This is a genomic window from Blastomonas sp. CCH9-A1, assembly GCF_001557175.1.
Taxonomy (GTDB): Bacteria; Pseudomonadota; Alphaproteobacteria; order Sphingomonadales; family Sphingomonadaceae; genus Blastomonas; species Blastomonas delafieldii_A.
In genome coordinates this window covers 1-82507 of record NZ_LSHM01000004.1, presented here as the reverse complement: position 1 = coordinate 82507, position 82507 = coordinate 1, and the positions used below count along the sequence as shown (strand labels likewise).

The following is an 82507-nucleotide window of genomic DNA, read 5'->3' as shown; positions in this document are numbered from 1 at the left end:
CCACCACCCGCTGCGCGGGCGGTCCCCCTCCCCCAGCAAGCTGTGGGAGGATTTTAGGTTACTCCGCCGCTTCCTCCGCCTCACCCGCCGCGATCAGCGCGGCATCGCCGTAGCGCGGCAACGCCTCGATCTCGTTGATCGTCTCGAGCTCGCGCTTGCCGGTTTCGATGTTGAGCGCGGCGAACTTGCGGCCAGTGGACAGCACGTTGCGTTCGAAGCTGCCGACGAACTTGTTGTAATGACCGACCGCGCTCGAAAGGCCGGAACCGACGCGCTTCAGATGCTCGGCGGAAACGGCGAGCCGGTCGTACAGCTCCTTGCCGAGCTGGCCAATCTGCCGCGCTTCCTGGGCCAGGCCTTCCTGCCGCCAGACGCTGGCGACGGTGCGCGCGATCGCGACCAGATTGGTCGGGGTCGCGAGCAGCACCTTCTTTTCAAAGGCATAGTCCCAGAGCTTGGCGTCATGCTCCAACGCGGCCGAAAGGAAATGCTCGCCGGGTACGAACATGATGACGTAATCCGGCGCGTCGGCGAACTGGTCCCAATAGGCCTTGCGCGACAGGCCATCGATATGCGCCTTCATCGAGGCGCAATGCGCGGTCAGCGCGATCCTGCGCGCATCATCGTCATCCGCCCCGAAAGCGTCCTGATAGGCGTTCAGCGACACCTTGGCGTCGATCACCAGCGACCGACCGCCGGGCACCTTGACCACCGCATCGGGGCGGAGCCGACCATCCTCGGTATCGACGCTCAGCTCCATCAGGAAATCGGTGCGTTCGGCTAGGCCGCAGCTTTCGAGCACGTTGCGCAGCTGCTGCTCGCCCCAGCGCCCGCGCGCCTTGGGCGCATTGCGAAGCGAATTGACCAGCCGCGCCGCCTCGGTCTGCACCCGCTCCTGCCCGGCACGCATCTGCTCGATCAGCCCGGTCAGGGTGCCATAGGCCTCGCTGCGCGTCGCCTCGATCTTCTGGACCTGCTCCTCATAGCTTTTCAGCCGCTCGCCGACCGGCGCGAGCAGCGCGCGGATCTTTTCCTCGTTCTTCTCCTCGGACTGGGCAAAGCGTTCGTTGGCACGGCGCAGGAACGCCTCCTGCGCTTCGCCGAGCAGCCTGTTGCCGACTTCGCCGAACTGCTGCGCCAACTGCTCACGCGCCTCGACAAGCAGCCTGACCTGCTTTTCGTGATTGGCGGCATCGGCCTTCATCGCGGAAAGCTCGGTCGAAACGGCCTCGTAATGCGTGCGCAGCGAATCGAGCCGCTGAGCCAGATCATCGGCCTGACGCGCACGCTCGCTGGCAGCGGCAAGCTGGCCCTGCATGGTCGCACCCTGCTGCCGCGCCTCGTCGAGCTTCACCGCCAGCTCATCGGCGAGCTTCGCACGCTCGCTAGCACCGGCCAGATCACGGATCGCGGCGTTGAACTGCTCCTGCAGCGCCTTGAGCTGCGCTTGCGCCTCATCGCGCTCCTTGCGCGCATCGGCGACCGGCTTGCCGCCGAGAAACCAGCCGACGCCCAGCCCTACGACCAGAGCAACGACGATGAGGATGGCGACCATCGGGTCCATAATAATACCCCAACAAATCGCGCATGTGCGGGGGGCTCACACCCCCCGCAACGCGCGCATCATTCAGACAATGGATTTCGACAGCGCATCACCGCCATATGATCTGCGCGCTGTCTGAGGAAATCTTCAATCGCACCACGCAGATCGCGAAAACCACGCTTTGACTGGCACAAGAAGAGTCCGTTGCTGTCACGCAAGATCCAAACCCATCGATTATCCAACACACGCAGCAACAGCTTCCCTTTATGCATGGGAATTGCTCCGTGATCGAGAATGGAGAGAAACTTCAGCCTATGAGACGGGTCGATTTCGACATGTGGCGCTATCGCAGGCGGCTCAGATACGCTCTTGTTCTAATTATTGCTTATATCGGAGAGGCACTGCGACTAACCAAGAGAAACCCATCGACCGGGTCGAAGGTCAAAGTCACTAGCTTGCATATTTTTCTAGCTTGAGTTCATAGTCTGCCCCCTTCCATGTCATTGGAACATGTAGGGAACATATCTCAATCAAGCGAATCCAACAACCGCAAAATCCAGTTGTCCACCGAAATCACGCCGCCTTGCGCATCTTCTCGAGCTTTTTCAGCACCATCTGGCGCTTGAGGCGCGACAGGTGGTCGATGAACAGGATGCCCTCGAGATGGTCCATCTCGTGCTGCAGACAGGTCGCCATCAGCCCGTCCATCGCTTCTTCGTGCACCTTGCCGTCGAGATCCTGCCAGCGCGCGCGGATGCTCGCGGGGCGCTCGACTTCGGCATATTGGTCGGGGACCGAAAGGCAGCCCTCGTTGTAGAGCGAGTATTCGGCGGACGGGTCGAGGATTTCGGGATTGATGAAGACGCGCGGCGCCTTGATCGGCTTGCCTTCCTCGTCTTCCTGCTCCTGCAGGTCGATCACCAGCACCCGCTTGGGCACGCCGACCTGGATCGCAGCGAGGCCGATGCCGGGCGCGTCGTACATGGTCTCGAACATGTCGGCGACCAGGGTGCGCAGGTCTTCGTCGAACGTCTCGACAGGGGTGGAGACGGTCTTCAACCGCGGATCGGGCACTTCAAGGATGGGACGGATAGCCATGCCGTCCAGATATGACCGCAAGGCCGCCCGGTCAAGCGGTGGCCGCGGACGCTATCAGGCGCGACCGAAGCTGCGCGGCGCCGACAGGCCGCCGGCAGGGGCGAGCGCGCGTCGGCCAAAGCCGCGTCGCTCGACCAGCGGGTTGGCTTCCTTTTCGAGCAGCGTGAGCGAGCCGAGGAACATCTCGCGCAACGACACCACGTCTTCGAGCAGTTCGTCAGGCTCGACATGCGTCTCGACGCAATGCCGCGCGACCATCTCGATCTTCTCGGACAGCAGGCCAAGGCGCTCGGCACCGAACTGATGCGCTTCGCTCTTCAGCGTGTGCGCGGGCAGCACCAGCCGGGCCGCGTTGCGTTCACGCATCGCAGCTTCGATCGCGTCGACCGACTTGACGCCGTCCTCGCGAAAATAGCCCAGAATGCGCACGAAATCGTTGCCCATAGTCGCCCGTGCATCGGCATAGGTCGACCAGTTGACCAGCGGCGCTTCCTCGTAAGACATGATGCTTTCTCCCGGCATGTCCAAGCACTGACACCGGAAACTACATCGCTAATGGTAAATGAAGTCTTGCGCAAAGCTAGTCATAGATCATTTTAAGACAAAAATGTCGACGACTGCCCTACCTTCAATAATTGCCCCCAAATCAGTTGTTTGAAAAGGGGTTTTTGGGCGCGCGATAGGTCAGGCGAACGGGTACCGCGCCGAATCCAAGCTCGCGACGCAGGCCGTTGACCAGGTAGCGCGAATAGCTTTCGGGCAGCTCATCCACGCGCGTCCCGAAGATGACGAAGCCCGGCGGGCGCACCTTGGCCTGAGTGATATAGCGCAGCTTGATTCGCTTGCCGCCCGGCGCCGGTGGCGGATTGGTCTCCACCGCCATCTCGAACCAGCGGTTGAGCTGACCGGTCGAAACACGCCGCGACCAGGCGGTGCGGGTTTCGAACGCGACCTTGATCAGCGTGTCGATACCCTTGCCGGTCACGCCCGAAATGGTGAGCACCGGCACGCCCTTGAGCTGTGCGAGACCTTCATCGAGCGCGGCCTTGATGCCGTTGAACAGGCTCGAGGCATCCTGCGCCACGTCCCATTTGTTGATCGCGATGACCAGCGCGCGGCCTTCCTTGATCACATGGTCGGCGATCTTGAGCTCCTGCAGCTCCAGCCCGCGCGTCGCATCGAGCAGCAGCACCACGACCTCGGCATAGTCGATCGCGCGGCGCGCATCGGCAACCGAGAGCTTTTCCAGCTTGTCGGTGACCTTGGCCTTCTTGCGCATGCCGGCGGTATCGATCAGCCGCACCTTGCGGGGCGGCGCGCCATCGGCGGGGTTCCAGGTCCAGTCGATCGCGATCGAATCGCGGGTGATGCCGGCCTCGGGCCCGGTGATCAGCCGATCCTCGCCCAGAATCTTGTTGATCAGCGTCGACTTGCCCGCGTTGGGACGCCCCACGATCGCAAGCTGCAACGGCGCGGCTTCCAGAGCGCTTTCGTCAACCGATTCGGCATCGAGATGCACATTGGCGAACTCGGTCTCCGGCTCGCCCTCTTCTTCCCAGTCCTCGATCAGCGGGCGCAGCGCGTCGAACAGTTCGGCCAGCCCCACGCCATGTTCGGCGCTGAACGCGATCGGCTCGCCCATGCCCAGCGCATAGGATTCCATGAGGCCCGCATCGGCAGAACGGCCTTCCGCCTTGTTGCCCATGAGGATGATCGGAGTCTTGGTGGTGCGCAGCCAGCGGGCGATTTCCTCGTCGAGCGGGGTCAGCCCGGCGCGGGCATCGAACACGAAGATCGCCGCGCGCGCGCTGGCGACGGCGGCCTCGGTCTGCTGGCGCATCCGGCCCGGCAGCGTTTCGGGGTCTTCGTCCTCATAGCCGGCGGTATCGACGATCTGGAAATGTAGGCCCAGCAGCTCGGCCTTGCCGACGCGCCGGTCGCGCGTGACACCGGGCTGGTCGTCGACCAGCGCCAGCTTCTTGCCCACCAGACGATTGAACAAAGTGGATTTGCCGACATTGGGCCGGCCGATAATGACGATTTCGGGTAACATTCTGCCGCCTGTATAGCGGAAGGGAGCATTTGTCTCCCCCCGCAATCAGGCTGCCCTTACCTATAGGCGGTAATCGTGCCGCCGTCGTCAAGAATGTAGAGCGTGTTGTTTGCCACGATCGGGGGCAGCGACACCTTCTCCTTCAGCTCGAACAGCAGCGAAAACGTGCCGTCCGCCGGATTGACGCTGCCCACTTCGCCCTCGGTATTGACGGTGAAGAGGCGGCCGCCCGCGAGCACCGGCCCGTTCCAGTAGATCGCGCCTTCCTTCTTCTTTTCCTTGCGGTAGCGCTGCAGCTGGGTCGACCAACGCACCTTGCCGGTGGCGCGTGCGATGCACAGGATGCGCGCGTCGTCGGTCAGCACGAACAGCCATTCGCCCGCGATCACCGGGGTCGAAATCCCCGCGATGTTGAGCTCCCAGATGCGCTGGCCGGTCACCAGCTCATAGGCGGCCATGCGTCCGCCCTCGCCCACCGCATAGACGCGGCCGCGATCGATGATCGGATCGGCATCGATATCGGTCAGCGTCGACACCGAGGTCGAGATGCTGGTGCGCGCCAGAGCATCGGACCACAGGTTGCGCCCGTTTTCATAGCGATAGGCGATCAGCTCACCGCTCGAGAAGCCTGCGACCACGGTGCCCTGCCCTGCCGCAGGTGCCGCGACGCCGAACACGCCCGCCTGGCCGAGCGATCCGCTCTGGCTCCAGGTGGTGGTGCCATCAGTCTGGTTGAGTGCGATGAGCTGGTTGTCCTGCGTCATCACATAGACCGAGCCGAAGGCCAGGGTCGGTGCGCCGCGCAGTGGGCCGGCCGGCTTGACGCGCCAGATCTGCGAACCGTCGCTCGGGTTAAGCGCAGCGACTTCGCCGACGCCGTTGGTGGCATAGACCCGGTTGGCATCGACGCTGACGCCGCCGCCGAAAACCGAGGCCGATCCGCCATTATCCGGCTCGATCGTCACCGACCAGACCGGGGCACCCGACGCGGCATCATAAGCATGAACCGTGCCGCTGGTGTCGATGGCATAGAGGCGACCGTTGAACACAACCGGCGCGGCGGCGAGGCGGACGCGCAGGCTCGACCCTGCAATCCGGGCGCTCCAGGCGCGGGTGATAGTGTCGCCGATGGTCAGATGGCCAATGGCCTTGGTGGCGCTGCCGCCCGGCTGGTTCCAATTTGCGTTGGTCACTGCCGGGGGCAGGATTACCGATACGCCGGCCAGGTCCTTGTCCACCTCCGCACCATTTTCGGCGCGGGTCAGAATGGAGGTTCGATTGCCCACAGTGGGCGTGACGGGCTTGTCCTTGCCGCCCAGAACGCCGCATCCTGCCAGCGTGGCCGACAGCGCGAGAATCGTCGCCCATTTTGCCTTGTGCATTGCCAGTCAAGCTCCCCGAATCATCACTAAATCAACGTCAACGGTAGCGACCCGCAAAATTCTTCTTACTGCGCACCCGACGGTGCGGCCAGACCCGGCGCAGCGGCGGGGGTCGCAACGCCCTGCGCCTTGCCCGGATCATCGACCGCGTCGATGCCCATGACACCCGCCAACTGACGCGCACGTGAACGGATGGTTTCCGGCACCTGCTTGTCTTCGGCCAACTGCTGGAACAGCGGGCCCGCCAGGTCCGGCTTGTTCATCCGCATGTGCGCAATGGCCACCATTTCGCCCGCGCTGCCGAACCAGGGGTTGCCGGGAACCGCCAGCGGCTTGAGCCGCGTGATCACGTCCTGCGGCTTCAGGCTGTCATATTCCGCCGCCGTCTGGCGGATCAGCGCAAGGTCGCGCAGCGGCTGCGGCAGACTGTCATCGCCGGCCACCTTGGCAAAGATCGCCGCTGCCGCCTTGGGATCGTTCTGCTCCTGCTTGATGCCCGCTTGGAGCAGCTGCGCGGCGGCGCGATAGCCCGGCTGATCCGCAGTCTCGAGCGGCTTCAGGGCGTTGGCCGCGCCTGCCAGATTGTTGCCCCGCAGCGCATCGAGCGCATTGGTCATTTCCTCGCCGCGCACGCCGGCAGCCTCGGCCTGGCTGTGCCGGTACCAGAACCAGCCGCCCAGCGCGAGCAGGATGACGACGATGCCGATCAGCAGGTGCCTGCCGTAATTCTGGACGATCCCCGCCATCTGGTCCTGACGCAGCGCATCATCGACTTCGCGCAGGAACATGGCGTCGCGCGCGGCGTCTGCGTCCTTATTCGGTGTCAGCGCCAAAACGGGCTCCTTGCATAGCTTTCGCGGCCGAAAGGCGTTCGCCCCGGCTCAAGGTCAGCGTCTTTAAACGCGGGCTTCGCCAAAAGCCATGGCAAATTTGCCACGCCGCCCCCGGGTTCAGAAGCGCTTGCGGAAGCTCAGCGAAACCACGCGTCCCTGCGGATCGATAAAGCCGGGCTGGTAGCGCAGCGGGACTTCGCCCGCCTCGTTGGTCACCCGCTGCTGCGCGTTGAAGATGTTGTCTACCCCCAGCCGCAGGCGTGATCCCTTGAGGAACGGCAGTGCCTCGGTCAGCTTGGGCTTGTTGTCGAAATTGACGAACGCGCGCATGCCGAAGGTCGCGATATCGTTGAAGCGCAGGTCGGTGGAGCCCGGCAGCCCGCCGCCGTCGACGCGCGATCCGCTCTGGTAATTGCCCGTAAAGCGCAGGCCGATGCCGTTGAGGAACAGCCCGCCCTCCAGCTCGACGCCATGCCGCGGCACGCCGCCGTTCGATCCGATGGCCGAGCCGCCCAGCAGGTCGAGATCGGCCAGTCCCGGACGGATGCGGATCGTCTCGGCAAAGCGGACGGTATGATAGATCGAGATGTTCCAGCGACCGCCACGCCCGCCCGCGCCAGGACCGAAGCCGCCTGACGGACCACGCGGCGGACCACCGGCGCCGGGGCCACGCGGAGGTCCGCCCGCCGCTGCACGCTCGCCCCCTGGACCGCCCGGCGGAGGACCGCCGGCCCCCGGACCACGCGGCGGGCCGCCCGCGCCCTGCCGCCCAGGACCACCGGGGCCGCCAGCGCCGCCACCGCGTTCATCGCCACCGATCCGCTTCGAGAAGTTGATGCCGTAGCGCAGCCGATCGCTGGTCACCCGATCATAGTTGATCGCGCGCTGGTCGATCGCGAGCAGCGTGCCGTCATTGTCGCGGATGATGCGGTCGGGGAAAGCGGCCTCGATCTCGGGCGTCAGGATCGGGAAGGATGCCGTGGTGCCATAGCTGCGGTTGCGGATGAACTCGGCAAGGAAATCGAGCCCCTCGACGAACGGCGGCCGATAGCTCAGCGACACCTTGACGTCGCGACGCTCCTCGGCCGTCAGCAGCGGATTGCCGCCCGAAATGATGGTCGCCAGCACCGTCTCGTTGCGCGCAAGATCGAAGGTGCTGACATTGGGCGTGACGATCTGCGGATCGCCCAGCTGGCCGATGCCGGGCGCGGCCTCCTCGCCGATCAGCGAGGCCTGGATCGTCAGCGTGTCGGTCGGCGACCAGTTAAGCCCATAGCCGAAACTCAGCAACCCGCCGACATCGCTCAGCTCGCGATAGCCGAGATTGCCGTTGACCGAGAGCTTGCCGAACCAGTCGGACATATAGGTGTCGACCAGCGGCACATCGATGTTCGCCGAGACGTTCGCCTCGCTTCGGGTGAGCGAGACGCTGCCCTGCCCTGCCCTGCGGCTGTCGGTCGAATCCTGCAGGCGGCGGGCAAAGCCGCCGACCAGGGTGAGGTTGACCGGGCCGGCCGGCAGATCGGCCAGCTTGCCATTGGCGGTGAGCTGCGTGTTGAACAGCTGGTTGCGGCTCTCTGCCGTATCGCTCACCAGGCCGGGCAGCAGCGAACCCAGCGTCCCGGTGAACGGATTGATCGCTCCGCTCGCGCGCGAAATCGCGGCCTGGACGCCGCTCGTGTCCACGGGCTGATCGATGATCGTCAGCGTATCGACCCGGGTATAGTCACCCGTTAGCGCCCATTTCCAGTTCGCAGGCAGCACGCCATTCGCGTTGAAACCCAGCGAATAGGTGTCGCTATCGACCGTCCGGGTGATCGCGCGTGGATCGCCGAACGCCGTGAGCAGGCTGACATCGCGGCCGAAGGGGTTGAACGGGTTGGCCGCAGGAACCGTCAGCGTGGCAGTGTTGAGTCCGAGCAGCGAGGTCGCGAAATTGTTCGTATAGGTCGCGTTGACCTGGACATTGGTGTCCGGCCCCAGATTGCGGGCATAGGTCGCGTTCGCCTGGATGCGGTCCGAATTGGGGATGAGCGTGCGGAACTCGCCCAGATCGGTCGTGTTCGGCGCGGCATTGAAGGCGGAGAGCGCCGGGGCGCCGGTCAGTCCCTGTGGCACGCCTGCCAGCGTCACCGTCCGCCCGGCGAGCGCGCTCAGCGCCGGGCTGATCTCGGCGCCCGTTCCGAAGGGCGACGCGCCGACATTGCCACCCAGCGCAAAAGGTGCGCTGCTGTCCGGCTGCACGATCCCGCGCTCGCTCTCACGCAGGGCGGTCGCCATCTCGTATTCCACGTCGATGATCAGCCGGGTGTCCTTGCCCAGCTTGGTAAAGGTGCCTTCGAACTCGGTCGTGCCATAACCGCCCTGGGTCGAAAGGCCGTTGTCGACCTCCGCCGCGAGGCTCTGGTAATTGTCGACCAGAATGAAGTTGATGACGCGCTGATCGGGGCGGAAGCCGTATTTGAGCGCGAGCTCTTCGGGGAACACCTCGACCTTGGCGATAGCCTCGGGCGGAATGTCACGGATCGCGCGGAAACCGGAGACGCGCTGGCCGTTGAGCAGCACCACCGGGCCGTCGCCGCCGCGCCCGCGCGCGCTGCCGGTCTGCGGCGCAATCTGTTGCAGCAGCTCGGCGAGCGACGAGGCGCCATAGCTTGCGACATCCTGCGCATTGAGTTCGGTCACCGGCGGAATGTCGGTCTGGATCGACCCGCGCAGCCGCTCGGCCCGCACCACGATGGTCTCGCCATCGGCATCCGGCTCCGTATCCGGCGGCGGCGGATCGGCGGGGGTTTGCGCCGCATCCTGCGGCTGCGCAGCCTCGGCACTGGCGGCCTTGGCATCGGCCGCTTCATCGTCGAGCGATGCAGCCAGTGCGGCAGGGCTCGCGGCAACCAGCAGCACCGATGCGAGGGACAGGCCGAGCGGGCGGCGCACGGCGCATGGGTCGTTTGACCGTGAGAGCGGCAGAAGGATCATGGGGGACAGCGTCTCTTTATCTTCGGCGACGATGGGGGCAGCGCCTGGGGGATTGATCTGTTGCAGCGCAATATGATGCGGATGCCTGCATTGCCCAGTGCTGAATTGTAACAAATTTTAGCCAGACCTTCGGTTCGCCGCGTCGGCCAGCCCCTTGCAAACTCCCGTCTTTTCTTTTGCACGCTTTGTCTGTAAGGCGCGCTGAACTTTGCGCGGGCTCACGGGTATCCCGTCCGTGCAGACAGGCGGTGTGAAAAGGTCGCGCCGCCACAAACGCAAACCACATTGCAGGGGCCGAATGGCAAAAGAAGAACTTCTCGAAATGCGCGGCCAGGTGGTCGAACTGCTTCCCAACGCCATGTTCCGCGTGAAGCTGGAAAACGATCATGAAATTCTGGGCCATACCGCCGGCAAGATGCGCAAGAACCGCATCCGCGTGCTGGTGGGCGACGAGGTTCTGGTCGAGCTGACGCCTTATGATCTGACCAAGGGCCGGATTACCTACCGCTTCAAATAATGGCGCAGCTGATCCTCGCATCGGCCAGCCCCCGCCGCCAGCAATTGCTGGCGCGGATCGGCGTCACTGCGGACGCCATCATCCCCGCCGATATCGACGAATCCTCCCGCAAGGGCGAACTGCCGCGCGTCTATGCCCGGCGCATGGCGGCGGAAAAGGCGGCAGTGATTGCCGCGCAGCATCGCGATAGTACCGTGTTGTCCGGCGATACGGTCGTCGCCGCCGGTCGGCGCATCCTGCCCAAGGCAGAGAGCGAGGCCGATGCACGCATGTGCCTGGACCTCATTTCCGGACGGCGGCATCTGGTGCTGTCTGCGGTCACGCTGATGCTGCCCGGCGGACGCGCCCTGCACCGGCTTTCCGAGAGCATCGTGACCTTCAAGCGGCTGCATGCCGACGAGGTGGAAGCCTATATTGCGGGCGGCGAATGGCAGGGCAAGGCGGGCGGCTATGCCATCCAGGGCAGCGCCGAGGCGCTGATCCGGTCGATATCGGGCAGCTATAGCGGCATCATGGGCCTGCCGCTCTACGAGACCCGCAGCATGCTGCTCAGCGCCGGCCTGCTCAAGCCCTGACATGGCCCACTGGCTCTACGAAAACGGCATCGGCGAAGAGCGCGCAGCGCTGATCGAGCGGGGCCGGATCGTCGAGGCCTGCATCCAGCGAAACGATGACACATATGCTGTCGGCGCCGTGCTCGACGTCAAGCTGCTCGCCAGGAGCGCGGGAGGTCATCGTGCGCGGGCGCTGTTGCCCGATGGCAGCGTGGCAATGATCCAGCCGGTGCCCAAGGGCGCCAGCGAAGGCGCGATCGTCCGCGCGCAGATCGTGCGCGAGGCGATGATCGAGCCCGGCACCCGCCGCGCCAAGCCCCCGCGCCTCAAGCCCGTCCCCGCCGAAACGCCGCTGCGCGCGGCCCCGCGCCTGATCGACCGGCTGAACGCCGAAGGCATCGAGATCATCCGCTGCGTTGCGGGCGGCCCCGACCGGCTTGCCGATGCGGGCTGGAACGACGTGATCGAGGAGGCCGAGATCGGCCAGGTCGCCTTTGCCGGCGGGCTGCTGACCTTCTCGCCAACGCCCGCGATGATGGTCGTCGATGTGGACGGCGATGTCGCGCCACGCGCGCTGGCGCTTGCCGCTGCCCCCGCGCTTGGGCAATCGATCCGGCGGCACGGGATCGGCGGGGGCATCGTGGTCGATTTCCCGGCCCTGTCGGACAAGGCGGATCGCAATGCCGTGGTCGAAGCGTTCGATGCGGCGATGCAGCTGCCGTGCGAGCGAACCGCGATCAACGGCTTCGGCCTGATGCAGATCGTCGCGCGTCGCCCGCGTGCATCGCTGATCGAGCTGCACGCCGTCGATCCTGTGCGCTGGAGCCTGCTGGGCCAGTTGCGCAGCGCCGAGCGTTCGGGCGGCACCGGCCCGATCGCGCTGGCGCTCGCTCCCGCCGAATCGGCTTTGCTGGATCGCCAGCCCGACTGGCTGGAAGAACTGCAGCGGCGCACCGGGCGACCGGTTGCAGTTGATCCGCACCAGCCCTAGATGCGGAGGCCATGAGCACCCCCCGCCCCTGCCCCTTGTGCAAGCAACCAGCACGCCCCGATTTCGCGCCTTTTTGCAGCAAGGCCTGCAAAGATCGCGACCTGCTGCACTGGCTGGGCGAAGGCTATCGCGTGCCCGGCCCGCCCGCTGACCGGCCCGATGCCGAATATGATTGAGCGGCAATGGCGGGCAGGTGATTTTGCTATGGACAAGCCTGCCCAAGCCTGCCTATAGGCGGCGCTCCAAATCGCCGGTCTGGCGATGAGCCTTGAAAGCCCACCCTGCAAACGGTGCGGCACGGCCCGATGCCCGGGTAGCTCAGTTGGTAGAGCATGCGACTGAAAATCGCAGTGTCGGCGGTTCGATCCCGTCCCCGGGCACCACTCCTTATTCCTTGCCCGCAACAGTCCATGCGCTGCGAATCGGACGATTCGCGCTGCCCGCATGGCTCAGCCGGCGTGGCGTGCCTGCTTCTTGCCGCGCTCAAATATGATCGGCACCGCAGAGCGGCGGGCAACCTCGCGCAATACAAAGCTGCTGCGAATTTTTGCGACATTCGGCAGGTTGGATAGTTCGCGACGATAGATTTCATCATACTCGTCCAGCGAGCTTACGTGGATCATGATTATGAAGTCGGTATCACCCGAGATGAATCCACAATAGGATATCGAAGGGCATTTGATAACTTCGCGTTCGAATTCGTCAAGCACATGTTCTGCCTGCGATCGCAGTTCGACCATCACAATAACCACGCCAGAAAATCCCAGTTCCTGCAAGGAAAGACTGGCGCTGTAGCCCATGATTATTCCCGCTTCCTCCATGATTCGGCGACGACGGGCCACGGCGGTACTAGAAAGATTGATCAACTCGCCCAATGCCACGTCGGACATTCGGCCTTCGGACGACAAAGCCTCAAGGATTCGAAAATCGGTTCTGTCGAGCTCCAGCGCAGCGGATTTCATCCAATTTCCCCAGTTTTGATTGGTTATCCGCACAAATTCCGGGCGAATCTGGCAAATTTCGATGTTTATTCTGCCCCGTTTTCTGTTAGCCTGCAAGGGCGAAGGGGCAGAATGGCTCCGGCAATCAGGGATAAAGGCACATAATCGTTCAGCGACGCACAACAATATTCCATTTCGTGCGGATCAGGACGATCAGGATTGCCTCAATGCAAGGACTGAAGATTATAAAATAACAAATCAGGAGAAGATGGCGAAAGGCCCTGCAAACCAGATAATTGGGGGTAATCCATGGGGTCCTTTTCTACGCCTTATTCGCAACGTTTACTTCGGACAAAGGCGCTTTTAGCCTGTGCCGCTGCGATGCCGGCACTGGGGTTCGCTCCGGCCGCGCTGGCGCAGTCCGTCGGTGATCAGGCCGCCGAGCAAGCCAGCGAAGCCGATGGCGAGGCCGAGAAGATTATCACCGTTACCGGATCGCGCATCGCCCGCGATGGCTATGATGCCCCCACCCCGGTCAATGTCGTCACCGAAGCCGAGCTCGACGCCGAACCCCAGGCGAATATCGGTGATTATGTCAGCACGCTGCCAGCGGTCAGGGGCAGCCAGTCCTCCTCGACCAATTCGGGTTCGCTTTCCAACGGCCAGGCCGGGATCGCGACGGTCAACCTGCGCAATCTGGGCGCGAACCGCACGCTCATCCTGATCGACGGGCAGCGCTCGGTCGCATCGGCCACAGTCGGCTTTGTCGACGTCCAGACCATCCCGCAGGGCCTGATCAAGGGCGTGGAAGTGGTCACCGGCGGCGCCTCGTCGGCTTATGGATCGGATGCGGTCGCAGGGGTCGTCAATTTCATCCTCGACAAGGATTTCACCGGGCTCAAGGCCGAGTACGAATATGGCATCACCACCTATGGCGATGTGCCGAACCATCTCGTCCGCTTGACCGGCGGCACCAATTTCGCCGATGGCCGGGGCAAGCTGTTGCTGGCGGGCGATTATTTCACACAAGAAGGCGTCGATACGATCGACCGCAAATGGCAGCAGAGCGGCTTCTTCCAGATCGACAATCCGGCCTATGCTGTCGGCAATGGCCAGCCCGAACGGCTGGTCGCTGCAGGAATCGGCACCTATCAGTTCACGCCGGGCGGAATCGTCAATTCCGGCCCCTTGCGCGGCACCTATTTCGGTTCGATCAATCCGGCCACCGGCCAGGCCAGCCTAAACCAGTTCACCTATGGCCCCAATCGCGGCCAGTGGATGCAGGGCGGCGATTTCCGCATCAGCCGCGAAGGGCATCTCAATTCGAACTCGCTCGCGCCAGACGAGAAGCGCATCAACGTCTTCGGCCGCGCGAGCTATGAATTCTCGCCCGCGTTCGAACTGTACGGCCAGGTCTCCTATTCGCGCTACGAGGGGCAGAGCTTCTACCAGAAGACCCCCTCCCCCTCGGTCGTGATCCAGCGCGACAATGCGTATCTGCCCGATGCGTTTCGCGCGCTGATGGTCGCCAACAACCTCACCAGCGTCACGATCGGCACCGGCAATTTCGCCATACCGGCACAGGGCAGCGACAATACGCGCGATGTCTATCGCTACGTCGCGGGTCTCAAGGGCGCGTTCGACACCGGCAGCATCGCCTGGAGCTATGATGCCTATTATCAGCTCGGCATCGCCAAGACCCAGGAACAGCTGACCAACACCTGGGTGACCTCGCGCCTGGCGCTCGCGACGGATGCGGTGCGCAATTCGGCGGGCACGATCGTCTGCCGATCGACGCTGACCAACCCGACCAATGGCTGCGTGCCGATCAACCGCATCGGCCTCGCGCCGGTCAGCGACGCCGCGCTCAATTACATCTTCAACGACGGCCTGCAGCCCTCGCGGCGGCAGCGGCTGCAGCAGGATGTCGCCGCAGTCACCTTCCAGACCGCGAGCCTGTTCGAAAACTGGGCGGGCCCGGTCAGCCTGGCCTTCGGCGCCGAATATCGCCGCGAAGAGGTCGATGGGTCGCTCAATCCCGATGCGCCCAACAATCTGGGCTTTCTCTACGGCAATTACCGGGTCACCACTGGCGATTACGATGTGAAGGAAGCGTTCGTCGAGACGGTATTCCCCGTCTTCGAGGGGGCTGATCTCAACGGCGCGCTGCGCGTTACCGACTATTCGACCTCCGGCACGGTCGTCACCTGGAAGCTGGGCGGGACCTGGCAGGTGATCGACGATTTCAAGCTGCGCGTGACCCGCTCGCGCGACATTCGTGCGCCCAATCTCAACGACCTGTTCGCGCCGGGCACCGCGCGCACCAACACCGTCAACGTGCCGGTCGCGGGCGGCGGCACCCGTGCCGACACGTTCCTCGAGCAGATTACCGGCAACCTCAACCTCGCTCCCGAGGTCGCGCGCACCTGGGGCGTCGGCGGGGTGTTCATGCCCAGCTTCCTGCCCGGCTTTGCCGCTTCGGTCGATTATTTCGACATTGCGCTCAGTGGCGCGATCGCCACGCTCACCGCGCAGACCACCGCCAATCTGTGCTTCGAGCAGAATGTCGCATCGCAATGCGCGCAGATCGCCTTCGCTGCGCCGAACGATATCAGCACGATCACGCTGGTTCCGTTCAACTTCTCGTCGGTCAAGGTGCGCGGCATCGATTTCGAGGCGAGCTATCGCCGTGCGATCGGTCCGGGCAATCTGACGCTGCGTGCGGTCGTCTCGCATTATATCGACAATATCACCGACAACGGCATCAACGCGCCGGTCGATCTGGCCGGGCAGAATGCCGGCGGCGGCGATGCGACGCCTTCCTGGAACTATCGCCTGTCGGCCAATTACGACACCGAAAGCTGGTCGTTCAATGCGGTGGGCCGCGGCTTTTCCGATGGCGTCTACAACAACAATTTCATCGAGTGCCAGACCGGCTGTCCGCTCTCCACCCCCGATTTCCGCACGATCAACACCAACCGGATCGACGGCCAATGGTATCTCGACCTTTCGGTGACCAGGCGGTTCAAGATCGCCGCGTCCGAGGCGGAGGTGTTCCTCTATGTCCGCAACGTGTTCGATACCGACCCGGTGCTGGTCGGCAACGGCCCGACCGGTGACAACACGCCGGCCTATCCGCAGACCAACCGCAGCCTCTATGACGTGCTTGGCCGCGTCTTCCGCATGGGGGTTCGTTTCACGCTGTAACCGCAGACACGACAGGGTACGCTTGCATCCCTGCTCCGTGCCCTGTCGTGACCAGTGCCCGTCCAATCAACGCCTTGTACCAGGAAACCGATGACGATGACCCGATCGATGAAATTGCTGACCGCCCTGTTGATGGCCTCCACTCCGTTCGCGGCGCAGGCCAAGGCACCCGCCGCGATGAAGAAGGAGGCGATGGCGGAAGTCGACGAACAGGCCAAGCTCGTCCAGGAAATGGTCGATTCCGTGTTCAGCTTTCAGGAGCCGGGCTTTCAGGAATTCGAGACCGCCGAATATCTGACCGGAATACTGGAAAAGAACGGCTTCACCATCACCAAGGGGGTGGCAGGCATCCCCACCGCCTGGACCGCGACCTGGAGCAATGGCGATGGGCCGGTGGTGGCGCTTGGATCGGATGTCGACGGGCTGCTCGGCCTGTCGCAGATGCCTGGCGTGCCGCAATTGAAGCCGATCGTGCCGGGCGCGCCCGGCCATGGCGAGGGGCATAATTCGGGCATGCCGCTGATCGTTGCCGCCGCGATTGCCGCCAAGGAGGTGATGATCAAGCACGGCATCAAGGGCAAGCTGATGCTCTGGCCGGGCGTCGCCGAGGAGCTGCTGGCAACCAAGGCCTATTATGTCCGCGCAGGGCTGTTCAAGGACGTGGATGTCTCGATCTTCACCCATGTCGCCTCCAGCTTCGGCACCAGCTATGGCGATTCCGGCAATAACGGCATGGTCTCGGTCGAATACACGTTCAAGGGCATCACCAGCCATGCCGCAGGCGCGCCCTGGTCCGGGCGCAGCGCGCTGGACGCGGTGGAACTCATGAACATCGCCTGGAACATGCGACGCGAGCATTTGCCGCTCACCCAGCGCTCGCATTATGTCATCACCAATGGCGGCGGGCAGCCCAATATCGTCCCGGGCGAGGCATCGGTCTGGTATTATTTCCGCGAGCAGAATTTCGAGTCCATCCGGCATCTCTACAATACCGGCAGCGACATCGCCGAAGCCGCCGCCAAGGCGACAGGCACGTTCGTCAGCCGCCGGGTGCTGGGCTATGCCGCACCCAATTTCGGCAACAAGCCGCTCGCCGAAGCCGCGCAAGCCAATATCGAGATGGTCGGCATGCCCAAATGGTCACCCGAGGACCAGGCGTTTACCAAGGCAGTGCAAGAGGCGCTGAAGTTCAAGATCGCGCCGCTCAAGACCACGGTCGAGCCACTCTCGACGCCCGAAACGCGCGGCACTTCGATGGGCGGCGGATCGGACGATATCGGCGACATCATGTGGACGGTGCCGACGATCACCATCCGCTTTCCGTCGAACATTCCCAGCATGATCGGGCATAACGTCACCTCGGCGATCGCGATGGCGACGCCGATCGCGCACAAGGGCGCGGTCGCGGGAGCGAAGGCGGTGGCACTGACCGTGCTCGACGTGATGACCACGCCCAAGCTGGTCAGCGACGCCAAGACCTATTTTACCACGGTGCAGACCAAGGATCAGAAATACGATCCGGTGCTCACCCCCGAAGACCAGCCCGCCATCCACCTCAACAAGGAGCTGATGGAGCGCATCCGGCCCGAGCTGAAGAAATATTATTACGATCCCAGCAAATACAGCTCGTATCTGGAGCAGCTGGGCATCACCTATCCGCAGCTGACGCCGCAATAAACCGTGGCGGCATGCCATCGGGTCGCACCGATCGCCGGGCAGAGTTGGTGCAAGTCGCCCGCTCTGCCCGGCGCAGCCCGCCGGTCACCTTGCGCCGGGCATCGTTCCCGGACGAAGATATGGCAACAGATGACCGACATAGTCGATCTTGCCGAGCGGCGCGCCCTGCGCGCGCAGGATCGCATAGGCGGTCATCACGTGGAAATAGAATTGCGGGATCGCCCAATCGCGCGCGTACTGGGCCGCAGTGAAGTCGAAGATCATGCCCATCGGCAGTTCATGCGCGATTGCCATATCGTCCGCGACATCCGCCAGGCCATCTGCGGCTGCCTCCACGATGGCAATGGTATCGGCAATGCGTGCCTGCGCATCGGCGATGGTCCATGGCTTTGCGCCCGCTTCCACCCCTTCGCCGCGCAACGCCGCGATCGCATCGGGAAAATCCTGCCCGCGCAGCCGCGCCATCGCCTCCTGCGCCTGAACGCAGGCAAAGCAAATCTGCGTGAACAATGGGAACATGTCGGGCGCCAGCCGCGCCTGCATGATCTGCGCCGACTGTTCGGCATCGAAATGCTGCTCCGCCTTGCCCAGCCAGGCCGAAAGCGCGCCCAGCATCTGCACGAAACTGGGTACGAGAGTATCCTTGAGGTTCATTCGTTGGTCCCTTTTGCGATGCGCCACCTTAGCCGGAACCTCCCGCCGGCAAAGCCTTTCGCTTGAAATTAAACTGTTCTTTCTTTGTTCCAATCTCTATATGCGGAGTATGAGCGAAAAACCGATTCTGCAGAAGCTGGCCTTGCTCGCCGATGCGGCGAAATATGACGCTTCGTGCGCATCTTCGGGCACGGTGCGGCGCGACTCCACGGGTACCAAGGGTATCGGCTCGACCGGCGGCATGGGCATCTGCCACAGCTATGCGCCCGATGGGCGGTGCATCTCGCTGCTAAAGATCCTGCTCACCAATTTCTGCATCTACGATTGCCGCTTCTGCATCAATCGCGCGTCGAGCAACGTGCCGCGCGCGCGGTTCAACCCGGCCGAGGTCGTCCGGCTGACGCTCGATTTCTACAAGCGCAACTATATCGAGGGGCTGTTCCTGTCCTCGGGCATCATCCGGTCGGAGGACTATACGATGGAACAACTGGTCGAGGTCGCCCGGCTGCTGCGTGAGGAGCACCGGTTCGGCGGCTATATCCACCTCAAGACGATCGCGGGCGCTTCGCCCGAATTGATCGCCAAGGCAGGGCTCTATGCCGATCGGCTTTCGACCAATGTCGAGCTGCCGACCGAGGATGGCTTGAAGAGCTTCGCGCCGGAGAAGAAGCCGCAGACGATCCGCAAGACCATGGCCAATGTCCGCGTCGGCGTCGAAGATGCAGTCGAGGCGCGCAAGGACCGGCTGCTCAAGAAGGCAAAACCGCCGCGCTTCGCGCCCGCGGGCCAATCGACCCAGATGATCGTCGGCGCAGACGGCGCGCGCGACGACGATATCCTCGCTTCGGCCACCAGCCTCTATTCGGGCTATCGCCTGCGCCGGGTCTATTATTCGGCCTATAGCCCGATCCCCGATGCCAGCAGCGACCTGCCCCCGGTGCGCCCGCCGCTGATGCGCGAGCACCGGCTGTATCAGGCCGATTGGCTGCTGCGCTTCTATGGCTTCGACCGCGCCGAGATCATGGCCGGAGCGAACGAGGGCATGCTCGACCTGTCGATCGATCCCAAGCTGGCCTGGGCGCTGCAGCGGCGCGAGAGTTTTCCGGTCGATATCAACCGCGCACCGCGCGAGATGCTGCTGCGCGTGCCGGGCCTCGGCACCAAGGCGGTTGACCGGATTATCGCGGCACGCCGGCTGGGCGCGATCCGCATCGGCGATCTGGCGCGCCTTACCGCCTCGGTGAAGAAGGTGCTGCCCTTCGTCACCACGGCCGACTGGCGACCCGGGGGCCTTACCGACAGCGCCAATCTGCGCGCGCGCTTCGCGCCGGCGCCCGAGCAGATGAGCCTCGCGCTGTAGGGCCATGCGCGAGATCATCCTCCAGCAGCCGGGCGAGTTCGAAGAGTGGCGCGGCCATGCACGAGCGCTGCTCGCCGCCCGCGTGCCGCCCGAGGATATCGTCTGGCGGCCTGCGGGCGAAAGCGCCTCACTGTTCGCCGACAGCGCGCCGCTCCAGCCCCAGCGTACGGTCAGCCTGCCCCGCGAACTGGTCGCCATTGCCGACCGGGTGATCTGCCATCGCGACGATGGCGTGCCCTCGCGACTGTACCGGGTGCTGTGGCGCGCGCTCGACGATCGCAAGCTGATCGAGCGGCGCACCGATCCCGATACCGACTGGCTGATGCGTTGCGACAAGGCGATCCGGCGCGATCTGCACAAGATGCACGCCTTTGTCCGCTTTCGCAGGCTGGGCGAGGACGGATGCGGACGCGAGCGCTACATCGCCTGGTTCGAGCCCGAGCATCGCATCCTGCGGCTGGCCGCGCCTTTTTTCCGCAAGCGCTTCTACGGCATGGATTGGGCGATCCTCACCCCCGATGCCCGCGCGATATGGCATGCCGAGGAGCTGCATCTCGGGCCCGGCGGCACGCGCGACGAAGTACCCGATCACGACGTGGTCGAGGACCAGTGGCGCACCTATTATGGCGCCATCTTCAACCCGGCCCGGGTCAAGATCGCCGCCATGCGCGCCGAGATGCCCAAGAAATACTGGCACAATCTGCCCGAGGCAAAGGACATTGCGCCGCTGATCGCGGGGGCCGAGGCGCGGGTGGAACGGATGCGCGAGACAGCCGTCTCGCTTGCCAATCCCCGCAGCGACAAATGGCGCGTGCGCGGGGAAGCGGAGACTGTCTTGCCCGAGGCCATCGCATCGCTGGACGATCTGAACCAGGCCGTGCGCGCCTGCACCCGCTGCCCGCTGCATTGTCACGCGACCCAGGCGGTGACTGGCGAAGGCCCCCGCCAGGCGCGGATCATGCTGGTCGGCGAACAGCCGGGTGACCGCGAGGATCTGGAAGGCCGTCCGTTCGTCGGTCCCGCGGGACAGCTGCTCGACGAAGCCCTCACCGAGGCCGGGCTCGACCGCGCGACGCTCTACGTCACCAACGCGGTCAAGCATTTCAAGTTCGTCGCGCGCGGCAAGCGCCGACTGCACCAGAACCCCAGCACCGGCGAGATCGACATCTGCCGCTGGTGGCTCGATCAGGAGCGCGCGCTGGTGCGGCCCGATCTCATCGTGTCCCTGGGCGGCAGCGCGCTGCGCGGGCTCACCGGCCGGTCGGCCAGCATCTCGTCGATGCGCGGCAAGGTGCACATGCTGGACGATGGCGCGCGTCTCATCGCGACGGTGCACCCCTCGTTCCTGCTGCGTCTGCCCGACCGCGAGCGCGCCAGGGCCGAACGCGATCAGTTCGTCGCCGATCTGGCTTCTGCCAAACATATGGCCGACAGTCTTGCCTGATCGCGCAACCCTCAAGGCCAAGCCGCGTATGGTCGGCATGGCTCAAACGTGTAATTCCAACGACCATCCGCTGGCGGAGCGCTTTCGCGCGTTCATCCAGGATCGCAATTTTCCCTGTGTTGGCGCCAAATCCGCGCTGGCCAAGGGCAATATGCGGATCATCATCGGACGCGACCTGCGTTCGGCCTGGGACGACCTGCGTATTCATCCCGCGCTGATGGAGATCGCGCGCGATTACGCGCTCGACCCCGCGCCGTTCCAGTCGCTCGCGGTGCTGTTCGAGGAGGATGCCGGGCTCGACGAGGCTGGGTTCGAACAGCATCTGTGGCAACGGTTGCAGTCGCTGAGCGACAAGGACGATTGGCTCGGCCAGCCGGTCGATCCGCGGGTCAGCGGCGATCCCGATGACCCGCATTTCTCGCTGAGCTTTGGCGGCGAGGCATTTTTCGTGGTCGGCCTGCATCCGGGTGCCAGTCGCCCGGCGCGGCGCTTCGATCGACCGGCCCTGGTTTTTAACCTGCACGACCAGTTCGAACAATTGCGCGCCTCGGGCGTGTACGAGAAGATGCGCGGCACGATCATCGATCGCGACGTGGCCCTGGCCGGTGCACCCAACCCCATGCTGGCGCGTCACGGCACGATTTCCGAGGCCCGGCAATATAGCGGCCGGGCGGTCGGAAGCGAGTGGCGCTGTCCGCTGCGCCCGAGAAAGGCCGCCGAACATGCCGCATGAAATTCCGCCGCGTTCGGGCACCGCATTCACGCTGAACAAGGGGCAGACGCTCACCGTCACGGATGTGCTGGGCGAACAGGTGGCCGACCTGCTGGCCTTCAACCGGCACGATATCGGCGAGGTCATCTCGTCGGGGCGCACGCTCGACTATGCCAGCAAGATCTACCTTTCGACCGGGGACCTGCTCTATTCGAACCGCAGTCAGGTGATGCTCGAGATCATCGCCGATGATGTCGGTCGCCACGACTTTTTGCTTACGCCGTGTTCAAAGGACACATTCCGCATCATCTATGGCGATACCGATCCGCATCGCGGCTGTTTCGGCAATCTCGCCGCCGCGCTGGCGCCTTATGGCGTGACAGAGGACATGATTCCGGTCGCATTCAACTGCTTCATGAACGTGCCGATCGACGGCACCACGGGCGAACTGCGGGTCGATCCGCCGCTCAGCAAGGCTGGGGAATCGATCACCTTCCGCGCGCATATGGACCTGATCATCGGGCTCACCGCCTGTTCGGCGCTGCAATCGAACAATGGTTCGTTCAAGCCCATCCAATACGCCGTGACCGATTAGGCATCAGCGCTTGCGCGCGGCAAGATAGAACCAGTCCCCCATTCCGATCTTCGGCCCGGCCCAGGCGAGCGGGGCAAAGGCCAGGGCATACGCCAGGCGCTTCGGGCTGCGCATCAAAGTCTGCGCCGTGCCGAACGTATAGGCAAGGTCGATGGCCGTGTGGCGGGTACCCAGGCATTCGAACCCGCGCGCCTCGAGCATCGCAGACAGGGTGCGAACCGAAAACTGATAGAGATGCCAGGGTGGCTCGATATGCGGCCAATAGCCAAGCGGCCCCGCCAATGGCTCGGACGCACGTGGAAACAGTCCGTCGATATTCGGCGTCGACAGGATGAACAGCCCGCCGGGCTTCAGCAGCCGATGGGCGGCCACGATGTCGCGTGCGGGATCGCGGACATGCTCGATCACGTCGAACATGGTGACAATATCGAGCATGCCCTCGGCATCGTCGACGGCGTGGATATCGCCATCGGTGATCGAGAGGTGAAAATGATCGCGTGCAAACTGCGCCGATGCAGCCGAAAACTCGACGCCAGCGACGTCGAACCCGACCCGCCGTGCCTCGTTCAAAAACAATCCGGTCGAACAGCCGATATCGAGCAGCTGACCGCCAGAGGCGAAACGCTCGACAAAATGCAGATGCTCGCGGGCGATCGCTGCCATCCGCACGAAGGCCTCGTTTTCCGGATCGTGCAGCTGAGTGTGATAGTCGTTGCCCGCCTGGTACATGGCTGCAAGCGCCGCGTCCGATGGCGGATTGGTGATGAAGGCGAGGCCGCATTGCCCGCACCGCTCAAGCATGTAGCCCGAGACACGCGCGACGGGGCGTGTCTCGGTCGATCCACAATGATTGCAGGCGGCACTGGGCCTGGGCTGCGCCATGTCGGTATCCCATCGCAGGAGGCAGGTCTGTACGAGGCCGCAGCTCGTTTCATGCGCTTGTATAAAGCGCGCGTGAACATAGGGTAAAGCCTTGGCTGCAAAGCCGGGTTCAAGCGATCTTAACCCTGTGGCATTAGCAGGTCGGTCACCCCTGCCCCCCTTGACGGACAGCCGCCGCATGACGCCCGTTGCCACCGATATCCGCTTTTTGCTGGGCGATCGCTGCATCCTGCGCGCGCGGCGGATGCTGGTGCCGCTGGCATACGGGCTCGACGCAATCCTGGCCGAGCGCCCCCTTGTCCCTGTCCCGCTGCCGCCCGATGCGGACGGATATCGCGTGCAGTCCGTTCCTGCAGCCCAGCTCTCCCGGCTCGACCAGCAATTCACAGGCTTTCTCAAGTCCCCGCCGCAACTCTTTGCACGCCATTATATCGACATGGCGCTGGGTCATGACGGCTATATGGCGCAATTCTCATCGAAGACGCGCGCGACGCTCAAGCGCAAGATGCGCAAGCTCGCCGATGCAAACGGCGGCACGCTCGACATTCGCAGCTATCACGCCCCCGATCAGCTCGACGCCTTTTTCGCCGCCGCCCTGCCGCTATCGAACCAGACCTATCAGGCACGGCTGCTCGATGCCGGGCTCCCCGGCCACGCGGCTTTCCGCGCCGAGGCTGAAGCCCTCGCCCGGACCGACAGTCTGCGTGCCTGGATCCTGTTCCTGCACGGCAAGCCAATCGCCTATCTCTACCTGCCCGTGGTCGAGGACGTGCTCATCTACGCCTATCTCGGTTATGATCAGGGCCAGGCGCAGCTCTCGCCCGGAACCGTGCTGCAGATGCATGCGCTCGAGCAGCTCTTTGCCGAACAGCGCTTCCGCTATTTCGACTTTACCGAAGGCGATGGCGCGCACAAGGCGCTTTTCGGCACGCATCAGGTGCAGTGCGCCACCCTGTTCCTGCTCGCGCCGAGCATCGCCAACCGCGCTGTGCTCACGAGCCACCGGGCGTTCAACGCAGGCGTGGAAGCGACCGGGGCCTGGCTCGAACGCATCGGGGCCAAGGCGAAAATCCGCAAGCTGTTGCGCGGTTGAGGCCTCAGATCGCCACGACGCTCTCGAAGGCGGCGAATTCGTTGAGGAACAGCGTCGAGAGGATTCCGACCTCGTAACGGATGCGGCTCACCGCCTGCTCGCCATAGCGCAGCGCGGTGCGCACCAGATTGGCGGGAAGCTTGGCCAGCGATGCCCTGCGCTGCGGCTGCAAAGCTTCGAAACCCGCGCCTTCCAGCCGTGTCTGTTCGGCAATGTTGAGGCACATGGATTCAAACCGGCGCTGCACGATTGGATTGACACGGGTGCGATCCCGGCTGAGCAATTCGAAACTGTGGCTGACAATGGTGAAGCACGGCCAATCGTGCTCTGCAGCATGACGCAGGCCATCCCGCATCTCCCAGGCAGAAAGCGCACACAGTTGCGCGGCGCGGATGCTGCCGGGCCGATCCTCGATCACGCTCACTGGAATGATGCCGACGCCCATATGCTCGGAAAAGGGCGGGGTTTCCGGCGGAAGATCGATATCGCACTCGCCTGCCAAGAAGGCCGGATTGAAACTGCTGTCATACGGAACGCTCAGGGCACTCAGCGCGCGCAGCGTATCGTCGTTCGCCCCGAAATTGCCCGCACGGAAGGCGGTCGGCTTGGGCGCGCCGGCGATCATCAGCAGCGCCCGCGCCTGATCGAGCAGCCGGACCTGATCGTCGAGCGGGAAATCCGCGATATTGCGGTCGCGCAGATGTGCAAGCTCATGATCGCGCGCAAATTCCAGCCATTCGGTATGGATGTGAAGCTGCACCTCATGACCGCGTTTCAGGATCGGCTCGACGATCCTTGCGACGACGCCGGGGCCGTAGACCAGAGCCGGAAACGGATCGACGAAGAAGACGCCCTTCAGACCATAGGCCTCGAGGCGGTCCATCTGGTAGAAGATGCCAAATTCGCCGTCACGGCACTTGCCAGCGATCGAACTGTCGAAATTCTCCTGCGCACTCGCGCCTTCCTGGAAGAGCTTGAGCGACAATTCGGTATCGACGGTGTACTGAACCTTGGTGACCATCGTTGGACCCTTATGCCGGGCGGGTTAAGACCCGCTTACCCTCGTCGCAGCCCATGCGCGGCTAAAGGAAATATTATATCACGTCCATCCCATGTTAATAGGGGAGTGTGCCGCTATGGAGCATTCTGCGGCAAGATCGCGGGTTTGCACTGAACAAGACGGGCCCGACCACAGTCCCGGCAACCCTTATTGCTAACAGTTTTCAATTGCACAAATAATTGGAGTCTGGTGGCTTTTGATGGTTGAAAACCCCGTCCAAGCGGCCTAGGCAGGCCGGCGAGCGCGATGACTCAGGCTGTGCAAGCCCGGTGCGCGCCCATCTGAGGTCGTGAAACGGACAAGCACATCACAAGGTTTTTGCTGAGGGCCGGATATCTGTTCAGGGAACGCACACGCACCACATAGCATCCCCGCATTCCTGACAGGCAGTTTCGGCCGGAACACCCAATTTTCGGAAAGGATTGACCATGGCACGCAACAAGATCGCGCTGATCGGCGCAGGCAATATCGGCGGTACGTTGGCGCATCTCGCAGCCACCAAGGGACTGGGCGATATCGTGCTGTTCGACGTCGTCGAAGGCGTGCCGCAGGGTAAGGCGCTCGATCTGTCGCAGTGCGGCCCGGTCGAAGGTTTTGACGCAAAGATCACCGGCACCAACAACTATGCCGACATCGCAGGCGCGGACGTCATCATCGTCACCGCCGGCGTCGCACGCAAGCCGGGGATGAGCCGCGACGATCTGCTCGGCATCAACCTCAAGGTCATGAAGGCCGTGGGCGAAGGCATCCGCGACAATGCGCCCGACGCGTTCGTCATCTGCATCACCAACCCGCTCGACGCCATGGTCTGGGCGCTGCGCGAATTCTCGGGGCTCCCGGCCAACAAGGTCGTCGGCATGGCCGGCGTGCTCGACAGCGCGCGCTTTGCCACCTTCCTCGCCTGGGAATTCGGCGTCAGCGTCAAGGACGTGAACGCGTTCGTGCTCGGCGGCCATGGCGACACCATGGTGCCCGTGCTCAGCTATTCCACGATCAACGGCATTCCGGTGAAGGACATGGCCAAGATCAAGGGCGTGTCCGAAGCGCGGCTCGACGAGATCGTCAAGCGCACCCGCTCGGGCGGCGGCGAGATCGTCGCGCTGCTCGGCACCGGTTCGGCCTATTACGCCCCCGCCACCAGCGCGATCGCGATGGCCGAAGCCTATCTTGGCGACACCAAGCGCATCCTGCCCTGCGCGGTGAACGTCGAAGGCAAATATGGTCTTGATGGCCTGTATGTCGGCGTCCCCGTCGTCATCGGCGCCGATGGTGCCGAAGAGGTCATCGAAATCGCGCTGAGCGACGAGGAAAAGAGCAATCTTCAGGTCTCGGTCGATGCGGTCAAGGAACTGCTCGGCGTCTGCAAGACCCTGGACCCGAGCCTCGCCTGATGCTCGCGTCCGGTCTCCTGATCGGACTTTTCGCGCTGGCGGCGGCTGAGGAAAAGGCCCCGCCAGCCGAAAACCCCTATCCCGCAGGCGAGGTCCTCGCCGCGTTCGCGACTGCCTGTTCGGGTGTCGAGAATCTCGCCGTCGCCAAAGCCTCGGTCATCGCCGCCGGATGGCAGGCCATCCCCGCCGATGACAAGGGTGCGCTGCGCCAGCTGGTCGATTACGGCAAGGCCAAGCTTGCCGAGAGCGGTGGCGAGGCCAAGCTGCTCGACGGCGGCGAATATCGCATGACCGTGGCAGGCCGTGAGCTCAGCCTGGCGCTGTCGGGCGTCGATCTGGGCGACATGCAGAGCCATGGCTGCCGCGTCTATGATTTCACCGCCCCTGCCCCCATATCCGCAGACGTTCTGGAAAACTGGGCGGTGCGCAAGCCCGGCAGTTCGACTGATCCCTTGCCCGGCTTCACGAAGAGCGTCTGGAACCCAGGCCTGAAGCCCGGCCATATGGAAATGGAAGTTTCGTACGCCGCACCCGGCGCGCTCGCCGCCACCGGCATCCCCCTTACCGGCCTTGTTCTCACGGCCACAGCAGTGGAGTTTCGCAAGAAATGAGCATTCTCGTCAACAAGCACACCAAGGTCATCACGCAGGGGATGACCGGTGCGACCGGCACCTTCCATACCGAACAGGCGCTGGCCTATGGCACGCAGATGGTCGGCGGCGTGACCCCCGGCAAGGGCGGCACCACGCATATCGGCCTGCCCAATTACAACACCGTCGCCGAAGCCAAGGCCGCGACCGGTGCGACCGCGACCTGCATCTACGTTCCGCCGCCATTCGCTGCGGACTCGATCCTCGAGGCAATCGATGCCGAGATGGAACTGATCGTCGCGATCACCGAAGGCATTCCGGTGCTCGATATGGTCCGCGTCAAGCGCGCGCTGCAGGGCAGCAAGTCGCGCCTGATAGGCCCCAACTGCCCCGGCGTGCTGACCCCCGACGAATGCAAGATCGGCATCATGCCCGGCAGCATCTTCAAGAAGGGCTCGGTCGGCGTCGTGTCGCGCTCGGGCACGCTCACCTATGAAGCCGTGCACCAGACCACGGCGGTCGGCCTGGGCCAGACCACGGCGGTCGGCATCGGCGGCGACCCGGTCAACGGCACCAACTTCATCGACGTGCTCGAGCTGTTCCTGGCGGACGACGAAACCAAGTCGATCATCATGATCGGCGAAATCGGCGGCAGTGCGGAAGAAGAAGCCGCGCAGTTCCTGAAGGACGAAGCCAAGCGCGGTCGCAAGAAGCCGATGGTCGGCTTTATCGCAGGCCGTACGGCGCCTCCGGGACGCCGCATGGGCCATGCCGGCGCCATCGTCTCGGGCGGCCAGGGCGGCGCCGAAGACAAGATCGCGGCGATGGAAGAAGCGGGTATCCGCGTCTCGCCCTCGCCTTCGCTGCTCGGACAGACCCTCGCCGAGCTGCTGGAAACGGTGTGATTTGAACCATCCCTCTCCCCCAGCGGGAGAGGGGAAGCATCGCGAAGCGGTGCGAGGGAGAGGGCCGGGAGCGCGCCGGTAGCGCGCTGCCCCCTCACCCAGCTTCGACTGGGGCACATGCGTGCCCAAGTCTGCGCAACCCTCTCCCACGGTGGGGAGAGGGAAAAGGGACGCCAGGATATGACCTACGACGGATTTGATTTCGACCCCGCAGAAGGCCCGCAGCAGGGCCCGAGCTGGCAGCGCGGCAACTGGCCGCTGGCCGATAGCGACGACCTGACGGCGGCGCTCGACCCGATGCAGATGCAGGCAGCGGTCAAGGCCGCGGTGCGCGATGCATCGGCAAAGGCGGGCAAACCGGTGGACGAAGCGGCGATCGCGCGTGCGGCGGATCGCTCGATCCGGGCGATGATGCTGATCCGCACCTACCGGGTGCGCGGCCACCTGGCGGCCGATCTCGACCCGCTCGGCCTGTCGCAGCAGGAACTGCCCGCTGACCTCACGCCGGAATATCACGGCTTTACAGGCAGCGAGCTCGACGAGCCCGTGTTCCTGGGTGGCACGATGGGCTTCGAAAGCGCGACCGTGCGTCAGCTCATCGATACGCTGCGCGCGAACTATTGCGGCAAGGTCGGCCTCGAATACATGCACATCTCGGACGTGGAGGAGCGCCGCTTCTTCCAGGACCGGATGGAAGGCGTCGACAAGGTCATCGAGTTCTCCGAAAACGGCAAGAAGGCGATCCTTTCCAAGGTGATCGAGGCCGAGACCTTCGAGAATTTCCTCGCGAAGAAATATGTCGGCACCAAGCGCTTCGGCCTGGATGGCGGCGAGTCGATGATCCCCGCGCTCGAAGCCGTCATCAAGTACGGCGGCCAGCTCGGCCTCAAGGAAATCGTCTATGGCATGCCGCATCGCGGCCGCCTGAACGTGCTCGCCAATGTGATGGCCAAGCCCTATCGCGTGATCTTCCACGAATTCTCGGGCGGCTCGGCCAACCCGGATGATGTCGGCGGTTCGGGCGACGTGAAATATCACCTCGGCACCAGCACCGACCGCGAGTTCGACGGCATCAGCGTGCATATGTCGCTGGTCCCCAACCCCTCGCACCTCGAAGCGGTCGATCCGGTCGTGCTCGGCAAGGTCCGCGCGCAGCAGGTGATCCGCGACGATCTCGCCGATCACAACCAGGTGCTGCCCGTGCTGCTGCACGGCGACGCGGCGTTCGCGGGTCAGGGTATCGTGTGGGAGTGCCTCGGCTTTTCGGGCATTCGCGGCTATAATACCGGCGGCTGCATTCACTTCATCGTCAACAACCAGATCGGCTTCACCACCAGCCCGCAATTCGCGCGCTCGTCGCCCTATCCCTCGGACGTTGCCAAGGGCGTCCAGGCGCCGATCCTGCACGTCAATGGCGACGATCCGGAAGCGGTGACCTTTGCCTGCAAGATGGCGATCGACTTCCGCCAGCGCTTCCACCGCGATGTCGTGATCGACATGTGGTGCTATCGCCGCTTCGGCCATAACGAAGGCGACGAGCCCAGTTTCACCCAGCCGCAGATGTATGCGCAGATCCGCAAGCATCCCAAGGTCAGCAAGATCTACGGCGATCGCCTGATCGCCGAAGGCGTGGTGACGCAGGACTGGATCGACGGCACCGCCAAGACCTTTTCCGACAATCTCGAGATCGAGTTCGAGGCGGGCAAGACCTACAAGGCCAACAAGGCGGACTGGTTCGCCGGTCGCTGGTCGGGCCTGCACATGCCTGCCGATGACGAAACCGCGCGGCGCAACGTCGAAACCGGTATCGACAAGAAGCTGATGGACAGCCTGGGCCGTACGCTCACCACCATCCCCGAAGGCCATGAGGTGCACAAGACGCTGCGCCGCGTGATCGAAGCCAAGCGCGAGATGTTCGACAAGGGCGAAGGCTTCGACTGGGCGACCGGCGAGGCGCTGGCCTTCGGCTCGCTCGTGTCGGAAGGCTATGCCGTCCGCCTCTCGGGTCAGGACTCGGGTCGTGGCACGTTCAGCCAGCGGCACGCAGTCTGGATCGACCAGAATAACGGCAGCCGCTATCTGCCGCTCGAACAGGTGCCGCATGGCCGGTTCGAGGTACTCGACAGCCCGCTGTCCGAATATGGCGTGCTCGGTTTCGAATATGGCTATGCCATGGCCGATCCGAAGACGCTGGTGCTGTGGGAAGCGCAGTTCGGCGATTTCGCCAACGGCGCGCAGATCATGATCGACCAGTTCATTGCCAGCGGTGAGGCCAAATGGCTGCGTGCCAACGGTCTGGTGATGCTGCTGCCGCACGGCATGGAAGGCCAGGGTCCGGAACACAGCTCGGCGCGACTCGAACGCTTCCTGCAGCTGTGCGCGGGCGACAACATCCAGGTGTGCAACATCACGACGCCGGCCAACTATTTCCATGTGCTGCGCCGCCAGATGCACCGGAACTTCCGCAAGCCGCTGATCATCATGACGCCCAAGTCGCTGCTGCGGCACAAGATGGCGGTGTCCAAGGCGAGCGAGTTCCAGGGCAACAGCCATTTCATGCGCATCCTTTCCGACCCCAACCAGCCGGAAGACAAGGACATCAAGCGCCTGGTGCTCTGTTCGGGCAAGGTAGCGTTCGACCTCATGGAGGCGCGCGATGCGGCCGGTGACAAGAACACCGCGATCATCCGCCTCGAGCAGCTCTACCCCTTCCCCGGCGAGCCGCTGACCATCCGCCTCAAGCGCATGGTCAATCTGGAAGAGGTCGTATGGGCGCAGGAAGAAGCGCGCAACAATGGCAGCTGGTTCTTCGTCGAACCGTTCATCGAGGAATGCCTGGCCGATGCAGGCGTCGCCCCCAAGCGCGCCCGCTATGCCGGTCGCGTTGCGGCGGCATCGCCCGCCACCGGCCTCGCCAAGCGGCACCAGGCCGAACAGGGCGCGCTGATCGCCGATGCGCTCGGCCATAATGTCCGCGAGGAAATCCGCCGCCAGCGCGGTAGCTGAGCCAGCAGAAAAACAATCAATTCCGCATGTTGGACGCGGATAGAAATAGGGTTTGAGAACCATGAGCATCGAAGTCAAAGTCCCCGTTCTGGGTGAATCGATCAGCGAAGCGACCATCGGCGAATGGCTGAAGAAGCCGGGCGACACCGTCGCCGCCGACGAGCCGATTGCCAGCCTGGAAACCGACAAGGTGGCGGTCGAAGTCCCCGCCCCTGCCGCGGGCGTGCTGGGCCAGCTGATCTTTTCCGAAGGCGATACCGTGCAGGTCGGCTCGATCCTGACCACGATCGAAAGCTCGGGCGCTGCCGTCGCCACCGCCGCTGCCGCGCCGCAACCCGCGATCGCCAAGAGCGAAGCCACCCCTGCTCCGGCAGCGGTCGCCGCGCCCGCTCCCGCCCCGACCGGCGAGCCGGTGAGCCTGTCGCCCGCCGTGCGCCGCCTGGTGCTCGAGCATGGCCTCGACCCGACCAGCATCAAGGGCACCGGCAAGGACGGCCGCCTGACCAAGGAAGATGTGCTCGCCGCTGCGGCTGAAGCTGCCAAGGCCGCGCCTGCGCCGGTCGCCGCTGCGCCCGCCGCCGCCCCGGTCGCCAGCGGTGCTGCCGGTCGCGAGACCGAGCGCGTGCGCATGACCCGCATCCGCCAGACCATCGCCAAGCGCCTCAAGAGCGCGCAGGACACGGCGGCGATGCTGACCACCTTCAACGATGTCGACATGACCGCGGTGATGGAGGCGCGCAACACGTACAAGGACCTGTTCGAGAAGAAGCACGGCGTGCGCCTCGGCTTCATGGGCTTTTTCGCCAAGGCCGCGTGTCTCGCGCTCAAGGACGTGCCGTCGGTCAACGCGCAGATCGAGGGCGACGAGATCGTCTATCACAATTATGCCGATATCTCGGTCGCAGTCAGCGCGCCCAACGGCCTGGTCGTGCCCGTCATCCGCAATGCCGAGAGCCTGAGCTTCGCAGGCATCGAGAAGACCATCGCCGATTTCGGCAAGCGCGCCAAGGACGGTACGCTGAAGATGGAAGAGATGCAGGGCGGCACCTTCACCATCTCCAACGGCGGCGTGTTCGGATCGTTGATGTCGACCCCGATCATCAACCCGCCGCAGAGCGCGGTGCTGGGCCTGCACCGCATCGACCAGCGCCCGGTCGTCATGCCCGACGGCTCGATCGCCGCGCGCCCGATGATGTATCTGGCATTGAGCTATGACCACCGCCTGATCGACGGTCGCGAGGCCGTGACCTTCCTCAAGACGATCAAGGAAGCGATCGAGGACCCGACGCGGCTGCTGATCGATCTGTAACGCAAGCGATACGGCAGGCGGAACCGACGAGACCCTGTTTCGTCACCCCCGCGCAAGCGGGGGTCCCGCTTCCGCCTCATCGTCATCAGAAAGCGGGATTCCCGCTTTCGCGGGAATGACGGGAAAGACAGTGCGAGACAGGTCTGATATGGCCCGAGCGCACGATGGAGTTTGAAAATGGCTGATTATGATTTCGACGTCCTGGTGATCGGTGCCGGCCCTGGCGGTTATGTCGCGGCGATCCGTGCAGCGCAGCTGGGCCTGAAGACCGCGTGCGTCGAAAGCCGCGCAACGCTCGGCGGCACCTGCCTCAATGTCGGCTGCATCCCCTCCAAGGCGATGCTGCACGCCTCCGAACTGTTCGAGGAAGCGGCCAGCGGCAAGCTCGCCAAGCTGGGCATCAAGGGCACGGTCGAGCTGGACCTCGAGACCATGCACGCGCAGCGCCGCGATGCCGTGAAGGGCCTGACCGGCGGGATCGAATATCTGTTCAAGAAGAACAAGGTGGAATGGCTCAAGGGCCATGCCGCATTCACCAGCGCCGGCACCGTCGAGGTCGCAGGCAAGAGCTATCGCGCGAAGAACATCGTCATCGCGACCGGATCGTCGGTCACCCCGCTGCCGGGCATTACCGTGGACAATGAGGCGCAGGTCATCGTCGATTCCACCGGCGCGCTCGAACTCGCCAAGGTGCCCGATCACATGGTCGTGATCGGCGGCGGCGTGATCGGCCTCGAGCTCGGCAGCGTGTGGAAGCGCTTGGGCGCCAAGGTCACCGTGGTCGAATATCTCGACCAGATCCTGCCCGGCATGGACGGCGAAATCCGCAAGGAAGCCAACAAGGTCTTCAAGAAGCAGGGCATCCAGTTCAAGCTTTCGACCAAGGTCACCGGCGCGGAAGTCAAGGACGGCAAGGCCGTGCTGACCGTCGAGCCTTCCGCTGGCGGTGCCGCCGAAACCATAGACGCCGATGTCGTGCTGGTCTCGATCGGTCGCCGTCCCAACACCGATGGCCTCGCGCTCGACAAGGCGGGGCTTGCGGTCAATGGTCGCGGCCAGGTCGAGATCGACCATGATTTCCAGACCAAGGTCCCCGGCATCTGGGCGATTGGCGATTGCGTGCCCGGCCCGATGCTGGCGCACAAGGCCGAGGACGAGGGCATTGCCGTGGCAGAGAATATCGCGGGCCTGACCGGCATCGTGAACCACGACATCATTCCGTCGGTCGTCTACACCATGCCCGAAATCGCGGGCGTGGGCCTGACCGAGGAACAGGCGAAAGAACGCGGCGAAATCAAGGTCGGCAAGTTCCCGATGATGGCCAACTCGCGCGCCAAGACCAATCACGAGGGCGACGGGCTGGTCAAGGTGATCGCCGATGCCAAGACCGACCGCGTGCTCGGCGTATGGATCATCGCATCGCTCGGCGGCACGATGATCGCGCAGGCGGCGCAGACGATGGAATTCGGCGGCACCAGCGAGGACATCGCCTATACCTGCCACGCCCACCCGACGCACAGCGAAGCGCTCAAGGAAGCCGCGATGGCCGTGCAGGGCAAGCCGATCCATATCTGAGGCCAAACTCGCCCTCGCCTAAAAAGCCCTCCCCCCTTGATGGGGGAGGGTTGGGTGGGGGGAGTGATTTCTCTGTATTGCACTCAGGGTGTCGCACGACACCTGTCAATCACCTTGTCACCCTGAACTTGTTTCAGGGTCCATTTATCCTCGCGCAGTTTCGGTTGTTGGGGCACGATAGATCCTGAAACAAGTTCAGGATGACGGAAGAGCGTGTATTCAAGGCCTCACTCCCTTAGAGCTGCCGCATGACCACCCCCCTCTCCCCTGGCCCCCTGCCCGCCGCCATCGATCTCGGCACGATCCTCGGCACGCTCGACATGTTCGGCATCGCGGTGTTCGCCGCCTCTGGCGCACTCGCGGCGGCGGCGAAGCGGCAGACGTTCGTCACCTTCACCTTTTTCGCTTTGGTGACCGGGGTCGGCGGCGGGACGGTGCGCGATCTGCTGATCGGCGCGCCGGTATTCTGGATCGTCAACTCGCGCGTGCTGGTCGTCGTGCTGGCAGTCTCCGCGCTCCTCTGGGTCACGCCGCAGCGCTGGTGGGAGGGAAGGATGCTCGACTGGTTCGATGCCGTCGGTCTCGGCGCATACAGCGTGTTCGGCGCGGCCAAGGCGATGCAGTTCGGCGTCGATCCGCTGCCTGCCGTGATGATGGGTGTGATTACCGCGTGCGTCGGCGGCATCATCCGCGACGTGCTGGCGGGCGAACCGTCGATCATCCTGCGGCCCGAGCTTTACGTCACCGCCGCCGCTCTGGGCTCCGGCTCCTATGTCGCGCTGAGGCTCGCAGGGCTGGAGGTCGAGATCGCCGCGATCATCGGCGCAGTCGCGGGCTTCGTGCTGCGCGGCCTGGCCATCCGCTACAATATCGCGCTGCCCGCCTATCGCGGCGGCAGTCGCTCGGAGGATTAGTCGTGGCATTCAGGCTCAGGCGGCGGATGGTGATGCGCTGGCATGTCTGGCTGGGCTGGCTGGTCGGCGTGCCGCTGTTGCTTTGGACCGCTTCGGGCCTGTTCATGGCGAGCTTCCCGATCGACACGGTGCGCGGCGAGCATCTGAAGGCTGAAGCCCCTGCTCTGCCCGGCTTTCGCCCCGTGGTGCCGATCCTGGAGGGTCGACCGGTGCAGACACTGACGCTGAGTCAGCAAGCGGGAACGCTGGTCTGGCTGGTTGATTATGCCGATGGCGGCAAGCGCCGCGCCGATGCGCGTACTGGCGCGCTACTGCCTTCCGTAAGCGCCCGCGAGGCCGCTCTGCTCGCGCGCGCAGCCTTTGCCGGGAAGGCGGAACTTGCGGCGGTGACCCGCTTTTCTGCCGACAACGCCCCGCTCGAACTGCGCCGCCCGCGCCCGAGCTGGCAGGCGCGCTTTGCCGACGACACGCATATCTATATCGACGCGGAAACCGGCGCCGTATTGGTCACGCGCAGCGCCTTGTGGCGCGCATTCGACTTCATGTGGGGCCTGCACATCATGGATCTGCAGACGCGCGAAGACACCAATCACCCGATCCTGATCGGCTTTGCCGCTCTGGCCGTCATCTCGATCCTGATCGGGATATGTCTGTTACCCCTGCGGCGCGCGAAGGGGCGAAGCGCGCCGCAGGGGGTCAGACCGGGTGGGAACGGCCAGAAATGACCGATCCCGTCCGGTAACTCTCGCCCTTAGTCGGGCGGAAACGGTTCGCTGCCATTATTGCGCCAGGCATAGTCGTCCTCATCGGGATCGACGCTGAACGGCGGATCGGTGACCGCGACGCCATTGTCGAAGACGCCGTCATTCGCACCCCAGTTGCCGTTGGCACGGTTAAAGCGGACATAATCGATGCGGCCGAAGCTGATGCCGCAGGTGAAGCTATCGACACCATCGCGGCGCGACCCGACGAGGCCTTCGACGCGCCAGCCCTGACCGTCACGCACGACATTGTCGATCCGCTCGATCCGCGACCCAAAGCCGGACTGGGCCACCGCCGCCGCACCGCAGCGATCGCTCGCCGAGCGGACATCGTCATTGAAACTGCGGTCATCGCCATTGCGCCGCGCGCTGTTGGTCGCAGCGCTGGCTACCGCAGCAATGCCGCCGAGGATCAGGACGCCAGCGAGGATATCGCCGGCATCGACGCCGCGGTTGCGGCCACGCCAGCGCCGGTCGCGCCAGCCGCCGCGCCACTGGCTGGCGCTTTCATCCCCGGGGTTCCATCCCAGCGCGCCGACCGGAGCTGCATCGAACGTGCCGCGCGGTGCCGGCGCGGCCATCGCCGGGGTCATGCCGGTCACGAGCATCGCGCCCGCAGCGCCCAGACCTGTCAGTGCTTTCAACATTGCATGCCTTTCTGTCGGCAAGGCCCGGGCGCAATGGCGCTGTACCTTTGTGTTCAGGTTTAGGCGGTTCAGCCTGTCGCCAGGCTGAACCGCCAGGGAGCAAGGGGTCAGACCCTTGTCTTAGCGGAAATTGCCGAGCCCGCTGAGACGCACGTCATAGACCCGGCCCCGATCCACGAAACAGGTGAAGCGGCCACGATCTGTATTGCCGCGCCAGCGACCGCCATTTTCGACCACGATGCGGCCCTGCACGCGCAGCCCGAAACGGGTGCGGTCGATATCGCGAATGTCGGTGACCTGCGCGAAGCGGCCGAAGCGGCGCGCCTCGATCTCGGCGGCGCGCACACACTGGTTTACCGCGCGATCGCCGCGCCCGCCCCAGCCGCCACCCCAGCCGGGGCCACCGCCATGCCACTGGGCTGCCGCCGGGACCGCTGCCGAAACCATGGCAGCAGCGCCGAGCAGCGCTGCGCCGATAACACTCTTTGCCTTTGCCATCGTTCCATTCCTTCCGTCCTGACCCCGCCAGTCTCGACGGGTTGAACACGGTCTAGCGATTCGCCACTGTGGCGGGGCTGAATTGGGATGACAGCATTTGTTCAGGAATAAGGTTGTTTAGATGAACGGTCTGACAGCAAGCCCTAGAACCGCAGCGACGCCCAGCACCTCGACCACCGACCGCTTGAGCACGAGCAGATGCACCGCGGCCCATGCCGCCAGCGCCAGAGCCAGTCCATCGATCGATCCCGCATCTGGCCAGTCGAAGCGAAGCGGTCCCAACTCGCGCTCCTCCACGCGGGTGAAGATGACGTGCAGCGCAAACCAGAGGCTCAGATTGGCGATCACGCCGACCACCGATGCCGTAATCGTGGCCAGAGCGCCCTTCAGCCGCCGGGCATGCTGCAACCGGTCGATCCAGGGCGCGAAGGTGAATATCCATAGGAAGCACGGCGCAAATGTCACCCAGATGGTCATCAGCGCGCCGAGCCCCCCCGCGACCAGCGGCGTGAACGGCGCGGCATCGCGATAGGCCGCGAGAAAGCCGACGAACTGCGTCACCAGGATCAGCGGCCCCGGCGTCGTCTCCGCGAGGCCCAGCCCGTCGGCCATCTCGCCCGCATTCAGCCATCCGAAGCCCTGCACCGCCTGCTGCGCCATATAGGCGAGCACCGCATAGGCCCCGCCAAAGGTGACCACCGCGAGCTGTGAGAAGAACAGCCCGATCTGCATCAGCGCATGATCGTCGCCCAGCGTAACCCAGATGAGGAGTAGCGGCAGCGCCCAGATGGCGCCCCAGGCCGCGATGGTGCGCAGCGTGGCCGGGATCGACGGGCGCGGCGGCGCGTCTGCGCCCGGCCCGCCTGCTTTCAGCGCCAGCCAGCCGGGTCGCCAGGTCGCCGCCAGCCATCCCGCAAGGCCCGCGCTCAGCACCACCAGCGGAAACGGCAGATCGAACAGCGCCAGCGCGACAAACGCAATAGCCGCCAGCGCGCGCTTGAAGGCGGTATCGAGCGCGCGCCCCGCAATCCGGATCAGCGCCTGCACCACCACCGCGAGCACCGCCGCCTTGATCCCCAGAAACAAGGCCGCGAACCAGTCGAGCCCCGCCGCCGCGACATAGAGCATCGACAGCGCCATGATGATCGCGACGCCGGGCAGCAGGAACAGCGTTCCCGCCATCAGCCCACCGCGCAGCCCGTGCAGCCTCCAGCCGATATAGGTCGCCAGCTGCTGCGCCTCTGGCCCTGGAAGCAAGTGGCAGAAATTGAGCGCGTGCAGGAATTGCGGCTCCTCGATCCAGCGGTGCTTGTCCACCAGCTCGTCATGCATCAACGCGATCTGCCCTGCCGGCCCGCCAAAGCTCAGCAGCCCGATCCGCGCGAAGACGCGCACGCTTTCCCCAAATGTCGGATGTTCGCTCGTCATAAACCCCGCAACCGTTCCTCCGCACCTGCGCGCGGATCATGATGAACGGCAAAGCTTGGGAGCTGGAAGCACCTGACCGGGGGTTCGCCCTGCCCCGGTGGTTGATTGGCTAACAGGTTGGAAAGAGGGATGGAAGAGGCTGCATAGCGTTGGCCGAAATTGGCCCAAACCCATCTCCGCTCAGCCTGAGCCTGACGAAGGCCACGCGATGAATTGTCCGGCTGCACATCCGTTCTCCGGCGAAAGCCGGAGTCCAAAAAAAGGCAGAGCTACTGGCCGCTCTGGGTTCCGACTTTCACCGGATAACGGTGCAAGGAAAAACGGATAAGGCGCCCTACACCAAGCCTGCAGATTCAATCGCTGCACGGCATTTGCGGTTTTTCATGCTCGGGTATTTGCTGGCCAGGTGATCCGGATTGGCTTCCGAACATGGCAGATTTGGCAAGAAAACCGTCTGATCGCACCAGGCGCACGCTTGCCCTTCCCTCTCCGCATGAGCGAAGGGCTCCGCTTCAGGTAGTGGCTGGATGATGCCAGATTTCTCTAACCTGACGATCAGTTCGCCAATGCTGGCCAATATGACCCCTGCCAAAGCAATAAACAGACCGCTTGTGACGATAAGCTCTTGAATCTGAAGCTTGCCGATATTGATCACAGAAGAAGACGGCGTATATCCGCCAATAGCACTGTAACTGGCTTCAACCTCGATACTGGTATCGAAAGCGAAACCGAAAATGACAATCGCCAAACCAGCAATAATTGCGCCAATACCAACGGACCGCATCGATCGCCCTCCCCAGTAACAGCATGGAGCGCGGGACAAGCCTTGTGTCAAACAAAAACCCCGGCGGTCGCCCGCCGGGGTTTTCGCAATTTCCGAACCGGATCAGCCGATCACAGCTTGCCGGTCAGCTCCGGCACGGCCGTAAACAGATCCGCGACCAGGCCGATATCGGCGACCTGGAAGATCGGGGCGTCCTCGTCCTTGTTGATGGAGATGATGGTCTTGCTGTCCTTCATGCCCGCAAGGTGCTGGATCGCGCCCGAGATGCCGACGGCGACATAGACTTCCGGCGCGACGATCTTGCCGGTCTGGCCGACCTGATAATCGTTGGGGACATAGCCCGCGTCCACCGCGGCGCGCGATGCGCCGATGCCGGCACCGAGCTTGTCGGCGAGCGGGGTGATGACTTCCTCGAACTTTTCGCCCGACCCCAGCGCGCGGCCGCCCGAAACGATGATCTTGGCGCTGGTCAGCTCAGGCCGCTCGCTCTTCGCGATTTCGGCGCTGAGGAAGGTCGACAGGCCAGCGTCTGTGGCGCCGCCGACATTCTCGACCGCGGCCGAACCGCCTTCGGTCGCCGCCTTGTCGAACGCGGTACCGCGCACGGTGATGACCAGCTTGGCATCCGACGATTCGACGGTGGCGATCGCGTTGCCGGCATAGATCGGACGGGTGAAGGTCTTGGGGCCTTCGACCGAGAGAATGTCCGAAATCTGCATCACGTCGAGCAGGGCTGCGACGCGCGGCGCGATGTTCTTGCCGGTGGTGGTGGCGGGCGCGAGGAACGCGTCGTGGCTTTCCATCAGCTTGGCCACCAGCGGCGCGACGTTTTCCGCCAGGCCATGCTCGAGCGAGGCATCGTCGGCGACATGGACGGTGGCGACGCCAGCGACCTTGGCAACCTGCTCGGCCACCGCGCCGCAGCCCTTGCCCGCGACCAGCGCGTGCACTTCACCCAGCTTGCCCGCCGCCGTGACGACCGCGAGCGTTGCATCCTTCATGACAGCATTGTCATGCTCAACCCATACAAGCGTCTTCATGCACCGACTCCCATTTCCTTGAGCTTGCCGACCAGCGCGTCGACATCGGCAACCTTGATCCCGGCGCTGCGCACCGGCGGCTCGGTAACCTTGAGCGTGGTGAGGCGCGGCGCGATATCCACGCCGTAATCGCCCGGGGTCTTGGTATCGAGCGGCTTCTTCTTCGCCTTCATGATATTGGGCAGCGAGGCATAGCGCGGCTCGTTCAGGCGAAGGTCGGTGGTGACGATCGCGGGCGTGCTGAGCTTCACGGTCTGCAGGCCTCCATCGATCTCGCGCGCGACGGTGACGCTGTCACCTTCGACCGACACGGTGTTGGCGAAGGTCGCCTGGCCCCAGCCGAGCAATGCTGCCAGCATCTGGCCGGTCTGGTTGCTGTCATCGTCGATCGCCTGCTTGCCAAGCAGGATCAGGCCCGGATTTTCTTCGGCCGCGACCTTGGCGAGCAGCTTGGCGACGGCCAGCGGCTCGACGGTTTCGTCGGTTTCGATGAGGATCGCGCGATCGGCACCCATGGCGAGCGCGGTGCGCAGCGTTTCCTGCGCCTTGGCCGGGCCGACGGAGACGGCGACGACTTCTTCAGCCTTGCCCGCTTCCTTGATCCGCAGCGCTTCTTCGACGGCGATTTCGTCGAACGGGTTCATGCTCATCTTGACGTTGGCCAGGTCAACCCCGGTGCCATCCGCCTTGACGCGCGGCTTCACGTTATAGTCGATGACCCGTTTCACGGGCACAAGGATCTTCATGGCGCTTCCTTCCCTAATGATCGTGAACGCTATTTAGTTTCCGTTCACGTAAACGTCAAGTGGGTGCACAAACGCAACCACTGCCTCCAGGCCCGGTCCCCCGCGAAGGCGGGGGTCCATCTCCCGAGTTGGCAACAAGACGCAACTTACAGGAGATGGGCCCCTGCCTTCGCAGGGGACCGAGACAGCAAGATCAAGCCGCCTGCTTGACCTGCGCGACGATCTTCTCGGCGGCGTCGCCAAGATTGTCGGCGCTGACGATCGGCAGGCCGCTGTTCGCCAGGATGTCCTTGCCCTGCTGCACGTTGGTGCCTTCCAGGCGCACGACCAGCGGGACCGAAAGGTTCACTTCCTTGGCCGCCGCGACGATGCCTTCGGCAATGATGTCGCACTTCATGATGCCGCCGAAGATGTTGACCAGGATGCCCTTCACCGCCGGATCGGACAGGATGATCTTGAACGCTGCCGTCACCTTTTCCTTGCTCGCACCGCCGCCGACATCGAGGAAGTTGGCGGGGAACATGCCGTTGAGCTTGATGATGTCCATCGTCGCCATGGCCAGGCCCGCACCGTTGACCATGCAGCCGATATCGCCATCGAGCTTGATATAGGCGAGATCGTACTTGGAGGCTTCGACCTCCATCGGGTCTTCCTCGGTCTCGTCCCGCAGCGCCTCGACATCGGGGTGACGATAGAGCGCGTTCGAATCGAAGCTCATCTTGGTATCGAGGACGAGCAGCTTGCCGTCCTTGGTTTCCACCAGCGGGTTGATCTCGAGCATCGCGCAATCGAGATCCATGAACGCGGTGTAGAGCTGCTGCGCCAGCTTGGCGGCCTGCTTGTTGAGGTCGCCCGAAAGCTTCAGCGCGAACGCAACGGCGCGGCCATGGTGCGGCATGAAGCCCTGGGCCGGATCGATGGTGATGGTGGTGATGCGCTCGGGCGTGTCGTGCGCGACCTGCTCGATGTCCATGCCGCCTTCGGTCGAGACGATCATGGCGACGCGGCCGGTCTTGCGGTCGACCAGCATCGACAGATAATATTCGGCGGCAATGTCGACGCCATCGGTGATGTAGAGGCGGTTGACCTGCTTGCCCGCATCGCCGGTCTGGATGGTGACCAGCGTGTTGCCGAGCATTTCGCCCGCATCCTTGCGGACATCGTCGAGCGACTTGGCGAGGCGCACGCCGCCCTTGGCATCGGCACCCAGTTCCTTGAACTTGCCCTTGCCGCGACCGCCGGCATGAATCTGCGCCTTGACGACGTAAAGCGGCCCAGGCAGCTTTTCGGCGCCGGCAACCGCTTCTTCGACGGTCAGCGCGGCATGGCCGGCAGGGATGCCGATGCCATATTTCGCGAGCAGTTCCTTGGCCTGATATTCGTGGATGTTCATGAGGGCTCCCATGCCTTTCTGATGTGGCCGGGCGGACGACTCGTTTTCGGTCCAAACCCGACCGTTAATCGGTCGATGAACGTATGTGGCCGCGCTAAAGCATAGACGCGCACCAAAGGAAACCCTGCAAACGAACAGGGCGTGGCGGTTTTTGGATTGTCAGTTGCGCACTGCGCAAATCAGGCCGGACGAACTGACGACGCCCAGGATTTCCGGATCGCCCAGCGCCCGGGTGCGGCGCAGGAATTCGTCGAAACTGCCCGCCTGTTGCAGCTTGCCAAGACGCCCCAGGCGCTGGAGTTGCACCAGCGAAAGTCGGTCGACCATGCGGCTGGCCATGCAGGCCGACACCGGACGGCTCAGCCCCGTACGCTCCAGCGCCGCGCGCGTGCGCGCCTCGGGCGTGGCGCAGGCCGAAAGCGCGAGGATCGCAGCCCCGAGCGCGGCAAGGCTGCCGACGCTGCGAAAGGCTGCGATCCTCATGCCCATGACCGTACCGCTTATTTGGCAGCCTGGGCGCGCTCGATCGCCTCGGTGATGATGCGGCGCGCCTCTTCGGCATTGCCCCACTTGCCGATTCGCACCCATTTTTCGGTTTCCAGATCCTTGTAGTGGGTGAAGAAATGCTCGATCTGCGCGAAGACGATGTCGGGCATGTCCTCCTTCTCGCGCACATCGGTATAATACGGGAAGGTCGCGGTATCGGGCACGCAGACGACCTTCTCGTCGCCGCCATGCTCGTCTTCCAGGTTCAGCACCGCGATGGGACGCGCGCGCACGACCGATCCCGGCATGAACGGCGAACGGGCCACCACCAGCGCGTCGAGCGGATCGCCATCGGGCGATAGCGTGTGCGGGATGAAGCCGTAATTGGCGGGATAGCGCATCGGCGTGTGCAGGATGCGGTCAACGAACAGCGCGCCCGAGGCCTTGTCGAACTCGTATTTCACCGGTTCGCCACCGGTGGGCACTTCGATGATCACGTTGACATTGTTCGGCGGGTTCTTGCCGATCGGAATCTCTTTGATAAGCATGAGGTTGAATGCCTTTGTTCTGTTATCCCCGCAAGAACGGGCTGCCCGTTCCTTCAGCGTTCAGCGGGTTTGCGGCGCAAGCAGGCGGTCCAGGCCGGTTTCGCCCTGCCCCGTCTTGCGGAGCGCCGGATAGCGCAAGCGGCCGCGATAGGAAAGTGCGGTTTCGCGGTAACGCTTGCCCCGCTTGACCAGAAGCTGGACGCTGCCGGTGCTGGTGGTTGCCGCGACGGCGGATTTCAGCGCCTCGCCCGAATAGTCGCGTCCGGCCACCCCGGTGATCTGGTCGCCCACGGTCATGCCCGCATCGAAGGCCGGACTGCCCCACATGACCTGCGCGATCTTGCCGTCCTTCTCGACGATCAGGCCGATCGAATGGCTGAGATCCGTGGTGCCCGAGGCGGCCTCGCCGGAGCGGATGAAATTGCTCGCTTCCGGAACATAGACCAGCTCGTATCCGCCCAGCGCAAAGCCCTGCTTGCCGACCTCGGGCGTCACCTCGAACACGCGGCTCTGGAAAAAGCCCTGCCAGTCATAGGGCTGGACAGCGTTGAGCGCAGCGACGACATCGGGCAGCTCATAGGTGACCACGCCCCAGTCGCCCTCGCGCCCGCCGAAAAAGCTGCGCGCGAAATCCTGGAGCGAGCGGGCATTGCCCGACTCGCGGCGGATGATCTGGTCGGCCTCGAGCCAGATCATCATGCCCTCGTTGTAATAGTCCTCGCTGCGCTGATAGCTGGTCCAGCCCTTGGGGCGGCGCGCGGCGATGATCGGATCGTGCGTGGTATCGACCAGCGGACGCCAATTGCGCCCTGCCCTGCGGTCGAGCCCGGCGGCGATGCTGGCAAAGGCGTCGAGCGTGTCCTGATAGCTGAACAGCCCCGACCGCGCGCCCAGGACATAGCCCCAGAACTGTGTCTGCCCCTCATAGACCCAGAGCAGATCGTCGCGGCTGGGCGTACGGAAATCGGGCGCCCAGATGCCCTGCGGACGGCGGTGCTTGCCGTTCCAGCTGTGCGTCATCTCGTGCGGCAGCAGGTTGCGCGATCCCGGCCCCTTGGCCCAGTCGGTGAAATAGCCGGTACCGACGCCGTTCTCGCTGCTGCGATGATGCTCGATGCCGATCCCGCTCATCTCGTCCGAGAGCGACAGGAGGAAATCGTAGCGATCATAATGCCGCACGCCGAACAGATGCTCGGCCTCTGCCACCAGCCGCTTGTGCGCCTCGATCTGGTCAGGCGTGGCAGCAAGATATTCGGGCGCATCGGCCACGACGTTGAGAGTCACCTTGTCGGACAGCGCAAAGCTCTTGAAATGCGCTCCGGCGAACATCGGGCTGTCGACCAGCGTATCATAGTCGACGCGCTCGTACGCGACCTTGCTGCCGGTCGTGCGTTTGGCCCGCATCGCGCTGCCTGCCTGCCAGCCTGCGGGCCAGGTGACCGACGCATCAACCGGGATGTTGCGGGTGAAATAGCCCGCCGGGTAAAGTGACACGTTGTTCCAGCGCAGGTTCATCATCTTGGGCGCGACGACCACACGACCCTGGTTGCTGGCGGTCGGACTGACGAACTGAAACTCCGCCACCACCTCGCGCACGCCCTTGGGCAGGGTGACGTGGAAAGCGTAGACGTCCAGCGAATCGCGCCGCCAGGCAAGCGGCTTGCCACTGGCGCTGAACTTCAGGCCGACCAGCTTCTCGATCTCGCCACGCGGGGCATGGTTGCCGGGCAACCATTGCGGGTAGAGCAGGGTCAGACGGCCGTTATTGCGGGCATCTTCGGGCACCGGAACGGTCTGCTTCATGCTGAAGATCGCGCGATCGACATCGGTCGCGTCCACCTCGAGCGTCATGACGCCGGGAAAGGGAATATCGCGCGCGGCGGGTACGATGTCCTTGACCGCCACCGGTTGGGGCTTGCTGTTCTGGGCGATGGCGGGGCTGGCAAGCAGGGCAAGGACGATAGCGGTGGAAGCGATGAGCTGACGCAATTTGGAGACCCTTTGGCAAGTGCGTGTTTGCTGCACCATAAACATGCCCATCAAAAAAATGCACCCGCCGGTTTGGCGTCGCATCAAAAAGTCGCTAATGGCGCGGAATATGGCCAAAATCAGTACACCAGGCGCGATCCGCGGGACGCAGGACATTTTCGGCGAAGATCAGGAGCGGTTCGGCCATGTGGTCGAAACGTTCGAACGGGTGCGCCGCCTGTACAATTTCCGCCGCGTCGAAATGCCGGTGTTCGAGGCCACGGCCGTCTTCGCGCGCTCGCTCGGAGAAACCACCGATGTCGTGTCGAAGGAAATGTACACGTTCGACGATCGCGGCGGCGATTCGCTGACGCTGCGCCCCGAATTCACCGCCGGGCTGGTCCGCGCGTACCTCACCAATGGCTGGCAGCAATATGCGCCGATCAAGCTTGCGACGCACGGCCCGCTCTTCCGCTACGAGCGCCCGCAAAAGGGCCGCTATCGCCAGTTCCACCAGATCGATGCCGAGATCATCGGCGCGGGCGAGCCGCAGGCCGATGTCGAGCTGCTCGTCATGGCCGACCAGATCTTGCGCGAGCTGGGCATCAGCGAAGGCGTGACACTGCAGCTCAACACGCTCGGCGATGCCGCCAGCCGCGACGCCTGGCGCGCCGCACTCATTCAGCATTTTCAGACGCATAAGGGCGATCTCTCGCAGGAATCGCAGGACCGGCTGGAGCGCAATCCCTTGCGCATCCTCGACAGCAAGGAAGCCCAGGACCGACCGATCGCCGATGCCGCGCCCGATATCGATGCCTTTCTCACCGACGAGGCCGCCAGCTTCTTCGACAGGGTGACCAGCGGGCTCGATGCGGCCGGCGTTGCCTGGACGCGCAACGCGCGGTTGGTGCGCGGGCTGGATTATTATCGCCACACCGCATTCGAATTCGTCACCGACCGGCTCGGTGCGCAGGGCACGGTGCTCGGCGGTGGGCGCTATGACGGGCTGATCGAGAATCTGGGCGGGTCGCCCACTCCGGCGGTCGGCTGGGCCGCAGGGATTGAGCGGCTGGCGATGCTGAGCGACATTTCGGGCCGCGATTTCGGGCTCGATGTCATCATCGCGGTGGAAGACGATCGCGCGCTCGCATCCGCGACTTCGGCCCAGGCACGGCTGCGCAATGCAGGAATTTCAGCCGACATGATCGCCACCGGATCGCCGCGCAAGCGTTACGACAAGGCAGCAAAGATCAACGCCAAGGTCCTGATTTCCTTTCAGCATGATGGCGATCAGGCCAGGGCCAATATTAGGTCCACCCCGCAAAGTGAATTGCAGGCCAGGGTCGAGGCGTTGTTGAACGGTATTTCAACGGTTTGATGGCACAAACCATGACAAATGCCGTAATTCTGCCGCTAAGCAGCAAGTCAGTGTCGGGAATCGCGCTGGCGGACTGGGTGGGAACTCGGGGGGAGACACAAGAATGACCCGGATTTCCGGTGAACGTATCGCGCAGATCGAAGCGCGCTTTGGCAAGCTGCAGGCGCTGATGGCCTCGGGCACGCTGGTGGGCGACGAGTTCGTCCAGACGGCGAAGGACTATGCCGAGCTTGAACCGGTCGCCCGCGCCGCTGCAGAAGTGCGCCGCCTTCGCGCCGAGCTGGAAGTGCTCGAAGGGTTGATGGCGGACAACGAGTCTGATCCCGATATCGTCAAGCTTGCCGCCGGAGAGGCGGAGACAGTGCGCGAGCGCCTGCCTCCCGCCGAAAGGACCCTCGCGATCAAGCTGCTGCCGCGCGACAGCGCCGACAACCGCCCGGCCATGCTCGAAATCCGTGCGGGGACCGGCGGCGACGAAGCGGCGCTGTTCGCGGGCGATCTGCTGCGCATGTACACGCGCTTTGCCGAAGAACAGGGCTGGAAGATCGAGATCCTGTCGGCCAACGCCGCCGATGTGGGCGGGTTCAAGGAAGTCATCGCCTCGGTCAATGGATCGGGCGTGTTCGCCAAACTCAAGTTCGAAAGCGGCGTCCACCGGGTACAACGCGTGCCCGTGACCGAAAGCGGCGGACGCATTCATACCAGTGCGGCGACGGTCGCGGTTCTGCCCGAGCCCGAAGAGGTCGACGTGCAGATCAGCGACAATGACCTGCGCATCGATGTCTATCGCGCCTCCGGATCGGGCGGCCAGCACGTCAACACCACCGACAGCGCGGTGCGGATCACGCACATTCCTTCGGGCCTGGTGGTGACGCAGCAGGACGAGAAGTCGCAGCACAAGAACAAGGCCAAGGCGCTGAAGGTGCTCGCCGCGCGGCTCTATGAGCTCGAACGCAGCAAGGCCGCCAATGCCGAAGCCGATGCGCGCAAGTCGATGGTCGGATCGGGCGACCGGTCGGAGCGCATCCGCACCTACAATTTCCCGCAGGGACGCGTCACCGACCACCGCATCAACCTGACGCTGCACCGGCTCGACGAGATTCTCGAAGGCTGGGGGCTGAACGAGCTGATCAATGCGCTGACCGCCGAGGACCAGGCGGCGCGCCTGGCAAACATGGATATGGCGGGGTGAGATTTTCGGGATCAAATCTCAACGTCACCCCTGCTCAGGCGGGGGTCCCGCTTCCTTTCAAAACCGGCGCACAAGCGGGATTCCCGCGTTCGCGGGAATGACGCAGAGCGCAACGATCGCCGATGCCTTGCGCGAAGCGGCGGCGGACCTTTCCGGAATATCCGACACCCCCCGGCTCGATGCCGAGCTGCTGATGGCCGATGCGCTGGGCATTGATCGCGGTACCATGCTGCTGATGCGCACGCGCGATCCGGTGCCTTCCGGCTTTGCCGAGCGGCTGGCGCGGCGCGCGGCGCACGAACCTGTCGCCTATATTACCGGCAGGCAGGATTTCTGGACGCTGACGCTCGCCGTTTCGCCTGCCGTCCTGATACCGCGCAGCGACAGCGAAACGCTGATCGAAGCTGCGCTTGAGGCCTTTGCCGAGCGCGCGCCGACGCGCATTCTCGATCTGGGTACTGGATCGGGGGCGTTGCTGCTGGCGGCGCTCAGCGAATTTCCGCATGCCAGCGGCGTCGGCATCGACGCCAGCGAAGCGGCGATCGGCATCGCACGCGCCAATGCCGAAGCCACCGGGCTGGCCCATCGCGCGCAGATGCTGCACGGCAATTGGCGGCGCGAAGGTTGGACCACGCCCCTGCCCGGCCCGTTCGACCTGATCCTCGCCAATCCGCCCTATATCGAGGCCGATGCCGCGCTTGCCCGCCAGGTCATGGAGCACGAGCCGCACTCCGCATTGTTCGCAGGCGCCGAGGGACTGGACGATTATCGGATCCTGATCCCCGCCCTGCCCGCGCTCCTCGCCGATAGAGGCATGGCGATCTTCGAGATCGGCGCCAGCCAGTGCGAACCGGTCTCGGCCATCGCCGCCGCGCATGGCTATAGCGCGCAATGCCGCCGCGATCTGGCCGGGCATGACCGCGCACTGATGTTGCGCCGCCGGGCAGCCACCTGATATTTCGCTTGGCAAGCCCTTGGCGACCCGCTACCACCTGTACAGCAAGAACGCTGATGCCGGCGAAGGGCCCATCACGCTTGCTGACCCCAATCATCTTGTTCGGGCAGCTTATCACGGCCACTCAAAGCGGATGAAAGGCTTGGGACGCGCGGCGCGCCTTTGGGCAGCGCCTGCACGGACGCGCAGAGGACACGCAGGACACTTGCGACTGATAAGGAAGCGTCAACTTTGAACAACAATCGTGGAACGAGCCGTCGTCGCGGCCGTGGCAATAACCGTCCGCAGAACAATGGTCGCGGCGGAGGCATGGATCAGGGCAACCGGATCGACAGCCGGGCGCGCGGCAATGCCACGCAGATGCTCGAGAAATACAAGAAGATGGCGCACGATGCGCAGATGAACGGCGACCGCGTGGCCACCGAATATTATCTGCAGTTTGCCGACCATTATTTCCGCGTGCTCGCCGACAACCGTGCCCGTCAGGACGAATATCGCCGCCCCCGCGAGGATCAGGGCCGCGACCTTGGCGGCGACTATGCCGACGACGAGGACGACGGCATCTACGGCGCGCCGCAAGGCCAGGGACAGCGCAATTATGCGCAGGATCAGGCCGATGATGCGAGTGCGCGGAGCCAGGACGAGGATGGCGAGGAGCAGGACGAGCCCCGCACCCAGCGTCGCGACAATCCGCAGCGCGAGGGCCGCCAGAATAATGAGCGCCAGGGCGGAGATCGCCAGAACGGCGAGCGCCGCGAGCGCCGCCCTCGCGGTGATCGCGAAGAAGGCCCGCGTCAGGAGCGCGCGGAACGTCAGCCCCGCCAGCGCCAGGACGAAGCGGTTGCCGCTCCGGCTCCGGTCGAAGCTGCAGACGATGGTGATGGCGATGCCAAGCCGCGCCGCACGCTGCGCGGCCGTGGCCGTCCGCCGCGCGCTGCCGAGCCGGAAGGCACCAATGCGCTCGATCCGATGATCCTGCCTCCCGCGATCGGCAGCGCCAGCGAAGCGCCGGTCGAGGCCGAAGCACCCAAGCCCAAGCGTCGTGCCGCACCGCGCCGCAAGGCTGCAGAGTCGGGCGACATGGAAGCGGCAGCGGCCGAATAAGCCTCGGGGCCGCACCGGCGCCACCGGTCCGGACCCGGCTTTTCGCAGAACAGGAAAGGGGCGCGGTCCATATGCGGACCGCGCCCCTTTCTTGTTTCGCTTGGAGGGGGAAGCTTAGTAGCGCTGCTGGCGCTCGTAGAGATCGCGATAATGCTGGATGCGCGTGACCCGCAGGCCCGGCATGCCCGACCGGTCGACCGCACGCTGCCACGAGGCAAACTCCTCCAGCGTCAGGTCATAGCGTTCGCATACCTCGTCGATCGTCAACAGACCGCCATTGACGGCCGCGACGACTTCCGCCTTGCGACGCACCACCCAGCGCTTGGTGCCCGGGGCCGGCAGGTTGTCCAGCGTCAGCGGTTCGCCGAGCGGACCGATGACCTGTGCCGGTTTGATTTTCTGATTCTCGATCATCACGTCCTCAAAAGGCCTGGTTACTGCAACTTTGCGCGTGGCCAGGGTGTAACCAATCGGCTTTTCGATTGACTGAAGCACAATGGTAAACGTCATTTTGACCATGCTGTTCCGATGGGGTGAAACGGTTCAGCGCGTCGGCAAAGTGCGGATTGAAGCTGCCCCGCACGACCTGGTCGGCCCGAATCCGGCCAGCCAGCCACGCGGCCAGCACGCCCACCGAATCGCCTGCGTCCTTAACCATGGGGGGGTGGTCGGAACGCGAGACGACCGGCGCGCACGCCAGCGCACGCAGGATGTCCATATCCAGGGCGCGCAGGTTGATCGGCACGCCTTGGGCCAGGTGGACTGAGTCATGGGGGAAGTTCATGTCCATGCCCAGGGTGTATCAGGCAAACCGTAAGACCAGGTAAAGGCAGCCTTCATGGCTGATTAGCCTTGGTTAATTGGCGCTAAGACTGAGGCTGAAATGCCCGAAATTACGGGTTTTCACAGTTTCAACCTCTGGCATTTTTTTGACACCCCAGGGTGGCGAAAACTCGTCGGCACCGCTACATGCCGCGGCATGCGCACCCCCGATCTGTCCGGATTTCAGCTTGATGGCGACATGAAGGCGCGGCGAATCGTCGTGGCCATGTCTGGCGGAGTCGATTCTTCTGTCGTCGCGGGCCTTGCCGCCGCCACCGGTGCAGAAACGATCGGCATCACCCTGCAGCTCTATGATCATGGCGCGGCGGTGAAGCGCGCAGGATCGTGCTGCGCCGGACAGGACATTCGCGACGCCCGCGCGGTCGCCGATCGCCTGGGCATCGCGCATTATGTGTTCGATCACGAAAGCCGCTTTCGCGAATCCGTGGTCGAGCGTTTCGCCGACGAATATATGGCCGGGCGCACCCCCATTCCCTGCATCCAGTGCAACATGGGCGTGAAGTTCACCGATCTGCTGCAGATGGCGCGCGATCTGGGGGCGGACTGCCTCGCGACGGGCCATTATGTCCGCCGGGTGATCGGCGCCGATGGCCGCAGCGAACTGCACCGCGCGCACGATCCGGCGCGCGACCAGAGCTATTTCCTGTTCGCCACCACCGACGATCAGATGGATTTCCTGCGCTTCCCGCTCGGCGGCCTGCCCAAGCCGCAGGTGCGCGCGCTGGCACAGGACATGGGGCTGATCAATGCTACCAAGCCCGACAGCCAGGATATCTGCTTCGTCCCCGATGGCGATTATGCTTCGGTGGTGCGCAAGGTGCGTCTCGATGCCGATACCGGCGGCGAGATCGTGCATATCGACGGCCGCGTGCTGGGCGAACACAAGGGGCTGATCCACTACACCATCGGCCAGCGCAAGGGTCTGGAAATCGGCGGCCAGCCGGTGCCGCTCTATGTGGTGAAGCTCGATGCGGACACGCGCCGCGTGATCGTCGGCCCGCGCTCGGCATTGGCGACGCGCGCGGCTCAGATCGTCGATCTCAATTGGATCGGCGGCAGTTATGACGGCCCGATGGAAGCCAAGGTGCGCTCGCTCGCCCGGCCTGCCCCGGTGACGATCGAGGGCACGGGGCCGAGCCGGCGGCTGGTTTTCGTGCAGCCGGAATATGGCGTCGCGCCAGGCCAGGCAGCGGTGCTCTATGCGGGCGACCGCGTCCTCGGCGGCGGCTGGATCGCCTCGACCGAACCCGTCGAACCTGCACTCGCCGCCTGAGCGATTGTGCGCTAGGCTCCCGTCGGGGGAAGGAATTTGCGCGCAATCGCATCTTTGCTGGCGATCGGGGTGACGATGTCCGTCGCGCCCGCTGACGCGCAGACCATGGCCCCCAGCACCGCGCCGGTTCCGGATTCGAGCGATCGACGGAAAGCGGAGAAGGCCAGCCCGATCACGATCACTGGCAGCCTGCGGCTGCGCTATGAGATGCTCGAAGGCCAGTTCCGCCCGGGCCTGCCCTCGCGCGACGATGCCGTCACCGTCCAGACCGCTATTGCTGCCGATTATCGCGCCGGTCCCTGGCACCTTTCCGCCGAACTGATCGACGCCCGCGCCTATTTCGCCAACGCACCCGGCGCGGTCAGCACGAGCGAGGTCAATGCGCTGGAGCTGAGCCGTGCCTCGATCGGCTATTCGGACGGACCGCTCGAACTGACCGCAGGCCGCTTCCATCTCAATCTCGGCTCGCGGCGACTGGCAGGGCGCAACGCCTTTCGCAACACGATCAACAGCTTCACCGGCGTCAGGCTCGACTGGCGCGGCAAGGCCAAGGACCATCTTGTCGCATTCTATGCGCTGCCCCACACCCGCCTGCCAAACGACCGCAATGGCCTGATCGACAATCGGGTGCGCTGGGACCGCGAGAGCTTCGATCTGAGCTTCTGGGGCGCGCACTACACCCGGCCCGACCTGTTCGACGGCGTGACGCTGCAGGCCAATGTTTTCGGCCTGAACGAGCGCGACGGTGCCAACGGCCCGACGCGCAACCGGCATCTGTTCACCTGGGGCGCAAGGCTCCACCGTGCCCCCCAACCTTGCGAATGGGATATGGATCTCGAAGGCGCGGTACAGACCGGCACGGTTCGCGCGTCGGTCGCCGCCAATGCACGCCGCCAGGACGTCCGCGCGTTCTTCGCACATGCCGAGTTCGGCTACAGCCCCGCCCTGTCCGGCAAGCCACGCATCTCGGCGCTGTTCGATCTCGCCAGCGGAGATGACCCGCGTTCACCTGATCGTTTCGCGCGGTTCGATACGTTGTTTGGTCCGCGCCGGTTCGAGCTCGGTCCGAGCGGGATCTTCGGTCCTCTCGCGCGCACCAACCTGCTCGCGGCAGGATTGCGCGGCGAGATTGCTCCCGCCCCACGCTGGGATGTCATGACCCTGTGGCGCCCCGCCTGGGTACACAACCGTCGCGACCGGTTCAGCAATAACGGTCCGGCCGACCCAAAGGGCCGCTCGGGCCGCTTTGCCGGACACATGCTCGAACTGCGGCTCGGCCACTGGTTGATCGACAGGAGGCTGCGGCTCGAGGCGGGTGCGGCCGTGCTGACCACGGGCCGGTTGCTCGAACAGGCTCCCAACGCCACCGGCTTTGGCGATACGCGCTATGCCTATGGCCAGGTGCAGTGGAATTTCTGACGGCGCGGATCAGAACACCCGGTCAAGCGCCTTGTCGAGCATCCATAGTTGCCAGAGCAGCCGGGCATTGTCGCTGCGTCCGGAAATATGCGCCTCAGCGATCTCGGTCAGGCGGACGGTGTTGAACCAGCCGCTGCGCGCGAGTGCCGAGCCGCTCGCGATGCGCCGCGCCTGATCGGCGAGCGGCCCGCGAAACCATTGGGCGATGGGGCTGACGAAACCCATTTTCGGGCGGTAGAGAATATCGTCGGGCAAGGTGCCGCGCATCGCACGCTTCATCAGCCATTTGCCCTGCCCGCCGCGCACGCGCATCGCCTCTGGCAGCGAGGCGCTGAATTCGATCAGCCGGTAATCGAGCAGCGGCTCGCGCGCCTCCAGACTCACCGCCATGCTGGTGCGATCGACCTTGGTCAGGATATCGCCGGGCAGCCACAGCTTCATGTCGGCATATTGCGCGGCATCGAGCCCCGAGCGCGCCGGGGCCGCTTCCATCAGCGCGATCATGTGATCCTCGCCGCGATAGCCGCCCAGCGCGGCGCGCTGGCTGTCTGAATAGAGCGATTGCCGCGTCGCATGATTGGTCACGCCGACGGCATCGGCATAGCCTTCCGCCCCGGTGCGCGCGAGCGAGAGCAAGGTCGATTTCGCGCGCAAGGGACGCGGCGCCCAGTCTGCCTTGGGATAGAGCGCGCCGAGCGCCCCGAAGACCGGGCCGCGCAAGCCCTGCGGCAACAGGCTGCGCACCCGCTCCTCGCCATGATGAAAGACATGACGGCGATAGCCCGCCAGCGCCTCATCCGCGCCGTCGCCCGACAGCGCGACGGTAACGCTCTCGCGCGCGAGCTGGCAGACGCGGAAGGTCGGCAGCATCGAGGCATCGGCAAAGGGTTCGTCGAACTGCGCCGCGACAGAATCGATGATCGCGATATCGTCGGGCGAGACGGTGCGGCTGCGGTGATCTGTGGCGAACCGCTCGGCAATCCGGCGCGCGTAATCGCTCTCGTCCAATGCCGCGACATCGAAACCGATGCTGCACGTTTTGACCGCCTGGGTCGAGCGTTCGGCCATCAGCGCGACGACGGTCGAGCTGTCGACCCCGCCCGAGAGGAACGCGCCGAGCGGCACATCCGCCACCATCCGCGAGGCCACCGCTTCGCGCATATGGTGCAGCAGTTCGGCCTGCAGATCGGCGACGGACCCGCGCGCGCGGCGCGAGAAATCGACGTCCCAATAGCGCACCGGTTCGGGCAGCGGCTTGCCGCGCTCCAGCATCAGATAATGCCCCGCCGGCAGCTTCTTCACCCCGCCGACGAAGCAGCGGTGATCGGGCACATAGCCGAAGGCGAGATAGTCATCGACCGCCTGGAGATCGGGTGCACGGCGCAGCGCCGGGTGCGCGAGCAGGCCTTTCAATTCCGACGCGAAGATGACGCTGCCATCGGGCAGGCTCGCATAATGGAGCGGCTTCACCCCCAGCCGGTCGCGCGCCATGAACAGCCGCTGCTGGCGATGGTCGAAGATCGCGAAGGCGAACATGCCGTTCAGCCGATCGAGACAGCCCACGCCCCATTGCCGCCACGCCGCCAGGATCACCTCGGTATCGCCCGAGGTGCGGAAGCTGTGCCCCAGAGCTTCGAGCTCGGCGCGCACCTCCTGAAAATTGTAGATCTCGCCATTGAAGGTCAGCACATCGGCTTCGTCCGCGCTCGCCATCGGCTGCGCGCTGCCTTCCAGGTCGATGATCGACAGCCGCAGATGCCCGAGGCCCACGCCCGGCGCGGTCCAGCAGCCGTTGCCATCAGGGCCACGGTGCAGCATCGCATCGGTCATCAGCCGGATGCGCGCCGGATCGACCGGCTTGGCGGTTTCGAGGTGAAAGATGCCTGCAATGCCGCACATGACCGGTCAGCGCCCCGCCAAAATGGTATCGGAAAGTTTCTGCGCGCTGCCGGCATCGCGCAGCAGCGCATCGATGGCCGGACGCGCCGAGCCGTCGCCGCTGCGCTCTGCCGAGACGATCAGGATCATCGCTGGCTGGCTCTGGCGCAGCAACCGGGCCTTGAGCGATTCCAGCCGGATGCCGAGATTGCTGCCGGTGACGACATCGCCGACGCGATAGAAGGTCGCGACATCACGCACCACCCTTCCCGGTCCGGTGATGATATCGGCCTTGCCGTCAGCGACCGCCGGCCCCTGCTCCACCCACGACCAGCGGCCGTCGGGATCGAGCGCGCCCTGGCCATAGCCGGTAATCTCGCGCCCTTCGGACTGGCCGTCGAACAGGGCGACATAGAGATCCACACGCTGGCCGTCGCGGGCATAGCTGGCGATCCAGCGGCGGTTGCTGCCCTGGGCGCGCGGCATCCAGGCGGTGTCGGGGGCATAGGCCACCCGCTGCCAGCCTTCGATTTCGGGCAGGCTGTTGCGCGCGGGCAGCGGCGCACGTTCGGGCAGCCCCATCAATGCCCAGCCGAGCGGCACAGCAACCAGCAGCGCTGCGCCCGCGATCACGAGGCGATCATTGGGCGGCAGATTGCGCGAGGCTTGCGCAAGGCGGTCTGCGATCGCCGGATCGAGGAACGGGTCGGTGACCTGGCGGTCGAAGAAGCGCCAGCCGATTGCCATCACCAGAATGAGCACCACCGCGAAGAAGATCCAGCCATAGAAGACATGGTCGAACCCTGCGGCGAAATCGAGGCCATATAGGTCGGCGATATAGATCGTCCCGAAGGCGCGCACGCCGTTGGCGAGGATCGGGACGACGATCGACAAGGCGACGATGCCGATCCGGCGGGGCCAGCTGTTGAAGCAGACATTGGCGACGAGCACGCCATAGGCGACCATCGCGATCAGAAACTTGACCCCAGAACAGGCCTCCGCGACGCGGAACAGCGCGGTCGGGGTGGAGATGAACACGCCCTCGATATGCGCGGGGATGCCCGACCAGCCGAGCAGCAGCATCGAGATATCCGCCGTGATCGTCTGCAGCGGCGGCACCAGTTCCTCGCCCACGGGCACAAGGAAGAAGGCATAGCCGAGCGGGAACATCAGCGCGCGGCCGACATGCGGGCCAAGCAGCGCCAGGGCGCTGCCCTGGAGGAACATAACCAGCGCCAGATGCCGCGCCAGCGCGACGCCGGCGGCCTCTCCCAGCACCCAGCCGCCGCTCGCTGCCGCCATCACCAGCAGCCCGGGCCACCAGAGCGCGGGCGTGATCCGCTTGAGCTCCTGCGTGCGCTGCATGACGAGCCAGCCAAGGATGAACGGGATCAGCAGGATATGGTTGAAGGTGGAACTGTCCCACCAGATCGCCACCATATCCAGCGCATCGCGTGCGAACGCCGCAAGGATCGCCACCCAGGCGATGCCGAGCCGGATCAGCGCCGAGCGCCAGGCAGGGCTGAGCGGCTTGGGTTCGGCAGTTTCGGGAATGTCTGCAGCAAGGCTCGCCATCAGGCCGCGCTCGGCACCAGAGCGGGTGGCTGGTCGAGCCAGGCGAGCAGCGGGGCGAGCTGCGCATCCCATTGATAATGCTTCAGCATATGCGCGCGCGCCGCTGCCCCGATAGCGGCAGCACGGTCTTGATCGGCCGCCAGCGCGCAAACGGCATCGACCATGGCCGCATCGTCGCGCGCGACTATGAAATGCGCGCCCGATTGCGCGACAATGCCTTCGGCTGCCGCGCCCGATGCAATGACCGGGCGCGCCATCGCCATGGCTTCCAGCACCTTGTTCTGGATGCCGCGTGCTATGCGCAAGGGCGCGACCACCAGGTCGGCCGAACCGATCCACGGGCGGATGTCGTCGACCGCGCCCACCACATGCACCCCGGCACGCCCTTCGAGCGCGCGCACCGCAGGAGCGGGATTGCGGCCGACGATATGAAACCGCGCATCTGGCAGCTGCTTCTGGACGGCGGGCAGCACGGCCTCGGCAAAATGGACCACCGCATCGACATTAGGGGCATAATCCATCTGGCCGGTGAACACGAGATGCGGCCCCGCCTCGCCCGCATAAGGCGCAGGGCCGACACCGACGGGATCGTAGAAGGCCGTATCGATGCCATTGACCACCGGGTCCACGCACACCTGCGGATCGCCAAGGCCCAGCCGGAACTCGGCCACCTCGGTGGGGCTACAGAACAGGCTGAGCTGCGCTCGGCGCGCCATCTGCCGTTCGAATGCGCCGAGCAGCCGCGCCTCGCGCGCGTGCACCAGCTTCATCGGACCGGCGGTCGCCTTGGCATAGGCGGCGAACTTGGCCGAATCCATGTCGACGAAATCGATGACCACGCGTCCGGCAAAGCTGGGCGGGATGAACTGCGCCATCTGACCCGAGAAAACGAAGATCGCGTCGATCGGACGGGTCGCCAGCAGCCGGGCGACATAATGCCGAATGTCCTGGCTATCGAAGGCGGTCAGAGACACCGGCTTGCCGCTGGGCAAGGCGTTGAGCCCGGCGCGCAGGTTCGAGATCGTGCGCCGTACCAGCAGGTGGCTGGCCGCGATCGCTGACAGGTCGGCCTCAGCGGCCATATCGGCCTCGGTCTCGCCAAAGGTGGCGACATGCACCGGTCCGCGCGCTGCCAGCGCCTTGAGGATCGCGTGCGAGCGGATCTTGTCGCCGCGGTCGGGCGGAAACGGGATTCGATGCGCCAGGAAGAGCAGCTCGCCCATCAGCCGAGCCCGTTGGCGATCCAGGGACCAAGCCGGTTGGCGATCGGCAACGGCAGCCGCTGCCACAGCGCGATCTGCAACCGGTATTTGGGGCTCAACGGATTGACGTCGCGCGGCGGCAGGCCATCGGCATTGCGCACGGCATAGCTGAGCGGCGCAGGCACAAAGCCCCAGTTCTTCTTGAACGCAAAAGCGCCGCTATCGACCTTCGAACGGCCGAAATCGAAACGGGTGCAGCCGCGGGCGCGCGCATGGTTCATCAGCGCATAATACATGACATCGTTGGCGCGCAGCCCGCGTGCCGCCCAGACCCCGCCGCCCCAGTATGGCATCACGCTGCCGCGATGATAGAGGCTGAGCACGCTCGCCACCGGCACATCGTCTTTCAGCACCGTCAGAATGTCGGCATCTTCGCCGAACGCATCGAGCACCGCCTCGAACAGCCCGCGCGGGAAGACCGGGGTACCGAGATTGCGCACGCTCTCCGCATAGACCGCATAATGCTGCTGCCGGTCGAGCGCGGAGGTGCCGGTGCGCACGGTCATGCCGTTGGCCAGGCCCTTGCGGACCTCTGCCCGCTGCTTGCGCGGGATCCATTCGAGCTGCTTCTGATCGGCATCGGGACCGTCGGCAACGAGCTCGGCGACGAAACCAGCGTGCGCGTCCGACTTGATCGTCCAGCGCGGATCGGCGGGCAGCATGCCACCGCGCAATTCCAGCGTCGGCGCGCTGTGGCGCTCGCATTGCAGCCAGGCAGCGTCGGCCAGCACCGCGGCGATCACCGCGTCATCGGCGAGGATGCCGCCATCGACGGCAAAGCCCGCCGAGACAATCGCGCGCCCGAACAGCGGCGAATGGACCACATGCAGCGGCAGATAGCCCGTGATCGAATTCGCAGGATCTTCCGCCACCAGTGCCAGCATTTGATGCCCGGTACCCTTTGCGACAGCCTCGCCCCAGGCCAGCCGGTGAAACGCGGTGGCGGAGGGGTGTGCTTCGATCCAGGCAGCGAGCCGCGCGCGTTCCTGCGCGTCGTCCAGCGCAGCGATGCGGACCGCAGGCGCGGCTATCACGGGTGGCGCGAAATGCAGCATCACAGCTTGCCCGCCGCGAGCGGAAGCGCGATCTCGTCAATCCGGCACCAGCTGAAATCGCGCGTCAGCCGCTCGAGCTTGTCCGCCATCGCGTCCAGCCCGGTATAGTGCCGCAGCCGTGAGCGCAGCGGCGCACCTTCGACGCGCGGCTGATCGGGATCGACCTCCCAGGGGTGGAAATAAAAGATCGCGGGCTGACCGTCGGTAGAGTTCACGCGGTTCAGCGCCCAGCGCGAAAGCGCATAGGGCAATATGCGGAAGAAGCCGCCTCCCCCCGCGCCGAAGCGGCGCTCGCCCAGTTGCACGGTGGTGACCGGCAGCTCGATCAGTTCCGATCCTTCGACCGGATGAAAGGCAAAGCGCGGCGCGGCGCGCCAGCCATAATGATCATGCGCGATCGGCGCGACGCTCGACGAATAGGCATAGCTGCGCTCAGCCAGGATCGGGTGCGCCCAGGGCGTGCGCTGGTCGATCGAGAAACTCGGTGCGCGATAGCCCCTGATCGCGACGCCGCCGGCATCCTCGAGCGCCTTGCGCGCCTTGTCGATATCCTCGGCGAACAGGTCGGGCGTCATCGTGAAGACGCGTGTGTGGTCCCAGCCATGGCTGGCAATCTCGTGCCCCTCGGCGATGATGCGGCGGATCAGCGCCGGGTGCCGATGCGCCACCCAGCCGAGCGTGAAAAAGGTCGCCTTGACGCTGCAGCGCGCGAACAGGTCGAGCACGGCGCCGGTGTTCAGCTCGACGCGGCTGGCAATGCCGTCCCAGTCGGCCGGATCGATCGTGTTCTCGAACGCGCCGACCTGAAAATACTCTTCGACATCAACCGAGAGGCCGTTGACGATGCGCCTGTTGGCAGTGCGATGCTGGCCCAGCGATGCTTCGCGCACGGTCATTCACTCCCGGCCCCATGGGGCAAAATCATTCCGGTCAGGCTGCCCGGCCCTTGGGCCACATGCCAGCAGAATCGTCTTCGACCCAGCCGACCAGAAGCGCAAGCAAGCGGTGCAGCGTCTGTTGCTGCTCGGCTTGCAGCCTTTCCAGCGCCTCGATCCGCCGGACCAGCGGCTCGACATCGCTGATGGGTGCGGGGCGCGATTCCAGCGCATCGACCCGATCCAGCGCTGTCTGCAACTCCTGCACCAGCAGCGCGCGCGCGTCCTGCTGCTCGGTAGCGAAGGCGCGCACCTCGCGGACGAAATGGTTGAAATCGCTGCGGCTGACCTCCGGAACGGCGGCCGGAGCTGCTGGCGCTGCCGCTTCCGGAGCAGGAGCGACCGGAGCGGCATATTCGGCATGGCGCGCAGCGCTCGCCAGCATCGCCTCGTTCTGCCAGTCCTCGTCATTCATCTGGTCCATCGCCAGATCGGCCAGCACGGCATCGATCAGCGACGCGTCGATCGTTTCGCGATCATCCACCGCCGCCATCAGCAGTACGCGGTTGATCAGCATGTTGACCTTGCGCGGAATGCCGCCGGTTTCGGCAAACAGGCGCCCCCAGACATCTTCGGCAAAGGCCGGGCGTCCGGTCCAGCCGACCAGCTTCATCCGGTGTTCGACATAGGGCTGCACCTCGTGCAGGTCCATGGCGCCCAGATGATGCGTTGCGATGATCCGCTGGCGCAGCTGTTCGAGGCCCGGCGCACCATGCACCATCGCGCGGAATTCTGGCTGACCGAGCAAGAAGATCTGCAGCAGCGGATGGCTGCCGAGCTGGAAGTTCGACAGCATGCGCAGTTCTTCGAGCGCGGGCATCGGCAGGTTCTGCGATTCATCGACCACGAGCAGGCAGCGGCGACCGGCGCGCGCTTCGGTGTGGAGGAAATGCTCGATCGCGGCCAGCGTGCCGGTCTTGTCGAGCCCCGCCGTGGCGACGCCGAAGCTGCTCGCCACCATGTGCAGCAGGTCGTCGCCCTTGAGCTGCGTGGTGACGATCTGCGCTGCCGTCAGCCGCGCCTTGTCCACGGTCTGCATCAGATGCGCGACCAGCGTGGACTTGCCCGCACCGATCTCGCCGGTGATGATGATGAAGCCCTCGCCCTGCGCCAGGCCGTAGCCCAGATAGGACATCGCCTTGCGGTGCGTTGCGCTCTCGAAATAGAAGCGCGGATCGGGCGTCAGCTGGAAAGGCCGTCCGGTCAGGCCGTAATGGGTCTCAAACATGGGCTTTCCCCCTGATCTTCAAGTCAATATTACTGGAACGAATAGCGCAGCGCCAGTAGCGCGGAGGCTACCAGATTGCTTTCGAAGCCCTTGGGATCGAAATAGTCGAGCCCCAGTGCCAGCGTCCCGTTGAAGCGGTTGGTGAAGTTGCGGCCATAAGCGATATTGGTGCCCAGGCCGAGCACGTCGGTCCCGCCGCCATTCAGCACCTGACCGGGACCATTTTCCAGATAATTGGCAAAAATGGTGCCGGTGATGCTGGAACGCGCATCCAGCTGCTTGGCGGCCACATAACTGGCAAACCAGATCTCGTCGATCGTCTGGTCGAAGCCGGCCAGCGCGCCATTGTCCGCTGCGAAGAACTTGCGGCGGCTATAGCCTGCGCCAAAGCCGTGCTGCCAGTCGCCGCTGGTCAGGCTGATCTGCCCGGTGACCCCACGTGTACGGAAGGCCGACGAGGCGACCGACTGGAGCGCGTCATTGAGGCAGTTGCCGCCCCCGCCCACGCCGAAGAAGCACGCGTTGAGGTCGCCGCTCAGCGGATTGCGCGTCGCATCGAACTGCGTGGGCAGGCCCGCCAGATTGTCGTTCAGTCGCGATCCGAAGCCGGCGACCAGATCGTACACCGTCACGTTCGCCGCCACGCGCTGGTTGGGCGTATAGCTGAAGGTGCCGTAATAGGTCAGGCTGTCATAGCGCTTGCCCACCCGCGCTTCGAGCGAGGTGCGGCGGCTGGGGCGCCAGAGCACGCCGACATCCCAGATGAGGCCATCCTGATCGTAGGATAGCAGGCGCGGCGAATTGCGGTTGGTGACAAGCCGTCCGTCATTGCCGACGACCGGGTTGCCTGCGGCATCGCGCACCGCATCGCGTTCCGAAATCTCGATATCCTCATAGCCTACACCGCCGACCAGCGCGAGCGTGGCGCTGACCGGAACGGTGACATCCGCGCGCACGATCTTGTCGTCGAAGCGCTGGTCGAGCTGGCTCGCATCCTCGCGATACCAGCCGCCGCTGACCGACCAGCCGATGGGGAGGAAGCCGCCCGGCTGCTGGCCGATGGCCAGGCTCGCGGCATGGTTGACGCTGTCGCCGAACAGGTCGAGCGGCAGCGCGCCCGCCGGCAGCGCGACGGCATCAGCCTCCACCTTGGTATAGCCGATTCGGTAGAGTGCGTTGACATCGACTGTGCCGACTTGCGTCGCCAATGTCGGGCCGGCATAGACCGAATAGATCTGCGTGACATTGTCCGACCCGCCGATCAGGTTGCTGGGGGCTGCGCCGCGATTGTCGATGCGCGAGCGTATGCCGAGCGCGCCTGCCTCGAGGGACAGCGTGTTGGGGATGATCTGCAGATTGCCGCGCGCGATACCGCTGATCGCGTCCTCGTCGCCAAAATCGTCGTTCCACGAGAAGCGCCGCTCATAGCGAACGCTGACCTGCGCCTCGGCGCGCGAGGTCGCGACCGCCGCATCGACGCCGACTGCGGCCAGGCTGTAGGTCAAAAGGTCGCCGCCATTCTTGAGATCGGCGCTCAGCACCTGGCCGACTTCGAGATAGGGTACGACGACCGACCGGCGGCCATTGGCCAGCCCGCCGCTGCGGCCGCCCTGCCCCTGGCTCTGTCCCTGGCCGATGCCGGGATCGACCCCGCCGCCCTGCTGCGCCAGAGCGGCCTGTGGCATGGCCACCGCTGCCGCCAGCGCGGCCAGCGAAAGGCCCGCCCTGCTACCCTTGAAATCCGACCATCTTGCCATGGTCATTCTCCATATCCGTAATAGGATCCGAAGCTGCGACCCGAGGGGGAGAATTTCACCCCGTTGAGCAGCAGCTGTATCTGGTTGCAGCCGGCAATCAGGCTGAGCGCATCGCGCAGCGCGCGTTCGCTGGTGACATCGGCGCGCACCACCATCAGCGCATGGCCGACATGCTGCGCGATCGTCGCAGCCGGCGATGCCGCGAGCAGCGGCGGCGAATCGAAGATCACGATCCGGCCCGGACGTCCGGCGGTCAGGCTGGCCAGCACCTCCTGCGTGCGCGCCGAAGCGAGATATTCGCTGTCCGTATTGGTTTGACGCCCGGCGGGGAGCACTGAAAGCCCGGGTATGTCGGTCGGGATGATCAGGTCCTGCACGTCCACCGCCGGATCGGCCAGCGCGTCCATCAACCCGCTCTGCCCGGCAATGCCAAGCGAGGACAGGATGCTGGGCTTGGCGAAATCGGCATCGACCAGCACGACGTCATGGTCCTTCTCGGTCGCGATCGAGAGCGCCAGATTGATCGCGCTGTACGTCTTGCCGTCGCCCGGATTGGCCGAGCAGATCAGGATGCGCTGCGCGGCAACGCCGAGGCCTGCATTGATCTCTGCCTGGACGCTGACGAGCAGGCGGCGCTTCACGATGCGGAATTCTTCCGAAATGCTGGTCACCGGACCATCGGGAACGATGAACGCGGATTCGCGCAGCAAATCGCGATCGACCTCGGCAACCGGCAGCACCGGCCCGCGCGGCACGACGGGTGCGATAGTAACCTGCGGCGCAACGGGCGCTGCTGCAGCGGGTGCAGGCGCAGAAACAACCGGCGGCACCACTGGAGCCGGAGCGGCAGGGACTACGGCAGCAGGCGCCGCAACCGGCGCCTCGGGCAGCTTCGGTGCTTCCGGACTCAGAGCTTTCCGGAAATCGTACATCTGCGACGCGCGCTCGATCAGCGAGCGCGGACCTTCGTCCTTGTCGGGCGACTTGATGGGATCGTGCATGGTCATGTCTCTTTCGCCCCTCAAACCACCGAACCGCGCTGGATGAACTCGATGATCAGCAGCACCAGGAAGACACCGACCAGCGCCCCGCCCGAGCCGATATACATGCGCAGCTTGCGCTTGCGCTCGTCGCGCTGCGCCTGGGTCAGCATCTGCGAAATCGATCCAATCACCGGCAGACCCGAAGCTGCCTCCAGCTTGGCCGAGGTAGGATAGCTGGCGCTCAGCTGGCCGAGCGCGAACGCTCCGCCGATGCCACCGGCAATGCCTGCAAACAGCACCGCAGCCAGCAGCAGCGGCCGCTTGGGCGCGATCGGCGTGCGCGGGCTCGACGGCGGCGTGATCAGGTCGAAACGCACCGCGTCGGTCTGCGTCTCCACCTGGCCGCGCAGCCGCACCTGCTCGCGATCGGCGAGCAGCTTGTCATATTGCGCCTTCAGAACCTCATAGTCGCGCGCGATGCGCGCCTGCTCGGCAGCGACACCCGGCTCCTGGATCTGCTTGGCGACCATCGCGTTCATCTCGCCCTGCAGCGAAGCCTTGCGCTGCTGCAGCGCGGAGACCGCCGCCTGGCGCTCGGCCTTCATGCTGACCAGCGAGCTGTAAGCCGGATTGGGCACGCCATAGGCCGTGCTCGCGCCCGCGCCTGCGGCCTTGAGCGCGGCGATCTGGTTCTTGATCGCCTGGACATCGGGATGCTGATCGGTCAGGCCGCGCGCCTTCATTCCGGCCAACTCACCCTGAGCCTGCGCGAGCGGATTGACGGCCCCGGTCGTGCCACCGGCGATCGTCTGCGGCGTCCCGGCAATCTGGCCATTGATCGCAGCCAGCGCGCTCTGCGCGGCGATGAGCTGCGAATCGATCTGGTTGATCTCGACCCGGCCCTGCTCGAGCCGCTGGCTGACCGAGCCGATGCCGGGCAGCATGCCGAGATTCTCGGTCTCGAACTTGACCCGCTTCTGCTCGGCAATCTCGAGTTCCTTCTGCCGCTTGGCGATCTGCTCGTTCAGAAAGCGCAGCGTGTCGCTGGTCTCGCCCCGGCCACCGGCCAGGTTTTCCTCGACGAACAGGTCGATCAGCTTCTGCACCACGGCGCGCGACAGGTTCGCCGCCTCGCCGTCGGAACGACCCGAGGCGGTCATCGTCGCCGAAATCTCGAACAGGTTGCTCTGTTCGGACTTGATCTTGATCGCGCTGCGCAGGCCGTTCACCGCGCCCTCGATCTCGCGCGGGGTCACCAGGCCCTTGCCCAGATCGGTACCGCGCACGACCTTTTCCAGGTTCGCTGCCGAAGTCAGCGTCTGCTGCACCGTGTCGATCTGCTTCTGCTGCTCTGCCGGATTGACGCCGGTATTCTCGGGCAGGATCGACTTGGTCTGGACGAACAGCTTGGCCTGCGATTCATAAGTATTGGGGATCATCGCGACCGCCAGCCAGCCGACGAGACAGATCACCCAGGCGATTCCCATGGCAATCCAGCGGCGTTGCCACACGCTGTGCACCGCGATCCGGAATTCTTCGTACAGGCCATTCATCGGTCAGGCTTTTCTTTCGATGTTGCGGTGCGGGCGGCGGGCCGCGGGCTTAGAACATGCTTTCGGGGATGATGATCACATCGCCGGGCTGCAGCAGCACGTTCGCGCGGCTGTCGCCCTTCTTGATGAGGTCGCCCAATTTGATCGGATATTCCTGCTGGCGGCCCGACACCTTGTCGAAGCGCACCAGCTTGGCGCGGTTACCCGCGGCGAATTCGGACAGGCCACCAACCGCGATCATCGCGTCGAGCAGCGTCATGTTGGCGCGATACGGGATCGAGGCCGGCTTTTCGGTCGCGCCGACGATGCGCACCTGCTGCGAGAAGGTGCCGGCAAAGCTGTTGACGATGACCGAGACGATCGGCTCCTGAATATATTGCGACAGCTGCAGCTTTATGTCCTCGGCGAGCATGGTCGGCGTCTTGCCGACCGCGGGCATGTCGGTGATCAGCGGCGTGGTGATGCGACCATCGGGACGCACCTGCACCTTCGCGCCAAGCTCCGGATTGCGCCACACGAACACCGTCAATTCATCGAGCGGCCCGATGATATATTCCTCGCCGGGCCCATCGGAGAGCGAGACGAACGATGCCGGAGGAAGCTGCGGACCGCTGGCAGTGGACGCGCAAGCACTCAGCAAAGCCGTCGCCGCGAGCGCCGCGATTCCCATTTTCAACAGACGGAACAATCCCATGTCAGCACCTTTTTCGTCGTCCCGCGAATCCCTTGCGCGCGGCAAAAAGCCAGGCCGGGTCCACGCAGATTGGCATCAGCTATGACGAAAAAGGGTGAACATAGCGTTAGTGTTTGATGGCGCAGGCGATTTTACGATGTTGATAGGTCGCGCGGTAACCTTGGAGGTTCGCTGTGGCTCGGCGAGACCGCGCCCGGGCGCACCGCCTCACCCTAACAACATCCGCTCAGCCTGAGCCTGTCGAAGGCCCCGCGCCGACCGGCGCGATATTGCAATCCGTCACCCTGAAATCGTTTCAGGGTCCATTTATCCCCACGCGGCTTCGGCATTTGGGGCACGATGGATCCTGAAACAAGTTCAGGATGACGCAGAGAGTTGGTGGCCGGGTTGCTCATAGCCATCAGCCCCCACCACCCGCTTTCCGGCGAAAGCCGGAATCCAGAGCGACAACATAGCCACCCCGCCCCTAGGCTCCGGCTTCCACCAGAGAGCAGATGCGTTTCGGGAAAGGTTCTCGCGAGGCCTTCGACAAGCTCAGGCTGAGCGGAGCGTGTAAAACGCGATGAAATTCTAGCGCCGCATTTTCGCCAGAAACCGCGCCCATCCCCGCGACCATTTGTTGAACACCTTCGCCTCATCGGACGCGAAGGCCGCTGCCTTGATATGCTCCGAGCGGTTGGGATAGGGCACGATCAGGCTGGCAACGCCGAAGGTCGAGGATTTGCCCGCGATCATCATCGCGATCGGCAGGATCAGGTCGCCCGCGCCGCGCCCGACCACGGTGCCGCCGACGACCTTGCTGCCCTTCTTGACCAGCTTGACGAAACCGGTGACCTCGCGCTCGGTCACCGCGCGGTCGTTATGGTCGAAGTCCTCGCGCCAGACGGTCACCTTGTCACCGAACCGGCGGCGCGCCTCCTCCTCGGTCAGGCCGACCTGCGCGAGTTCGGGGTCGGTATAGGTGACCCAGGGGAGCGCTGCATAATTGGCCTTGGTCGGCACGCCCAGGCTGATCTCGAGCGCGACATTGCCGCCCTCGTAACCGCTGGCATGGGTGAAGCGCGGGCCATCGCGGCAATCACCGATCGCGTAAATGTGTTTCGCACTCGTCCGCCGCCGGGCATCGACCTGGATGCCCCGCTTGTCGTAAGCCACGCCCGCGACCTCCAGCCCCAGCCCGTCGAAATTCACCTCGCGCCCCGTCGCGATCAGCAGGTGCGTGCCGGTGAGCGTGCGGCCATCCTTGAGCCTGAGGACAAGGCCGTCGGCGGTCTTCTCCACCGCATCGCCTTCGGCATCGTGGATGATCTCGACGCCCTCGCTCTGCAGCCGGTCGATGACGATCTTCGCGGCATCGGCATCGTCCTTGGGGAACGGTCGCCCCAGTGTCGCCACCACGACCTTTGACCCCAGCCGCCGGAAGCTCTGCGCCAGTTCCATCCCGATCGGCCCGCCGCCCAGCACGATCAGCCGCTGCGGCAGCTCGGTCAGGTCCCAGACATTATGGTTGGTAAGATAGGGCACCGCATCGAGCCCCCTGATCGGCGGCACAAAGGCGCGGCTGCCCACCGCGATCACGATGCGCGGCGCGGTGTAGGTCTTGCCACCCACCACCACGCTCTTCGGCCCAGTGAAGCTGGCATCGCCGCGCACGACCTCCACCCCCATGCCCTCGAAGCGCTCGACGCTGTCATGCGGCTCAATGGTCTTGATCGCCTGGTGCACCGCATCGTGCACCGCGCGGAAATCGACGACGGGCTCCACTGAGGCCATGCCGAATTCGCTCGCGGTGCGCAGATCGTGCGCGCGGTGCGCGGCGGAGATCAGCGCCTTGCTGGGCACGCAGCCGGTGTTGAGGCAATCGCCGCCCATGTCCGCGCGCTCGATCAGCAGCGGCCTCAGGCCGAACATCGCGAGGCCGCCGGAGCAGACCAGCCCCGCCGACCCCGCCCCGATCACGATCACGTCATGCGTATATCCCATGGACTGCCCTTCGCCTTCAATTTGCCGCTGGTTACCGCAGCGCCGCAAGGCTAGTGTTTGTGCGTCATGGCCAAGGGAATCCAGCATGAATCTTGAAAATTCGCGCGAATATTATGGCAAAGTGCTGTCGGAATCGGCGGACCTGCGCACCGATGCCTGCACCACGGCGGAGCGCCCTCCCCTGGCCGTCATCAAGGCGCTGGCCAATGTCCATCCAGACGTCAAGGCGCGCTATTATGGCTGCGGCCTGATCGCCCCCTCGGCCATCGCAGGCGCGCGCATTCTCGATTTGGGTTCAGGCTCGGGCCAGGATGCCTATATCCTGGCGCAGCTGGTCGGCGAACATGGCGAGGTCGTCGGCGTCGATGCGACGCCCGAACAGCTCGCCGTCGCCAATGCGCATCTCGAATGGCATCGCGAAACCTTCGGCTATGCCAGGTCGAACGTCCGCTTTGTCGAGGGCGATATCGAGAAGCTCGACGAGCTGGACCTCGAACCCGGCAGCTTCGACATCATCGTGTCGAACTGCGTGATCAACCTCGTCGCGGACAAGGCCAAGGTGTTCGCCGATGCGCACCGGCTGCTGAAGCCCGGCGGCGAGATGTACTTCTCCGACGTCTATTCGAGCAGGCGGGTGCCGCAGCATCTGCTCAGCGATCCGGTGCTGCACGGCGAGTGCCTGTCGGGCGCGCTCTATTGGGGCGATTTCCTCAAGCTCGCCAAGGCCGCTGGGTTCACCGACCCGCGCCTGGTCAAGGACCGTCCGCTCGGCATCGGCGATGCGCGCATTGCCGAAATGCTCGACGGTATCGATTTCTTCTCCGCCACCTATCGGCTGTTCAAACTGGGCGATCTCGAGCCCGAATGCGAGGATTACGGCCAGGCGGTGGTCTATCTCGGCACGGTCGAGGGCGAGGAGCGCGTGTTCACGCTCGACAAGCATCACGAAATCGAGCGCGGTCGCATTTTCCCGATCTGCGGCAATAGCTGGAAGATGTTGGCCGACACGCGCTTTGCCGAGCATTTCCAGTTCATCGGCGATTTCTCGACGCATTATGGGGTGTTTGCCGGATGCGGCGGCGGCCTGCCGTTTGCGCAGGCTTCCGGAGAGAATAGCGCGGTTGCGGCGGGTTGTTGCTGAACGGTCAGTTGTCCCCCGTCTCCTGAACCACCCCATGCACTCCACGCCCGCTCAGCCTGAGCCTGTCGAAGGCCTCACGCCGCCCTCGCCTTCGCATCCCTCGTCACCCCCGCGCACGCGGGGGTCCCGCTACTGCGCCACGCAGATAAGAAAGCGGGATTCCCGCGTTCGCGGGAATGACGTGGTTAGACATGGAACCCTCGCGCGGGGCCTTCGACAGGCTCAGGCGGAGCGGATGTGGTTAGCGGCTGCGAAAAGGGAGCGCGGATGCACGTCTTCCTGACCGGAGCGACCGGGCTCGTCGGCGGGGCGCTGGCCGGGGCACTGCTCGATGCCCGGCACCGCGTCACGGCGCTGGTGCGGGGCGAAGGCCGCGACGTGCTCGACATGGACGGACGCGACCGCATCGGCGAGATTGCGGTGGTCCAAGGCGATGTCGCGCAGCCCGGCTTCGGGATGGCCGAACCGCACACCGGGGTCGACCTGCTGATCCATTGCGCCGCCACGGTCGATTTCGCCGCCAGCGATGCGGTGCACGAAGCGGTCAATGTCGGCGGCACCGCCCATGCCATTGCGCTTTCCCGCGCCTGGAACTGCCCGCTGCTGCACGTCTCGACCGCCTATGTCTGCGGCCGCGCCGATGGCGTGATCGGCGAGGAACCCGCCGATCCGCTGGCGAGCTTCACCAACGGTTACGAGGCCAGCAAGGCGCGCGCCGAGGCCTTGGTCGAGGCGGCGCGGCGCGACGGGCTGGTCGCCGCGATCGCCCGCCCGGCGATCATCGTTGGGCGGCTGAGCGATGGCGCGATCGCGCGGATCGACGGTTTCCATCACCTGTTCCGGCTGTTCGGATCGCCGCTGCTGGGCGATGTCCCCGCCGCACCGCAGGCCGCGTTCGCGATCGTGCCGATCTGTCACGTCACCGCCGGGCTCATGGCGATGGCAGAGAACATGGCCGCGTTCGACGGCGTGCGGGTGCATCTGGTCGGGGCCGAGCCATTCGCGATGGCGGACATGCTGCGGATCGTCGCGGATTATCCGGGCACCGTTCCAGCGCGGATGATCGACCCTGTCACCTATGACCCGGCTGCGCTCGACCGCCGCACCGCGATGGTGCATCGTAGGATCGGTCCTCAATTCTTCGACTATTTCCTGCGCAGCCCGTGTTTTGCTGGCGGCAGCTTGCAGCGGATCACAGGGATTGATGCGCCGAGAGTCGACGAGGCAGCTTTCCGGCGGATGATCGATCATTGTGTGAAAGTCGGCTTTCTGGATTGGCGGTAGCAACGACGTCCCGAGCGAAGTCGAGGGACGTGTGCATGACGTCAGCCCCTTGCGCCAACCCTTTGCTTTCAACATGATGCCTCATCCACACGCCACAGGGGCCCACATCCATGAAACATATCCTCCTCGCCACGCTCGCTCTCGCCCTGCCCTCGGTCGCACTGGCGGGCGAGGCCGAAGATGCCGCCACCGCGCAGACGCTGAAAGCCATCGACGCGCGCTATGACGACACGGCGAAAGTCGCGCGGCAGATCTGGGAATGGGCCGAGGTCGGCTACAAGGAGGAACGGTCGAGCGCGCTGCTGCAGGAGCGGCTGAAGACCGCCGGCTTCAAGGTGACCGCCGGCGTCGCGGGCATCCCCACTGCGTTCGTCGCCGAATATGGCAGCGGCGGGCCGGTCATCGCGATCCTGGCGGAATATGACGCGCTTCCCGGCATCAACCAGGACGCGCTGCCCACCCGCGCGCAACTGCCCGGCAAGGGCGCGGCGCATGCCTGCGGGCACAATCTGTTTGCAGCCGGATCCCTGGGCGCGGCGCTCGCGGTGCGCGACTGGCTCAAGGCGACCGGCACGCCGGGCCGCGTCCGGCTGTATGGCACCCCGGCGGAGGAAGGCGGCAGCGGCAAGGTCTATCTGGTGCGCGAAGGCCTGTTCAAGGATGTCGATTTCTCGATCCACTGGCATGCCGATGACGAGAACAGCGCGGCGGCGCGCACCAGCCTGGCCAACCGATCGGCCAAGTTCCGCTTCACCGGCGTCTCGGCACATGCCGCAGGCGCTCCCGAAAAGGCCCGCTCCGCGCTCGACGGGGTCGAGGCGATGAACATGATGGCCAACATGATGCGCGAGCATGTGCCGCAGCAGACGCGGATGCATTATGTCATCACCGAAGGGGGCAGCGCGCCCAATGTGGTGCCCGATTTTGCCGAGGTCTTCTATTATGTCCGCCACCCCGATGCCGACGAGGTACGCCGCATCTGGACCCGGCTGGAAGCAGCGGCGCAGGGCGCGGCGCAGGGCACCGGCACCAAGGTGGAATGGGAGATCATTCACGGCAACAACGCGCTGCTGGTCAACGAGCCGCTGGCGAAGATGATGGACATGAAGCTGCGCCAGGTCGGGGGGATCAGTTACACGCCCGAGGAAACGAGGTTCGCCGAAGGCATCCGCCAGAGCTTCGACAAGCCCGACCTGCCGCTGGGCAGCCAGAGCGAGATCCAGCCCTATGACGTGACTTTGGGCTATGGCTCGACCGATGTCGGCGATGTCTCCTATGCCACGCCGACCGTGGGCGTGCGCACCGCAACCTGGGTACCGGGCACGTCGTCGCACAGCTGGCAATCGGCGGCAGCGAGCGGCATGTCGATCGGCTTCAAGGGGGCGCAGGTCGCCGCCAAGGCGATGACGCTGGCGGCGATCGAACTCTATACCAACCCGGCGTTGCGCGACGAGGCGACCGCGGCGTTCAAACAGGCGCTGGGGCCGAACTACGCCTACAATTCGCTGCTCGGCGACCGCAAGCCGCCGCTCGATTACCGGGATTGAGCTTTATCCGTCATCCCCGATCCGTCATTCCCGCGAAAGCGGGAATCCCGCTTATGCGTAGGGATTGCCTGTAGAAGCGGGACCCCCGCCTTCGCGGGGTGACGACAAGTCATCCCGCGAGGCAGTCACTCAGCTGAAATTCGCCGCGCGCTTCTGCATGAACGCGAACACCGCCTCCATTTGGTTGGGCGTGCGGATGATGTCTTCCTGCAGCACGCTTTCTTCCATCAGGATCGCGTCGGTGTCCATGTCCGGCGTGCGGTTGAACAGGTCCTTGGCGGCGCGGATCGCATCGGGGTTCTTGCCTGCGATCTCGGTGGCGATAGCCATCGCCCGAGCGTGCGGATCGGCGTCGACATGCGTGGCAAAGCCGATCCGGCCCGCCTCTTCGCCGCTGAACTCGCGGTTGGTATAGGTCAGCTCGCGCAGCGCATCGTCGCGCACCGTGCCGCGCCACAGCGCATAGCCGCCCATGTCGGGGATCAGCCCCCAGCGCATTTCCATGATCGAAAGCCGCGCATCGGGCGCGATGATGCGCATGCACGCGCCGGACATGATCTGTAGCCCGCCGCCGAAGCACACGCCATGCACCGCCGCGATCACCGGCATCGGCAGCTTGCGCCAGCCGAATGCCACCTGCTGGAACTTGTTGGCATTGCCATAGGTGCGGTCGGTGAGCTTGGAGGGCGCCGAGCCATCCGATCCGCCCGCAGGCGCGGTAAAGCTCGCCATGTCGAGACCCGCGCAGAACGAGCGTCCCTCGCCCGACAGCACCACGGCGCGCACGCCCGGTTCCTTTTCCAGCCGGTCGATGGCACCGATGATGCCATCGAACATCGCCGGGTCCAGCGCGTTCATCTTGTCCGGGCGGTTGAGCCGCACATCGGCGACATGGTTTTCGATGGTAATGCTGACCCGGTCGTTCATGAAACTGCCTCTCCGTTGCGCTTGAGTGCCTGCTCCACCAGCGGGAGCTGATCGTTGCCGAAATACATATCGGTGCCTCTCACGAAAATCGAGGGCGATCCATAGCCGCCGCGCGCCACAAGCCGCTCGGTATTGGCGCGCAGACGGTCCTTGACCGGCTGGCAGTTCGCCGCCGCGACCAGGGCTTCGCCATCCATGCCGATCGCATCGGCGACCGCCGCTATTTCCGTCGCGTCATCGAGATTGCGCTGCTCGACGAAATAGGCGTGGAATGCGGCCTCGGCAAAGCGTTCGAGCGCCGCCTGATCATCCTCCAGCGCGCAGCAGGCACGCATGGCATTGACGCTCTTGAGCGGATGCCACGGCGCGGGGAATTTCAGATCCACGTCGGCCAGCTTCGCCCAGTCGCGCATCACCTTGCCCATATGACGGAACTTGGGGCTGTCCATGGCCTCGCGCGCGGCATAGACCGACGGGTTCACGGCGTTGAACACCCCGCCGACCAGGATCGGCGTCCAGCGGATTTCCGCACTGTGCCGCGCGGCGAGCGGGCGGATGTTGTGGAAAGCGAGATAGGTCCAGGGGCTGGACAGGTCGAAGCAGAATTCGATGGCGTGGGTCATGGGTTATCCTTGGGGCATAGACTTGCGCTCAGGTCCTGATCCCGAACAGCGTTTCGCGCACCTTCGCGTCCGCCTGCGGGTTTCGGTTGATCGCGTCCTTCATCACGTTGAGGCCCGCCTGCAGCGCCGGGCGCGCGCGGCATAAAGCATACCACCGCTTGATGTTCGGATAATCGTCGAGCGTGATCTCCTGGCGCTTGTGCGTCATGATCCAGGGGAAGATCGCCATATCGGCGATGGTGTATTCGCTGCCCGCGACATGGTCCGCCTCGCCCAGCCGCCGGTCGAGCACGCCATAGAGCCGCGCGGTTTCGCGCTCGTAACGGTCGATGGCATAAGGCAGCTTTTCAGGGGCATAGAGCTTGAAATGGCCGTTCTGTCCCAGCATCGGCCCCAGCCCACCCATCTGCCACATCAGCCATTGCATCACCTGATAGCGAGCACGCAGGTCGCTCGGCATGAACTGCCCCGATTTCTCCGCGAGATAGAGCAGGATCGCGCCGGTCTCGAAGACGCTGACCGGATCGCCGCCGCCTTCGGGGGCATGATCGACGATCGCCGGGATGCGGTTGTTCGGGCTGATCTTCAGGAATTCCGGTGCGAACTGCTCGCCTGCGCCGATATTGACCGGGCGGACCGTGTAAGGCAGCCCGCATTCCTCGAGCATGATCGATATCTTCCACCCATTGGGTGTCGGGGCGTAATACAGATCGATCATGGCCTCTCCCGCGCAGATTCGCATTGCGTCTTGCAACCGACCATAATCGATGCGCGCGACGTGTCACCCCCCGGATGCGGATGCCCGGACAAGACGATAACCGCGATGCCGCACCGTCTCTATCCAGATACGATCTGCCATCCCGGCGAGCCTGCGGCGAAGCTTGCAGACATGCACTTCGACGCTGTTGGTGCCCGGATCGAACGGGGTCTGCCAGATGGCGTGGAGCAGATCGTCGCGGCTGACGATCTCGCCCGCATGGCGCACCAGCGCCAGCAGCAGATCATATTCGCGCGGCATCAGCGACAGCGTCTCTCCCTGCCAGCGCACCTGGCGCAGGCCGGTGTCGAAGGTGAAATCCGCAAGCCGGATATGCCCCTGCAGCGCTGCATTCAGCCGGGCAGCGGCCTTCATCCGGGCGGCAAGTTCATCCGGACCGACCCGCGCCGAAATGGCATCGTCGGCCCCGGCCTCGATCAGGCGGGCGCGGGTGCCGCTGGTGCCGGCGCCGACGAACAGAAGCGGGGCCGATCGCTGGGGAATGTCATCGATCCAGCTCTGCACGACGGCGCGGCAGCGGGCATCGCACAGCACGGGGCGATACCGCACGCGCGCCGGTCCGTCGAAATGCGGCTGCGCATCGATCCTGAAGCGCGCCAGCGCCAGCGCCAGGCGTTCCAGCTCGGTGCGATCGCTGCCCACCAGCAGCCAGGGTGGCATGGAGCCGTCCCTGGTTGCGGGCGCGGTCGACAGCGCTGGTCGATAGTGCACGTTCATAACGACCCCCTGGCCGATGCTGCGGTCTCGGGGGCATTAAACCGCGTTCATCGCGCGAAGGGGAGCACAGTCGCGTCCGAAACGAACCTACCCTGCCATCGCGATCAGGAGCCGACCGCCTGGCCCGGCGTGTTGACGCCCATGCTGGCGAGATAGCGCTTCACGTTGCGCGCGGCCTGACGGAGGCGCTGCTCGTTCTCGACCATCGCGATGCGGACATAGCCCTCACCGTCCTCGCCATAGCCGACGCCGGGTGCCACCGCGACCTTGGCGTGCTGCAGCAGCTGCTTGGAAAATTCGAGGCTTCCCATATGCTTGAGCGCGGGCGGCAGAGGAGCCCAGGCGAACATCGAGGCGCGCGGGGCCGGGATGTCCCACCCTGCCCGGCCGAACGCATCGATCATCACGTCGCGGCGCTTGTGATAGAGCTCGCGGTTCTTCTGGACGATATCCTGCGGGCCGTTGAGCGCCGCGCAGGCCGCCGCCTGGATCGGCGTAAATGCTCCATAATCGAGATAGCTCTTCACCCGGGTGAGCGCCGCGATCAGCTGGCGGTTGCCCACGGCAAAGCCCATGCGCCATCCGGCCATCGAATAGGTCTTCGACATCGAGGTGAACTCGATCGCGACATCCTTGGCACCCGGCACCTGCAGGATCGAGGGCGTCGGGCAGCCATCGTAATAGAGCTCGCTATAGGCAAGGTCGGACAGCACCCAGACCTTGTTCTCCTTCGCCCAGGCGACCAGCCGCTCGTAAAAGGCCAGATCGACAACCTCTGCGGTCGGGTTTGACGGATAGCCGACGACCAGCACCGAAGGCCGCGGAACGGTGAACGCCATCGCGCGGTCGAGCGAGCGCCAGTAATTCTCATCCGGAGTCGTCGGCACCGAGCGGATCGTCGCGCCCGCAATGATGAAGCCAAAGGTGTGGATCGGATAGCTGGGATTGGGCGCCAGCACGACATCGCCCGGCGCGGTGATCGCGGTGGCGAGGCTCGACAGGCCCTCCTTCGAGCCCATGGTCACCACCACCTCGGTCTCGGGATCGAGTTCGACGTTGAAGCGGCGCGCATAATAGTTCGCCTGGGCGCGGCGCAGGCCGGGAATACCCTTGGACTGGCTATAGCCGTGCGCATCCGGCTTCATCGCGACTTCGCACAGCTTCTCGATGACGTGCGGCGGCGGCGGCAGATCGGGATTGCCCATGCCGAGATCGATAATGTCCTCTCCGGCCGCTCGCGCCGCGGCCCGCATCGCGTTGACTTCAGCGATCACATAAGGCGGCAGGCGTTTGATGCGGTAGAATTCGTCGGACATAAGGATTTCGCTTTTCAGTTCTCCGTGAATGGAGCGGCATCCTTGACCTATGTGCGCGCGCGTGTCGAGCAAAAGCGGGCAAGAGCAACACAGCTCCCCTCCCTTCAAGGGAGGGGCCGGGGGTGGGCAAGCGAGGTCGAACCGATGCTGGCGCAGACGACCCACCCCTAACCCCTCCCTGGCCAGGGAGGAAACCGTGCGTATTGCAAGCGCCGCGATCCGTTTATCAGGGACTTATCTTTGCTTGCCGCGGCTGCTAACAAACGCAAAAGCATCGACAACGAGAGGCCGCCATGTCCGCCGATACCGATTTCACCCCGCCGGGCCTGCCCACGCTGGAAGAGATGCAGCACTGGACCTGGGTGTTCGGCCGCGCGCAGCAGATGATGCTGGAGCACGCCGCGACCATGGCGCAGCAGATGGCGCAGAAGGACCTGCCCCAGCTCACCGACCCGGCGGCGTTCCAGGCGAAGCTCCCTGCCTGGATGGGATCGATGCCGCAGGCGATGCTCGATGCGCAGGCTGATATGTGGCGCGACGGCATGACCTTGTGGCAGGGCTTTATCGGCGCAATCACCCCGCCTGCCCTGATCGCCGAGCATGAAGGCGGCCCGCCCGCGACGCCGGCGCAGGTGCCCGAACTGCGCAGCGACCGCCGCTTCGCCGCGCGCCAGTGGCACGACAACCCGGTCTATGCGCTGATCCAGCAGAGCTATCTGATGGTGAGCGAACAGATGCTGCGCGTCGCCGACCGGCTGGAAGGGCTCGAGCCCAGGCAGAAGGAAAAGCTTCGCTTTGCCCTGAAGGGCATGATCGACGCGTCGAGCCCGGCCAATTTCGCGCTCACCAACCCGCTGGTCATGGAGAAAATGGTCGAGAGCAAGGGCGAGAACCTGTTGAAGGGGCTCGACCACATGCTGTCCGACATGCGCAAGGGCCAGCTCACGCATACCGACCCCAATGCCTTCGAGCTCGGCCGCAACATCGCGGTAACGCCGGGCAAGGTCGTGTACGAAAGCCCGCTGTTCCAGCTGATCCAGTACGCGCCCGCGACCGAGGAGGTGGTGGAGACGCCGCTCGTCATCTTCCCGCCCTGGATCAACCGCTTCTACATTCTCGATCTCAACCCGCAGAAGAGCTTCGTCAAATGGGCGACGGAGCAAGGCATCACCGTGTTCATGGTCTCGTGGAAATCCGCCGACGAGAGCATGGCGGACGTCATCTGGGACGATTACGTCAAGGCGCAGATCGAGGCGATCGATACCGTGCGCGACCTGCTCGACGTGCCCTCGGTCCACACCATCGGCTATTGCGTCGCGGGAACCACGCTGGCGGCGACGCTGGCACTGCTGGCGAAGCGCGGCGAGGCCAATCGGGTCAAGTCGGTCACCTTCTTCACCGCGCAGGTCGATTTCGAAAAGGCGGGCGATTTGACGCTGTTCGTCGATGACGAGCAGCTCGCGCTGATCGAGCAGCTGGGCAGCCCGGGCTATCTCGACGGGCGCTATATGGCCGCGACCTTCAACCTGCTGCGCGGGCGCGACCTCATCTGGAACTATGTGATCAACAACTATCTGCTCGGCGAGGATTATCCCCCGTTCGACCTGCTCCACTGGAACGGCGACACCACCAACCTGCCCGCCAAGTGGCACAAATCGTATCTGAAAGACCTGTACCGCGACAACCGGCTGGTCCAGCCCGGATCGATCGTGATCGACGGCACGCCGATCGACCTCAGGCTCATCCAGACCCCGGCCTATATCCAGGCGGGGCGCGAGGATCATATCGCGCCGCTTGAAAGCGTGTGGCGGCTGAACGAGGCGCTTTCCGGCCCCACCCGCTTCGTGCTCGCAGGCTCGGGCCATATCGCGGGCGTGGTCAACCCGCCCTCGATGCAGAAATATCAGTACTGGACCAACGACGCGCCTGCGAACAGCCTCGAGCATTTCGTCGCAGGTGCGAAGGAGACGAAGGGCAGCTGGTGGCCCGACTGGATCGAATGGCTGAAGGCGCATGGGCCGAAAACGGTCAAGGCCAAGGGCGCGCGCATCCCCGGCAAGGGCAAGCTGAAAGCCATCGAGGATGCGCCAGGACGCTACGTCAAGGCCCGCTGACCGGCTTGCGGCGGCTTGCGGGCTGCGCTATAAAATCACCATCAGGTTATTGCGCTCGCCCGCCTTTTGTGCAGTGCAACATTTTCCTTGACGTCAAGCCGGTCGATCACTATTGTGCAGTGCAGCATGAAGCAGCACGAGAGTGAGACCGCAATGTCCAATCAAAGCAAACAGCCCGCCGTCGGAGACGCCGGCAAGGCCTATGCCGCTGCCGCGAGTGCGAAAGCGGAAGCCGCTCCGGCGGCTCCCAAGGCCGAACCTGCCAAGGCTGCCGACCCCGTGGTCGCGCCGAAGGTCGCCCCGGCTGCGGCACCTGCCGTAACCCCGGCGCCCGTGGCGGCGAAGCCTGTCCCCGCAGCCAAGGCAGAGGCTCCCAAGCCTGTCGCCAAGGTCGCGGAACCAAAGATGGCCAAGCCTGCCGCCAAACCGGCAAAGCCCAAGACCACGATCAAACAGTCCGCAGTTCCAGCATCACCGGTCGCCGCCAAGGCCGCCGCACCCGCAATCAAGAAGGAATCGAAGATCATGACCACCGCAGAAACCATCACCACCGAAACCAAGAAGGCCGCCGAGGCGATGACCGAGCGTCTGAAGAGCCTGATGGGCGACATGTCGACCCGCGCCAAGACCGCCTATGAAAAGGGCACCGAAATGGTTTCGCAGGCCAGCGAGTTCAACAAGGGCAATGTCGAAGCCCTGGTCGAATCGGGCAAGATCGCTGCCAAGGGCGCGCAGGAAATGGGCCAGGCCTATGCCGAAGACGCCAAGAAGGGTTTTGAAGAGCTGACCGCGGCGCTCAAGGAAATGACCACCGTCAAGTCGCCGACCGAGTTCATCGAGCTGCAGACCAAGCTGGTCAAGAAGAGCTTCGACACCGCCGTCGCCCAGACCTCGAAGAACAGCGAAGCGTTCATCAAGCTGGCCGGCGACGTGTTCCAGCCGATCTCGAACCGCGTCAGCGTCGCGGTCGACAGCTTCAAGAAGGCCGCGTAAGCATCACGCCCCTTCCCGCTGGGAAATGAAAAAGCCGCTCCGGGTGACCGGGGCGGCTTTTTTTGGTCGCCTTTTTCAGGACACGGCAATGGAACTATCGAGATGCCGTTAACACATCTATTCGAATATTCGCGGAACTCAAAAGGGGTTGCCCCGAAGGACAACCCCCAACAGGTGCGTTGCACAGAGCTTGCACCATGCTCTACGGCCTAATATGGGGCCATTAATCGCGTAGGTCAACCCCCCTCTCGCCACGATGCAAGAATGATCCGAACGCGTCTTGATATTCTCTTGACATAGCTCTGCCAAAAAAATGGTTAACTAAATAATTTAGAATAAAAAACATAATCAGAGCCAGCCACGACCACGCTCCAGCTAAACCCCACCATTGGATAAACATAATCACGATCACAGCGGGAGCAAAAATAATCCGCATAATTTTTATTGACATCAAATGCTTGTTATTCTTGAAAAAAATATCAACTCGATTATTTTCCAGCGGAGAGTCCATCACTTCTGAATAAATTCTTGCCATAACATTTGTGTCTGCAAAGTAGTTTGTATGAGCATCGATTGGAAACATTTTTGATCCAGGCAAGACCTCAATATTTTCAATTGCATCGCGGCGCTCTGAAACTCTTTTTCTTAGAGAGTGCATAGACGAGCTAACAGGATCAAACCTAGACCAAAAATTTACAACCTTTGATTTACCCGCTATCCCGTCAAACCGAAATGGAGGCAAAGATATTGACAATCTCTTCTCTTCGGCAATTCTGTTATATCGATGTGAAAACGTCTGATCTGCTTGAAAATAGAAAAATATAAGATCTAGTGGCGATCCGACTGTAAATAGCGTTTTGAATTTATGGAGATAAGTCTCACCCCCTTGTCGCGCCAAAGACTTCTCTCTAGCGCCCTCGCGCAAAAGCGACTCTGATGCAATACACGATCCCAAACTATGCGAAACTATAGTTACGCCTGCACAATCTTTATGGCTAGCTACTTTTCTAATTAATCGTTGAGAATAATGCACTACTCGCTCACGATTTACAAATTGATTATTTCGTTCACTATCTAGTGTCCATGAAATTATATCAAATAAGTACCTCCTGAACAACGACATTGCTATTAGTAAAGTAATAATGAGAATAGCTAATACCGACCCAATTTGAACGAGTTCATACTGCGCATCCCCAGGTCCAATCGGAGGCAGCAGATCAATCACGCCAATTGCAGCCAAAAAAACGAAATATATAAATAAAACCGGAGCAATAGTTACAAAAATGATTTGAAATATATGTTTCGATAACAATCTTACAAAGCTTGAACGCCAATTAATCGCCGCTTTAACCAGTTTCTCCGATTCATGCTTTGGGTATTTTACAGATAAATAATTTTTAAATTCCCGAAATGTACCATTTTTATAATCCCCTCTACTTTCCCAATTTTCGAAGTCACGGTACGCCCTTTCGATTTTTTCAATGACCCCCTTGTTTGAGTAGTTTTCCCCCATTTTAAATAGACTTAATATTCTAATTGCTGGATAGGATCGCCAAACTGAAAACGCAACCTTAAATGGAGAGAAAACACGCCCCATGAACCAAAAAAAAGTTTTCAATATGCCGAAGCTTGATCGGGATTCTGGAACCCAATAAGCTTCATAAACTCGAACAATTCTAGTTACTCGCGGACTACCATTTATTTCGACAATTTTTTTAAATTCAATATAATTTGTTACATCATCATCGCCAGCAAACAACTCTGATTTATATTTGAAATTTCTCGGCTTCCCTGCAACATTTTTACTCTGTCGCTGCCCGTACAGATCAAAATGATCTAAGAAATTTCCAAGAGACATGTGACGCCGAGGACTGCCTATCCCGTGATAATATATTATTGCGTGGTGCTTTTTCATCAATCACAACCCACTCTATAGTTATAGCAAAGCGATACCCTTTGATTCATTCGAATTATACGTTTATAGAACAATCAAAATCCAATTATTGCTGATACTTCACTAAAAATCTATCTTAATCATTGCTCGCCAGCTCCCATATTCTGACCTAACGGAGCATATCCCTCAAGGCTCCGGAGCCCCGCCACGCGCCTAATCATCGCTAGTCCGCGCTTTTACCGCTGGCATTTGCTAGATGCCATGCTCGCCTACAATCTTGATCTCGCCAATGCGCTGCCGATCTACAACTGGCTGTTGGGCACCGATCGCGCGCCGGAGCATCACGATGCCTCCGGGCGCCCGCAGCGCAGGCGCGCCTGATACCGCTTTCGTGGCGCTGTGGTTGTACCAGTTCCGCGAGTAGGCGCGGATGATCCGGGAGGCGGCGGGCGACCGGCGCGTTCTGAAAGCGACCCCACTGGTTCCTCTGGAAGATGCCTGAATGCGTCAGCGCCCAAAAAAAGTTTGATCCACCTCAATGA

70 protein-coding genes and 1 tRNA gene are annotated in these 82507 nt (G+C 63.9%); 31 read left to right on the top strand and 40 right to left on the bottom strand.

Translation table 11 applies throughout. The features are described 5' to 3' along the window. Positions 1–58: 58 nt before the first annotated feature. From AX725_RS01835 to AX725_RS01805, 7 genes are all read right to left on the bottom strand, one after another. The gene (locus AX725_RS01835) at positions 59–1564 is read right to left on the bottom strand and encodes a DNA recombination protein RmuC (RefSeq protein WP_060978412.1); all 1506 of its coding nucleotides are present in this window, start codon (positions 1562–1564) and stop codon (positions 59–61) included. Positions 1565–2116: 552 nt separating this feature from the next. Then, positions 2117–2641: a peptide deformylase gene (gene def, locus AX725_RS01830; RefSeq protein ID WP_060978413.1), complete on the bottom strand. Its 525-nt coding sequence runs from the start codon at positions 2639–2641 to the stop codon at positions 2117–2119. A 54-nt stretch (positions 2642–2695) separates the two neighbouring features. Beyond that, complete coding sequence (locus AX725_RS01825; RefSeq protein WP_060978429.1) at positions 2696–3145, bottom strand: Hpt domain-containing protein; 450 nt, start codon at positions 3143–3145, stop codon at positions 2696–2698. Positions 3146–3287: 142 nt separating this feature from the next. Beyond that, entirely contained in the window at positions 3288–4694 is a 1407-nt protein-coding gene (gene der / locus AX725_RS01820; protein WP_060978414.1) for a ribosome biogenesis GTPase Der, read from the bottom strand. Between the two features lie 56 nt (positions 4695–4750). Beyond that, positions 4751–6076 carry a PQQ-like beta-propeller repeat protein gene (locus tag AX725_RS01815; protein ID WP_060978415.1) on the bottom strand — a complete coding sequence of 442 codons (1326 nt, stop codon included), beginning with the start codon at positions 6074–6076 and terminating at the stop codon, positions 4751–4753. Between the two features lie 65 nt (positions 6077–6141). Further along, the gene (locus tag AX725_RS01810; RefSeq protein ID WP_060978416.1) at positions 6142–6909 is read right to left on the bottom strand and encodes a tetratricopeptide repeat protein; all 768 of its coding nucleotides are present in this window, start codon (positions 6907–6909) and stop codon (positions 6142–6144) included. A 117-nt stretch (positions 6910–7026) separates the two neighbouring features. Then, positions 7027–9888: a porin family protein gene (locus AX725_RS01805; protein WP_066117463.1), complete on the bottom strand. Its 2862-nt coding sequence runs from the start codon at positions 9886–9888 to the stop codon at positions 7027–7029. A gap of 298 nt (positions 9889–10186) precedes the next feature. On the opposite strand from AX725_RS01805, the gene infA reads away from it, so the two are divergent. The 5 genes from infA to AX725_RS01780 all read left to right on the top strand — a co-directional run bounded on the left by infA (position 10187) and on the right by AX725_RS01780 (position 12333). Further along, positions 10187–10405: a translation initiation factor IF-1 gene (gene infA, locus AX725_RS01800; RefSeq protein ID WP_010162480.1), complete on the top strand. Its 219-nt coding sequence runs from the start codon at positions 10187–10189 to the stop codon at positions 10403–10405. Beyond that, a complete protein-coding gene (locus AX725_RS01795; RefSeq protein WP_060978418.1) occupies positions 10405–10980 on the top strand; it encodes a Maf family protein in 576 nt (191 codons plus the stop codon). The genes infA and AX725_RS01795 overlap by 1 nt, the downstream gene beginning before the upstream one ends. Position 10981: 1 nt before the next feature. Continuing rightward, positions 10982–11950, top strand: a complete 969-nt coding sequence (locus tag AX725_RS01790; protein WP_060978419.1) for a ribonuclease E/G — start codon at positions 10982–10984, stop codon at positions 11948–11950. Between the two features lie 11 nt (positions 11951–11961). Then, positions 11962–12126: a DNA gyrase inhibitor YacG gene (locus tag AX725_RS01785; RefSeq protein ID WP_060978420.1), complete on the top strand. Its 165-nt coding sequence runs from the start codon at positions 11962–11964 to the stop codon at positions 12124–12126. A 131-nt stretch (positions 12127–12257) separates the two neighbouring features. Beyond that, positions 12258–12333 (top strand) — tRNA-Phe (locus AX725_RS01780). 66 nt (positions 12334–12399) lie between these two features. Here the strand turns inward: AX725_RS01780 and AX725_RS01775 are convergent. Further along, the gene (locus AX725_RS01775) at positions 12400–12912 is read right to left on the bottom strand and encodes an Lrp/AsnC family transcriptional regulator (RefSeq protein ID WP_060978421.1); all 513 of its coding nucleotides are present in this window, start codon (positions 12910–12912) and stop codon (positions 12400–12402) included. A 360-nt stretch (positions 12913–13272) separates the two neighbouring features. Between AX725_RS01775 and AX725_RS01770 the strand changes: the two genes are divergently transcribed. Further along, the gene (locus AX725_RS01770) at positions 13273–16098 is read left to right on the top strand and encodes a TonB-dependent receptor plug domain-containing protein (protein WP_060978422.1); all 2826 of its coding nucleotides are present in this window, start codon (positions 13273–13275) and stop codon (positions 16096–16098) included. Positions 16099–16188: 90 nt separating this feature from the next. Continuing rightward, positions 16189–17775, top strand: a complete 1587-nt coding sequence (locus AX725_RS01765) for an amidohydrolase (RefSeq protein ID WP_081097089.1) — start codon at positions 16189–16191, stop codon at positions 17773–17775. Between the two features lie 84 nt (positions 17776–17859). Here AX725_RS01765 and AX725_RS01760 read toward each other — a convergent pair whose 3' ends face one another. Next, entirely contained in the window at positions 17860–18429 is a 570-nt protein-coding gene (locus AX725_RS01760) for a DUF1993 domain-containing protein (RefSeq protein ID WP_060978423.1), read from the bottom strand. 109 nt (positions 18430–18538) lie between these two features. Between AX725_RS01760 and AX725_RS01755 the strand changes: the two genes are divergently transcribed. The 4 genes from AX725_RS01755 to AX725_RS01740 are packed head-to-tail and all read left to right on the top strand — an operon-like array spanning position 18539 to position 22540. Beyond that, entirely contained in the window at positions 18539–19789 is a 1251-nt protein-coding gene (locus AX725_RS01755) for a putative DNA modification/repair radical SAM protein (RefSeq protein WP_060978424.1), read from the top strand. A gap of 4 nt (positions 19790–19793) precedes the next feature. After that, complete coding sequence (locus AX725_RS01750) at positions 19794–21233, top strand: UdgX family uracil-DNA binding protein (protein WP_060978425.1); 1440 nt, start codon at positions 19794–19796, stop codon at positions 21231–21233. 37 nt (positions 21234–21270) lie between these two features. Beyond that, positions 21271–21966 (top strand): guanitoxin biosynthesis heme-dependent pre-guanitoxin N-hydroxylase GntA, encoded by a 696-nt coding sequence (gntA, locus tag AX725_RS01745; RefSeq protein ID WP_060978431.1) that lies wholly within the window; start codon positions 21271–21273, stop codon positions 21964–21966. Next, positions 21956–22540 carry a DUF1989 domain-containing protein gene (locus AX725_RS01740; RefSeq protein WP_060978426.1) on the top strand — a complete coding sequence of 195 codons (585 nt, stop codon included), beginning with the start codon at positions 21956–21958 and terminating at the stop codon, positions 22538–22540. Before gntA ends, AX725_RS01740 begins: the two co-directional genes overlap by 11 nt. Positions 22541–22543: 3 nt before the next feature. Here AX725_RS01740 and AX725_RS01735 read toward each other — a convergent pair whose 3' ends face one another. Next, entirely contained in the window at positions 22544–23422 is an 879-nt protein-coding gene (locus AX725_RS01735) for a class I SAM-dependent methyltransferase (protein ID WP_066110954.1), read from the bottom strand. Positions 23423–23600: 178 nt separating this feature from the next. Here AX725_RS01735 and AX725_RS01730 point away from each other — a divergent pair, with 178 nt between their 5' ends. Beyond that, positions 23601–24515 carry a GNAT family N-acetyltransferase gene (locus tag AX725_RS01730; RefSeq protein WP_060978432.1) on the top strand — a complete coding sequence of 305 codons (915 nt, stop codon included), beginning with the start codon at positions 23601–23603 and terminating at the stop codon, positions 24513–24515. Positions 24516–24519: 4 nt separating this feature from the next. On the opposite strand, the gene AX725_RS01725 is transcribed toward AX725_RS01730, so the two are convergent. Continuing rightward, complete coding sequence (locus tag AX725_RS01725; RefSeq protein WP_066113771.1) at positions 24520–25536, bottom strand: polysaccharide deacetylase family protein; 1017 nt, start codon at positions 25534–25536, stop codon at positions 24520–24522. A 467-nt stretch (positions 25537–26003) separates the two neighbouring features. Between AX725_RS01725 and mdh the strand changes: the two genes are divergently transcribed. The 8 genes from mdh to AX725_RS01685 all read left to right on the top strand — a co-directional run bounded on the left by mdh (position 26004) and on the right by AX725_RS01685 (position 35990). Further along, on the top strand, positions 26004–26966 hold the full coding sequence (gene mdh, locus AX725_RS01720) for a malate dehydrogenase (RefSeq protein WP_060978609.1): 963 nt from the start codon (positions 26004–26006) through the stop codon (positions 26964–26966). After that, on the top strand, positions 26966–27577 hold the full coding sequence (locus tag AX725_RS01715; protein WP_060978610.1) for a hypothetical protein: 612 nt from the start codon (positions 26966–26968) through the stop codon (positions 27575–27577). Before mdh ends, AX725_RS01715 begins: the two co-directional genes overlap by 1 nt. Continuing rightward, the gene (gene sucD, locus AX725_RS01710) at positions 27574–28461 is read left to right on the top strand and encodes a succinate--CoA ligase subunit alpha (RefSeq protein WP_023839527.1); all 888 of its coding nucleotides are present in this window, start codon (positions 27574–27576) and stop codon (positions 28459–28461) included. The genes AX725_RS01715 and sucD overlap by 4 nt, the downstream gene beginning before the upstream one ends. A 180-nt stretch (positions 28462–28641) precedes the next feature. Beyond that, complete coding sequence (locus AX725_RS01705; protein ID WP_060978611.1) at positions 28642–31467, top strand: 2-oxoglutarate dehydrogenase E1 component; 2826 nt, start codon at positions 28642–28644, stop codon at positions 31465–31467. 61 nt (positions 31468–31528) lie between these two features. After that, complete coding sequence (gene odhB, locus AX725_RS01700; RefSeq protein WP_060978612.1) at positions 31529–32776, top strand: 2-oxoglutarate dehydrogenase complex dihydrolipoyllysine-residue succinyltransferase; 1248 nt, start codon at positions 31529–31531, stop codon at positions 32774–32776. 177 nt (positions 32777–32953) lie between these two features. Beyond that, entirely contained in the window at positions 32954–34351 is a 1398-nt protein-coding gene (lpdA, locus tag AX725_RS01695; protein WP_060978613.1) for a dihydrolipoyl dehydrogenase, read from the top strand. Positions 34352–34599: 248 nt separating this feature from the next. After that, positions 34600–35265 (top strand): trimeric intracellular cation channel family protein, encoded by a 666-nt coding sequence (locus AX725_RS01690; RefSeq protein ID WP_066044424.1) that lies wholly within the window; start codon positions 34600–34602, stop codon positions 35263–35265. 2 nt (positions 35266–35267) lie between these two features. Continuing rightward, positions 35268–35990 (top strand): PepSY domain-containing protein, encoded by a 723-nt coding sequence (locus AX725_RS01685; protein ID WP_208598128.1) that lies wholly within the window; start codon positions 35268–35270, stop codon positions 35988–35990. A gap of 26 nt (positions 35991–36016) precedes the next feature. Here the strand turns inward: AX725_RS01685 and AX725_RS01680 are convergent, their stop codons facing one another. The 10 genes from AX725_RS01680 to AX725_RS01635 form a co-directional block, all read right to left on the bottom strand. Further along, a complete protein-coding gene (locus AX725_RS01680) occupies positions 36017–36673 on the bottom strand; it encodes a hypothetical protein (RefSeq protein ID WP_060980247.1) in 657 nt (218 codons plus the stop codon). 120 nt (positions 36674–36793) lie between these two features. Beyond that, on the bottom strand, positions 36794–37171 hold the full coding sequence (locus AX725_RS01675) for a hypothetical protein (RefSeq protein WP_060980248.1): 378 nt from the start codon (positions 37169–37171) through the stop codon (positions 36794–36796). A 117-nt stretch (positions 37172–37288) separates the two neighbouring features. Beyond that, positions 37289–38599 (bottom strand): chromate efflux transporter, encoded by a 1311-nt coding sequence (gene chrA, locus AX725_RS01670; RefSeq protein ID WP_060980249.1) that lies wholly within the window; start codon positions 38597–38599, stop codon positions 37289–37291. A 334-nt stretch (positions 38600–38933) separates the two neighbouring features. After that, complete coding sequence (locus AX725_RS01665; RefSeq protein WP_060980250.1) at positions 38934–39383, bottom strand: hypothetical protein; 450 nt, start codon at positions 39381–39383, stop codon at positions 38934–38936. Between the two features lie 110 nt (positions 39384–39493). Then, a complete protein-coding gene (locus AX725_RS01660) occupies positions 39494–40423 on the bottom strand; it encodes an electron transfer flavoprotein subunit alpha/FixB family protein (protein WP_066114593.1) in 930 nt (309 codons plus the stop codon). Then, complete coding sequence (locus tag AX725_RS01655) at positions 40420–41169, bottom strand: electron transfer flavoprotein subunit beta/FixA family protein (RefSeq protein ID WP_060980252.1); 750 nt, start codon at positions 41167–41169, stop codon at positions 40420–40422. Before AX725_RS01655 ends, AX725_RS01660 begins: the two co-directional genes overlap by 4 nt. Positions 41170–41362: 193 nt before the next feature. Further along, the gene (gene sucC, locus AX725_RS01650) at positions 41363–42562 is read right to left on the bottom strand and encodes an ADP-forming succinate--CoA ligase subunit beta (protein ID WP_060980253.1); all 1200 of its coding nucleotides are present in this window, start codon (positions 42560–42562) and stop codon (positions 41363–41365) included. A 159-nt stretch (positions 42563–42721) separates the two neighbouring features. Next, positions 42722–43051, bottom strand: coding sequence for a hypothetical protein (locus AX725_RS01645; RefSeq protein WP_081097097.1), 330 nt, complete (start codon positions 43049–43051; stop codon positions 42722–42724). Between the two features lie 11 nt (positions 43052–43062). Further along, entirely contained in the window at positions 43063–43596 is a 534-nt protein-coding gene (gene ppa, locus AX725_RS01640) for an inorganic diphosphatase (RefSeq protein ID WP_060980254.1), read from the bottom strand. Between the two features lie 60 nt (positions 43597–43656). Further along, the gene (locus AX725_RS01635; protein ID WP_066114595.1) at positions 43657–45630 is read right to left on the bottom strand and encodes a M61 family metallopeptidase; all 1974 of its coding nucleotides are present in this window, start codon (positions 45628–45630) and stop codon (positions 43657–43659) included. A 64-nt stretch (positions 45631–45694) separates the two neighbouring features. Between AX725_RS01635 and hisS the strand changes: the two genes are divergently transcribed. From hisS to AX725_RS01615, 4 genes are all read left to right on the top strand, one after another. Continuing rightward, complete coding sequence (gene hisS, locus AX725_RS01630; RefSeq protein WP_060980283.1) at positions 45695–46942, top strand: histidine--tRNA ligase; 1248 nt, start codon at positions 45695–45697, stop codon at positions 46940–46942. Positions 46943–47045: 103 nt separating this feature from the next. After that, entirely contained in the window at positions 47046–48134 is a 1089-nt protein-coding gene (gene prfA, locus AX725_RS01625; RefSeq protein WP_060980255.1) for a peptide chain release factor 1, read from the top strand. A 97-nt stretch (positions 48135–48231) separates the two neighbouring features. Next, complete coding sequence (gene prmC, locus AX725_RS01620; protein WP_060980256.1) at positions 48232–49089, top strand: peptide chain release factor N(5)-glutamine methyltransferase; 858 nt, start codon at positions 48232–48234, stop codon at positions 49087–49089. A 309-nt stretch (positions 49090–49398) separates the two neighbouring features. Further along, the gene (locus AX725_RS01615) at positions 49399–50193 is read left to right on the top strand and encodes a DUF4167 domain-containing protein (RefSeq protein ID WP_060980257.1); all 795 of its coding nucleotides are present in this window, start codon (positions 49399–49401) and stop codon (positions 50191–50193) included. Between the two features lie 114 nt (positions 50194–50307). On the opposite strand, the gene sciP is transcribed toward AX725_RS01615, so the two are convergent. Further along, complete coding sequence (gene sciP, locus AX725_RS01610; RefSeq protein ID WP_017670538.1) at positions 50308–50607, bottom strand: CtrA inhibitor SciP; 300 nt, start codon at positions 50605–50607, stop codon at positions 50308–50310. 7 nt (positions 50608–50614) lie between these two features. Next, positions 50615–50977, bottom strand: coding sequence for a hypothetical protein (locus AX725_RS20820; protein WP_156440454.1), 363 nt, complete (start codon positions 50975–50977; stop codon positions 50615–50617). A gap of 195 nt (positions 50978–51172) precedes the next feature. Here AX725_RS20820 and mnmA point away from each other — a divergent pair, with 195 nt between their 5' ends. Beyond that, positions 51173–52309 (top strand): tRNA 2-thiouridine(34) synthase MnmA, encoded by a 1137-nt coding sequence (mnmA, locus tag AX725_RS01600; RefSeq protein ID WP_066114591.1) that lies wholly within the window; start codon positions 51173–51175, stop codon positions 52307–52309. A gap of 75 nt (positions 52310–52384) precedes the next feature. Next, positions 52385–53728, top strand: coding sequence for an alginate export family protein (locus AX725_RS01595; protein ID WP_067513038.1), 1344 nt, complete (start codon positions 52385–52387; stop codon positions 53726–53728). Positions 53729–53737: 9 nt separating this feature from the next. Here AX725_RS01595 and AX725_RS01590 read toward each other — a convergent pair whose 3' ends face one another. The 11 genes from AX725_RS01590 to AX725_RS01540 all read right to left on the bottom strand — a co-directional run bounded on the left by AX725_RS01590 (position 53738) and on the right by AX725_RS01540 (position 68631). Next, a complete protein-coding gene (locus AX725_RS01590; RefSeq protein ID WP_060980261.1) occupies positions 53738–55627 on the bottom strand; it encodes an XrtA/PEP-CTERM system amidotransferase in 1890 nt (629 codons plus the stop codon). Between the two features lie 6 nt (positions 55628–55633). After that, positions 55634–57181 carry an exosortase A gene (gene xrtA / locus AX725_RS01585; protein WP_060980262.1) on the bottom strand — a complete coding sequence of 516 codons (1548 nt, stop codon included), beginning with the start codon at positions 57179–57181 and terminating at the stop codon, positions 55634–55636. Next, entirely contained in the window at positions 57181–58404 is a 1224-nt protein-coding gene (locus tag AX725_RS01580) for a TIGR03087 family PEP-CTERM/XrtA system glycosyltransferase (protein ID WP_060980263.1), read from the bottom strand. The genes xrtA and AX725_RS01580 overlap by 1 nt, the downstream gene beginning before the upstream one ends. Further along, entirely contained in the window at positions 58404–59498 is a 1095-nt protein-coding gene (locus tag AX725_RS01575) for a FemAB family XrtA/PEP-CTERM system-associated protein (RefSeq protein WP_060980264.1), read from the bottom strand. The genes AX725_RS01580 and AX725_RS01575 overlap by 1 nt, the downstream gene beginning before the upstream one ends. Beyond that, positions 59498–60394, bottom strand: a complete 897-nt coding sequence (locus AX725_RS01570; protein ID WP_060980265.1) for an XrtA system polysaccharide deacetylase — start codon at positions 60392–60394, stop codon at positions 59498–59500. Before AX725_RS01570 ends, AX725_RS01575 begins: the two co-directional genes overlap by 1 nt. 34 nt (positions 60395–60428) lie before the next feature. After that, positions 60429–61661 carry an XrtA/PEP-CTERM system-associated ATPase gene (locus tag AX725_RS01565; RefSeq protein WP_060980266.1) on the bottom strand — a complete coding sequence of 411 codons (1233 nt, stop codon included), beginning with the start codon at positions 61659–61661 and terminating at the stop codon, positions 60429–60431. A gap of 29 nt (positions 61662–61690) precedes the next feature. Then, a complete protein-coding gene (locus AX725_RS01560) occupies positions 61691–63424 on the bottom strand; it encodes a hypothetical protein (protein ID WP_060980267.1) in 1734 nt (577 codons plus the stop codon). Further along, positions 63421–64425, bottom strand: coding sequence for a P-loop NTPase family protein (locus tag AX725_RS01555; RefSeq protein WP_060980268.1), 1005 nt, complete (start codon positions 64423–64425; stop codon positions 63421–63423). Before AX725_RS01555 ends, AX725_RS01560 begins: the two co-directional genes overlap by 4 nt. A 14-nt stretch (positions 64426–64439) precedes the next feature. Then, positions 64440–65954, bottom strand: coding sequence for an XrtA system polysaccharide chain length determinant (locus AX725_RS01550; RefSeq protein ID WP_060980269.1), 1515 nt, complete (start codon positions 65952–65954; stop codon positions 64440–64442). 49 nt (positions 65955–66003) lie between these two features. After that, a complete protein-coding gene (locus AX725_RS01545; RefSeq protein ID WP_060980270.1) occupies positions 66004–66648 on the bottom strand; it encodes an XrtA/PEP-CTERM system exopolysaccharide export protein in 645 nt (214 codons plus the stop codon). A 570-nt stretch (positions 66649–67218) separates the two neighbouring features. Further along, positions 67219–68631: a dihydrolipoyl dehydrogenase family protein gene (locus AX725_RS01540; RefSeq protein ID WP_060980271.1), complete on the bottom strand. Its 1413-nt coding sequence runs from the start codon at positions 68629–68631 to the stop codon at positions 67219–67221. An 85-nt stretch (positions 68632–68716) separates the two neighbouring features. Between AX725_RS01540 and AX725_RS01535 the strand changes: the two genes are divergently transcribed. The 3 genes from AX725_RS01535 (at position 68717) to AX725_RS01525 (ending at position 72603) form a co-directional block, all read left to right on the top strand. Continuing rightward, complete coding sequence (locus AX725_RS01535; RefSeq protein WP_060980272.1) at positions 68717–69772, top strand: methyltransferase domain-containing protein; 1056 nt, start codon at positions 68717–68719, stop codon at positions 69770–69772. A gap of 267 nt (positions 69773–70039) precedes the next feature. Next, positions 70040–71056, top strand: a complete 1017-nt coding sequence (locus tag AX725_RS01530; RefSeq protein ID WP_060980273.1) for an SDR family oxidoreductase — start codon at positions 70040–70042, stop codon at positions 71054–71056. A 110-nt stretch (positions 71057–71166) separates the two neighbouring features. Then, the gene (locus tag AX725_RS01525; protein ID WP_060980274.1) at positions 71167–72603 is read left to right on the top strand and encodes an amidohydrolase; all 1437 of its coding nucleotides are present in this window, start codon (positions 71167–71169) and stop codon (positions 72601–72603) included. A gap of 129 nt (positions 72604–72732) precedes the next feature. Here AX725_RS01525 and AX725_RS01520 read toward each other — a convergent pair whose 3' ends face one another. From AX725_RS01520 to AX725_RS01500, 5 genes are all read right to left on the bottom strand, one after another. After that, positions 72733–73530 (bottom strand): crotonase/enoyl-CoA hydratase family protein, encoded by a 798-nt coding sequence (locus AX725_RS01520; RefSeq protein ID WP_060980275.1) that lies wholly within the window; start codon positions 73528–73530, stop codon positions 72733–72735. Beyond that, positions 73527–74153, bottom strand: coding sequence for a 2-hydroxychromene-2-carboxylate isomerase (locus tag AX725_RS01515; protein WP_060980276.1), 627 nt, complete (start codon positions 74151–74153; stop codon positions 73527–73529). Before AX725_RS01515 ends, AX725_RS01520 begins: the two co-directional genes overlap by 4 nt. Before the next feature lie 28 nt (positions 74154–74181). Then, positions 74182–74871, bottom strand: coding sequence for a glutathione binding-like protein (locus AX725_RS01510; protein ID WP_060980277.1), 690 nt, complete (start codon positions 74869–74871; stop codon positions 74182–74184). A gap of 63 nt (positions 74872–74934) precedes the next feature. Beyond that, entirely contained in the window at positions 74935–75591 is a 657-nt protein-coding gene (locus tag AX725_RS01505) for a winged helix-turn-helix domain-containing protein (protein ID WP_066215514.1), read from the bottom strand. 161 nt (positions 75592–75752) lie between these two features. Further along, positions 75753–76964, bottom strand: coding sequence for an LL-diaminopimelate aminotransferase (locus AX725_RS01500; RefSeq protein WP_060980279.1), 1212 nt, complete (start codon positions 76962–76964; stop codon positions 75753–75755). 293 nt (positions 76965–77257) lie between these two features. Between AX725_RS01500 and AX725_RS01495 the strand changes: the two genes are divergently transcribed. Continuing rightward, a complete protein-coding gene (locus AX725_RS01495) occupies positions 77258–79078 on the top strand; it encodes a PHA/PHB synthase family protein (protein WP_060979838.1) in 1821 nt (606 codons plus the stop codon). A gap of 153 nt (positions 79079–79231) precedes the next feature. After that, positions 79232–80071: a phasin family protein gene (locus AX725_RS01490; protein ID WP_060979837.1), complete on the top strand. Its 840-nt coding sequence runs from the start codon at positions 79232–79234 to the stop codon at positions 80069–80071. A gap of 223 nt (positions 80072–80294) precedes the next feature. Here the strand turns inward: AX725_RS01490 and AX725_RS20815 are convergent, their stop codons facing one another. Next, positions 80295–81986 carry a hypothetical protein gene (locus AX725_RS20815; RefSeq protein WP_156442064.1) on the bottom strand — a complete coding sequence of 564 codons (1692 nt, stop codon included), beginning with the start codon at positions 81984–81986 and terminating at the stop codon, positions 80295–80297. Between the last annotated feature and the right edge of the window lie 521 nt (positions 81987–82507).

Excerpts from the sequence above, each read along its gene's own strand:
- AX725_RS01835 (WP_060978412.1), bottom strand. The coding sequence starts at position 1,564 with ATGGACCCGATGGTCGCCATCCTCATCGTCGTTGCTCTGGTCGTAGGG.
- def (WP_060978413.1), bottom strand. The coding sequence starts at position 2,641 with ATGGCTATCCGTCCCATCCTTGAAGTGCCCGATCCGCGGTTGAAGACC.
- AX725_RS01825 (WP_060978429.1), bottom strand. The coding sequence starts at position 3,145 with ATGTCTTACGAGGAAGCGCCGCTGGTCAACTGGTCGACCTATGCCGAT.
- der (WP_060978414.1), bottom strand. The coding sequence starts at position 4,694 with ATGTTACCCGAAATCGTCATTATCGGCCGGCCCAATGTCGGCAAATCC.
- AX725_RS01815 (WP_060978415.1), bottom strand. The coding sequence starts at position 6,076 with ATGCACAAGGCAAAATGGGCGACGATTCTCGCGCTGTCGGCCACGCTG.
- AX725_RS01805 (WP_066117463.1), bottom strand. The coding sequence starts at position 9,888 with ATGATCCTTCTGCCGCTCTCACGGTCAAACGACCCATGCGCCGTGCGC.
- infA (WP_010162480.1), top strand. The coding sequence starts at position 10,187 with ATGGCAAAAGAAGAACTTCTCGAAATGCGCGGCCAGGTGGTCGAACTG.
- AX725_RS01795 (WP_060978418.1), top strand. The coding sequence starts at position 10,405 with ATGGCGCAGCTGATCCTCGCATCGGCCAGCCCCCGCCGCCAGCAATTG.
- AX725_RS01790 (WP_060978419.1), top strand. The coding sequence starts at position 10,982 with ATGGCCCACTGGCTCTACGAAAACGGCATCGGCGAAGAGCGCGCAGCG.
- AX725_RS01785 (WP_060978420.1), top strand. The coding sequence starts at position 11,962 with ATGAGCACCCCCCGCCCCTGCCCCTTGTGCAAGCAACCAGCACGCCCC.
- AX725_RS01775 (WP_060978421.1), bottom strand. The coding sequence starts at position 12,912 with ATGAAATCCGCTGCGCTGGAGCTCGACAGAACCGATTTTCGAATCCTT.
- AX725_RS01770 (WP_060978422.1), top strand. The coding sequence starts at position 13,273 with ATGCCGGCACTGGGGTTCGCTCCGGCCGCGCTGGCGCAGTCCGTCGGT.
- AX725_RS01765 (WP_081097089.1), top strand. The coding sequence starts at position 16,189 with ATGACGATGACCCGATCGATGAAATTGCTGACCGCCCTGTTGATGGCC.
- AX725_RS01760 (WP_060978423.1), bottom strand. The coding sequence starts at position 18,429 with ATGAACCTCAAGGATACTCTCGTACCCAGTTTCGTGCAGATGCTGGGC.
- AX725_RS01755 (WP_060978424.1), top strand. The coding sequence starts at position 18,539 with ATGAGCGAAAAACCGATTCTGCAGAAGCTGGCCTTGCTCGCCGATGCG.
- AX725_RS01750 (WP_060978425.1), top strand. The coding sequence starts at position 19,794 with ATGCGCGAGATCATCCTCCAGCAGCCGGGCGAGTTCGAAGAGTGGCGC.
- gntA (WP_060978431.1), top strand. The coding sequence starts at position 21,271 with ATGGCTCAAACGTGTAATTCCAACGACCATCCGCTGGCGGAGCGCTTT.
- AX725_RS01740 (WP_060978426.1), top strand. The coding sequence starts at position 21,956 with ATGCCGCATGAAATTCCGCCGCGTTCGGGCACCGCATTCACGCTGAAC.
- AX725_RS01735 (WP_066110954.1), bottom strand. The coding sequence starts at position 23,422 with ATGGCGCAGCCCAGGCCCAGTGCCGCCTGCAATCATTGTGGATCGACC.
- AX725_RS01730 (WP_060978432.1), top strand. The coding sequence starts at position 23,601 with ATGACGCCCGTTGCCACCGATATCCGCTTTTTGCTGGGCGATCGCTGC.
- AX725_RS01725 (WP_066113771.1), bottom strand. The coding sequence starts at position 25,536 with ATGGTCACCAAGGTTCAGTACACCGTCGATACCGAATTGTCGCTCAAG.
- mdh (WP_060978609.1), top strand. The coding sequence starts at position 26,004 with ATGGCACGCAACAAGATCGCGCTGATCGGCGCAGGCAATATCGGCGGT.
- AX725_RS01715 (WP_060978610.1), top strand. The coding sequence starts at position 26,966 with ATGCTCGCGTCCGGTCTCCTGATCGGACTTTTCGCGCTGGCGGCGGCT.
- sucD (WP_023839527.1), top strand. The coding sequence starts at position 27,574 with ATGAGCATTCTCGTCAACAAGCACACCAAGGTCATCACGCAGGGGATG.
- AX725_RS01705 (WP_060978611.1), top strand. The coding sequence starts at position 28,642 with ATGACCTACGACGGATTTGATTTCGACCCCGCAGAAGGCCCGCAGCAG.
- odhB (WP_060978612.1), top strand. The coding sequence starts at position 31,529 with ATGAGCATCGAAGTCAAAGTCCCCGTTCTGGGTGAATCGATCAGCGAA.
- lpdA (WP_060978613.1), top strand. The coding sequence starts at position 32,954 with ATGGCTGATTATGATTTCGACGTCCTGGTGATCGGTGCCGGCCCTGGC.
- AX725_RS01690 (WP_066044424.1), top strand. The coding sequence starts at position 34,600 with ATGACCACCCCCCTCTCCCCTGGCCCCCTGCCCGCCGCCATCGATCTC.
- AX725_RS01680 (WP_060980247.1), bottom strand. The coding sequence starts at position 36,673 with ATGTTGAAAGCACTGACAGGTCTGGGCGCTGCGGGCGCGATGCTCGTG.
- AX725_RS01675 (WP_060980248.1), bottom strand. The coding sequence starts at position 37,171 with ATGGCAAAGGCAAAGAGTGTTATCGGCGCAGCGCTGCTCGGCGCTGCT.
- chrA (WP_060980249.1), bottom strand. The coding sequence starts at position 38,599 with ATGACGAGCGAACATCCGACATTTGGGGAAAGCGTGCGCGTCTTCGCG.
- AX725_RS01665 (WP_060980250.1), bottom strand. The coding sequence starts at position 39,383 with ATGCGGTCCGTTGGTATTGGCGCAATTATTGCTGGTTTGGCGATTGTC.
- AX725_RS01660 (WP_066114593.1), bottom strand. The coding sequence starts at position 40,423 with ATGAAGACGCTTGTATGGGTTGAGCATGACAATGCTGTCATGAAGGAT.
- AX725_RS01655 (WP_060980252.1), bottom strand. The coding sequence starts at position 41,169 with ATGAAGATCCTTGTGCCCGTGAAACGGGTCATCGACTATAACGTGAAG.
- sucC (WP_060980253.1), bottom strand. The coding sequence starts at position 42,562 with ATGAACATCCACGAATATCAGGCCAAGGAACTGCTCGCGAAATATGGC.
- AX725_RS01645 (WP_081097097.1), bottom strand. The coding sequence starts at position 43,051 with ATGGGCATGAGGATCGCAGCCTTTCGCAGCGTCGGCAGCCTTGCCGCG.
- ppa (WP_060980254.1), bottom strand. The coding sequence starts at position 43,596 with ATGCTTATCAAAGAGATTCCGATCGGCAAGAACCCGCCGAACAATGTC.
- AX725_RS01635 (WP_066114595.1), bottom strand. The coding sequence starts at position 45,630 with ATGTTTATGGTGCAGCAAACACGCACTTGCCAAAGGGTCTCCAAATTG.
- hisS (WP_060980283.1), top strand. The coding sequence starts at position 45,695 with ATGGCCAAAATCAGTACACCAGGCGCGATCCGCGGGACGCAGGACATT.
- prfA (WP_060980255.1), top strand. The coding sequence starts at position 47,046 with ATGACCCGGATTTCCGGTGAACGTATCGCGCAGATCGAAGCGCGCTTT.
- prmC (WP_060980256.1), top strand. The coding sequence starts at position 48,232 with ATGACGCAGAGCGCAACGATCGCCGATGCCTTGCGCGAAGCGGCGGCG.
- AX725_RS01615 (WP_060980257.1), top strand. The coding sequence starts at position 49,399 with ATGGATCAGGGCAACCGGATCGACAGCCGGGCGCGCGGCAATGCCACG.
- sciP (WP_017670538.1), bottom strand. The coding sequence starts at position 50,607 with ATGATCGAGAATCAGAAAATCAAACCGGCACAGGTCATCGGTCCGCTC.
- AX725_RS20820 (WP_156440454.1), bottom strand. The coding sequence starts at position 50,977 with ATGAACTTCCCCCATGACTCAGTCCACCTGGCCCAAGGCGTGCCGATC.
- mnmA (WP_066114591.1), top strand. The coding sequence starts at position 51,173 with ATGCGCACCCCCGATCTGTCCGGATTTCAGCTTGATGGCGACATGAAG.
- AX725_RS01595 (WP_067513038.1), top strand. The coding sequence starts at position 52,385 with ATGTCCGTCGCGCCCGCTGACGCGCAGACCATGGCCCCCAGCACCGCG.
- AX725_RS01590 (WP_060980261.1), bottom strand. The coding sequence starts at position 55,627 with ATGTGCGGCATTGCAGGCATCTTTCACCTCGAAACCGCCAAGCCGGTC.
- xrtA (WP_060980262.1), bottom strand. The coding sequence starts at position 57,181 with ATGGCGAGCCTTGCTGCAGACATTCCCGAAACTGCCGAACCCAAGCCG.
- AX725_RS01580 (WP_060980263.1), bottom strand. The coding sequence starts at position 58,404 with ATGGGCGAGCTGCTCTTCCTGGCGCATCGAATCCCGTTTCCGCCCGAC.
- AX725_RS01575 (WP_060980264.1), bottom strand. The coding sequence starts at position 59,498 with ATGCTGCATTTCGCGCCACCCGTGATAGCCGCGCCTGCGGTCCGCATC.
- AX725_RS01570 (WP_060980265.1), bottom strand. The coding sequence starts at position 60,394 with ATGACCGTGCGCGAAGCATCGCTGGGCCAGCATCGCACTGCCAACAGG.
- AX725_RS01565 (WP_060980266.1), bottom strand. The coding sequence starts at position 61,661 with ATGTTTGAGACCCATTACGGCCTGACCGGACGGCCTTTCCAGCTGACG.
- AX725_RS01560 (WP_060980267.1), bottom strand. The coding sequence starts at position 63,424 with ATGACCATGGCAAGATGGTCGGATTTCAAGGGTAGCAGGGCGGGCCTT.
- AX725_RS01555 (WP_060980268.1), bottom strand. The coding sequence starts at position 64,425 with ATGACCATGCACGATCCCATCAAGTCGCCCGACAAGGACGAAGGTCCG.
- AX725_RS01550 (WP_060980269.1), bottom strand. The coding sequence starts at position 65,954 with ATGAATGGCCTGTACGAAGAATTCCGGATCGCGGTGCACAGCGTGTGG.
- AX725_RS01545 (WP_060980270.1), bottom strand. The coding sequence starts at position 66,648 with ATGGGATTGTTCCGTCTGTTGAAAATGGGAATCGCGGCGCTCGCGGCG.
- AX725_RS01540 (WP_060980271.1), bottom strand. The coding sequence starts at position 68,631 with ATGGGATATACGCATGACGTGATCGTGATCGGGGCGGGGTCGGCGGGG.
- AX725_RS01535 (WP_060980272.1), top strand. The coding sequence starts at position 68,717 with ATGAATCTTGAAAATTCGCGCGAATATTATGGCAAAGTGCTGTCGGAA.
- AX725_RS01530 (WP_060980273.1), top strand. The coding sequence starts at position 70,040 with ATGCACGTCTTCCTGACCGGAGCGACCGGGCTCGTCGGCGGGGCGCTG.
- AX725_RS01525 (WP_060980274.1), top strand. The coding sequence starts at position 71,167 with ATGAAACATATCCTCCTCGCCACGCTCGCTCTCGCCCTGCCCTCGGTC.
- AX725_RS01520 (WP_060980275.1), bottom strand. The coding sequence starts at position 73,530 with ATGAACGACCGGGTCAGCATTACCATCGAAAACCATGTCGCCGATGTG.
- AX725_RS01515 (WP_060980276.1), bottom strand. The coding sequence starts at position 74,153 with ATGACCCACGCCATCGAATTCTGCTTCGACCTGTCCAGCCCCTGGACC.
- AX725_RS01510 (WP_060980277.1), bottom strand. The coding sequence starts at position 74,871 with ATGATCGATCTGTATTACGCCCCGACACCCAATGGGTGGAAGATATCG.
- AX725_RS01505 (WP_066215514.1), bottom strand. The coding sequence starts at position 75,591 with ATGCCACCCTGGCTGCTGGTGGGCAGCGATCGCACCGAGCTGGAACGC.
- AX725_RS01500 (WP_060980279.1), bottom strand. The coding sequence starts at position 76,964 with ATGTCCGACGAATTCTACCGCATCAAACGCCTGCCGCCTTATGTGATC.
- AX725_RS01495 (WP_060979838.1), top strand. The coding sequence starts at position 77,258 with ATGTCCGCCGATACCGATTTCACCCCGCCGGGCCTGCCCACGCTGGAA.
- AX725_RS01490 (WP_060979837.1), top strand. The coding sequence starts at position 79,232 with ATGTCCAATCAAAGCAAACAGCCCGCCGTCGGAGACGCCGGCAAGGCC.
- AX725_RS20815 (WP_156442064.1), bottom strand. The coding sequence starts at position 81,986 with ATGAAAAAGCACCACGCAATAATATATTATCACGGGATAGGCAGTCCT.